This window comes from Psychromonas sp. L1A2, from assembly GCF_009828855.1.
GTDB lineage: Bacteria > Pseudomonadota > Gammaproteobacteria > Enterobacterales > Psychromonadaceae > Psychromonas.
In genome coordinates this window covers 2,364,527-2,479,869 of the sequence record NZ_WUAG01000001.1, presented here as the reverse complement: position 1 = coordinate 2,479,869, position 115,343 = coordinate 2,364,527, and the positions used below count along the sequence as shown (strand labels likewise).

At 35.9% G+C, this 115,343-nt stretch carries 93 protein-coding genes, 3 tRNA genes and 2 pseudogenes (2 of these 98 running past the window's edge); 60 read left to right on the top strand and 38 right to left on the bottom strand.

Going from position 1 to position 115,343, the window contains the following annotated elements; genetic code table 11:
* The 11 genes and pseudogenes from GQR59_RS10470 to GQR59_RS10420 form a co-directional block, all read left to right on the top strand.
* Positions 1-816 carry the final stretch of a bifunctional diguanylate cyclase/phosphodiesterase gene (locus GQR59_RS10470; RefSeq protein ID WP_160062266.1) on the top strand. Its footprint begins 1,125 nt before the window's first position, so only the last 816 of its 1,941 coding nucleotides appear in the window; its start codon lies beyond the left edge, outside the window; its stop codon occupies positions 814-816.
* 323 nt (positions 817-1,139) lie between these two features.
* Entirely contained in the window at positions 1,140-1,598 is a 459-nt protein-coding gene (gene nrdR / locus GQR59_RS10465) for a transcriptional regulator NrdR (RefSeq protein WP_160062264.1), read from the top strand.
* Positions 1,599-1,652: 54 nt separating this feature from the next.
* A pseudogene (gene ribD, locus GQR59_RS19005) lies at positions 1,653-2,794 on the top strand (bifunctional diaminohydroxyphosphoribosylaminopyrimidine deaminase/5-amino-6-(5-phosphoribosylamino)uracil reductase RibD).
* 1 nt (position 2,795) lies between these two features.
* Positions 2,796-3,458, top strand: coding sequence for a riboflavin synthase (locus GQR59_RS10455; protein ID WP_160062262.1), 663 nt, complete (start codon positions 2,796-2,798; stop codon positions 3,456-3,458).
* Positions 3,459-3,547: 89 nt separating this feature from the next.
* The gene (ribBA, locus tag GQR59_RS10450; protein ID WP_160062260.1) at positions 3,548-4,654 is read left to right on the top strand and encodes a bifunctional 3,4-dihydroxy-2-butanone-4-phosphate synthase/GTP cyclohydrolase II; all 1,107 of its coding nucleotides are present in this window, start codon (positions 3,548-3,550) and stop codon (positions 4,652-4,654) included.
* An 83-nt stretch (positions 4,655-4,737) separates the two neighbouring features.
* Positions 4,738-5,205, top strand: coding sequence for a 6,7-dimethyl-8-ribityllumazine synthase (gene ribH, locus GQR59_RS10445; RefSeq protein ID WP_025562783.1), 468 nt, complete (start codon positions 4,738-4,740; stop codon positions 5,203-5,205).
* Between the two features lie 5 nt (positions 5,206-5,210).
* Positions 5,211-5,639, top strand: a complete 429-nt coding sequence (nusB, locus tag GQR59_RS10440) for a transcription antitermination factor NusB (RefSeq protein ID WP_160062566.1) — start codon at positions 5,211-5,213, stop codon at positions 5,637-5,639.
* A 130-nt stretch (positions 5,640-5,769) separates the two neighbouring features.
* On the top strand, positions 5,770-6,489 hold the full coding sequence (locus GQR59_RS10435; RefSeq protein ID WP_160062258.1) for a DUF445 family protein: 720 nt from the start codon (positions 5,770-5,772) through the stop codon (positions 6,487-6,489).
* Positions 6,490-7,081: 592 nt separating this feature from the next.
* Positions 7,082-8,044 (top strand): DMT family transporter, encoded by a 963-nt coding sequence (locus tag GQR59_RS10430; RefSeq protein ID WP_160062256.1) that lies wholly within the window; start codon positions 7,082-7,084, stop codon positions 8,042-8,044.
* Positions 8,045-8,639: 595 nt separating this feature from the next.
* A protein-coding gene (locus tag GQR59_RS10425; protein WP_442966185.1) for an IS630 family transposase occupies positions 8,640-9,666 on the top strand; the annotation gives its coding sequence in 2 pieces (ribosomal slippage) (positions 8,640-9,089 and positions 9,091-9,666; 1,026 coding nt in all).
* A gap of 296 nt (positions 9,667-9,962) precedes the next feature.
* Positions 9,963-11,810: a chondroitinase-B domain-containing protein gene (locus GQR59_RS10420; RefSeq protein ID WP_201288049.1), complete on the top strand. Its 1,848-nt coding sequence runs from the start codon at positions 9,963-9,965 to the stop codon at positions 11,808-11,810.
* A gap of 564 nt (positions 11,811-12,374) precedes the next feature.
* On the opposite strand, the gene GQR59_RS10415 is transcribed toward GQR59_RS10420, so the two are convergent.
* Together GQR59_RS10415 and metG are read right to left on the bottom strand one after the other, a co-directional pair.
* Positions 12,375-12,581: a DUF3565 domain-containing protein gene (locus GQR59_RS10415; protein WP_160062253.1), complete on the bottom strand. Its 207-nt coding sequence runs from the start codon at positions 12,579-12,581 to the stop codon at positions 12,375-12,377.
* A gap of 176 nt (positions 12,582-12,757) precedes the next feature.
* Positions 12,758-14,818: a methionine--tRNA ligase gene (gene metG / locus GQR59_RS10410; RefSeq protein ID WP_160062251.1), complete on the bottom strand. Its 2,061-nt coding sequence runs from the start codon at positions 14,816-14,818 to the stop codon at positions 12,758-12,760.
* 226 nt (positions 14,819-15,044) lie between these two features.
* Here metG and apbC point away from each other — a divergent pair, with 226 nt between their 5' ends.
* The 4 genes from apbC to GQR59_RS10390 all read left to right on the top strand — a co-directional run bounded on the left by apbC (position 15,045) and on the right by GQR59_RS10390 (position 18,151).
* A complete protein-coding gene (gene apbC, locus GQR59_RS10405) occupies positions 15,045-16,130 on the top strand; it encodes an iron-sulfur cluster carrier protein ApbC (protein WP_160062249.1) in 1,086 nt (361 codons plus the stop codon).
* A 120-nt stretch (positions 16,131-16,250) separates the two neighbouring features.
* Positions 16,251-16,502: a DUF2164 domain-containing protein gene (locus GQR59_RS10400; RefSeq protein WP_025565270.1), complete on the top strand. Its 252-nt coding sequence runs from the start codon at positions 16,251-16,253 to the stop codon at positions 16,500-16,502.
* Between the two features lie 124 nt (positions 16,503-16,626).
* The gene (recR, locus tag GQR59_RS10395) at positions 16,627-17,226 is read left to right on the top strand and encodes a recombination mediator RecR (protein ID WP_160062247.1); all 600 of its coding nucleotides are present in this window, start codon (positions 16,627-16,629) and stop codon (positions 17,224-17,226) included.
* A 256-nt stretch (positions 17,227-17,482) separates the two neighbouring features.
* A complete protein-coding gene (locus GQR59_RS10390) occupies positions 17,483-18,151 on the top strand; it encodes a hypothetical protein (RefSeq protein ID WP_160062245.1) in 669 nt (222 codons plus the stop codon).
* 561 nt (positions 18,152-18,712) lie between these two features.
* Here the strand turns inward: GQR59_RS10390 and GQR59_RS10385 are convergent.
* Positions 18,713-20,914, bottom strand: coding sequence for a YgiQ family radical SAM protein (locus GQR59_RS10385; RefSeq protein ID WP_236546732.1), 2,202 nt, complete (start codon positions 20,912-20,914; stop codon positions 18,713-18,715).
* A gap of 243 nt (positions 20,915-21,157) precedes the next feature.
* On the bottom strand, positions 21,158-23,116 hold the full coding sequence (locus GQR59_RS10380) for an exoribonuclease II (RefSeq protein ID WP_160062241.1): 1,959 nt from the start codon (positions 23,114-23,116) through the stop codon (positions 21,158-21,160).
* A 232-nt stretch (positions 23,117-23,348) separates the two neighbouring features.
* Here GQR59_RS10380 and GQR59_RS10375 point away from each other — a divergent pair.
* The 10 genes from GQR59_RS10375 to GQR59_RS10330 all read left to right on the top strand — a co-directional run bounded on the left by GQR59_RS10375 (position 23,349) and on the right by GQR59_RS10330 (position 31,208).
* Positions 23,349-23,439, top strand: a tRNA-Ser gene (locus GQR59_RS10375).
* 753 nt (positions 23,440-24,192) lie between these two features.
* Entirely contained in the window at positions 24,193-24,450 is a 258-nt protein-coding gene (locus GQR59_RS10370) for a hypothetical protein (RefSeq protein ID WP_160062239.1), read from the top strand.
* A gap of 3 nt (positions 24,451-24,453) precedes the next feature.
* Positions 24,454-25,782, top strand: a complete 1,329-nt coding sequence (locus GQR59_RS10365) for a sensor domain-containing diguanylate cyclase (RefSeq protein ID WP_328600619.1) — start codon at positions 24,454-24,456, stop codon at positions 25,780-25,782.
* A 202-nt stretch (positions 25,783-25,984) separates the two neighbouring features.
* Positions 25,985-26,075: transfer RNA gene (locus GQR59_RS10360), tRNA-Ser, on the top strand.
* 653 nt (positions 26,076-26,728) lie between these two features.
* Complete coding sequence (locus tag GQR59_RS10355; protein WP_160062235.1) at positions 26,729-27,124, top strand: ACT domain-containing protein; 396 nt, start codon at positions 26,729-26,731, stop codon at positions 27,122-27,124.
* A gap of 217 nt (positions 27,125-27,341) precedes the next feature.
* Positions 27,342-27,620 carry a hypothetical protein gene (locus GQR59_RS10350; RefSeq protein WP_160062233.1) on the top strand — a complete coding sequence of 93 codons (279 nt, stop codon included), beginning with the start codon at positions 27,342-27,344 and terminating at the stop codon, positions 27,618-27,620.
* Between the two features lie 707 nt (positions 27,621-28,327).
* Positions 28,328-28,990 (top strand): carbon-nitrogen hydrolase family protein, encoded by a 663-nt coding sequence (locus GQR59_RS10345; protein WP_160062562.1) that lies wholly within the window; start codon positions 28,328-28,330, stop codon positions 28,988-28,990.
* Between the two features lie 234 nt (positions 28,991-29,224).
* Complete coding sequence (locus GQR59_RS10340; protein ID WP_160062231.1) at positions 29,225-29,824, top strand: glutathione S-transferase; 600 nt, start codon at positions 29,225-29,227, stop codon at positions 29,822-29,824.
* Positions 29,825-29,883: 59 nt separating this feature from the next.
* Complete coding sequence (locus GQR59_RS10335; RefSeq protein WP_268892996.1) at positions 29,884-30,528, top strand: glutathione S-transferase family protein; 645 nt, start codon at positions 29,884-29,886, stop codon at positions 30,526-30,528.
* 173 nt (positions 30,529-30,701) lie between these two features.
* Positions 30,702-31,208, top strand: coding sequence for a hypothetical protein (locus GQR59_RS10330; protein WP_160062229.1), 507 nt, complete (start codon positions 30,702-30,704; stop codon positions 31,206-31,208).
* A gap of 674 nt (positions 31,209-31,882) precedes the next feature.
* On the opposite strand, the gene GQR59_RS10325 is transcribed toward GQR59_RS10330, so the two are convergent.
* Positions 31,883-32,179, bottom strand: coding sequence for an HlyU family transcriptional regulator (locus GQR59_RS10325; RefSeq protein WP_160062227.1), 297 nt, complete (start codon positions 32,177-32,179; stop codon positions 31,883-31,885).
* A 308-nt stretch (positions 32,180-32,487) separates the two neighbouring features.
* Positions 32,488-34,317: an IucA/IucC family protein gene (locus GQR59_RS10320; protein ID WP_160062225.1), complete on the bottom strand. Its 1,830-nt coding sequence runs from the start codon at positions 34,315-34,317 to the stop codon at positions 32,488-32,490.
* A 277-nt stretch (positions 34,318-34,594) separates the two neighbouring features.
* On the opposite strand from GQR59_RS10320, the gene GQR59_RS10315 reads away from it, so the two are divergent.
* Positions 34,595-37,429 (top strand): GNAT family N-acetyltransferase, encoded by a 2,835-nt coding sequence (locus tag GQR59_RS10315; RefSeq protein WP_236546713.1) that lies wholly within the window; start codon positions 34,595-34,597, stop codon positions 37,427-37,429.
* 13 nt (positions 37,430-37,442) lie between these two features.
* A complete protein-coding gene (locus tag GQR59_RS10310; RefSeq protein ID WP_160062223.1) occupies positions 37,443-38,759 on the top strand; it encodes a lysine N(6)-hydroxylase/L-ornithine N(5)-oxygenase family protein in 1,317 nt (438 codons plus the stop codon).
* A 203-nt stretch (positions 38,760-38,962) separates the two neighbouring features.
* Here GQR59_RS10310 and GQR59_RS10305 read toward each other — a convergent pair whose 3' ends face one another.
* Positions 38,963-40,345: a sodium-dependent transporter gene (locus GQR59_RS10305; protein ID WP_160062221.1), complete on the bottom strand. Its 1,383-nt coding sequence runs from the start codon at positions 40,343-40,345 to the stop codon at positions 38,963-38,965.
* 490 nt (positions 40,346-40,835) lie between these two features.
* Between GQR59_RS10305 and GQR59_RS10300 the strand changes: the two genes are divergently transcribed.
* The 8 genes from GQR59_RS10300 to GQR59_RS10265 all read left to right on the top strand — a co-directional run bounded on the left by GQR59_RS10300 (position 40,836) and on the right by GQR59_RS10265 (position 51,604).
* Positions 40,836-41,483: an isochorismatase family protein gene (locus tag GQR59_RS10300; protein WP_160062219.1), complete on the top strand. Its 648-nt coding sequence runs from the start codon at positions 40,836-40,838 to the stop codon at positions 41,481-41,483.
* Complete coding sequence (gene pncB / locus GQR59_RS10295) at positions 41,480-42,700, top strand: nicotinate phosphoribosyltransferase (protein WP_160062217.1); 1,221 nt, start codon at positions 41,480-41,482, stop codon at positions 42,698-42,700. Before GQR59_RS10300 ends, pncB begins: the two co-directional genes overlap by 4 nt.
* Before the next feature lie 803 nt (positions 42,701-43,503).
* The gene (locus tag GQR59_RS10290) at positions 43,504-44,787 is read left to right on the top strand and encodes an MFS transporter (protein WP_160062215.1); all 1,284 of its coding nucleotides are present in this window, start codon (positions 43,504-43,506) and stop codon (positions 44,785-44,787) included.
* Between the two features lie 126 nt (positions 44,788-44,913).
* Positions 44,914-47,109 carry a TonB-dependent receptor gene (locus tag GQR59_RS10285; protein WP_160062213.1) on the top strand — a complete coding sequence of 732 codons (2,196 nt, stop codon included), beginning with the start codon at positions 44,914-44,916 and terminating at the stop codon, positions 47,107-47,109.
* A 2-nt stretch (positions 47,110-47,111) separates the two neighbouring features.
* The gene (locus GQR59_RS10280; RefSeq protein ID WP_160062211.1) at positions 47,112-48,023 is read left to right on the top strand and encodes an ABC transporter ATP-binding protein; all 912 of its coding nucleotides are present in this window, start codon (positions 47,112-47,114) and stop codon (positions 48,021-48,023) included.
* On the top strand, positions 48,023-49,066 hold the full coding sequence (locus tag GQR59_RS10275) for an ABC transporter substrate-binding protein (RefSeq protein ID WP_160062209.1): 1,044 nt from the start codon (positions 48,023-48,025) through the stop codon (positions 49,064-49,066). The genes GQR59_RS10280 and GQR59_RS10275 overlap by 1 nt, the downstream gene beginning before the upstream one ends.
* On the top strand, positions 49,056-50,987 hold the full coding sequence (locus GQR59_RS10270; RefSeq protein ID WP_160062207.1) for an iron ABC transporter permease: 1,932 nt from the start codon (positions 49,056-49,058) through the stop codon (positions 50,985-50,987). Before GQR59_RS10275 ends, GQR59_RS10270 begins: the two co-directional genes overlap by 11 nt.
* A gap of 2 nt (positions 50,988-50,989) precedes the next feature.
* Positions 50,990-51,604: a nitroreductase family protein gene (locus GQR59_RS10265; protein ID WP_160062205.1), complete on the top strand. Its 615-nt coding sequence runs from the start codon at positions 50,990-50,992 to the stop codon at positions 51,602-51,604.
* 159 nt (positions 51,605-51,763) lie between these two features.
* On the opposite strand, the gene GQR59_RS10260 is transcribed toward GQR59_RS10265, so the two are convergent.
* Both GQR59_RS10260 and GQR59_RS10255 read right to left on the bottom strand, forming a co-directional pair.
* Positions 51,764-53,575, bottom strand: coding sequence for a DUF3413 domain-containing protein (locus GQR59_RS10260; protein ID WP_160062203.1), 1,812 nt, complete (start codon positions 53,573-53,575; stop codon positions 51,764-51,766).
* 5 nt (positions 53,576-53,580) lie between these two features.
* Positions 53,581-53,805 carry a DUF1414 domain-containing protein gene (locus GQR59_RS10255; protein WP_160062201.1) on the bottom strand — a complete coding sequence of 75 codons (225 nt, stop codon included), beginning with the start codon at positions 53,803-53,805 and terminating at the stop codon, positions 53,581-53,583.
* Positions 53,806-53,995: 190 nt separating this feature from the next.
* Here GQR59_RS10255 and yejK point away from each other — a divergent pair, with 190 nt between their 5' ends.
* The 6 genes from yejK (at position 53,996) to GQR59_RS10225 (ending at position 59,629) form a co-directional block, all read left to right on the top strand.
* On the top strand, positions 53,996-55,072 hold the full coding sequence (yejK, locus tag GQR59_RS10250; RefSeq protein WP_160062199.1) for a nucleoid-associated protein YejK: 1,077 nt from the start codon (positions 53,996-53,998) through the stop codon (positions 55,070-55,072).
* A gap of 107 nt (positions 55,073-55,179) precedes the next feature.
* Positions 55,180-56,046 (top strand): 6-carboxytetrahydropterin synthase, encoded by an 867-nt coding sequence (locus GQR59_RS10245; protein WP_160062197.1) that lies wholly within the window; start codon positions 55,180-55,182, stop codon positions 56,044-56,046.
* Between the two features lie 119 nt (positions 56,047-56,165).
* Entirely contained in the window at positions 56,166-56,513 is a 348-nt protein-coding gene (locus tag GQR59_RS10240) for an HIT domain-containing protein (protein WP_160062195.1), read from the top strand.
* 89 nt (positions 56,514-56,602) lie between these two features.
* Entirely contained in the window at positions 56,603-57,202 is a 600-nt protein-coding gene (locus GQR59_RS10235; protein WP_160062193.1) for a penicillin-binding protein activator LpoB, read from the top strand.
* Positions 57,203-57,284: 82 nt separating this feature from the next.
* Entirely contained in the window at positions 57,285-58,520 is a 1,236-nt protein-coding gene (locus GQR59_RS10230; protein ID WP_160062191.1) for a hypothetical protein, read from the top strand.
* Positions 58,521-58,621: 101 nt separating this feature from the next.
* Positions 58,622-59,629: an LPP20 family lipoprotein gene (locus GQR59_RS10225; RefSeq protein ID WP_160062189.1), complete on the top strand. Its 1,008-nt coding sequence runs from the start codon at positions 58,622-58,624 to the stop codon at positions 59,627-59,629.
* On the opposite strand, the gene GQR59_RS10220 is transcribed toward GQR59_RS10225, so the two are convergent.
* A complete protein-coding gene (locus tag GQR59_RS10220; protein ID WP_160062187.1) occupies positions 59,607-60,530 on the bottom strand; it encodes a ketopantoate reductase family protein in 924 nt (307 codons plus the stop codon). The genes GQR59_RS10225 and GQR59_RS10220 overlap by 23 nt on opposite strands.
* A gap of 223 nt (positions 60,531-60,753) precedes the next feature.
* Here GQR59_RS10220 and GQR59_RS10215 point away from each other — a divergent pair, with 223 nt between their 5' ends.
* A complete protein-coding gene (locus tag GQR59_RS10215; protein WP_160062185.1) occupies positions 60,754-61,236 on the top strand; it encodes a YajQ family cyclic di-GMP-binding protein in 483 nt (160 codons plus the stop codon).
* Positions 61,237-61,389: 153 nt separating this feature from the next.
* On the opposite strand, the gene GQR59_RS10210 is transcribed toward GQR59_RS10215, so the two are convergent.
* The 12 genes from GQR59_RS10210 to GQR59_RS10155 form a co-directional block, all read right to left on the bottom strand.
* Positions 61,390-61,776 carry a PilZ domain-containing protein gene (locus GQR59_RS10210; protein ID WP_160062183.1) on the bottom strand — a complete coding sequence of 129 codons (387 nt, stop codon included), beginning with the start codon at positions 61,774-61,776 and terminating at the stop codon, positions 61,390-61,392.
* A gap of 21 nt (positions 61,777-61,797) precedes the next feature.
* Positions 61,798-62,484 carry a M15 family metallopeptidase gene (locus GQR59_RS10205; protein ID WP_236546712.1) on the bottom strand — a complete coding sequence of 229 codons (687 nt, stop codon included), beginning with the start codon at positions 62,482-62,484 and terminating at the stop codon, positions 61,798-61,800.
* Positions 62,481-63,614 carry a succinyl-diaminopimelate desuccinylase gene (dapE, locus tag GQR59_RS10200; RefSeq protein ID WP_160062181.1) on the bottom strand — a complete coding sequence of 378 codons (1,134 nt, stop codon included), beginning with the start codon at positions 63,612-63,614 and terminating at the stop codon, positions 62,481-62,483. Before dapE ends, GQR59_RS10205 begins: the two co-directional genes overlap by 4 nt.
* A 9-nt stretch (positions 63,615-63,623) precedes the next feature.
* The gene (locus GQR59_RS10195; RefSeq protein ID WP_160062179.1) at positions 63,624-63,974 is read right to left on the bottom strand and encodes an ArsC family reductase; all 351 of its coding nucleotides are present in this window, start codon (positions 63,972-63,974) and stop codon (positions 63,624-63,626) included.
* A 137-nt stretch (positions 63,975-64,111) separates the two neighbouring features.
* Positions 64,112-64,621 (bottom strand): PTS glucose transporter subunit IIA, encoded by a 510-nt coding sequence (gene crr, locus GQR59_RS10190; RefSeq protein WP_160062173.1) that lies wholly within the window; start codon positions 64,619-64,621, stop codon positions 64,112-64,114.
* A gap of 77 nt (positions 64,622-64,698) precedes the next feature.
* Positions 64,699-66,420: a phosphoenolpyruvate-protein phosphotransferase PtsI gene (ptsI, locus tag GQR59_RS10185; RefSeq protein ID WP_160062171.1), complete on the bottom strand. Its 1,722-nt coding sequence runs from the start codon at positions 66,418-66,420 to the stop codon at positions 64,699-64,701.
* A gap of 47 nt (positions 66,421-66,467) precedes the next feature.
* Entirely contained in the window at positions 66,468-66,725 is a 258-nt protein-coding gene (locus GQR59_RS10180) for an HPr family phosphocarrier protein (protein ID WP_025564234.1), read from the bottom strand.
* Between the two features lie 397 nt (positions 66,726-67,122).
* Entirely contained in the window at positions 67,123-68,088 is a 966-nt protein-coding gene (cysK, locus tag GQR59_RS10175; RefSeq protein ID WP_160062169.1) for a cysteine synthase A, read from the bottom strand.
* Positions 68,089-68,223: 135 nt separating this feature from the next.
* A complete protein-coding gene (locus GQR59_RS10170) occupies positions 68,224-68,796 on the bottom strand; it encodes a hypothetical protein (protein WP_160062167.1) in 573 nt (190 codons plus the stop codon).
* Positions 68,797-68,867: 71 nt separating this feature from the next.
* On the bottom strand, positions 68,868-70,298 hold the full coding sequence (gene sbcB / locus GQR59_RS10165; RefSeq protein WP_160062165.1) for an exodeoxyribonuclease I: 1,431 nt from the start codon (positions 70,296-70,298) through the stop codon (positions 68,868-68,870).
* A 916-nt stretch (positions 70,299-71,214) separates the two neighbouring features.
* On the bottom strand, positions 71,215-72,207 hold the full coding sequence (gene gap, locus GQR59_RS10160; protein ID WP_160062163.1) for a type I glyceraldehyde-3-phosphate dehydrogenase: 993 nt from the start codon (positions 72,205-72,207) through the stop codon (positions 71,215-71,217).
* Positions 72,208-72,565: 358 nt separating this feature from the next.
* On the bottom strand, positions 72,566-73,459 hold the full coding sequence (locus GQR59_RS10155) for a D-hexose-6-phosphate mutarotase (RefSeq protein WP_160062161.1): 894 nt from the start codon (positions 73,457-73,459) through the stop codon (positions 72,566-72,568).
* 296 nt (positions 73,460-73,755) lie between these two features.
* Here GQR59_RS10155 and malQ point away from each other — a divergent pair, with 296 nt between their 5' ends.
* The 8 genes from malQ to GQR59_RS10115 all read left to right on the top strand — a co-directional run bounded on the left by malQ (position 73,756) and on the right by GQR59_RS10115 (position 86,169).
* Complete coding sequence (gene malQ, locus GQR59_RS10150) at positions 73,756-75,948, top strand: 4-alpha-glucanotransferase (protein ID WP_160062159.1); 2,193 nt, start codon at positions 73,756-73,758, stop codon at positions 75,946-75,948.
* A 148-nt stretch (positions 75,949-76,096) separates the two neighbouring features.
* Positions 76,097-78,310, top strand: a complete 2,214-nt coding sequence (gene glgB, locus GQR59_RS10145; protein WP_160062554.1) for a 1,4-alpha-glucan branching protein GlgB — start codon at positions 76,097-76,099, stop codon at positions 78,308-78,310.
* A complete protein-coding gene (glgX, locus tag GQR59_RS10140) occupies positions 78,311-80,407 on the top strand; it encodes a glycogen debranching protein GlgX (RefSeq protein WP_160062157.1) in 2,097 nt (698 codons plus the stop codon).
* Between the two features lie 324 nt (positions 80,408-80,731).
* Complete coding sequence (locus tag GQR59_RS10135; RefSeq protein ID WP_160062155.1) at positions 80,732-81,016, top strand: YeaC family protein; 285 nt, start codon at positions 80,732-80,734, stop codon at positions 81,014-81,016.
* A gap of 676 nt (positions 81,017-81,692) precedes the next feature.
* Positions 81,693-82,268 carry a D-sedoheptulose 7-phosphate isomerase gene (gene lpcA, locus GQR59_RS10130; RefSeq protein ID WP_160062153.1) on the top strand — a complete coding sequence of 192 codons (576 nt, stop codon included), beginning with the start codon at positions 81,693-81,695 and terminating at the stop codon, positions 82,266-82,268.
* Positions 82,269-82,277: 9 nt separating this feature from the next.
* On the top strand, positions 82,278-83,045 hold the full coding sequence (locus GQR59_RS10125; RefSeq protein ID WP_160062151.1) for a class II glutamine amidotransferase: 768 nt from the start codon (positions 82,278-82,280) through the stop codon (positions 83,043-83,045).
* A 157-nt stretch (positions 83,046-83,202) separates the two neighbouring features.
* Positions 83,203-84,291 (top strand): DNA alkylation repair protein, encoded by a 1,089-nt coding sequence (locus tag GQR59_RS10120; RefSeq protein WP_160062149.1) that lies wholly within the window; start codon positions 83,203-83,205, stop codon positions 84,289-84,291.
* Between the two features lie 561 nt (positions 84,292-84,852).
* Positions 84,853-86,169, top strand: a complete 1,317-nt coding sequence (locus GQR59_RS10115; protein ID WP_160062147.1) for a dicarboxylate/amino acid:cation symporter — start codon at positions 84,853-84,855, stop codon at positions 86,167-86,169.
* A gap of 165 nt (positions 86,170-86,334) precedes the next feature.
* On the opposite strand, the gene cueR is transcribed toward GQR59_RS10115, so the two are convergent.
* Both cueR and GQR59_RS10105 read right to left on the bottom strand, forming a co-directional pair.
* Positions 86,335-86,727, bottom strand: coding sequence for a Cu(I)-responsive transcriptional regulator (gene cueR, locus GQR59_RS10110; RefSeq protein ID WP_160062145.1), 393 nt, complete (start codon positions 86,725-86,727; stop codon positions 86,335-86,337).
* Between the two features lie 60 nt (positions 86,728-86,787).
* Positions 86,788-89,169: a heavy metal translocating P-type ATPase gene (locus tag GQR59_RS10105; protein ID WP_160062143.1), complete on the bottom strand. Its 2,382-nt coding sequence runs from the start codon at positions 89,167-89,169 to the stop codon at positions 86,788-86,790.
* A 241-nt stretch (positions 89,170-89,410) separates the two neighbouring features.
* Between GQR59_RS10105 and dinB the strand changes: the two genes are divergently transcribed.
* Entirely contained in the window at positions 89,411-90,520 is a 1,110-nt protein-coding gene (dinB, locus tag GQR59_RS10100) for a DNA polymerase IV (protein ID WP_201288047.1), read from the top strand.
* A 172-nt stretch (positions 90,521-90,692) separates the two neighbouring features.
* Here the strand turns inward: dinB and GQR59_RS10095 are convergent, their stop codons facing one another.
* From GQR59_RS10095 to GQR59_RS10085, 3 genes are all read right to left on the bottom strand, one after another.
* Positions 90,693-91,124, bottom strand: a complete 432-nt coding sequence (locus tag GQR59_RS10095; RefSeq protein ID WP_160062141.1) for a universal stress protein — start codon at positions 91,122-91,124, stop codon at positions 90,693-90,695.
* A 668-nt stretch (positions 91,125-91,792) separates the two neighbouring features.
* Positions 91,793-92,392, bottom strand: a complete 600-nt coding sequence (locus GQR59_RS10090) for a MarC family protein (protein WP_160062139.1) — start codon at positions 92,390-92,392, stop codon at positions 91,793-91,795.
* A 376-nt stretch (positions 92,393-92,768) separates the two neighbouring features.
* Complete coding sequence (locus GQR59_RS10085; RefSeq protein WP_236546711.1) at positions 92,769-94,124, bottom strand: YjiH family protein; 1,356 nt, start codon at positions 94,122-94,124, stop codon at positions 92,769-92,771.
* Between the two features lie 358 nt (positions 94,125-94,482).
* Between GQR59_RS10085 and GQR59_RS10080 the strand changes: the two genes are divergently transcribed.
* Both GQR59_RS10080 and GQR59_RS10075 read left to right on the top strand, forming a co-directional pair.
* Entirely contained in the window at positions 94,483-95,502 is a 1,020-nt protein-coding gene (locus tag GQR59_RS10080) for a GGDEF domain-containing protein (protein ID WP_160062137.1), read from the top strand.
* A 181-nt stretch (positions 95,503-95,683) separates the two neighbouring features.
* A complete protein-coding gene (locus GQR59_RS10075) occupies positions 95,684-96,244 on the top strand; it encodes a glutathione S-transferase family protein (RefSeq protein ID WP_160062135.1) in 561 nt (186 codons plus the stop codon).
* Between the two features lie 220 nt (positions 96,245-96,464).
* Here the strand turns inward: GQR59_RS10075 and pyk are convergent, their stop codons facing one another.
* Positions 96,465-97,895, bottom strand: a complete 1,431-nt coding sequence (gene pyk, locus GQR59_RS10070; protein WP_160062133.1) for a pyruvate kinase — start codon at positions 97,893-97,895, stop codon at positions 96,465-96,467.
* 124 nt (positions 97,896-98,019) lie between these two features.
* A complete protein-coding gene (locus GQR59_RS10065; RefSeq protein ID WP_160062131.1) occupies positions 98,020-98,880 on the bottom strand; it encodes a MurR/RpiR family transcriptional regulator in 861 nt (286 codons plus the stop codon).
* A gap of 256 nt (positions 98,881-99,136) precedes the next feature.
* On the opposite strand from GQR59_RS10065, the gene GQR59_RS10060 reads away from it, so the two are divergent.
* The 3 genes from GQR59_RS10060 to GQR59_RS10050 all read left to right on the top strand — a co-directional run bounded on the left by GQR59_RS10060 (position 99,137) and on the right by GQR59_RS10050 (position 102,101).
* Positions 99,137-100,087 carry a glucokinase gene (locus GQR59_RS10060; RefSeq protein WP_160062129.1) on the top strand — a complete coding sequence of 317 codons (951 nt, stop codon included), beginning with the start codon at positions 99,137-99,139 and terminating at the stop codon, positions 100,085-100,087.
* A gap of 107 nt (positions 100,088-100,194) precedes the next feature.
* Positions 100,195-100,282 (top strand) — tRNA-Ser (locus GQR59_RS10055).
* Between the two features lie 94 nt (positions 100,283-100,376).
* Complete coding sequence (locus GQR59_RS10050) at positions 100,377-102,101, top strand: site-specific integrase (protein WP_160062127.1); 1,725 nt, start codon at positions 100,377-100,379, stop codon at positions 102,099-102,101.
* A 160-nt stretch (positions 102,102-102,261) separates the two neighbouring features.
* Here the strand turns inward: GQR59_RS10050 and GQR59_RS10045 are convergent, their stop codons facing one another.
* The 4 genes from GQR59_RS10045 to GQR59_RS10030 all read right to left on the bottom strand — a co-directional run bounded on the left by GQR59_RS10045 (position 102,262) and on the right by GQR59_RS10030 (position 106,654).
* On the bottom strand, positions 102,262-103,104 hold the full coding sequence (locus tag GQR59_RS10045; RefSeq protein WP_160062125.1) for a hypothetical protein: 843 nt from the start codon (positions 103,102-103,104) through the stop codon (positions 102,262-102,264).
* A gap of 679 nt (positions 103,105-103,783) precedes the next feature.
* The gene (locus GQR59_RS10040; protein ID WP_160062123.1) at positions 103,784-104,245 is read right to left on the bottom strand and encodes a ribonuclease H family protein; all 462 of its coding nucleotides are present in this window, start codon (positions 104,243-104,245) and stop codon (positions 103,784-103,786) included.
* Positions 104,246-104,515: 270 nt separating this feature from the next.
* The gene (locus GQR59_RS10035) at positions 104,516-105,067 is read right to left on the bottom strand and encodes a recombinase family protein (RefSeq protein ID WP_160062121.1); all 552 of its coding nucleotides are present in this window, start codon (positions 105,065-105,067) and stop codon (positions 104,516-104,518) included.
* Between the two features lie 132 nt (positions 105,068-105,199).
* Positions 105,200-106,654, bottom strand: a complete 1,455-nt coding sequence (locus GQR59_RS10030) for a KAP family P-loop NTPase fold protein (protein WP_160062119.1) — start codon at positions 106,652-106,654, stop codon at positions 105,200-105,202.
* A gap of 636 nt (positions 106,655-107,290) precedes the next feature.
* Between GQR59_RS10030 and GQR59_RS10025 the strand changes: the two genes are divergently transcribed.
* The gene (locus tag GQR59_RS10025) at positions 107,291-107,677 is read left to right on the top strand and encodes a hypothetical protein (RefSeq protein ID WP_160062117.1); all 387 of its coding nucleotides are present in this window, start codon (positions 107,291-107,293) and stop codon (positions 107,675-107,677) included.
* Positions 107,678-107,948: 271 nt separating this feature from the next.
* Here GQR59_RS10025 and GQR59_RS19000 read toward each other — a convergent pair.
* Positions 107,949-108,999: pseudogene (locus tag GQR59_RS19000) on the bottom strand (IS91 family transposase).
* A complete protein-coding gene (locus tag GQR59_RS10015) occupies positions 108,996-109,883 on the bottom strand; it encodes a site-specific integrase (protein WP_160062107.1) in 888 nt (295 codons plus the stop codon). The pseudogene GQR59_RS19000 and the gene GQR59_RS10015 overlap by 4 nt, the downstream one beginning before the upstream one ends.
* A 209-nt stretch (positions 109,884-110,092) precedes the next feature.
* On the opposite strand from GQR59_RS10015, the gene GQR59_RS10010 reads away from it, so the two are divergent.
* Together GQR59_RS10010 and GQR59_RS10005 are read left to right on the top strand one after the other, a co-directional pair.
* On the top strand, positions 110,093-110,377 hold the full coding sequence (locus GQR59_RS10010) for a hypothetical protein (RefSeq protein WP_160062115.1): 285 nt from the start codon (positions 110,093-110,095) through the stop codon (positions 110,375-110,377).
* A gap of 127 nt (positions 110,378-110,504) precedes the next feature.
* Positions 110,505-111,233: a hypothetical protein gene (locus tag GQR59_RS10005; RefSeq protein WP_160062113.1), complete on the top strand. Its 729-nt coding sequence runs from the start codon at positions 110,505-110,507 to the stop codon at positions 111,231-111,233.
* Positions 111,234-111,514: 281 nt separating this feature from the next.
* On the opposite strand, the gene GQR59_RS10000 is transcribed toward GQR59_RS10005, so the two are convergent.
* Together GQR59_RS10000 and GQR59_RS09995 are read right to left on the bottom strand one after the other, a co-directional pair.
* Positions 111,515-112,564, bottom strand: a complete 1,050-nt coding sequence (locus GQR59_RS10000; protein WP_160062109.1) for an IS91 family transposase — start codon at positions 112,562-112,564, stop codon at positions 111,515-111,517.
* Positions 112,561-113,448 carry a site-specific integrase gene (locus tag GQR59_RS09995; RefSeq protein ID WP_160062107.1) on the bottom strand — a complete coding sequence of 296 codons (888 nt, stop codon included), beginning with the start codon at positions 113,446-113,448 and terminating at the stop codon, positions 112,561-112,563. The genes GQR59_RS10000 and GQR59_RS09995 overlap by 4 nt, the downstream gene beginning before the upstream one ends.
* 197 nt (positions 113,449-113,645) lie before the next feature.
* Here GQR59_RS09995 and GQR59_RS09990 point away from each other — a divergent pair, with 197 nt between their 5' ends.
* Positions 113,646-114,950 (top strand): SIR2 family NAD-dependent protein deacylase, encoded by a 1,305-nt coding sequence (locus GQR59_RS09990; RefSeq protein WP_160062111.1) that lies wholly within the window; start codon positions 113,646-113,648, stop codon positions 114,948-114,950.
* Between the two features lie 277 nt (positions 114,951-115,227).
* On the opposite strand, the gene GQR59_RS09985 is transcribed toward GQR59_RS09990, so the two are convergent.
* Positions 115,228-115,343: the 3' end of an IS91 family transposase gene (locus tag GQR59_RS09985; RefSeq protein WP_160062109.1), read on the bottom strand. Its footprint extends 934 nt past the window's final position; the window shows 116 of its 1,050 coding nt (coding positions 935-1,050); its start codon lies beyond the right edge, outside the window; it ends in the stop codon at positions 115,228-115,230.

Genomic DNA, 115,343 nt, shown 5'->3' with positions numbered 1-115,343 from the left:
GCAGATGATGCATTACAGTCTGCATTAAATAATAATGAAGTTTCTCATTGGTTTGAAAATAATCAAGAACAAGAACTAGAATTAACACAGTGGAGAGAACTTTTACAAGAAGCTATTATTCAACGTCATTTCTTATTGCAATGGCATCCAGTCATGTCATTTAAAAATGACAACGTGATGCAGCGTGAAATCTATAGCGGTTTGCAAATTGGAGAGAATGTAATACGAGCTGCACAATTTATGCCTTATATCGAACAATTAGAGTTAGGCAGTGAATTTGACCAGTCTTTGCTTAAAGATATTGCAGAGCATCCAACTTTGCTTGCTAACCAAGAGAAAGTAGCCATCAACATTACACAGGATAGTGTACTCGATCTTAATTTTCATAATTGGTTAGGACTCTTTCTCAGTCGACAAAAAAATCCTGATCGTTTCCATTTTGAAATACAAGAAAGTACTGTGTTGGCTTATCCAAAACAGAGTCAAAAATTTACTAATATTGTCAAAGAAAAAGAAGGTAAAGTAGGTATTGACCATTATGGAAGAAAAATGGGGTCTGTTGCATACTTACAAACGATCAAACCAGATTATGTAAAACTAGACCAATCCTTATCATGTAACTCAAGTAACGATGTAGAAGTTAATGAAATTACAGAACGCCTTGCTTTAAGCAGAGCTGTTATTAATACGGCCCGTGGATTGGATATTGAAGTTATCATTACTGCAGTTGAAGATAATGAGCAACTAGAAAGGTTAATAGGGTTACACGCAAATGGTTATCAAGGGTTTATCACACCACCAAGTTATATTTATTAATTACTAAGAAATAAAAAAGCCGCTAAATAGTTTATCGCTATTTAGCGGCTTTTTTGTATGCGTTTATTTTCTTCATATTTTTTCTTTAATATATCACTATTCTACATAATTCGTTCAAAACGACTTTATAAAAAAGAGTTTATTATTTAAATTCTTATATCACTTTTTGTTTAATTATTGACGATAAAGTCCCATTTAAGAGTGAAATTATGTTAAATTAGCAGGCTATCTTAACCCCTATAATTAGTCCGTTATTAGTTAATAAAGTTATATATAACAAGCTAATACGCTATTCCGTCGTTTATTACACAGAGAAATACACTATGTTTTGTCCTTTTTGTAATGCACAAGATACAAAAGTTATCGATTCTCGCCTTGTTTCTGAAGGCTCTCAAGTTCGTCGTCGCCGTTTATGTAATGAATGCAATGAGCGTTTTACGACTTTTGAACTGGCTGAATTAATTATGCCTCGTCTGATAAAGTCAGATGGTAGTCGTGAACCTTTTAACGAAGAAAAATTATTAGTTGGCATTAATATCGCTTTAGAAAAGCGTCCTGTTAGTATTGAAGCAGTAGAAAGTGCGGTGAACAAACTAAAGTCGACCTTACGTGCGACAGGTGAGCGAGAAGTCCCTACAAAGATGGTAGGTGAATTAGTTATGGACTTATTAAAGGGTTTAGACAAAATTGCTTACATTCGTTTTGCTTCTGTTTACCGTGCATTTGAAGACGTAAAAGAGTTTGGTGAAGAAATTGCAAAACTTGATAAAGTGAATAAGTAATCCTATAAAAACTAAAAAATTAGTTAACATTTTAAATTAAAAAGTAATTATCACATGTCATTTACTGAACTAGATAAAGAATACATGCTTAGAGCAATAGAACTTGCTAAGCATGGACGTTTTACAACATCACCTAACCCGAATGTGGGTTGTGTCATTGTCAAAGATGGTGCGATTGTTGGTGAAGGTTTTCATAAAAAAGCAGGAACAGGGCATGCAGAAGTTCATGCTCTAGCGGCTGCTAAAGACCAAGCTAAAGGTGCAACCTGCTATGTGACTTTGGAACCATGCTCTCATTATGGCAGAACACCTCCTTGCGCCTTAGCGTTAGTTAAAGCGAGCGTAAAGCGAGTGGTTGTGGCAATGGTAGATCCTAATCCCTAAAGTCGCTGGTCGTGGACTTTCTCTTTTAGAAGAAGCAGGAATTATTGTTGAAGTAGGGTTGTTGACTGAACAAGCTGAGGCGTTGAATCCTGGTTTTATTACGCGCATGAAATTAAAGCGACCTCGTGTGACCGTTAAAATGGCATCAAGCTTAGATGGTAAAACGGCGTTGAAAAATGGACTAAGCCAATGGATAACAGGCCCTCAAGCAAGAGCAGATGTTCAATGTTATCGAGCACAACAAAGTGCCATTTTAACCGGTAATAAAACGGTTTTTGCTGATGATCCTAGTTTGAATGTACGTTATCAAGAATTAGTTAATAGTCCAGCGTTTGATAGTGCCTTTATTAGATGAAGCAGATCTTCGTCAACCGATTCGTATCATTTTAGATTCTCACAATAAGCTGACACTACAAGAAAAATTATTTGATTTACCGGGTAAAGTTTTATTAGTGTCTTTGACTGTTCGAGATACAGCTTCGTTTTCAGCTTGTAAGGCCGATGTAGAACAAATTATTTGTACTCAAAATGAAAATAATCAAATTGATCTTCATGCGTTAATGAGCCTACTTAATCAACATGAAATTAATGACTTATGGGTAGAAGCTGGCGCTACATTAGCGGGTGAATTTTTTAAAAATAATTTGGTTGATGAATTTATTCTCTACCAAGCAACAAAATTAATGGGCGATCAAGCTAGAAACTTAGTAAACTTACCCAACTTTTCAACGATGAACGATATTATCACGCTTAAATTACATTCTGTCACTCAGATTGGTGATGATATTCGTCTTATTAACCATCGAGAATAATATGTTTACAGGTATTGTTGCAGCAGTGGGCAAGATCACTGCAATCAAAAATAACGAAAAAGATATGACTATCACCGTTGATGCGGGCGGTTTAGATATGCATGATGTCAAACTTGGCGATAGTATTGCTAATAATGGTGTTTGTTTAACCGTAACGCGTTTAAGTGATCATGGTTTTGATGCAGACTTATCATACGAAACAATTAAACTAAGTGCTTTTTCTAGTATTCAAACAGGTTTCATGATTAACCTAGAGAAAGCAATGCAAATGAATGATCGCTTTGGTGGTCATATCGTGAGTGGCCATGTTGATGGTGTTGGTGAAATTACGTCTATTTCGCCTTTAGGTAATGCCATCGAATATTGGATCAAAGCACCTGATGATTTAGCTAAATATATTGCTAAAAAAGGCTCTATTACCGTTGATGGTATTAGTTTAACGACTAATGATGTTGATGGCGCTAGTTTTAAATTAACTATTATCCCACATACGATCAGCGAAACAACGATGCAAGAATACACTGTAGGCAGCCAAGTGAATTTAGAAGTCGACGTTATTTCTCGTTATCTAGAGCGTTTAATGTTAGGTGAGCATGCAGCTAAAACAACTACAAAACAACAATCTACAATGGATCTGTTAGCAAAAAGTGGTTTCATGGGCTAGTACTCATGCTTCAGTCACAATAACTTAGCGTTAATAGAACAGTACAAATTTTAGTACACTTTTCAGTACAAGAGATTTAAGGAATCAAAATGAAGTTAAATACAACAGCAGAAATCATCGAAGATATTCGCCTAGGTAAAATGGTTATTTTGATGGACGATGAAGATCGTGAGAATGAAGGTGACCTAATAATGGCTGCTGATTTAGTAACACCTGAAGCTGTTAACTTTATGGCTAAATATGGTCGAGGCTTAATCTGTTTAACACTGACGGCAGAGCGTTGTGAACAACTAAAACTACCATTAATGGTTGAAGATAATACCGCTGCCTTTTCAACTAACTTTACGGTTTCTATTGAAGCGGCTAAAGGTGTTACAACAGGTATTTCAGCTGCAGACCGTGCAGTAACCGTATTAGCTGCGATTGCAAAAGATGCTAAGCCAACTGATATCGTGATGCCAGGGCATATTTTCCCACTTAAAGCACAAGAAGGTGGCGTATTAACTCGTGCTGGGCATACTGAAGCGGGCTGTGATTTGGCTCGATTAGCAGGTCGTGAGCCGGCAGGTATGATTGTTGAAATCTTAAATGAAGATGGCAGCATGGCACGTCGTAGTGATTTAGAAGTATTTGCAAAACTACACGATATTAAGTTAGGTACTGTTGCTGATTTAATTGAATACCGTAATAACAATGAAACGACTATTGAGCGCGTGAGCGAATGTAAATTGCCAACAGAATTTGGTGAGTTTGATTTAGTGGCTTACCAAGACACTATTGATAAACAAGTTCATTTTGCGTTAGTGAATGGAGAAGTAAAATCAGATCAAACAACAAATGTGCGCGTACATTTACAAAATACATTTTCTGATAACTTCTTTTCTGATCGTTTAAGTCCTCGTACTTGGCCGATGCACACTGCATTAACTCGTCTAGCTAAAGATGGTGGTGTGTTAGTGATGTTAGGTCATCAAGAAACAGCTGAATCATTAATAGAACAAATTAAATATATCAAACAAGAAGATGCTGGCGAACGTGTTGCTGCTAAAGCACAAGGTGCGAGCAGACGTGTTGGTGTTGGTTCTCAAATTCTACGTGATTTAGGTGTGCAAAAAATGGCGTTATTTAGTTCACAGAAAAAATATCATGCTTTATCTGGTTTCGGATTAGAAGTAGTTGAATACATCACTGAATAAACCCATATATTCACTGAATAAACAATGTCTATATAGAAATAAACTGTGTTAGAATGCACAAAATTTTGTAATAAGGGTAGAAAATGAAAATAATTGAAGGTGGCTTAGCCGCTCCACACGCTAAAATCGCAATCGTGATCTCTCGTTTTAACAGCTTTATTAACGAGCAGTTATTAGCGGGTGCAGTTGATACCCTTAAACGTACTGGTCAAATTTCAGATGATAATATCACTGTTGTTCGTGTACCAGGTGCGGTTGAATTACCATTAATCACTAAGCGCGTTGCTGCTTCTAACAAGTTTGATGCAATTGTTGCATTAGGTTGTGTTATCCGTGGTGGAACACCTCATTTTGAATTAGTTATCAATGAATGTAATAAAGGTTTGGCACAAGTTTCGTTAGACTACAGCATCCCTGTTGCATTCGGTGTATTGTCAACGGATTCAATCGATCAAGCAATTGAACGTGCTGGCACAAAAATGGGTAACAAAGGTAGCGAAGCTGCTCTGAGTGCTCTAGAAATGGTTAATGTGATGGCGGAATTAGGATAATGGCTATGAAACCTGCTGAACGTCGTCGTGCTCGTCAATTTGCTGTACAAGCTGTTTACCAATGGCAAATTACTCAAACGGGTGTAACGCAAATTATTGAACAGTTCTCTGTTGATCAAGATATGTCTAAAACTGATGTACCTTACTTTAAAGAGTTGTTGATTGGTGTAGTACAAAACGTTGAGTCATTAGACACAAAATTATCACCTTATCTTTCTCGTAAAATTGAAGATGTTGATATGGTTGATATCGCAGTGCTGCGTTTAGCTATGTTTGAATTAACATACCGTACTGATGTACCACATAAAGTAGTATTAAACGAAGCAATTGAATTAGCAAAAGACTTTGCAACAGATGAGTCTTACAAATTTGTTAATGGCGTATTAGATAAAGCATTACGTAGCTTAAAGTTACGTGAAGACGTTTCAAAATAATTACGGCTTTTATCTGTAATAATTTGTGACTCATCAGAATCCAGTTATTTTATAACTGGATTTTTTTTCGATAAAAAATAGAAAATGCATTATTAATGTTTAATAAAAGACCATAAAAAAGGGAATAAATATGAATAAGAGTTTAGTTACCAACCTAATTGCTACATTAATATTAGGGGCTGGGCTTTTTTTGGGAGAAACTGAACTTGCCGCAATATTAACCATGGTAGGATTATTTGCGTTATCAGGTGCTTTAACGAATTGGCTTGCTATCTTCATGCTATTTGAAAAAATACCGTTCTTATATGGCTCTGGTGTTGTACCTGCTCATTTTGAAGAGTTTAAATCAGGTATCAGAAATTTAATGATGAATCAGTTTTTTACAGCACAAAATGTAGAACGATTTTTATCAGCAGGTAGCTTCTCCCCAGCTCAATTAAACTTACAACCTGTGATTGAAAAGGTAGATTTAAACCCAACTTATGATGGTTTGATTAAAGTGATTATGAAGTCATCATTTGGTGGAATGTTAGAAATGTTTGGTGGCGAAGAATCATTAAAGCCATTAAGAGAACCTTTTATAAAGCACATGAAAACCTCTATTATCGATTTAACGAATGATGATAAATTTATTGAATTGCTAAAAAATGAAATTGAACACCCTGCCATGATGCAAGATATTTTGGCAAAAATAGAAAGAATTATTGAGCAACGTTTAAATGAACTAACGCCCCAATTAGTGAAAGAGATCATTCAAGCTATGATCAAAAAACACCTTGGCTGGTTAGTGGTTTGGGGTGGAGTATTCGGTGGTTTAATCGGTTTGATCAGTGCACTTGTAGTCTCATAACTAGGTACTAATCAATTGATGTTTACCCGCTCTAATCAGGGTAAGCTGTTATATAAGCTACTGACTGTGACTATAGAGTTATTTACAGAGTCTTAAAAATCAACTTATTGTTGTATAGCCAAAGTAGATTTACATCGTGATATACGGCTAACGTTAAGGATTTATGTGCTCAATGATGGAAACAATAATAGTTTATTGTTTGCATCATATTTAATAAACTTAGGCTATTAACAATGCAGAAGTACAACTATAAACGTAACTATTATCTTTTTACTGTTACTTCATTAAAGTAAACTGAGTGAGAACATTGTTGATAGAGCACCCTAACTTTAATTTTAAACAGTATGCTAAGATATTTTTATATAGATATTAGCTACGTCTCTATCCTTTTAAATAATGATCCTAAACAAGTAGCCTGAAAGCCCTTTAAAACCTGAAAGCCCTTTAAAAATAGTCCACTTCTTTATTTCTGGTTTTGTTCATTTGACTAATTGCTGCTATTTATTTTGTAGATAACAAAGTAATTTGATTAGACTATGTTGTAAAAAACTGTTTTTATAGAAGATTCATCTTTTACTCCAATGAGCCCAATATGCAACATTATACCAATAGCCCTTATAAAACTTTTTTATTAACGAGTTTTGCATTAATCGCTTTTGCAGCAAATTCTGTCTTTTGTCGTTTAGCATTGGGAGAACAACAAGTTGATGCAGGTAGCTTTACTGTGATCAGGTTGCTTTCAGGTAGTATTTTTTTAGCTATTTTTTTGTCTTTTAAACATTTTTACTTTAATGCAAACTCTTTGGATAAAAAAGATTTATCGAGTCAGCTAAATGATAATAACAATGTTAGTGGTAAGAATGTTAGTAGTAAAAATATCCAGAGTAAAGGCAGTTGGCTTAACGCAATTTGGTTGTTTGTTTATGCAATGACCTTTTCTTATGCTTACATTCAACTCGATACCGCAACGGGTGCATTAGTTCTATTTGCGACAGTACAGGTTACCATGCTGCTAACACGAGTCCTTAAAGGGCATTTATTAAGCCGTGCTGAATTATTGGGTTTAATATTAGCTATCGCTGGATTTGTTTATCTACTCGCCCCACAAGTCTCTAGTCCATCGATTGTTGCTTTTGCTTTAATGTGTGTTTCAGGTATCAGCTGGGCATTTTACACATTAGCCGGTAAAAAAAGTGTCGATCCAACATCTGATACTATTTTTAATTTCTTTCGTACTTTACCCTTTGTTTTTCTTTTTGTATTAATCAATATGGATAAAACATTCTTAACGTTAGAAGGTATTATATATGCTATTTTATCTGGCGTGATGGCATCAGCAGTCGGTTATTTACTTTGGTATAAAGCACTAAAAGACTTACGTCATAACGTTGCTGCAGTTGTACAGTTATTAGTACCAGTATTAGCCGCTATTGCTGGCTTTATATTCTTAGGGGAAAGTGTGTCAACGGTGTTTGTTATTTCAAGTTTGATTATATTAAGTGGTATTTTACTCGTCATTAAAAACCCAACGCTTAGCTTTAGTGGTTCTCAGTAAAAACGCTGTATTCAACGGTTTACATTAATAAGCTGTTGAATACTTTATAGCGAAGCTTTCATATAATTACTTATAAATATCAACAGTATTATATTGGTTATCCATTTTGATGCCTGTACGTTGATTTACAGACTCTTGCTCAATTATTCTGGTTAACTTCATAAGCTTAATTAACTTGGCTGCTAATCTATCTTTACTCTTAAATCAATCACACTAATTAACTGATCTATTTTATTGGTTAAAATAACTTATTTCTTTGTTGTAAATTTAGTAAAGGGTACAAACCTTAAAGAATTAACATTTTTTGGTTAATTCTCTGACAGACTATTAACGAAGTTAATCTTCGAAAGGCCTCAATTTAGGCCTTAAACTAAATCATTTACTCTACGCAAAATTTAGATCCTTTATTTCATGTAATCAGTATTACTTAACGCTTTAATTTGCTTTGTCACAATGTATAAAATAATTATGTTTAATCTTGTTTGGTAAACTTTGGCTATTTCAAAAATTAGTCTAAAAAGTTTTAATACCATTCCGCCTAATTATGTGATCTAATGTATTTAATTATTAACTGATTATATTCTCTTGGTGACGTATGAAAAAACATGATTTTTCTGAATTGGCCAAAACACATAAAAGTGTTCGTATGAGACTGCGTTATTCTGCTCTAGCGCACTTTCAAGAAGGCAACTCTCGTACCGATATCGCTAAATTTCTTAAAGTGAGCCGTACTAGTGTTAATAAATGGATATCTCAATATCATCAAAATGGATTGGATGGATTAATTGATAAAAAGATAACTGGACGTCCCTTACGATTATCTGAAATCCAATCACTTCAACTAATTCAATATATTAATGAATATACAAAAAATGATAAGGGTGGCCGATTAGTAGGCACTGATATCCAGTTGTTTATTGCTGATAATTTTGGCCATCAATACCACCTTTCAAGTGTCTACAAATTACTTCACCGTTTAGGTTTTTCATGGATAACCTCTCGCTCTAAGCACCCAAAACAGTCCCTTGAAGTTCAAGAAGATTTTAAAAAAATTCCAAATAAAAATGATCCTTAAGATCCCTGGCCATATCTCATTAGATAGAGTCGATATCTGGTTACAAGATGAAGCACGTTTTGGACAACAAAATACAACAACAAAGCTATGGGCTAAAACAGGTAGCAGACCATTAGCTGTGAAACAGCAACAGTTTGAATATGCATATTTATTTGGCTCCGTTTGTGTCACTAATGGGCAATCACAAGCGATGGTAATGCCTTATGTCAATAAAGACATTATGTATGCTCACCTGAAACAAATATCCATGAGTACCGCCGAAGATCGGCATGCAGTCATTATTATGGATGGGGCTGGTTGGCATACAGAAGATCTTGCGACAGACTTTAATAATGTTAGCGTAATTAAGCTTCCTCCGTACTCTCCAGAACTAAATCCGATAGAACAAGTGTGGAGCTGGTTGCGTCAACATCATTTAGCTAATCGTTGTTTTAATGGTTATGAGTCAATTGTGGATGCGGTTTGTTATGCATGGAATGACTTTGTAAGTGATAGTCAAAGAGTAATAAAAATGTGCACTAGGGATTGGATGAATCTGATCAACTAATTAGGCGGAATGGTATAAGACCCTATATGATTAAACTTCATCTTATTTAACCTTCCCTGTGTGTGTATTCTTTACTTATGGTAGGTTTTTATCATTAATTTAAACATGACACTTCAGCTCAATTATTTATCAGCTCAATATATTATAACCCCTTTGATTTTATCATTACCAAAGACATTGATCACAACATCAATAGTTATCCATAGCTTGAATAAGGAAATGTGATCTCGTGAATTGTATTAATATATTATATCACTACATTGTCAAATACCTATAATTAGACCAAGGAATGGACCGTGTATAAAAAATTATTATTACTTTCAGCAATGGCTGGATTAAATGCATGTGGTGGCTCAGGTAGCAGTTCAAATGATACTAGTGACGCAATTGATGATGGCACTACTGAATCTACTGCAGCTGTAATAAGCGGAAAAACTTCAGTCGAATTGTATTATAAAAATGGCGATGTTAATGAATCCCTTAGCATTGTAGATCCTGATGATGGTGAAGAAGCTTTCATTGTGCAAACGGATATAGCGACTACTTACGGCATATTCTCACTTAATTCAGATGGCGAATGGACCTATGAAGTACCAGAAAATGAAACACTGGGTGACTTAAATGAAGATGAAAGCGTATCAGAGAGTGTAACCGTCACCTCTATTGATGGTACTGAAGCAACGATACGTTTCACTATCCTTTCCGCTGATGCACTTTCTGATGATGACGATAACGACAGTGATGATGAAGACGATAGTGACGATGACGATGTTGACACTTATGCATGCTCAGATGCTTTCGACGATGACGGATCTGATGATGCAAATCCTGTTGTGACTGGAGCAACGCATAATTCAACCATCGATGATTTAAACGAGTTATTAAACAGTGGAGATGTGCAAGGTGGAGATGAAATTATTGTTTCTGGTGATGGTGAAATCTCAATTAAAGATACTTGTTTCGATACTCAAGTTTTAATCCGTGCTGAAAGTGTTGGAAGTATCATTTTAGAAACGGCTGCTATTTCTAACTCTCAAAACATTACTTTACAGGGGTTTGTATTGGGTCCAAATGATGCCAGTACATTACTCAAAATTGTAAACTCAAAAAATATTAAAGTGTTACGTAATACATTTGATCATAAAGATATTACTGATGGACAAACTTCAGTGGTATTAACTGAATCAAGTGAAAAAATCTCAATTGCATATAATGAGTTTCTGGATAAGAATATTGTTGTTGAAGACGACGATGGTCAAATCAATTCAGGTAGTTACATCAAATTTCAATATGATGACGATACTGAAACGATGACAACCAACGCACACATTCATCATAACTACTTTAAAAATATTGTCCCTTACGTAAAAGAGGGCAATACGACCCCTGAAGGTGACTCAGACCGTGAAGCAATCGTCTTTGGGGATTCGGGTTCTCAAGATGTAGAAACAAACCATTTAATTGAATATAACTTGTTTGAAGATACCGATGGTGAAAATGAAATTATGACTGTTAAAACGTCAAATAATACATTCTCAAACAATACTTTTTTAAACTCTATGGGCTCACTATCGTTCCGTTTAGGGCATGATAATAAAGCAGAAAATAATTATTTTTATGGTACTGGCGATAGTACCTTAGTGACGGATGCTAATTACGAAACAGGCGGTATTCGAGTTTACGGCGCAAATCATACTGTGAGTAATAATTATATGGAAAACTTATCGGGTACGAGTTGGAGAAGTCCTATATTAATTGATTCAGGTGATGTCTCTGATAGTTCTAATGGCAATAGTCATGAAGCACCAACCAATGTGACTGTGACGGACAATACGTTAGTAAACAATTTAGGCGGAGGTATTTTCATTGGTCGAGATAACTATACTATCGTGCCTAAGGATATTACTATTTCAGATAACTTAGTGACGGGAAGCAAAGGTAGTTTATTTAATAACTATGCTAATGATGATGCTAATACCTGGTCTGGTAACCAATCATACGCAACCGGTTCTGCTGCTGATAATGAAGATGGTACTTTAGGTGCTGGCGAGTTAGAAGTACTTTCATCTGAGCCTACTATTACTGCTCCTACACCTTTAACGACTGAAGATGTTGGTCCAACAGCTGACATCACAGCTATTTAATACCAATCACAGTAAATAGCTTATCTATTTTACTTGTTAAAACAGCTCACTTCCTCGTTGTAAATTTCGTAAAGGGAACAGCCATTTACGTCAATTTACGCCTTGAATTGAACTGTTTTTTCAGCGCAAAATTTAGATAACATATTTAATGTAATCGGTATAAGTTTAACCATCCAAAGCCAGTCATATTAAGTATGACTGGTTTAACAACTAATCCTAATGCTTGTCTCGTCATATTAAGTTTATGAAAACAATTTCAGTCATGATATTAACTGCTATGTACAGATTCAATATCTGTATTAATTGTTCGTTAGTAAAGACACATAAAGAAATAATACCAATGGAATTAAATAAGTGATCAGAGATTGCGCAGGAAAAATTAACACTAATAAGGCGTGAGTTGTAGGAGATAGTTGTTCTCACTTCAAAACTCACAACGCATTTAGGGGTGATTTTAACCAGCAAGAATGATCACCTTATTAATTCTTTTGGTCTAAGTAATTAATAGAAAGAAATGAGGTATATAGGGATACTTGGATTCAGAACATTTAACTGACTGTTTTGTTATTGTTTATCTTTCGCCTCTCCAGTATCACATTTAACACAGTTTAATTGATGTCCAATCATCTTTTTTCGACCGGTTTCAGTCGTTACCCATAACCGAATGCTCCAAGGCGGGTTATGCCTGACATGCTGAAAATGCCCACAATGTAATTGAGCAACCCAATGATGTTCGTCATCTTGGTGATAACCAATGATCTGCTGTTTCATTATTATTTTATTTTCTCTTATTTAGGATAAACATAATGATGAATAATCATGACTCATACCAATTACGTTAAGTATGTGATCTATTTATCGGAGTTGGTATAAAGTAATTAGCAACAAAAAAAGCCCTAAGTGGTTAAGCTTAAGGCTTTTTAGTATTTAATTAATCATAACAATTATTACATAATACGCTGACCAGGTTTAGCACCAGAGTCTGGATTTAAGATATGAATATCTTCACCGCCAGGGCCAGCAGCTAATACCATGCCTTCAGACAAACCAAACTTCATTTGACGAGGTGCAAGGTTCGCCACCATCACTGTTAGTTTACCTTCTAAGTCTTCAGGATTATAAGCAGACTTAATACCAGCAAAGACAGTACGCGTTTCACCACCAATGTCTAAAGTGAGTTTTAATAACTTATTGGCTTTAGGCACATGCTCAGCCTTAGCAATCAACGCAACGCGCAAATCAGTTTTTGCAAAGGTATCAAAATCAATTTCAGGTGCAATAGGTTCCTTGTCTAATTCACTTTGGCTTTCAGTTTGTGTTGCTTCAGCTACTTTTTCTTTTGCTGCTGCATCAGCGGCTGCACTTGCTTTTGACGATTCAACCATCGCTTCAACATGTTTCGGGTCAATACGTTGGAATAACGCTTTGAATTTGTTGATTTGGTGGCCAGCTAATGGCACCTGAATACTATCCCAGGTTAATGTTTCATTTAAAAATGCTTCACTACGTTCAGTTAGTTTTGGCATGATTGGTTTTAAGTAAGTCATTAGTACACGGAACAAGTTAATACCCATTGAACAGATATCTTGTACTTCAACTTCTTTACCTTCAACTTTAGCTAATGCCCACGGCGCTTTATCATCAATGTATTTATTAGCAATATCAGCTAGTGCCATAATTTCACGAATAGCACGTGAAAATTCACGTTTCTCAAATTGTTCTGCAATCGAATCGCCAGCAGCAACAAACTGTTGGTATAGCTCAGGCTCTGAAACTTCTGAAGATAATTTACCATCGTATTTTTTAGCAATAAAGCCAGCAGTACGGGAAGCTAAGTTAACTAATTTATTCACTACATCTGAATTTACACGTTGTGTGAAATCATCAAGATTAAAATCTAAATCATCAACACGTGATGTTAATTTAGCTGCATAGTAATAACGTAAGCATTCAGGATCTAAGTTTTCTAGGTAAGTACTCGCTTTGATGAACGTGCCTTTTGATTTAGACATCTTCTCACCATTAACACTGACATAACCATGTACGTTAACGCCAGTAGGCTTACGGAAACCCGCACCTTCTAACATGGCAGGCCAGAACAAACCATGGAAATTGATGATATCTTTACCAATGAAATGGTAAAGCTCTGCAGTACTGTCTTTTGCCCAGTAATCATCAAAGTTAAGGCCGTCAGTACGATCACATAGATTTTTAAAGCTACCCATGTAACCAATCGGCGCATCTAGCCAAACATAAAAGAATTTACCCGGTGCATCTGGGATCTCAAAACCAAAGTAAGGTGCATCACGTGTGATATCCCATGCTTTCAAGCCACTTTCAAACCATTCACTGAGTTTATTAGCAACTTCACTTTGAAGTGCACCTGATTTAGTCCATTCAACTAACATATCTTGGAACTGTGGTGCATCGAAGAATAAGTTTTCAGTGTCTTTCATCACCGGTGTTGCATTTGAAACAACTGATTTAGGATTAATCATTTCAGCAGGGCTGTAAGTTGCACCACACACGTCACAGTTATCGCCGTATTGGTCTTCAGCCTTACATTTAGGGCAGCCACCTTTTACAAAACGATCCGGTAAAAACATCTCTTTTTCTGGATCGTATAATTGCGAAACCACTTTTTTAGTGATGTAGCCGTTATCACGTAATGCTAAATAAACTTGTGATGATAATGCTTTGTTTTCTTCAGAATGCGTTGAGTGGTAGTTATCAAAACTGATATTAAAACCCTCAAAATCTTTTTCGTGATCTGCTTGAACTTGTGCAATTAATTGCTCAGGTGTGATACCCATTTCTTGCGCTTTAAGCATGATCGCAGTGCCATGAGCGTCATCGGCACATACAAAGTGAATGTTATTACCGCGTAAGCGTTGGAAACGAACCCAGATGTCCGCTTGTACATGCTCAAGCATATGCCCTAAATGGATTGGACCATTTGCATAGGGAAGGGCGCAGGTAACAAGGATATTACGATCTTGATTAGCCATTTTATTTGATATTCCTTAAGTCTAAGCGGATTTTTTACAGCTTGTAATACTACCCAAAAAACAGGGTAAATCCCACTCTTATCTATATTAGCTAACGTTGAAAAGCATAAATAAAGCAATGTTTAGCAACGATAGCGCAGATATTTAATAGACTTCGTTTTAATAAGGATGAATTATCTAATCATTTTGATAAACTCATTCATCAATTTAGGTTTAAGGAATGACTATGCTGTTTAAAAAGAAAACTATCGAACAACAGGTTTTACAATGTTTTGAGAAAATAATTGATTCAGAATTACTCAAAAAATTTACAAAGCAGCGCTTATTAACCATCAAGGAAGAGTCAGCTGAAATATCAATTCGTTTGCCATTCTATGCACCTAATTGGTTAGCTGATTTACAAGCACAATCTAACGAGTCGTTAACTTCTATTTTCAAGCAAGCACCCACGTGGAACGTGACTTATAAAGTGCCTACTTTTGAACATAAAAAAGGGACTAAAACAAACCCTAATATTAAAAATATTATTGCAGTCTCTTCAGGCAAAGGTGGAGTCGGTAAATCTACCGTAAGTGTTAATTTAGCGATTGCATTAGCTAAAAATGGTGCCAAGGTTGGTGTATTAGATGCCGATATCTACGGGCCTTCTTTACCGACTATGCTCGGTCATAAAAACACTAAATCAACGTCTGCTGACGGTAAGTTATTACAACCCATTGCCGCACACGGTATTGTTGGTAATAGTATTGGCTTTTTAATTGATGATAAAGATGCCATGGTGTGGCGTGGCCCAATGGCAAGTAAAGCACTGCAACAAGTACTCAATGAAACGGATTGGCCTGCATTAGATTACTTAATTGTTGATATGCCGCCAGGTACTGGTGATATCCAACTAACGATGTCGCAAAATGTCGCTGTAACCAGTGCTGTGATTGTTACAACCCCACAGGACGTTGCGTTAATTGATGCTCAAAAGGGCGTGATTATGTTTAATAAGGTCGATGTTCATGTCACTGGCTTAATTGAAAATATGAGTGTCTATTCATGTGTTAAGTGTGGGCATCAAGAAGCTATTTTTGGAACGGGTGGCGGTAGAAAATTAGCTGAACAGTTTAACTTACCGTTCTTAGGTGAATTACCATTACATATACAATATCGTCAAAATACTGATGAAGGTTGCCCTACGGTTGCTAAAAATGAACTTCCTGCATTAGTAGAACCGTACTTAGCATTAGCTGAACAAGTCGCGATTAACCTTTATAAAAACTTAGAGCCAACCATTGAACAAATCAAAATAACAGAGCTGAAATAACGGTATGAATGTTAGCTAAAGCACAACGCTTTCATTTAACAAGAAAAAACCGTCTAATAGCGATATTTATTAGATTGGTTTTTGAACGTATTTATATCGCATTTTTTGTAAGGATTCACAATGCCTGAAATCAAGTTTTCAACGTCTCAAAAGACCGCGATCGTTGACGAGATACAAAAGTATTTTGAAAAAGAGTTAGATCAAGAGCTTGGTCAATTTGATGCTGAGTTTCTACTCGATTTTTTTAGTGAAAAAGTCGGTAGTTATTATTATAACCAAGGTCTTAATGATGCGAGAGCAATATTAGATGATAAACTCGACACCATTACTGAATCCTTTTATGAGTTAGAAAAAATAACCGAGTTTGGTTAAGTACTGAGCTGACTTAATGATTAAGTTAAACATTTTATTCGCCACTGCTTATACCGATAATGTTATTCAGCAGTCGTTAATAGCGTCATTTAAAAACAGATTTAAAAATAGAAGAAGTTAAACCATGTCAAATAGACCATTAATCGAAGAGCTAACACAAGCATTGCAGTGTTTACCAAGTGTCGGGCCAAAGTCTGCACAACGAATGGTGTATCATTTGTTAGATAAAAACCGTAATGGCGCACTTAAGCTAAGTGACGTGTTAGCACGAGCGGTTACTGAAATAGGCCATTGCCAGCAGTGCCGAACGTTCACTGAAGAAGATTTATGCCCTATCTGTAATAATCAAAAGCGTAATGATAACGGGACTATTTGTATTGTTGAAATGCCAGTGGATGTGGTGGCAATAGAGCAAACAGCATTGTTTTCTGGTACTTACTTTGTGTTAATGGGACACTTATCGCCTCTTGATGGTATTGGTCCTGAGCAGCTTGGTTTAAACCTATTAGAAAAGCAGATGCAAAAAGGCAATATCACCGAAGTTATCTTAGCCACTAACCCAACAGTTGAAGGTGAAGCAACCGCTTATTACATTGCTGAAATGGCCAGAAAATTCAAAATCCAAGTAAGCCGCATTGCCCATGGTGTACCAGTGGGTGGAGAATTAGAGTTTGTTGATAGCACAACGTTATCGCATTCATTCTCTGGGCGCTCAATGTTATAATTTCTGATCAGCTTATTTATATCATTAGCATGCTTTCGATTTTATTTTATTCGATTAGTTTAGATTAGCGGGCAGGGGAAATAGCTGAACCGTTACATTCAGGCTAATCACTTAACCCTCAAATGAAAACACAGAAAAAATATTGTCATGTTCATTATTAATCAAAGCGATGAACTGCAATGGTCAATTTAATCACCCTCGTGATGGTCATTAATAATAGAAACCACATGGATTTGTATTTACTTAAAGGAATAAAATGTCTGCCAATAATAATGTCCCTTTTGAAGGCACAGACAAAGCACGTAAAGCATTAAAAACAATACTAACAACTTCAACGTTTAATACGTTATTAGCTAATCGAATTCCTGTTTCCATTGCTGATAAACTTTCTCGACAAGTAGTCGATAATGTTGATTTCTTAACACTGTTTAAAATTGTTGCTGAAGATATGCAAAACCAACACGTTCCTAAACAGCGTATTTTAGATAGGACCATTGTGCACATGTTCGAAATTTTGTTTCGCATCATTAATGCAGAGAAAGGTAATGAAGCAGAGGCCATGCAAAAAGAGTTTTTTACGCTTGTGCCACGTGGTGAGTGTTTAGATTTATTTTTACAATTAGTAAAAGAATATTGCATGGGAGATGCAGAAATTCAGCGTTATACTCATAAACTAGAAGAATTGATTGAAGGTTACAGTAAGGAATACATTATTAACTGGGATCAGTTGTATAAAAGTGTAGCCTTTAAAAGTTATCTTTCTGCCTTACTATCATTAATATTAACTCACTTACGTGAAGATAGGGCGCCGATTCCCGCATTAGAAAATAAAATACCAACGCATTTTCAGCCTTACCGTATTAATTCATTTTTAAATCAAATATGTAAATTAAAGCAAACAGGCGCACTTCAATTAGATGCTTAATATCAATCAATTTTGTAGATCTACTATGTAAACCATTTACGTAAATCCATTATGTAGATGAGACGAAGCAAGCACTAATCAGTTCGATATCTAGGGAAATTGAATCTTCTGAAAAGGTGTTAATACCAAAAGAATTAATAAGGTGATCATTCTTGCTGGTTAAAATCCCCCCTAACTGCGTTGTGAGTTTTGAAGTGAGAACAACTATCTCCTACAACTCACGCCTTATTAGTGTTAATTTTTCCTGCACAATATCTGATCACTTATTTAATTCCATTGGTATAACACTGATTGTTTACTGCCTGTTTGATTAGCCATTAGGTATCAATTAATTCGCAACACTTACTACTACTGATTGAAAACCATCCACACACGAGATCAAAAAATCCTGTATTGAAACGAGTTATACCAATCTGGATAAATAGATCATTTATTTATCCAGATTACTATAATGAAAAACCAGATAAATTTTTACTATAAAAAAGGCGTTAACTTAGTTAAAAGTTAACGCCTTTTTTGCATATAAATTGATAACTCTACTTTATCATTTATTATGATTAATTATTTTTGAAACTGATTAGTGCTAAAGCGTGTTAACCCTTGTTTACCATTTGTTGCTGGTTTAGAACCAAACTTAGCTTTAGGCGTACGTTTATTATTAACCACTTTACCTTGATTTTTTGGAGCAACTTTACCTTTTAAAGGCGCTTTTCCTTTTTTAGCATTTCTATTCATCACTTCCGCACGTGTTTCTTTAGGTACTAAACACGTTGCTTTACTACCAATCAAGGTTTTATCTAATCCCATTTTGGTTAATGCTTCACGAATAATGACCCAGTTAGCGGGATCATGATAACGCAGTATCGCTTTATGCAATCGACGCTGAACGGTTCCTTTTGGAATAGACACTGATTCACTGTTTCTTTTTACATTACGCAATGAATTAATTTCTGTGTGGTACAAAGTCGTCGCATTCGCTAAAGGTGAAGGATAAAAGTTTTGTACTTGATCTAATTTAAAGTCATTTTCTTTTAGCCACATGGCTAGGTTGATCATATCCATATCTGTTGTGCCAGGGTGAGCTGAAATAAAGTATGGGATCAGGTATTGTTTTTTACCCGCTAATTTAGAGTAATGATCAAATAGCTCTTTAAATTTATCGTAGCTACCCATACCCGGTTTCATCATTTTGTTTAATGGACCTTCTTCGGTATGCTCTGGTGCTATTTTCAAATATCCGCCTACGTGATGTGTCGCGAGTTCTTTAACATATTCAGGATCTTTAATCGCTAAGTCATAACGTACACCTGATGCAATCAGTACTTTTTTAATACCGGGTACTCTACGTGCCGCGCGGTATAGCTCAATGGTTGGCGTATGATCTGTATCGAGGTGACCACAAATAGTTGGCCATACACAAGACGGTTTACGGCACGTTGCTTCGGCTTTTTCACTCTTACAACGTAACTTATACATATTAGCCGTTGGACCACCAAGGTCTGAAATGACGCCAGTAAACCCTGGAACTTTGAGTTTAATGTCTTCAATTTCATTGATGATTGATTCCTGTGAACGACTTTGTATTATACGACCTTCATGCTCTGTAATACTGCAGAAAGTACAACCACCAAAACAACCTCGCATAATATTAATAGATGTTTTTATCATATCGTAAGCGGGAATTTTAGCATCGCCATAACTTGGATGCGGAACACGTGCATAAGGTAAACCAAACACACCATCCATTTCACTTTCTTCTAAAGGTGTTGCAGGTGGATTTAACCATATGGCGCGACTACCATGTTTTTGCATTAATGCTTTTGCAGAAGTTGGGTTAACTTCTTGGTGAAAAATACGCGATGCATGTGCATACAGCATTTTATTTTCTTTTACTTGCTCAAACGTCGGTAAGTTAATATAAGTCGTTGACCAAGCTTTAGATTTTTCTTCCCATCTTTTTTCACGCTCTTCTTGTGGCGTGCCTTTATGTGGTGTCATTTGGATAACTTGCGCTGTTTTAGTGATGTCTGATGCTTCATCAGCAGCATCATTTTCATCTTTCGCAGTATCACATTTTTCACTTAAGTCTTGATAAGGGCTATAGATAGGATCTATTTTACCTGGTTTATCGACACTACGTGAATCGATACCTGTCCATCCAGGCAGCGCTGAATTGGTTAAGAAGGCACTACCACGTACATCGGTAATGGTTTTAATATCATCACCTTGTGCAATTCGGTGTGAAATTTCAATTAGCGGACGTTCTGCATTTCCGTAAATTAATAGATCTGCTTTTGCATCAAACAAAACAGATTGACGTACTTTGTCAGACCAGTAATCATAATGCGCTATACGACGTAAACTCGCCTCAATACCACCGATGATAACGGGAATACCTTTGTAAGCTTCTTTACAACGTTGTGTATAAGCAGCAACAGCTCGATCTGGACGTTTACCACCTTCATCATTTGGCGTGTAAGCATCATCATGTCTTAATCTTCTTTCAGCCGTATAACGGTTGATCATTGAGTCCATGTTACCGGCAGTTACACCAAAGTATAAATTAGGTTTACCTAGTTCCATAAATGCATCTTTTGAATGCCAATCAGGTTGAGCGATAATACCGACTCTGAAACCTTGTACTTCAAGCATTCGACCAATGACAGCCATTCCGAAACTAGGGTGATCCACATAAGCATCACCTGTGACTATAATAATGTCGCAGCTATCCCAGCCAAGCTGCTTCATCTCTTTACGTGACATAGGTAAAAAGGGAGCGGCTTTAACAGAGTCGCCTCTGTATTTTGGATATGAAAATAAATTGCGGTCTTTGTGGGGAGTTATTGGCTTCAAGAAAAAATCTCTAGTATTGGAATGTTAAATTGAGATTATTGTACCATAGAGTTTAACAAAGTCGCTTTTTGTCGTTCACAAAAAAAGGGGATAATCAGTCGATCTTAAAGATCAACTGATTAGAGGTGTTTTTTTAAGAGGAACAAAAGCTGTTTAACCTAATGGATCAGCAAGTTTAGCAATTAATTGACGAGACTCAGGTTTAACCGACGTTAGCATTACATCAATCACATCACCTAATTGCAATTCGATTTGATCGGCTACTTTAACCACGCCTTGTTCGCGAACACATTCTATTTTTTTAGCGTCAGAAGATTTCCCTAACAAGCTGCTTGGTACAAAGAAAGTTGCACCGTTTTCTTGCACACGAACGCGACAACCTGCTTTAACGATATCAAATATCTCTGCTTTATAACGCCAATCTGAATTCTCTTGGTCTTTTAAATAACCACAATACAACAGATTATTGACATCACGTTCAGCCATACGTTGTGCTTTACGCGCTTCATTCAAGTGAGTGCCAATCTCTGAGTCAACCGGTGTCGAAGCTTGTAGTGTTAATACAGACTTAATTAAACGATGGTTAATTAAGTCGCCATATTTACGAATAGGGGAAGTCCACGTCGCATAATGTTTAACGCCCATCGTAAAGTGTGGAGCTGGCGTTGCAGATGTATCAGCATAAGACAGTAAACGACGTAGACGATGGTCTAAATAAGCATTATGTAGCTCAGCGACTTCTTGGCGCATTTTCACATAACCTTGAAGAGTGGCTAATGAAGTGGCTTCAACCGTAATTCCGTATTCAGCTAATAATGAAGACGCTTTACCTAGACGATCTGTTGCTATACCTGAATGTACATTAAATACACCGGCTTGTTTATGTTTTGCTAAAAAGTCACCAGCACAAACATTAGCTGCAATCATCGACTCTTCAACTAAGCGGTTCGCTGTGCGGCGAGGCTCACATAGAATCTCATACACTTCACCTTTATTATTCAGCTTCAAAGTGTAGTCAGGTTGGCTTTTCATGACAATCGTATTGTCACAACGCCATTGATGACGAGCTGCTGTCGCTTGATCTAACACGTTTAATAATTGGCTTAATTGCTTATTTGGTTTCCATTGACCGTCTGCTAATTCATCATTTTCCAAGTAATTAGATACATCATTATAATTAAGACGGAAATGAGATTTTATACATGCGGCAAAAAATTCTGGCTCACCAATAATCTCTCCGCCTTTACCTATTTGTAACGTACAGCAGATAGTGGCGCGTTTTTCACATTCTTTTAATGAACATAAACTATCGCTCAAATCACGTGGCAACATAGGTACATTAAAGTTGGGTAGATAGAGAGTAAAAGAGCGTTTGTGTGCTTCTTTATCCATTTCACTTTGTTCTGGCACGTAAGCAGAAGGATCTGAGATCGCCACTGTTAATGCCCAGCCTTGATCGTTTTCTTCAACGTATAACGCATCATCCATATCTTGCGTATTAACGCCATCAATAGTGAAGAAAGGGAGCTTAGTCAGATCACGGCGATCAAGTTCAGGATCAATCACTTGCCAAGGGTGGTCAAAATCAGGCGCTTTATTGGGTAGCTTATGAGTAGCAACAGCAATTAAACGGTAAGCAAAAGGGTCGTTATATTCAGCAATTTTTTCAACTACTTCAACTAAAAAACCATTTCCATCTAAAGCATGGGTAAGTAGTTTAACGGTAATCCAATCACCATTGTTATAACCTTTATTAGCTAATTGCATCGCACCTTTAATTTTAAAGAAGGCATTTAATAAAGGGTTATTCGCTTTAATCGAGATACGTTTATCGCTAATCGATAACTGTGCAACAAATTCAGTCGTATCAGTTTGTTTTAGTTGTACGGGTTGAGCAGATGACTTATCGCCATTCTCTGTGATAGCAGCACTAATACGATCACCATGTAATACTTTTTTCATATCACTTGGTGCTATAAAAAAACGTTTACCTTTGTCGGTTTCTAAAAATCCAAATCCACGATCAGACGCTTTAACAATACCAGTACGTTTAGGTATATTCTCCTGCATTGTTTGTTTAAGTTGATTTAATAATGGATTGTCTTGGAACATACTTGAAACCTTCAATGAATAGCAATAAGGCGCTTAAAGAAAACGTATTTGAAAAAATAATAAAAGCGTTAACATTTATAAACTTGTGATGAGATAGTAAAGGTGATTGCCTTTGAATTAAAGGTTGAATAGCTTAAATGTGAAAAATTAATCTTATTTAGCGATAATTGAAAATAAATTAAAAAAAGACTTGGCTTTTTTTTCAATTTGTTTATTATACGCCTCGTTCTGCGGAGGGGTGGCAGAGCGGCTGAATGCACTGGTCTTGAAAACCAGCGAGGGTTAATAGCTCTCCGAGAGTTCAAATCTCTCCTCCTCCGCCACATTAAGAAAAAGCACTTACAGTTTACTGTCAGTGCTTTTTTGCTTTCTGAAGCATTAAAAAATTCAATCTCTCCTACATCATCTGCCTTTAATGCTGTATTAAAAATTTAATTTTTCCTGTGCCATCTGTTTTTATTTTTTGATGTATTAATAGGTTTAAGTTTTTGTACTACATCTTCCATAAGAAGAGAAAGAGTGTCTTTTTAAGAAGCTCATTTTCATTTCTATCGTGTTATGCCAATCTGGATAAATGAATGGTCTATTTAGGCGTTAGCGAAAATAGAAAATAGCAAGGCGTTGATTTCGGTAACTAGTTTTATTCTCATTACAGAATCAACAACGAAGCTAGGATTCATTTTAACAAGCAAGAATGATCACCTTATTAATTCTTTTGGTATTACTTTTAAAAGATACAAAGCTGCTTATCATCTACTTTACATTACTTAAATCCTTCACCATTTAGAATAATGAGTCTTGTTCTCTTTTAGCCATAGTACTTTTACAATCCACCGATACAAGATACCTGAAACTTATTATTAGCAAATGGTTTAAAAACTACAGCATTGCTAATCAAGTCACGTTTTATAGACCCCTCATTATTCGGTTCGGTTTACTTATAGTCATTCGAGGCTATAATTGAAATACCTAATAATAGGTAATTTGTGTAATTTTAAGTTACTATTATTATTTTGTATTTTAAATCAGCTAGTAAATTTCTTTTTATTATTTTAGATAAAAATGGCCGCTACATTATGAAACCATTATCCTTTAAGCAACTGCAGCTTCGTGTACTTACTGTACTATTTCTATTATTTTCGAGTACGGTTATCGGTTATCGTTATTTTCTTGAGTTACCTAAGCTAGAAAAAAATATCGCTTTATTGGCTGAAAAAGAATTAAAGCTTTTAGATTATGGTGTACAAGCAGCTTTAACTTCCTTATCTCGCTTAACTTATGATTATTCTGTTTGGACCTCAACTTATGATTTTATGCATGATTTGAATGAATAATATATAGAAGAAAATATGGTGCAAGATACCTTTAACAGTCTCAAAGTAGATGGCATATTTTATCTAAATGAAAAATTAGAGCCTATATTCACTAAAGGTGTACACCATCTTAGTGATGAGGAGTTGATTTTTTCGTTTTATAATTTTAAAAAATATCCGCTTAATTCAAAAATATTGCCAATTCCAATCAATGGAGAAGGAGCTCCTCATAAAGAAGGATTTATTAATACTGAATATGGACCTGCATTATTCAGTGCTTTTCAAGTAAGAGACTCTAATAAATTTGGAGATAATCGTGGATTTTTAATTTTTATCCAATTAATAGAGCAGCCATTCCTCGATTTACTCAATCAATCGACATTAACAACAATAAGCATAGATAATGATATTTTAGATAAAAACTTAAATGGATTACCTTTGTGGGGTGAGGGAGTAATAGTAGAAGGTGTTAAACCTTATAGACATATCTTATTTCAAGATACAAATGGTTTACCAGTTATTATTTTAAAAATTAAGCACAGTAAAGGTGATTTACCGCCTCTCCTTAACGAGCATAGCCTGATATTTATTTCGATACTGAGTTTATTTATCTATCTGTTCTACCATCTAATTACTCACACTATTATTAAACCAGTAAAAAAGTTAGCTTTAAGTATTAAATTAATTGATGAAGAGCTAGGATTTAAGTTATTAGATGATAAATTTTCTGTTAAAGAACTGATGGTTGTCTCTAATAATGTTAATCAATTGATTAACACAGTACAGCAACAAAATGATTTACTAAGAAAACAAGCGACCACAGATCAACTTACTAATTTGATGAACAGGCATGGGCTTTTGGCTGTGTTAGAAATTCATAAAGACCTTTGTATTCGTCAAGGTATTAGTTTTGCTGTAGTTATGTGTGATATTGACCATTTTAAACAATATAATGATCACTTTGGCCATTTACAAGGCGATCAAGCACTGGTTGATGTAGCACAAATTCTAAAACAACAATGTAAGCGTGCAAATGATTATTGTGCACGATATGGCGGAGAGGAGTTTACTTTATTGTTTAGCGATATGAGTGAAAATGATTTACAGAAAAAATTACTTAGTATCAGTGACGCAATGAAAACGCTAAATATAGTACACCCTAAATCTCAAACAGCCCCTCACATGACTTTTAGTTGTGGCGCAACCATTATTAAAGCAACTGATGTAGTAAATCATAGTTTGCCTATAAGTGATATGTTCAAATGTGCAGACCAAGCTCTCTATGAAGCAAAATCAACGGGCAGAAATAACTTTGTAATAAAAGAGTTTGTAACACTAGCGCCAGATGAGTAGAGATAGGAACTAGAACATTAAAATGAAGTAAGTTAGTCATTATTTTGTGCTTATAATCTTTGAACGTTATTAAAGTCGTTTATTTAATAAGCTAAAGATCCTTTATTAAACAAAGCTTGTTTAGAAAGTAAGCGTACAAACATTTTTTAACAAAAAGTGCTTGGCTTTTTTATTAGTTTCTATAATATACGCCTCGTTCTGCGGAGGGGTGGCAGAGCGGCTGAATGCACTGGTCTTGAAAACCAGCGAGGGTTAATAGCTCTCCGAGAGTTCAAATCTCTCCTCCTCCGCCACATTAGAAAAGGCACTAACAGTTTACTGTTAGTGCCTTTTCGCTATCTGAAGCATTAAAAAGTTCAAATCTCTCCTGCGTCATCTACCACATTAGAAAAGGCTGGTTACTAAAAGTGATGAGCCTTTTCGCTATCTGAAGCATTAAAAAGTTCAAGTCTCTCCTGCGTCATCTAGCACATTAGAAAAGGCTGGTTACTAAAAGTGATGAGCCTTTTCGCTATCTGAAGTATTAAAAAGTTCAAATCTCTCCTGCGTCATCTACCACGCCACATTAGAAAAGACTGATTACTGAAAATGATGAGCATTTTTGCTTTCTGAAGTATTAACCATTCAAACTTTCCAACATCTACTACCACATTAGAAAAGACTGATTACTGAAAGTGATGAGACTTTTTGCTTTCTGAAGTATTAACTATTCAAACTTTCCAACATCTACTATCACATTAGAAAAGACTGATTACTGAAAGTGATAAGACTTTTTTGTTTAGATTTTATTAAATATTTAACCAATCCTTTTTCTTTACTACATGTGAAACACTTATTATTTAAAGTACGTCGTGCTAAATGTGTTTACTTATTTTAGGACGGGACATTATTATTAATAAAGCTTATTCTGACTTTAAACTGATGATCAATAACAAAGGAAAATCCAATGGCTGGAGAAACTAATTTAAACAAGCTGCTAGAGTCTATGTCGCCAGCATTGATGCCAGATGAATATGTATTTTGTACCGTACAAGGTGAGTATCGTGATTTCTACGATCTATCTCCAATAGCATCCTTTAAAGAACAAGAGGGGTTGACCTTAGTGGTTACTAAAGAAGCAGCAATAGCCAGAAACCTCCCTTTCGAATCGGTATTTAAAGGAATAACATTAACTATTCATTCAAGCCTTGATGCCGTTGGTTTAACTGCGGCCGTTTCAGCTAAGTTAGCTGATAAAGGTATTAGTGCGAATGTGATTGCTGCGTATTATCATGATCATATATTCGTTCAAACCGATAAGGCTGCATTAGCAATTGAAGCTCTAGATGAGTTTTCTCGCTAATACGACTTGAATGAAGTAAAAGTTGTTAACTGTTTTTAAATTATTTTAAGCTATAGAAACAACTCTGCAGCTTTGTTATATAGCTAGATATTTAATGATTAAGCTCAAGCGATACTAACCTAAAATTCATATTCTATTGATCTACCTTTATAAATTCATATTCTTTGAGAGTAATATTGTTATTAATCATTATTACAATACCATTGGATTTAAGCTGGTGAATAAAAAGCCCGATAGAATGACTGCAATGCAAAATATCATTGATGCAGTAAAAGCAGAGTTTCCGATATACCAAGAAGATACCTTCAAATGTAACCCAAATAACAGTTGTACAACTTGTACCAAGAAATTAATGGAATTAGTTGATACAGAAATAGTTTACTGGGAACATGAAATTAACAGAGGGAGTACTCCAACTTTTGATGAGCTTAATCGTTTCGGTAAGATGTGTAAAAACATACGACGCGCTTTAGTGAAAGACAATAGAATTATTTAAAAGCGAATTAATGTGGGTTTTCAAGTCAGTTATCAATAAAGCATAAATATAAATCATCATTATTTATTATACGCACCCAGGTTTTAAAAAAGTTTGGCAGTAATTAAATAAAATCACTTTTTGTTAAATGCTGTTATTGGAGTCTTCTAGCGCTTCTATATGCACTCCAGGCATTAAATTATATGAATATCGAATTTAACGGCTTTGCTTTTTTTGGTGATACTGCTGAAATTAACTTTCCTATCATAGTAGATGGTAAACATCTTACTTTCATTGTTACTTTTGGAACACTGAATGGCTGATCCTTAAGGTTTAAGCCCAGAGACTGAATCTGATGAAGCAATACAACAATATTTAAATCACAAAGAAGAGATTAAAAAATTGTTGAGAGAAAAATACGCAGTGGTAAAGTCACAGCTAATAAAGTGATTGTTTATAGAGAATACATTCGCTAGGTTTAACTGTTCGTTAATGATTTTGTATAGATATGCTGGTTCTGTAGGCCCTTTCTAAAGATTGTTTTTATAGGTGGTTGTGACGGTATAACAAACTATTAAAATACAGATGTAATTGTTATCAACTACAAAGGGAATTGGTATGCAGAATTTAAAGATTGCAGTTGCTCAAATTCCGTCATCGAAAGGTGACGTCTCGGCCAATATTAAAAGTCATTTACTCGCAATAGAAAAAGCGGCTATGACTGGTGTATCTTATCTTATCTTATCTTATCTTATCTTGTCTTCCCTGAGCTATCTCTTACCGGTTATGAATTAGAACTCGCCTCAGAGCTCGCTTTCACTCTTGATGATAAAAGGCTATTACCGTTGATTGAGTCTGCAATTAAACATAAGATCGTTATTGCTGTTGGCGTTCCCTTATTGGTCAGCGACGTAATTCATATTGCTATTGTTATTATCTCTGCTGAAGGTGATGTTAGTAGTTATAGTAAAATGCATTTACATACAGGTGAAGAGGAGTTTATTACTGAGGGAACGAGCCATTATCTTGTAAAAGTTCAATCTTCAAATGGTGAACTGAATATTGCTAATGCTATTTGTGCCGATATCACTCATCCTATTCACGCTCAAACCTGTAATGAACTTGGTGCAAATATATATATGGCTGGCGTATTAATTGGTCAAAATGGTTATGCAACTGACGTTCGTTTTTTAGAGAGCTACTCGAGTGATTTTAATATGTTAGTTGCAATGGCAAATCACAATCAACCCACTGGAATATGGACGCCAATTGGTAAAAGTGCCATTTGGTTTGAAGGTAAGTTAATTGCTTGTGCAAATGAAACTGAGGATGCGTTAGTCGTTGCTGAAAAGAGTGATCGTCATTGGGTTGGCTATGTTGTTGAATTGTAAGTTAATACAGAAATAAAATAATAGCAATTATCATTTTATGACTTTCTACTACCAAATTTAAATTTTCATCTCGTTAAAACTTGTTCCTTGTTTAACTTTGATTTACTCCCTTATGTTTCATTGTTTGCATTTAATGTTATTTCAGTGAATGATAAAGATCAATAGATGGCTATTGCCACTGTTTTATACAAAGATTATCAAGTAAATCAAGTTAAGCAACTTAATGAGGTTTAAATGGAATTAATCGTCGGTAAAAATTCAACATGGTCACTTAGAGTTTGGATATGCGGCCAATTAACGAATATAGATTTTAATATTAAGGTCATTGATTTAACGGATGCAGACTATAAAGCACAAGTATTGACCTTTTCACCATCAGGTTTAGTGCCTGCACTCGTTGATGATTCATTAGTTATTCATGATTCTTTAGCCATTGTTGAATATTTGAATGAAGAGTCGAACGGCGAGCTTTTTCCTGACACTGTGAATGAAAGGGCGATCGCCAGAAGTTTGTGCAGTGAGTTGCACTCCGGTTTTATGAATTTAAGAGGACAATGTTCTTTTACTTTAGAAAAACTAAGCCCGCTATCAACCTTGAATGATGGCATTAAAAATGAAATATCAAGAATAGAAACTATCTTTGAACAAGCTCGTTTGCCATATATGTTTGAAAAGGTAGGTGCAGTTGATGCCTTCTATTCAATTTTAGCGTATAGATTAAAAACATACGGTATCGTATTGAATGGTAAAGCGGGTGACTATCAACAAAGTTTGCTTGATTGGGAATTTTTGCAAGATGCTATCAAGCAAGCCAAAGTATGGGAAAGTAAGTAAAATATTAGTGATACTTGGTCTGTTATTGATGGTTAATGGCACTTTTTTTGTAAAAAAGGATAAATATTATTTATACATTATATTGGGATCGTGGTGGTGCAAATATGGCCACTCATGCGGTATTAGAAGCGTTAGGTGTACCTTATAAGTTGATTGAAATTGACTTAACGAAACAAATGCAAAAAACGCCTGAGTATTTAGCTATTAACCCAAATGGTAAGGTGCCGACGTTACAGCATAATGACCAAGTGATTTATGAATCCTCTGCAATATTGATGTATATATTGGATCAACATCCAGAGTCTGGTTTAGCGCCTGCACTCAACTCCCCTAAACGAGGTTACTATTACCAATACTTAATTTGGATGTCTAATACATTACAAGAAGCGGTTGACCGTTGGGCTCATCCTGAGAATTATATTAGTGGTGATGTTAACTTGAAACAAATTAAGGAGAAAGGCAATCAAGTATTAGCACGTTGTTGGGATATTCTTAATACAGATCTAGGCAAAAAAGGACCATGGCTTTTAGGTGATGAGTTAAGTGGTGCTGACTTCCATCTGTTTATGATTACTTATTGGAGTCACGGATACGATAGTCGAGCTGAAGATTGGCCAAATCTACGTAAACATATTCAAGCAATGCTCAAATTAGATTCTGTTCAAAAAATGATGGCTCAAGAAGGATTAGCTTTCGAGTGTTAACATATTGGTTGTATTTTACCTTTTATCGCTTTAATTTATTAATCCGATGAGTTAAAAATAAAGAGAAAATTTAATAATGATTATTGTACAAAAAATGATCTAAAATTAAGTGGCAGCATAGGGTGTTTCGTCTCAAAGTAAGTGTTATACAACTAAATTAAATAGGCTATGCTATGCATTATTCGAATAATCCTAATATCATTGATATAGAAGCATCTGGTTTTGGTGGAGAAAGCTATCCTATTGAAGTTGGTTTAGTCTTAAGTAATGGTGAAAGGTTTTGTATTTTGATACTCCCTGCGGAAGGGTGGGTGCATTGGAATAAAGAAGCAGAAAAAGTACATCACATTTCAAGAGAAACTCTAAAAATCCACGGTAAATCTGTCTCGGAAGTTGCTTGTTTGCTCAATGATAAGTTAGCAGGGAAGACCTTGTACTCTGATGGTTGGGTGGTTGATAAGCCATGGCTGACAACGCTTTTTTACGCTTCCGGAGTAGAAATGAAATTTACTGTTAGCTCTCTAGAAATGATTCTTTCCGATGCACAAATGAAAATTTGGCATAAAACTAAAGATAAAATAATTATTCAGTCAAACATACAACGTCATCGTGCCAGCAATGATGCTTGGGTAATACAAGAAACCTATCGGCAAACTCATCAGTTATCGAAGGGATCTTAAAACATCTTTATTTCTCCATTCCTAATAAGTCACTGAATAGATAAACTAATAAAGAGAAAAGAGTTAATAAGTTAAAAGAATGTGCTCGACGACATATTATTTCAGTTATTAATGCTTCAACTTTCAGCACCTAAGCTTTCAATACTTAAACTATTAACATTTAAACTATCAACATTTAAATTATCAACATTTAAATTATCAACATTTAAACTATCAACATTTAAATTATCAACATTTAAATTATCAACATTTAAATTATCAACATTTAAATTATCAACATTTAAATTATCAACATTTAAATTATCAACATTTAAATTATCAACATTTAAATTATCAACATTTAAATTATCAACATTTAAATTATCAACATTTAAATTATCAATACTTAAGTCATTAGGGCGAAAGCTAGCGTACGACTTCTATTGAAACCCTTTATCTATTGATAGCTATGTTGTTTATACCAATCGAATTAAATAAGTGATCAGAGATTGCGCAGGAAAAATTAACACTAATAAGGCGTAAGTTGCAGGAGATAGTTGTTCTCACTTCAAAACTCACAACGCAGTTAGGGGGGATTTTAACCAGCAAGAATGATCATCTTATTAATTCTTTTGGTATTACTAGCTATCAATTGGATTATGGTATTTTTAGTCTATTTTTAATTAAAAAATCCATTAATTAAAAATAGATTCCCCCATCTGATCGATGGCAATTTTAGCTTTTCTAATAGTCATTTCGATACAATCATCTCGGCTTGCAATCACATCTGAGCGGATAAAAGTGTGTGATAAAACAACCTCGTTTACTTCCTTTTCAATAATGGCAGAGAGTCGGTATTGTCCCCCTTCATTCATTGGATTAGGCGTAATGGTAAATCCTTTATATTCAATACTTTCTTCTACCGACGCTTGCTCTGTTGAATGACTTGTATTGCTTGAAAAGAGAGATGCTAAACCAGATAAAAAACCCATTACATTTATTCCTTATGTATTTTTATGATGAATAATTAATTTTATAAGACATTGTATAAAGTATTGTAAATCAAACTGGTTTTTATATTTGTATTTTTGCTTAATTATTTAATTAGCATGGTGGGGTAAATGAGAGGTCGCTTCGTATTTTATTTAGGTCAAGATCAGTCTTGTACTTTATCAGTGCCTGTAAAGTCAGAAAATATTTTAATAGGCTTTGAAATATATCAATAGAGTTTACCAAGGCTCATGAATAAATAGCTCTTTGTTCATAAGCCTTAATCACCCCTAGTGAAGTATTTCATTTGTTAAGATGTCAATACAGTATCAGGGAATAGGGGATTATTGAGAGGTTGTCCCAGCACTGGCAATAAACGTTCGCTAGTATCTTGGTAACCAATATTAAAACGGACTCGATTTATGCAAATTTTTTCAACTTTTTCAGCGAGTAAATCAAACTGTTTAAAGCGTATTGCTAATGCTGGAAACTGCGCTTGGTATTTTACTATTCTTTGTGCCAGTAATTGATAAAAATCTTGTTCGCTGTAATCGAGTTGCTCTTCAAGTAAAGGTGACACAAACCGTAATACTGTAACAAAATGGCCAGTATATAAGTCGTGTAATAAATATTGAGCAGGCAGTTTAGTCAGCTGCTGCACGATATGTGCTGGTAACTCAGCATGTTCTGGAAAGTCCTCATCTACAATGCGTAAATCTCCATGGAAATCTTTGATCGCCAAACCAACAGGAATATGATTTTCCATTAATAACGTTAGGTTTTGCCCATGAGAGACTAACGCAATCCCATATTGGCACATCAGATGATAAAGCGGAATAACTGTTCTATCAAATAGTTTGGTTAACCAAGCGTTAATGTCGAGACCACTTGCTTCAATATATTGTGCTATTAAACTATGACCATTTGCATCATTCTGCATTAAAGCCGCTGCTAATTTGTCTTGTTGATTTTCTGCTAAAATCGCCGCAGGACTTTGTCTTAAAATAACGCCTAACATTTCATTGTAACGATAAGGTGTTTGTTTAATATCGACTTGATTCGGATTCGTGACATGGATACCCGCCCATTCTTTTAGTACTTTAAAGTTTGATTTTTTAAGAAAACTATCTTGATCACAACGCTGTTGAATAAATTCAGATAATTCTGCACCAGAGGTAATATATTTACCTGGGATACCTCGGTAGCAAGAAGTGTTTAAAATAGTGATAGGCAGTTTTACATCATTTCTTTTAGGTCGCGTTATATTCGATAGTGTGCGAATTGACTGTTGCGCTTGGTAATAATCACCAGTGATCCCTAAATCAATGATACTTTTATCAGCCAATAAAGCTGTAAATTGAGAAGTAATATAATGCTGAAATTGCCAAGGATGAGTTGGAATTATCCAATATTTTTCTAGTGAAATATGCTGTTCTTCTAGTGTTTTAAACACGCTCTCCATCTGCTGTGGTGACATTAGCTCTGTCAACATACGCACTAGCGTTTGATAGTGCGTTTCTTTTAGGCTTCTTTCAATACCAATGGTGGTTAATGTTTTTTTAATGGCAATAAAATGCAATTGAAAATGTTGCCCATATTCAGGGGCATATTGTGCCAATTCAGATGTTCCCCAGCCTAAACGTCCTTTGTTGGCGAGTGCTTTCGGGTGACCTTTTAAAACGGCTTGTAATGCAACACCAGATAAATCGAGTAGAGCAGATCTTGTGTATTTTTTAAGAGACTTCATTGATTGTAAATCAGCATATAACGTTTGCTGAATTTCTTCGATTAAATTACCTAAAATTATATTGTCTAATTTAATGTCATTGGCAATATCTTTAAGTAGCTCAGCGGTATTGATATTTTTTTTACCATTACGAGATAGCGAATTATCATCGATAATGATATTGCCCCAAATATGTTTTTTAGCCTGAAATTCCCATGTGATCTGCGCTGTGTTCCATTGATAACAAACCGTCTTTTTTTGCGCCATTTTCACTTGGCTTTTACTTTCTTGTGTATTGTTAACAATGTCTTTTACATTCAGTTCAAGCAATTCTTCATAATGTAATTCACTGATGATTTTAGCATTTAATTGATTATTCACTTCCTGCCATTGTTGCTGATTAATTTCTATCATTCGACACCTTTTTGATAAATAAAATACGGGCTTTAAACGGTTAAAGAGTTACAGAGTTAATATTTAATTAATAAATAATTTACATTAAACTTAATGACAATTATTATCATTTGCAATACCATCTAATCTTAATGATAATTATTATTATTTAATTTGTTTTTTATTTCAATGGTTTATTAAATAAATGTACATAATGAATGTATAAGTGTTTTGTAAATAAGAGGATTTAAACGATTAAGTATTAGTAATGTTTTAGATATAACGGAAAAGGATCTTAATGATGCTGTATAGCTATACAGAACGATTAGCATTGACTGGTTTTCTCAATGCATTATTAAATGAGTGGAAGGAGTATGAAAAAAATAAACAAGAAATTACCATTACCAGTTCTGAAGGTACGTTAGTTTTATCTTTATTACATGACTCATTAGTACAGCGATTCAGCTTTAAGTGGCCAGCTAAAATACGCGATCAAGGTAGAGAGAAAGACATCGGCTTCCAACAAGTTGTTGTGTTTATTTGTAACCATCCAAGTATTCAGAATAGCTATAGCCAACATCAAATTAATGCATTTAAAGAACAAGTATTTGCTAGTGAGCAACACATGGCAGATGTTATGACTCATCGTAAAAGCAAGACAAGTATTGACGGCTTTATTGCAGCTGAACAGAGTTTAATTGGCGGGCATAATTTACACCCAGCCAGTAAAGCACACCAAGGTTGGTCTCAGCAACAAGCTCAACAATTTAGCCCCGATTATGCCGGTGAGTTTGCTTTGCATTGGTATTTTGTAAAAAAAGAACTCATTGCAGGGGAAAGTGCTTATACACAAGATATAAACCCTGAAGATTCCCTCTCTGAATTATTACTGCAAAGTTATCAAGATGCTGATATTAAACTGCCTGTTCCCGTTGGTTTTGTTCCTTATCCTGTTCACCCTCACCAAGCAGAAGTACTGGCTAATAATGTCATTATTCAGCAGTATTTTGATGAAGGTTCGATTGTTGATTTGAATAAACAGGGCAGAACTTGGCGAGCCACTTCTTCAACGCGTGCATTATGGCAATCAGAAAGTCGTTGGATGTTAAAGTTTTCTTTAGCGGTGAAATTAACTAACTCTATTCGCCACTTATCTCCAATTGAGTTGTCTCGCGGCGTACTCTTTCAACAAGTCAGTAATGAATTAGCAGGGGCGGAATTTAAACAACGTTTTCCCCAATTTAATGTTTTACAAGAACCTGCATGGTGTGGGTTAAGAAGTGTTAGTGGTGAATTGTTATTAGACAGTTTATTTTGTTGGCGTGAAAATCGCTATTTAACCGGCAAAGAAACCACTGTTACATTGGCAGCAATGACCCAAGAAAGCCAAGATGGAAAAAATCCTATTGTTAACTTAGTGTCTGAACTAGCCGAAGATCGCAATATATCGACATCAATAGCCAGTAAAATGTGGTTTGAACACTTTTTAGAAAATGTCATTAAACCCGTTGCTGTTGCTCGAAGTGATTATGGTTTAGTGTTGTTGGCCCACCAACAAAACTTGCTAGTGACATTAGCTGGGTATTTGCCCGTTGGTGGGGGTTTTAGGGATTGCCAAGGAACGGGTTATACCGATACTGCATTAAAACGTTTTCCACTACTCGCCGCTAATCCGCCTGCTTATTTTGTAGAAAGTGAGGCAGTTAATGAATATTTCAGTTATTACTTAATTTTGAATTCACTAAACAGTGTAGTGGCCGCATTATCAACACAATTATCTGATGATGATAGCCAAGGGTTATTGCGTATTAGCCAGCAATTTTTTAGTCAACTTTCGCAACATAGTTTTTGTGACCGATCATTTTATTCCTATTTATTAACCTCAGAACAATTGAAAATTAAAGGTAACTTTTTTTGTTTCTTAGGCATCGATAATGAAACTGAGTTGAAAGATCCCAGTAAAATTTATCAGGGGGTAAATAATCCTTATCGTTTACTAAAAGATGAAAAAACGCGATTAACTTACAAACCTATTTTGTTTAATGCAGCAGATCCTGCAGAACAAAAAACCGGATTAAACTTAACATTTAAGCAATCAGGTAAACAACTAACCATTGAATCGAATTGGCAACAATGGCAATTAGAATGGCATGTCAGTGGAGAAGGTTGCCATCAATTATGCAAGCTGAATGAAGCACAGTCTCAAATGCCATCTTATTCAGAAGCAGTTTCTGCTGGCTTAGTAACAGATTCTAAAATGTCACCAAAACAATGGTTTAATGTACTTGAGTATTATTTTTCAGGCTTAATTTCCCCAACGATTGAAGAGAAGCAAAGTCTTAATCAATGTATCTTTATTGATCAACAAGTCTGGGAAGATTTGACTGATGTTGAGGTGCCAAGTTGGGCTAACGTATTATCTGGTCAAGTTATTCTAAAACGGAATCACTTTTTCCAGTTTGCAGGTATTTGGGCGAAGAGCCAGTCCTCATCACTCTCTGAAATAACAGATGAACAGTTTATTGAAGCTGATAATGGAAGTTATCATCCGATACGACCAGCACAACCTGAAGGTGTTTGGTACCAACGTTACATTTACCCATTACAGCGTGTTATTAGCTTCAAGTGTATTGATGTTGACCAAGATTTAACGATTTTTAATGATTGGCATAACACTCCGAATATTTCACGTATGTGGGAACTAGCAGGTGATCTAGAAACTCATCGCGACTATATCAATAAGCAAACTAATGACGACCATACAATGGCGGTTGTTGGTTATTTTGATGGTGTACCTTTTGGATATTTTGAAGTGTATTGGGCAGCAGAAGATCGCTTGGGACCTTATTATGACTATCAACCTTATGACCGTGGTGTTCACATGTTGGTGGGTAATAAACTATTCCTAGGACATAAAAACTTCGTTAATTGGGCTGCTGCAATATTACATGCTTGTTTTATCGATGAGGATAAAACGCTGCATATAATGGGAGAACCTAGAGCCGATAATCATCATGTTGTGCGTATTACCAAAAATATCGGCATGGTTAAGCTCAAAGAGTTTGATTTTCCACATAAACGATCTGCTTTGATGTGTTGTGAGCGTAATCGTTTCTTTAATTCATTCATTTAATAAGGAAAATATAATGAAAAAGCTAACTGATTTGATAGGTGTTGGTGTTGGTCCTTTTAACCTAAGTGTGGCTGCTCTCCTTGAGCGTGTACCTCATTTATCGAGTCAGTTCTTCGATAATAAAAAGGAGTTTATTTGGCATGAAGGGCTGATGTTGCCTAATACTTATATGCAAACCTCTTATCTAAAAGACTTAGTCACTGCGGTTGAGCCTGAAAGCCCTTATAGTTTTATGTCATATTTAGTGAAAAATAAAAAGTTTTATCGTTTCTTAAATACAGAAATGCAAACCATCACTCGTGCTGAATTTTCTGACTATTTATCATGGACAGCAAAGCAGATTGAACAAGTTAAATTTTCCCATGCAGTTGAAGAGATTAAACACGTTAAGGATCGCTTTGTAGTGACTACAAGCCAAGGTGACTTCGAATCTAAGCATTTATGCTTAGGCACTGGTAAGTCTGCTTATGTACCTGAATATCTAAAAACGAGCTTAGGCGATAATTGCTTCCATGCAAGTGAAATGGGGCTACGTAATATAGATTTAACAGGAAAAAAAGTGGTCTTAGTCGGCGGTGGTCAAACGGGTGCCGATATATTTTTAAATGCATTACGTGGTCATTGGGGGCAACCTGCACAATTAGATTGGTTATCTCGACGTGCTAATTTCCAAGCGTTAGATGAAGCTGCATTCGCTAATGAATTTTTTGTTCCTCAATATGTAGAGCAATTTTATCATCTCGATCAGGTGGTTAAAAAACGCGAAATAGAGGCACAAAAACTCACTAGTGATGGAATTACGACCGAAGCCTTACGTGCTATTTACCAAGAGTTGTACGATAAATTTGAAGTGCAAAAACAACGCAAATGGGTACGTTTATTACCACACCGAACCGTGACATCAATGACTCAACGATTCGATGGTTTTAACATGGATGTTAAGAATAGCTTAAATGGTTTAGAAGAAAGCCATAGTGGAACCGTTGTGATATTAGCCACTGGTTTTGAGACTAAGTTACCACGTTGTTTAGCGCCGATAATGGACCAACTAAATTTATGTGAAGATGGGTTATTACAGTTAGATGAAAACTTTAAAGTACAATGGCAAGGTAATCCAGAAAATAGTATTTATGCGGTTAATGCGGGGCTAGGGAGTCACGGTATTGCAGACCCACAATTGAGTTTAGCTGCATGGCGTTCAGCTAAAATAATTAACGATTTAGCAGGAGAATACTGTTTCGATATTAGTGAAAGTAGCAATGTGATGGAATGGGGGAGTGAGGGGGCTACTACTCCTTTTTCAGTTGCTGACTTTGTATCCGTTGCATAACATTAATGAGAATAAATGGTCTATTTACACAGTACATCATTCTGCATAGTGAGTGGCTAATTGGCTCAATACATAACTGAATAAAGCCCTGACTAATAGGGGGCAGCAGAGACGAATTACAATGTAAAGCTAATAAAAAAGCAACTCAATGAGTTGCTTTTTTGTCAGTATTTTTATGACGAAACTAATCGCTTACTTTATGATTAAAACAAACCAATTGCGTTTGCAAAGACAAGTAAAATACCTATTGGTGCTACAAAACGTAACAACATTATTACGATAGAAAAAGAAAGAGCTGACATTTGGAACTCTTCTTTTAAAATCTCTGGTTTAATTACCCAACCAGCGAATATTGAGATAAAGATACCACCAAGCGGTAAAAGAATATTAGCCGTGATGTAATCTAAGAACTCAAAGATATCTCCACCCATACCAAATGAAAGCTTAGTCCATTCAGCACCCGCGAATGAAAAAATGGTTAATAGGCTTAAAGCCCAAACCGTCACACCCGCAATGATTGCTGCTTTAGTACGGCTCATTTTTTGACGTTCAGCTAAGTAGGCCGTTGGAGATTCAAGTAATGCAATAACAGAGGTAAAAGCTGCAAACACAATCATGATAAAGAATAATGTGCCTACTAAATCACCAAATGGCATTGAACCGAATGCAAGAGGAAGTGATTGAAACAATAAACCAGGTCCAGCACTTGGCTCTAAACCGTTAGCAAATACGATTGGGTAAATTGCTAAACCAGCAATTAATGCAACAATCGTATCTGCAACTGCGATAGTAATAGACGTTTTAACGATCGACACACCTTTCGGTAAGTATGCACCGTAAATCATCATAATACCCATTGCTAAACTCAGTGTGAAAAAGGCATGGCCTAATGCCACTAAAGCACCTTCGATTGTTAGTTGAGAAAAATCAACATGGAACATAAAGGCAAATGCAGATGCGAAATCACCAACCACTGCTGAATAAAGCATAATGCCTACCAGTAGGATTAATAACGACGGCATTAGGTAAGTAATCGCTGTTTCTAATCCGTTTTTAACCCCTTTTGAAATCACATAAACAGCAGCAATAAGCGTTAATGAAGACCAAATAAGCAGTTGTGGAACACTAGTGATTAAGTCAGTAAACAGAGCACCAATCATATCCGCATTCGTTGCTGGGTCCGCAGCAGCTGCGCTGAATTCACCATAGCCTGCAAAGAAAACATAAGCGACAGCCCATCCTGCGATAACGGTATAAAAACTTAATATTAAGAAACCGGCTAATACACCAATGGTACCGATGATTGACCAATGAGAAGAATGGCCTGATTCAGTTGCAACATGTGCGATGGCATTCGCAGGAGTTGAACGTCCTCGTTTACCGATAACGACTTCAGCCATCATCACGGGGATACCAATCAAGAAGATACATAAAAGGTAAACAAATACGAACGCACCGCCTCCATTTTCACCCATGATATATGGAAACTTCCATATATTACCAAGACCAACAGCTGCACCAGTTGCAGCTAAAACGTACGCGTATCGACTTGACCATCGATTAGACACATGTGTATCAGTATTCATTTAAATCCTTGAATGTAATTAAACTCATATAGTGAAAGCAAAAACGCATGAAAATATGAATTATTGTAAATAATGGTTTAAGAATAATAAAAGTTAGCCAAAGAGGCTACATAAACCATCATAAAAATGAGTTTATACCCTGAAAAGTCGTTAAATAATCCTTAAGTTGATTATTTTAGTGTACTTTAATGGCATTTTTTAATAAAACGGTCATATACGTAATATTCATAACATAACTATCTGGCTTGCTTTATCAACTATCATCAGAGCTATTATGGGTCTAATTATCAGTATTAATCACAATATATAAACAAAGTTTATTAGTAATTAAACAAACAGGGGCGTTATTCTAGTGTATCTTTCATCTATTAACGTTAATGATCAGAAAGCTATAGGCACTTTATCAAAAAGAGTCACTCATATTATTAGCGGAATAATGAATAAATTGATGGAACTTGATTGTAATATTGAACAAAAGTAGGAGAAAAATATGATCAAACTTGATAAATCTTTAACGGCCAGTTTTGATGTTGATCCTCAATGTGGTTTTACACCATTGTGTCCTAATGAATTGCCTATTGCTGAAGGAGATTTGATCGCCGATGAGTTAAATGCTCAAGCAGAGTTTGCTCAATGTCGAGTCGTGAGTAAAGATTGCCATCCAGCTGAAGCGCCTTGGATTGCAAATTCTCCCGATGAAATAATGTCACCCGTTGAAGGTGATTATCCTAATTTAGACATAAAGTGGCCAGCACATTGCGTTGTTGGTACGAAAGGCAATACGTTAATTCCTGGTTTACCTCAAGAAAGCAGTTATGACTATGTAGTAGAAAAAGGAATTGATCCTTTAATGCACCCATACGGTGCTTGTTTCCATGATTTAAGTGAAAGCAAGGGCACTGGAGTTATTGAGTGGTTAATTAAGCAAAAAATACACAACGTCATAGTGGGGGGATTAGCCACCGATTATTGTGTTAAAACAACCGTTTTACAACTATGTAAAGCGGGTTTTAAAGTCGTTGTTAATCTCGCTGCTTGCAGAGGTGTGGATAACGAAACAATTAAACTTGCATGTAAAGAGATGCAAGATGCTGGTGTGGTATTGATCACCAACAGTCAGGAATTGGAGTGTAAATGAGTAATACAAAAGTGGATCGTTGGTTAATTGATAGCCTGATGGATATAGATTTTTATAAAATAAGCATGCTTCAAGCTTTTTACCATGCCGCTGAATTTAGATTAGTGAATGTGCAATGGAAGTTCGCTTGTCGTAATAAAGAAGGTTTAGATTTAACAACGTTAATCCCGGATATTGAGCATCAACTTGAGCACCTTTGTACGCTTTCCTTTACCGATGAAGAATTAGATTATCTCGCTAAAATGTCTTTCATTAAGCCTGACTTCATTGAGTTTTTACGCATATTTAAGCTGAACATGAAATTTATCCATATACATTCAGATGGAGAAAACATTAACTTACGCTTTGATGGGCCTTTGTTACATGTCAGTTTATTTGAAATTTATGCACTTTCTATTATTAGTGAATTACATACTTATATTAACTGTGGTGGATTCGATTTATTTGTTGCACGTGAAAAATTAGCCGCAAAAATAGCGTTGTTCAAAACAGAAGAAGATTTAACAGGACTCAATTTTATTGATTTTGGTACGCGACGCCGCGCGAGTAAACAATGGCAAGAGGAAGTCTTAAAAACCCTTAAAACAGAATTGCCAGAATCCTTTTTAGGAACGAGTTGTGTTCATTTTGCAAGAATGCTCGATTTACCTGCAATGGGAACAATGGCTCACGAATGGTTCCAAAGTTGGCAAGCCGTTACTCGATTAGCTGAAGCACAAAAAGCCGCGTTAGAAGGGTGGGTAAGAGAATATAGAGGTCGCTTAGGGATTGCATTAACTGATTGTTATTCGATGGATTCATTTATTCGTGATTTTGATGACCCTTATTTTGGCAAGCTTTACGATGGTTTACGTCATGATAGCGGTTGTCCGTTTGTTTGGGGTGAGAAAGCGATTAATTTATATCATCGTATGGATATTGATCCGCTTGAAAAAACGCTGGTATTCAGTGATTCGTTAGATTTCCCTCGCATGATCGAAATATGGAAACGCTTTAAAGGGCGTATTAAAGTGTCGTTTGGTATTGGTACTAATTTAATGAACGATGTTGGTAATGTGCCATTGAGTATCGTTATTAAAATGGTGTCTGTTAACGGCAAACCTGTTGCCAAAATTTCCGATGAACCAGGGAAAAGTATGTGTGAAGATCTTGGATATCTACAATATTTAGCAAGCCAATATGGGATTGACCCGACGACGGTTAAAGTGGCTAAATAGTAAAAGGCGGTCATGAATAACTTAACTTACGCCGTTCAATATATACTAATATTTAGCGTTTAATTTCTTATCGTTAAATATTAGTGTTAATACTTATTTTTCTTCTTCTTTTCATTTTTATATATCCTTGATATCTCATTTATTTATTACTGCTTATTCTATTTCTATTGCTTTTAATTCGATTAATCTCCTCCGTCAAAAATATAAACTTAAATGCATGGATTCTGTTTGCCATTTTTATTCATAATTTTTATATATAATTTCTATATGTAACTTCTATTTATAACCTCCTCTATATCTAATGTTAAAATTTTGCTTAGGCTTATCTCTATATTTATTAGAAACTCTCTTCTATGTTGATGCTTAGGCCTCTCTGTTTAAGGCTAATACCAATCACACTAATTAAATCATCTATTTTACTTGTTAAAATAACCTATTTCTTCGTTGTAAATTTCGTAAAGGGAACAACTATTTATCTCAATTTTTGCCTTGAACTAACTCATTTTTACTGCGCAAAATTTAGATCGGTTATTTAATGTAATCGGTATAACCGCAACGTGCATTGTTTATATCGTAGTTCATTAACAATAGTTAATTTCTCTATAAATCGCTTTATTTAATTTTATTTTAAATATCATGTTTTTATCTTAAAAATATCTCGTTATTTATCAATAAGAACTCAATTAGAAAAAGTTCAATAAAATTTAATAAATCTTAATGACAATTGTTTTCATTTGGAATATCATCATCGCAAATGATACTAATTACCATTCGTGATATTTGATAATAATTTAGGGAATAAAATGCAAGGGATGGCCGTTTTATCTTGTTGGGTACTTGGAGCATTGCAAGGAGCAATTCTCATACTCGTACCCACAATGATGCTACAAGGTGGAATCTCGGCATTTGCCTTAGCTTTACCTCTGTCTTTAGGGACGTTTGTTTTTATGTGTTGCTCTGGCTGGTGGGGACATTTATTAGATAAGCGTGCGTCAGCTAATCAATCAATTTTGGTTATTGTTCGTTGGGTATTATTAGGTTTCTTAGCATCACAATTAAGCTTTATTGCGTTCCTACAATTTTCTGAGTTCCAAGGAGTAAACTTAGTCATCGCTTTATGTTTAGCGCGAGTGCTGCATGGTCTATTTTGTAGTGCCATTATTCCAAGTGCGCAATTAACCTTATCTCATAACGATAAAAAAGGTGAGAAGCTAGTTTGGTCAAGCATTGCGACCAATATAGGTCGATTAACTGCTCCTTTATTAACCTTTGTTCCTATTGATATTAATTATTTTAGTTTATGGTTTATTGCTTCTGTCACTTTGGTTGCCGCTTTGATTGCTTGGTTTAGTCATAATGCTGATGCTGATGTTAGTACTAATGCTAAAGAAGATCAGAACCCATCTTATCCATTAACAACACAAGAAGTAAGCTTAGATGGGCTAACTCAACATACCTCTCCTACATCTATAGGACCTGTAAAAACAGAAGTATTTTCTTTGGTTGCTAATCCGTTACTTATCTCCGTTTGTATTGCAGCGATTTTAATTACGTTGTTTTCATCACAACTGCAATTTAGTTTAGGTCCTTTGTTATTGGTGCAATTTGGCAGTGCTGAGTTAGCCAGTAATATGACCGCCAGCCTTTTGTTTGCAGCCAGTGCTAGCGCACTAATGTCATTATTTATTTTATATCGTCCTCTTAGTCGTTCGCCGATTTTATTCATATTCGTCATTTCTGCCAGCTTTATTGCTGGGAGTCTTTTATTTGTGATGCAGAAGCAATTGATTGTTGCTGTTGTGTTGATTAGTGCTGCGTTATCAATGGCACCTGCCTGGTATACCGCATTAGCAATACACGCTAGCAAATATAATAAAGCCCGCACATCTGCTGCGGTATCTCAAGGTCATACTTTGGGAAATGCATTTGGAGGTCTAGCTGGCGGATTACTTTTAATACTAGGCCAACAAGCGTTATTACTGAGTTTTATCTTATTAATGGTATTGATCTTGTGTGCTGGTGGAATGGTTTATCACCGAAGTCATAGGGTAAATACGACTAATAAAGTAAGCATTGCAAAACCTTAACGTAGATTAAGAGTAAGGATCCATTTGTTGGTATCTGATTGAGTGGTATCAAATTTAATGGCAATAAACTCAACTTTGTTCATAAATATTAAACAAACTTTTATTTTTAATTAAACGGAATTTTTCATGAAACTTACTAAATCAAATCAAATTAAATTTATATTAAACCCTATCCTCATCGGCATTCTGGGAATGTCTGTACAAGCACAAGCTAAAACAGACGTAGATGATAATGGGTATGCGATGGTGGTTACTGCTAATCGAAGTGCACAAAGTATTAGTGATATTGCTGCAACGGTATTAGTCGTCGAGGGCGAGCAAATAGCTGAACAAGTAAAATCTGGTGTGGATTTTAAGGCTGCGTTAGCGAACTTGATCCCTAGTTTAGATGTTGGCAGCCAATCTCGTTCTAATGCAGGGCAAAATATGCGAGGCAGAACTGCATTAGTGATGATTGACGGTATTTCATTAAATTCCTCACGTAGTATCAGCCGTCAATTCGATGCTATTAATCCATTTAATATAGCGCGAATTGAGGTTATATCAGGTGCTTCAGCAATGTATGGGGGGGGTAGTACCGGTGGTATTATCAATATTATTACTAAAAAAGGCAGTGATGAAGAGCTCGGCATTCATGGCGAAACTTGGGTAGGTGCAAAGTCTGGCTTTAATAAAAGAGAGGATATACAGTACCAAGTTGCACAATCGATTTCTAAAACAACAGAGAAAATGGATGCACGTTTAGCGATTTCTTATGATCAAGCTGAAGGTCGGTATGATGCTGATGGCGACATGATCTTACATGATTTCGCTCAAACACCTTCTCAATTTGTTTCTCAATTAGATATTTTAGGTAATGTTGGTTTTGAAATTTCAGATACTAAACGCCTTGAGCTAATGGCGCAGTTTTACGATAGTGGCCAAGATAGTGATTACGGTATTGATTATGGTCCAAGTTATAGCTACTTATTCGATCCAAGCAGAGAGTTGGAAATGGTTGAAGGTTACGACTTGGATGATCAAGCTCGAACTAAAAGAATAATGCTTGCCGCAAATTATAGTGATAGTGATTTTTATAATCAGACGTTAAATGTGCAACTATATTACCGTGAAGAATCATTGCGTTTTAACCCTGCTCCTAACGGTGCTTTTACAAATGTAAGTGCGTCGGAACAAGAAACTTCGGTGATTGGGACTAAAGTCGTACTGACTGCTCAACCAATAGATCAACTTAAATTAGTGTATGGCGCAGATTTAGAGTTTGAACAATTTGAGGCAACACAAAGTTATTACAATATTGGTACTGCCGCTGCTTCTAATGGATTAGTTTACGATCCAATCGGCGATGCTGGTCGCTACCCTGATATCGATACCACATCCGTTGCTGCATTTTTACAAGCTGAATATGAGCTTAATGAGTCATGGAACTTACATGCCGGTATTCGTTATCAATACACGAATATTAAAGTATCTGATTTTGTTGATTCAGAGCAACAGTATGCTGGACTAATAGGTGATACAACTAATTACGATGCCATCGAAGGTGGTAGTAATGATTATAGTAATACACTACTTAATGCCGGTATTTTATATAAAATAAACGAAGAACAGCAAGTTTGGTTAAACTTATCTCAAGGTTTCGAAATTCCTGATAGTGCTAAGTATTATGGTCAAGGTACTTATAATGCAGATGGTAGTGTTGCAAACAGTGTAAATGTTTCTGATAGTCCATTGGAAGGAGTTAAAACTAATGCTGTTGAGTTAGGTTGGCGTTTAAATCAAGAATCGCTTTCTACACAGTTAGCTGCGTACTATTCAATTTCAGATAAAGAAATTGAGCTTCAAGATGACTTTTCAATTGACGTTATTGATAATGATGTACGTATTTATGGTTTAGAAGGACAGCTTGATTATGCCTTAACAAATGCATTAAGTGTCGGTGGTAACTTTCAGTACATAGTAAGTGAAAGTAAGACCGATGGTAAATGGCAAGACTTATCTGTTACAACTGCCAGCCCATCAAAGGCGACTGCTTATATAAATTGGGCTACAAATGTAACCAATACTCGTCTACAAACAACTCAGTTGTTTGATTATGAAGACGCAAATGACGAAGAAATTGATGGTTATAATACTGTTGATTTATTAACTAGTGTACGTTTACCAGTAGGTAGTATGCAATTAGGTGTAACAAACTTGTTCAATGAAGATTATGAAACACTTTGGTCACAACGTGCAGATGTATTTTATGGATTAACAAACTTAACTGAATTTAGAGGTCAAGGCCGTACTTACTCAGTTAACTATAATGTGAAATTCTAACATTGACTGAATTACTCACTGTGAATAAATTAACTTGTCGCTTAGGCGGCAAGTTAATTCTAGATAATATATCCTGTGAATTCCAAGAAGGAAAAGTGACGGCGTTAATCGGCCCGAATGGCTCTGGCAAAAGTACGTTACTAAAACTTATTGCTGGCTTGGAAAAAATTAACACTGGGGATATTCAATTATCTGGAAAAGGAATAACGCAGTATTCCCGTGCTGACTTAGCACTTAAGCTTGCGATGTTACCACAACGACATAGCACGCCAGTTGGTTTGACGGTTGCTGATTTGGTTGAGTTTGGTCGTCATCCACACCGACGTTGGTTTGCACCATTAACTAAACAAGATAAAGAAAAAATGCATTGGGCAATGCAAGAAGCGGGTGTGCTTGAATTTGCAGATTTGGCCATTGAAACACTATCCGGTGGTGAAGCTCAGCGTTGTTGGTTAGCAATGGTATTAGCACAAGATACTGATATTGTTTTACTCGATGAACCGACTTCTTGGTTAGATATTGGACATCAAGTTGAATTGTTGCATATCGTTAAACGCCTTAATGAACAATATGGTAAAACCATCATTTGGGTGTTACATGACCTTAACCATGCGCAAGAATTTAGTCATCATGCAATTATGTTAGAAAAAGGTAAAGTGGTTGCAGCAGGGGATATCGATTTAGTATTAACGGCAGAACGAGTCTCTCAAGTTTATAATACGTCGGTCGCGCGTGTTGAAGTGGAAGGGCAAACTTTACTGTGGCCAAGAACTAACGCGGTTAAATTGAATGATACTAAGTTCATTGCTAATGCCGAATCTTCTACCAATATCGATTCCACTACTAATACCAAATCAAGTGTAAAGAGTGAGTCAAATGCAAAGACTGAATCAAATGCAAAGAGGGTTGACTGATGTTACGTTGGTTTATACCTATTGCAATAGCTGGTTTTTTTGTACTACCTCATAGCGCTTTTAGTGAAGAAGTGAAGCAGACGTTTGATCAATCAGTTAGTGAACAATCAGATGAAATAACAAACACTAAAACAACAACTAAAGTTAAAAATTTTGAAGCCATTGACGTTTCAAGTGGTGCTGTTTTGCCTTTATCACTCCCCACTACATTGATTAATACGCCTCGAACAGTGGCCTTAAATTGGTCTGCTGCTGAAATGTTATTGTCTTTAGGCATTAAGCCTGTTGGATTGACGTCAATTAATGGTTATCGAAAATGGCAATCTAATCATCCTGCTCTTCCTAAAGGTGTTGCTGAAGTCGGTAATCGTGCTTTCCCTAGTCTACCTGCTGTTATAGAACAAAAGCCCGATCTTATTATTGGTTATCCATTCCGCCATGCCCGTTTATTAGATGAGTTAAATGCCATCGCTCCGACGTTATTACTTCAACAATTTTCACGTTTTGAGCAAACTGATTATCGCTATATGGATCAAATGCGAATCAACTATTTACAGCTTGCAGAGCGTGTTGGCAAAACGGCATTAGCGAAACAACAGTTGTTGGAAATGGATGCAGAGTTAGCTCGTTTACGTTTGATATTAGGCAGTGAAAGTTTGCAAGGTAAGAAAATAGCTTATGGAAAATTTGTTGGAATGGGTTATGGCTTACGTGTTTTTTCTAAACAAAGTTTAGCGGCATCTATTGCGACACAACTAGGGCTTGATTATCAATGGGATATTACGTTGCCAGGTAAGGATTTTACACATTTACAACTAGAGCAAATTAAAATGTTACAAGATACGGCACTTATTCTGGTGCAAGAAACAGCTGGTAAAGGTGAAAGAATGATGACATCACCATTATGGGCACAACATCAGTTCGTTAAAAATGATGATATTTATACGGTGTCTCCATTGTGGAGTTTTGGTGGCCCTGTTTCAGTTGTAAGAATGGCACGAGCATTTACTAACACCTTGTTGGAGAAAAATCATGCTCGCTAAATACGTTGAATTAATGAAAGGACGAAACACTGTTTGGTCACTTATCTCATTGCTTGTTATCGTTGTCGCTGTATTTAGTTGGCAACATTATCAGCAAACAGTATTGATTAACGAGTATGAAATCACTTACTTTTATCAATTGTTATTACCTACTTTATTAATGGCACTATTATGCGGTGCTTTACTGGCTCAATCAGGGGCAGTGGTTCAAACCGCTTTAGGTAATTCATTTGCTTCACCTTCAACTATCGGTATTAGTGCTGGTGCGTTATTAGGTGCGATGGTTATTAATCTTTTTATTGAGGATCCTAGTATTTGGGAAGTGTGGATCGCTGCTTTTTCTTTTGCTTTAGTTATTTCAATGTTGATTTTGTTACTGTCGCAGGTTATCGGTGGCGGTAAATTACAGCTTATCTTAATCGGTATGGCGATGAGTCTTGCCGTGGGAGCTTTATCATCTGCCATTATGATTTATGCAGAACAACGTATGGATGGTTTATTTCTGTGGGGCAGTGGCAATATTGGTCAAAGTGATGGTCAATTAGTCAGCCTAATTTTTATCCCTTCTTTATTATTACTGGCATTACCTTTGTTATGCCATCGCCAACTAGATATGTTGAGTTTAGGTGATGATACAGCCAATGTTGTTGGCTTATCTGTTAGACGTTGGCGTGCCGTGTTGTTATTGATTGCGGTGTTACAAGCATCATTAGTGACAGCGATGGTGGGTGTATTGGGTTTTGTTGGTTTAATGGCGCCTCATATTGCCCGTATGCTAGGGTTTAATAAATCACGCCAACAGGTTATCTGTGCCAGTATTTTTGGTGCTTTATTAGTGATTGTTGCTGAGCTCTTTTCACGTTCATTACCTGTTTCTGGTTTTCGCTTACCGACGGGGGTATTAACGGTATTAATCGGAATGCCATTTTTTTTGTATCTACTGACGCGCAAAAAAGGTGCGATGGGCATGGCGATGCAAGAAAGTGGATTTGGATTAGCGGCATTAATCAAGTTGCCTAAATTCTTTGCCATTGCGATTCCTGCTTTTTTGTTGGTATTAACAGCGATGTATTTTTGGCCTAGCGATATTGGTTTTGAATTTACAGCATGGCGTATGGGCGTTGCTGTGATGGCGGGTATTGGTTTAGGAATGGCAGGTTGTACTTTACAAGCGCTGTTTAGAAACCCAATGGCAAGTCCAGATATCTCTGGTGCAACGTCGGCCTCAGTGTTATGTATTATCTTAGCTTTACAGGTTTGGCCTGAGGCTTCTCGTGTTGATCTCTTTCTGTGGGCGTTAGTTGGCGCAGCTATTGTGGTGTGTATTTTATTTATTGCAATGCGTTATCAATTACGTGTTTCTCAACTCGCACTATTAGGAATTGCCATCTCTGCTTGGTGCGGCACCATTGCATCAATGGTACTAACGTTTGGTTCTGGCGCGGCTTCAGTGACAGTGCTTTGGCTAACCGGGACAACTTACGGCGCCGATGCACAGATAGGTTGGTTACTCTTGGCGGTGACATTACCTTGTTGTTTAGCCTTAGTGGCATTGGCTCGCCAATTAGATTTGTTCACTTTAGGTGAAGATTGGGGGTTACACCTTGGTCAACCGTTAATGAAACTGCGTTTATTAATCATTTTATTAGTGGTCTTGTTAACGGCAGCAGCAGTTGCTGCGGTAGGTGCGATTGCGTTTGTTGGATTACTTTCTCCACATATTTTACGCTTGATGGGGCAAACTCGTCATTGGGTATTATTGCTTGGCAGTGGTTTAGTCGGCGCTTGGTTATTATTACTGGCTGATGGACTGGGTAGGACCTTAATTGCACCTTTTGAGATTGCCAGTGGTATTTTAGTGTCGATTATTGGTGGTTTGTACTTTATTTGTTTAATTTTGTTAGGTTATAAAAGGAATTAAGAGTGTCAGCATTAGATCTTATTTATCAACGTAGTTCATGTCATGTACATGAGATGCAGCATCCTGCACCCGATAGTGAAAAACTAAAACGTATCTTTCAAGCGGTAATGAGCGCGCCTGATCATGGCAATATCAAACCATGGCATTTAGTGGTCGTTGATACAGAGTATGTTCCAAGTATGTGCGAGTCAATGTGTCATGCTTGGCTGGATAATGCTGGCCATATTGAACCTGCGCGCATTCGTCGGTTAACCAACTACTTAAAAGATGCACCAATGGTGGTACTGGTTTCAGCTGATATCATCGAACCTCATGCAGTGTCTAGAAGAGACCAAGTGTTAGCGGCAGCAGCAGGATGTCAAAATATCTTGCTAGCGGCAGAACAAGAAGATGTCGCAGCTATTTGGTATAGCACCGATGCTGCAGAGCTAACGCAAGTTCATGAGTTATTTGGCCTGACTAAACAGCAAGAACCTGTTGCTTTTATTATGCTAGGAACTAAGAAAGAGCATCGTATTAAAAAGCGTTCTGATGTTGCTCCACACTGTTATAAATGGCTTGGTGATAATCAATTAACGCCGTTATTTGAATCAATAAATGAAAATGTTCGTAAATAAGTGAGGCTCACTTGTTGGTGCTATTATTATCAGAATAAGAGCAGAATGCGCTAGAAAATTTAGATAAAAGTCACATTAGTTTAAAGTTTAAATACAAAAAAGCCGATAAAAATTATTATTCTTATCGGCTTTTTTACTGCTTATTTTTAACCCACTAAATTAGTTTTGATTAAAGCGGCGTAAAGTAGAGAGCACATCAATTAATAAAGTGATGTTAAATTTATCATTGTGTTCATTTGCTTCAATATGTTCACCTTGCCAGTCAATACTATTAATATCTCCATTACCCGAAAACTGTGTGATTTTACGGTCTTCGTAGATAATATAATTATTAATGTCACCTGATAAAACATATTCTCTATCATTGTCTTTTAATAAATAATGGCCACTACTGTATTGATTACTTTGATTTTCAATACCAAATATATCCTGCATAAGTGTTGGGATAATATCTACATGGCTGGTCATTCTATAGATAGTTCGAGGGGCTTTATTAGGCCAAATTAACACCATTGGCACATTCGCACCGCTGATTAAAGCATCATTTGTATTCTGCTCTTTAAACGATTGACCATGTGTTCCAGTAATGACAATAACGGTATTTTCATATTGTTTTTGTTGCTTTAATTTGTCAATTAAACGGGCTACTTGATTATCAATAGTACTAACTTGTGATTGGTACAAAGCTAAGCGTTCTGTTTGTTGTGGGATCGACTTTTTACTTGGTTGGTTAAATAAGTGTTCGTTTTGTTGTTCTAAATATACATAACCAAACCAAGGAGTGGTTTTGCTTTGAGAGGTTATCCATTCACCCCATTGTTGAATCACTTGATTGTTGTTTTGTGCTTTTGAATAATAGACATTGTTTTTGTCTTTTAAGTGACTAAAGCTACTTTGTAAAAATTTAGGATGCACAAAACCTATGCTTGAAAAAAGACCAATAGGACGATTTTCTTCGTTAATTTTAGTCATGAAAACAGGTGGTATATGGTTCTCAGTGACCCCGTACCAATAACTATTAGGCAACCCATAAAACAGACTGAATACACCTTGTTCGTTATTATTTGCACCACTGAAATGATTTTTAAAATTAATACCTTGATCAGCTAGTGCTTGGAGGTTTGGCATGTTTTGAGGGTTCAGCATGTCCGCTCTTAAAGACTCGATATTAATAATTAATATATTCTTATCAGCGCTTGCGGTTGGATTCTTTGAGTAAACCAACTTCTCAAGCGGATAGTTGAGTTCTTGTTGGTTTGTACCAGCAGCCCCAAGTTCTCTTTTTTGTATAATATCTTCATTTAACCAACCTTGTTTTTTAAGGAAAGTACGAGCAGTCATAGGATAAGAGAGAGGATATAAGGATCTCTGATGAGTAATTGGTCGATATTGAGTTGCATCAGCCCAAATAAACACAAGGTGACTCAATACAAAACTAGCAAACAAGAATAAAGCAATCGGTTTGCCTATCTGCTTTGCTTGTATGTTGCGTACTTTTTTCCACAGTATTAGTGAGAAAAAAACTTCTAACGCGAAGGTAATAGGGATCGAAATATAATGTAGGTTAATTGAATAAATTTCTTCTACCTGTTCTGGTTTTTGTAAAAATTGCCAGATCAGAGGATTTAGATGAAATTCATAAAGTCGGAATATTTGTGTGTCAACAATTAAGAAAGTGATCGCCGTGGTGGCGATCAAAATGGAAATTAAACGATACAATAAATTATTCGAGATAATAAATGCTAAAGGAAATATTAGGATGCCGAATACAACGGCGGAAAGAAAACTAAAATGCCCTAATAAACTGACGAATTGATAGGTAATGCCTAACCCCGTGTCAGCTAATCCTGAATATGCAATATATCGTAAGCTAATTAAAGAAATAGCAACGATATTGAAAAACGTAAACCAATGCGCCCATGCCACTTTTTTGGCTACGTTATCGTGAAATTTATGACCCGTTTCAACCATCTGCTTTATTTATCTTTTAAATTGATAGAAGCACTTAATGCTTTTACAAATTTGTCGCTAATGGCTTTACGTTGAGAGGTTGGTACCTGACTATTGATAACATGTGTAATGCTGTTACCAAGTATCATTAAGCTCAAATCTACTGACACATCATTTTCATGTAATACTTCCATTACTTGGTCAAGGATAGATTCGATTTTCTGGCTAGAGTACTTTGATTGAATTGGCATAATAAACTTCTAATGTAAGGAATAATAATTGCGTTATGATACCGCACTCATATTATTATACCAATCACTTAACAACGCGAATTTTAAAAGTTGATCAGATAATTAACCTAATATTTCCTGTTTCAAGATCCTTTGCTGTGTGTATAATTTGTCAATTAAGTTTTTTCGCTTCCAACAAGGTCATTTTTCTATGAACGTTTCCGCTACTAACATTATTTTACACTCTTTGAATTACAACAGTGAAGGCGTCTTAAAATGTAAAATGCGCGAAGGTGAATTACCTATTTCACCTTCTATTGAACAACTTGTGATGGATTTACACCGAAGTTACCAAAGTAAATCGAATAAAGCGTTTGCCTATTTTGCTAATGAAGGTGAAAAATCCCAACTATTCCAACGTGCGTTAACTGAAGAGTTAAATGGTGAGTTAGATTTCGTTGGTTTTTCTCAACAAGCAGCAGGGCGTCTTGTTGATGAATTAAAAGAGCATGACTTTGCAGAAGAAGGTGTATTGCTGATTAGTAAATATACTTGGACAACTAGCGACTATTTATTAATTGCATTATTACAAAATAATCAATCGATCAGTGTAAATGAAGATTTAGAGCTGCAAGTCAGTCAGCACATTGAAACAAGTAAGATCCAATTAGTGGCACGTATCGATTTAACGTTGTTAAAGCGTGATCCTGAAGCCAATCGTTATATCTCATTTATTAAAGGACGTGTAGGTCGTAAAGTTTCAGATTTTTTCCTTGATTTCATGGGCGCTAAAGAAGGTTTTGATGCAAAAGTACAAAATGAAGGTTTATTAAAAGCCGTAGAAGAGTTTTGTGAAAAACAAGAGTTGCCAACAGAACAAAAACAAGCAGTACGAGAAGTGACCTCTAATTACTGTAAAGAGCAATTAAAAGAGGGTGAAGATATTGATTTGTCGGCACTATCAGAAGAGTTTCAAAGTACTTCAGATTTAGAAGGCAGTTTTTATGATTTTGTGAGTGAAGATTATCAACTAGAAGAAAATTTTCCAGCTGATAGAACATTGATGCGTAAATTAACTAAATATGTTGGCACAGGAGGAGGCATGAATATCAGCTTTGACCAAAAACATTTAGGTTCTTCTATTAAATATGATGAAGCATCCGATACGCTGACCATTCAAGGTATACCGCCTAATTTACGTGAACAACTTAAACGTGATGCCTTAATTGAATCTGGTGAACACGTTATTACAGAAACAATATCGGATGATGGCAAAGCGCCATTTTAATTAACCGATTTAATTCATTGTTGTCGTTGAGCTACTTAATTAGCCTAATAAGAAAGGTTAAGTAAGAAAGATTAAGTCGCTTAATTACAATAGATAAGAGATTAAAAATGAAATTATTTGTACGTGACTTAACGGTTATTGATTCAACTTACTTAGATGCAAAACGTGGTTTTGTAGGAGATAGTTATCAAGTTGATGTGGTATTAGATGGCCAGTTAAATGAGCAATCTATGATTTTAGATTTTGCACTGGTTAAAAAACAAATTAAAGCGATTATAGATTCAGAAGTCGATCATAAACTGTTAGTACCACAAGCCGCTCCTAACTGTACTGTGACATTTGAAGAAGATCGAACACAAGTGGATTATGTACTTAATGACAATAGTGTTATTCAATTAAAAAGTCCTCATGAAGCTTATTGTTTATTAGACAGTGAAGATATTACGACAAGTCTGTTAGCCAGTTACCTAGAAAAAGTGATATTAAAAAAGCTACCAGACAATGTGACGGGGTTAAGTATTGCATTACGACCTGAACAGATTACCACGCCGTATTATCACTATACACATGGACTAAAAAAGCATAATGGCAATTGCCAACGTATCGCACATGGTCACCGTTCTAAAATTGATATTTTTATAAATGGTGAATACAGCGAGTTATGGGTTGAAAAATGGGCTAAACGTTGGTCTGACATTTACTTAGCAAGCACAAGTGATGTGATAGATCGTAGTGAACTATCCTTTATTACTGCTAAATCAAATGTACCAATGCATTGTTCTGCTTATCATGCTCCGCAAGGTTACTTTGAACTATTAATGCCAGCAAGTCGTTGTGAAGTACTTGATAATGATACAACAGTAGAGGAATTAGCTCGCTTTATCTGTGAAACCATTAAACAGGAAGAGGGTGATAACAGCGTAACAGTGTATGCATACGAAGGTATTGGTAAAGGTGCGATTGTAGAACTTTAATGATTTAGGTTTTCATCACTTAAATATGGAATCGTGCTTGTGTTGTAGTGATTTGCTATGATGCTTTTATAAGACATTGCTTTACTTGTTAAAATTGAAATTAATACTGAGGTTTTAAAATGCCAGAAGAAACGATTTTTAGAAAAATAATTGATAAAGAGATCCCATCGGATATCCTTTATCAAGATCAATACGTTACTGCTTTTCGTGATATTTCACCACAAGCTCCAGTGCATATTTTAATTATTCCCAATAAACTGATTGCAACAGCAAATGATATTGAAGTTGAAGATGAGTTTTTAATTGGCAAAATGTATACCGTTGCTAAGCAACTGGCTAAGCAAGAAGGCATTGCAGAGTCTGGTTATCGTTTAATTATGAATTGTAATAGCGATGGGGGACAAGAGGTCTATCATATCCACTTGCATTTGTTAGGTGGGAAAACCCTAGGTAAATTAATTGCCTAAGCTAATGGGGTAAGTTTAATAATTTCAGAACTTTAGAGTAAGGTTAATGCCTTACTTTTGTTATTTTTCTTTTATAAGTGGAGTTTACGATGAAAATACAGTCTAGTTTTTGGCTTGCAGTCGCAGCGACTTTAATGCTGTCAGCTTGTTCTACATCAGTTGAACGCTTAGATGCGCAAGAGCAAATTGATTTGAGTGGAGCTTGGAACGATACCGATTCACAGCTTGTGGCTCGTGAAATGATTGAAGATTCTTTATCTCGTACTTGGATCTCAAAGTTTGTACAAAGCGAAGGTAAAGATCCTGTTGTGATAGTGGGACGCGTTAAAAACTTAAGCCATGAACATATTAATACTAATACGTTTGTTGCCAATATGGAGCGCGAGTTAATAAATTCAGGTGAAGTTCAATTTGTTGCAAGTTCTGCTAATCGTCAAGAAATTCGAGATGAACGTGCAGACCAAGATTTAAATGCAACAGAAGCAACGCGCAAAGAAGCAGGCCAAGAATACGGTGCAGATTATATTATGCAAGGTCAAATCAATACGATTGTTGATGTCGATGGCACAACACAAGTTCGTTATTACCAAGTTAACTTAGAGTTAATTAGTCTTAAAGATAATCGTAAAGTTTGGGTTGGTGAGAAGAAAATTAAAAAGCTGATTAAAAACAGTAAACTTCGTCTATAAGCATATAACTGATATGTAGTGTGTTTAAGCACACTATCAATAGGCTCGAATACGGGCCTATTTTATTTAAAGTGGAATTATTATGCACAAATTGCTTATTGTTCTTTTATTATTACTAACGGGCTGTGTTGCCCAACAAAATAACAATAAACTGGCTAATGAGCTAAGACAAACAAGTCCTGAACATATCCTTTCTATCCTACAAGAGAATAAACCCGATACCAGTGATATTGCTCAGTATTATCTTAACCTAGGCTATCTACAATTGTTATCTGGTGAGTTTACATCTGCCATAGAATCTTTATCTACCGCGAATAAAGAAATGCAATTATTGTCTGCTATTTCTATCACAGAAAATGTCGCAGCGGGTACTGTCAATGAAACCTTAAGACGTTATAGCGGTTATCCATTAGACCGTGTGATGGTTCACAATATGTTGGCTTTAAGTTATCTATTTAACCAGGATATTGAAGGTGCACGTATTGAAATGTTGCAAGCAGATGTTGAAATGAAAAAGCTGTCAGAAGGTGAAGACCTGAGCGGTCAATTAGCAAGTACACATTTGTTATCTGCCATTATTTATGAGCTATTAGATGAACGGTCAGACGCATTTATTAGCTATCAATTAACAGAAAATATACTTAATAAACGTGAAATAGCATTACCCGAAGGTCTAAAGTTAGGTTTGCTTCGTGCAAGTAAAAAGATGGGAAATGACCAAGAGTACGATCGTTACAGTAATCTATATCCTAGCCTTGCAAAAAAAACTAACTTAAATAAACAAGTCTTTATCTTATATTTTAATGGTGTGGTCTCTAATAAAGAACAGCGCAGCATAGTTGTGCCCAGCTTTAATGGTAGACAGTTAATTAGAGTCTCTGTACCTGGTTACCCAAATACAAGAATATTGCAGCAACAAGCAAATATTAGTGATGGTATACATAGAGTAAATAGTGCCTTAATTGAAAATATTGATACCTTAGCAAGAGAAGATTTAGATAAAGAATATCCTTCTATTTTATTACTCACGACAACTCGTGCCGTTACAAAATACAAATTAGTAGAAGAAGCACAGAAAAAAGATCCGTTGTTAGGGGCTTTATTAAATCTTGCGACTCTTTTAAGTGAAGTAGCCGATCTTCGTAGTTGGAATATGCTACCAGCAACCGTACAGTTTGGTTATTTAGAAACAAGCTTTGATAATATTGCTATTTCAACGAACAACCAAAGTGAGAGCCCAGTCAATTTAAATCAAGGCAAACAACATGTTATTTTGGCAACTGGTTTATCTGATAAAATTTTCCATTACCAACAATAAAGTTTTCCATTACCAACAATAACATTTCGTGTTAATTAATGATCATTAACAAGTAAAAAGTATTAACGAATCTAAAAAATTAAAAAAGCTAAGGAATCAGTATGAAAAAAATAACATTAGCATTACCTATTTTATTGTCGTTGTTTTTACTAAGTGCGTGTGCAGCACCAACAAATGAAGAAAAGGCTGAAACAGAACGACCAGATTGGATTGACCATGCTCAGAATAAATATCCTAGCCAAGTTTATTTAACTGCAGTAGGTGAAGCTTCAAATCGCACTCGTGCTTCAAAAAACGCGATTGTAAATTTAGTTGAGATCTTCTCCGTTAATGTAAAAGCGGAAACAAAAACATTAACAGAAGCAGTGAAGGAAGAAAGCGTGCTTGGGGTGACAATGGAAAGCTCAAGTACTTTGCATAGAAATATTGAAACGGAAAGTGAGCAGGCAATTCAGGGAGTAGAAATAAAAGAAAGTTGGTTAAGTCCTACAGGTGAATATTATGCACTTGCTGTTTTGCATCGCATTAGCGCAGCACAAAACTTAACGGAATCAATTATAGATTTAGACGAGCAAACGGCTGAGTTAATAGACTATAGTATTAACGTTGCACCTAATTCAATTGTTGCTGTTAATGCTCTTAGATCAGCAAGAGATATACAAATAACACGTAAAATGGCTGACTTACAACTTAATTATATTAGTGGTAGTGGTATTCCCGTTGATATTTCAAGTGAAAAAATAGAACAATTAATTAGACAACAATTGGCATCATTAAAAGTCAGTGTAGAAGCTGATATTGAGTCTCAACAGTCCTCACTTGAGGCTGGGCTATCTCGTTTAGGTGTCACAGTAGTGGACGAATCGCCATTACGAATATCAGCAAAGATGGATATGATTAAGCCTGCCTATATTGATGCATGGCATTGGTTACGTGGTAGTTATGAGTTAACCATTACAGAGAATGACCAAGTGATTAGTCGTAAAAGATGGCCAGTTAAAGTATCTTCTAAACAAAAAGAATTATTAACACCTCGATTACAAGATAAACTAAATAGTCGTATGAATGAATATTTACAGCAGTTAATTAGCGATTCTCCAACACTTTAATTTGTTGGTATAAATCACTTAAAATAGGCGTTGCAATGTTATGTTGTTGCGCTTTTTTTATAAGGTAACCATTGATATATTCAATTTCAGTCTCCCTACCGTAAAAAATATCCCTATTCATTGATGAATAATTTCCAGCTGTTGCGGTAATAACATTTGAAACAGTTTGTTGTAATTCGGTTAATTCAAAATCAATCCGCTCAGCTTCTGCAATACCAAATGCTTCTAATACTAAAGGTTGAATTAAAGCTTCGTATTGTGATGCTTGTAATTGACCATTTGTAATTTGATGGATCGCCGTAAGTGGGTTAATAGCCGCATTAATGATTAACTTGAGCCAACATTTCTCAAGGATTTTCTCGGTCCAATATACGTCTGCCATTACATTTTGCAAAGGCTCAAGGTATTGTTTTAAATTATTATCAATAATAGTGAGTTTATCAGTTGATTGAAAAACACCGAAATAACTAGGTCCTATGCCAGTATGAGTCACATTCAATGGACTATTTAATAAGCTTGCGTTTGCAGTGGTTGCGCAAATGATAGAGTTCTCAGGAAAGTGTTGTTTTACTTCTTCTGCACAACCATAACCATTATGCATTAAGATAATAACTTGATGAGGGCTTATATACTGCTGTTGATTGAGTAAAGCAGAAAGCACTTGAGGCGCTTTAACACAAACTAATATAGTGCTTTGTTGCTCATCTACCTTTGCTGTTAATAATTGCTGACTATGTGAAATAGCAAATTGATGTTGTTGACCTTGTAAGTCAGTAAAATATAATTGTTGTTGAAGGCATTTAGTACTAGGGCGAGAAACGAGATGACATGGATATCCAGATTGATGTAGTTTTGCTAACCATAAGCAACCAATCGCACCTGCACCAATAATCTGAATCATATAATCCTCTATATTATTTATTAACTGACTTATTTACTCACTTGTTCGCTTATTATTAGACCGTTTAGTTGGTTGTTTATATCTCGCGATTAGCTAGTCTCTTCATTATGCTAATTTGTATTATAAGATACAAGCAACAAAGTAGAGTGTATGGATAGATGATTGGGCCGTTTTCTGGTAAATTCGTCTGATATTATTTTAAACTGTTTATTAAGGAATAAAAATGCCTTCATTTGATATTGTCTCAGAAATCGATTTGATAGAAGTAAAAAATGCTGTTGATAACACTAGCCGTGAGCTTGGTACTCGTTATGACTTTCGTGGTGTAAAAGCATCTATAGCACTTAATAAAGAAGTGGTCAAAATAGAAGCAGAAGCAGATATGCAAATCAATGCATTACGTGACATGTTACGTGCAAACTTAGCTAAACGTGGTGTTGATACGCGCGCTATGGATGCAGAAAAATGTGATCAATCGGGTAAGTTTTGGTCTCAAAATGTTAAATTTAAAGTAGGTGTTGATCAGCCAACAGCTAAAAAATTGGTAAAACAGATCAAAGATAGCAAAATTAAAGTACAAGTTTCTATTCAAGGTGATCAGTTACGTGTAACAGGTAAAAAACGTGATGATTTACAACAAGCGATGCGTTTAGTTAAGGAATGTGATCTAGGAATGGGCTTTCAATTTAATAACTTTAAAGACTAATATTCACACTGATCAGTGAACTAGCGCTTTAACATGGCTAGTTCACTATATTGTACTTTCATTATTGGTCATTTTTTATAATGTGAAGTTTATGCTGCACATTTTATAATAATTACTTTATTTTAGTGTGGCGATAAAGCCTTTGGAACCGCGTTAACTTTCTGCGATATACATTTCAATGAGTTGTTCAAACTCTCTGTGCATCTCGTCATTATCAGCTAAATTAAGCTCAATGATACGTTTTAAATGGGTCATTGTTTCTAATTCAATCGTAGTAAATTGAATACCTAATAACAGCTCTTGTTGATGGCAAACTATGCCATTTAATAATAGTTGTACATCAGATCCTTCAAGTATTAGATTTATCTGAACCTGTTCGTGAATAACATTTGGGGAAAGGGTTGTTACAGCAATTAATGCGCCATTGAGTGAAATATCAACTAGTGATGCATCAAAATCATGTGCTGGAATTTTTCCATCAAAAATAAGCGAGCAATGACATTGGAACTTTATACGCGAAAATTTACGACGTTCAGACATAATTATTCCTTTAGTGAACATTTAGCGTGCATTAATGTTGCAAATATATTGTTTATATATGATAGGCAACTCTTGTTGAATTAGCGAATTACCTAACACTGGATGTTGCTTTAGCGTACTTGAAATAATATTTAAATCTAATTGTGATAAAAATTCATCTGCTAACGGGAAATAACTGATGTGCCAAGGCTCTTGTGCAACACCGCCTTGGTCGTGTTGATAAGGTCGATAAAAGCCAAACTGTTGAATATTATTACCTAACCACTCTGTTAATTCTGAAAAATAACCGCCATTTAAGTATTCATTTTTTTGTAGCTGTAAAGACTGATTCGGGGGCAACAATGTCGGATCATAAACATCAATATCTGTTCCCCAATGATGGCGGCTCGCAGCGGGAAGAGCAGACCAATGCAACAATTTATAAAGTTTCTCTACTTCACTTATGTTTTTAATATTGATAGGTTTTTCATTTTTATCCAAAATAGCCGTGACACCCGAATACTTATTGTTCCAAATATGTAATTGACGTTCAAAGCTACGAAATGCACTAGCAACATGCAACGTAAAACCTTGTTGCTTAGCTGCCTGTTGAAGGGCAGTGAAGTCAGCAATAACTTGTTTATGTAGCAGTCTGTTAGGTGCAAACTCAACAAGGTGAGTTTGCACTTGACCCGTCAATTGCATCGGCGTCATGGCAATCGATGTCATGCAAGTAGGTTTTTAAGTGTTAATTTAAAGATGTCTACTAGCTCGTCTAACTGTGCGATATTAGTCGATTCATTCACTTTATGTATTGTGGCATTGATTGGGCCTAATTCAACCACCTGCGCTCCTGTAGGTGCAATAAAGCGTGCATCAGAAGTGCCACCACTCGTTGAAAGCTCTGTAGTGATACCATTGGTCGATAGAATAGCTTGTGCAACTGCATCAGTTAATGAACCTGGTTCAGTGATAAATGGTTGTCCGTTGTAAGTCCACTTTATATCGTATTCAAATCCAGCTTTATTAAGGATAGTTTCAACTTTCTCTGTCAACATATCAGCGGTTAATTCGGTAGAGTAACGAAAGTTACATTGAACTACAGCATCACCGGGTACAACATTGCTCGCACCAGTACCTGAATTAAAGTTAGTGATTTGAAAGCTCGTTGCTGGAAAGTATTGATTACCTTTATCCCATTCAGTTTGAACAAGTTCAGTTAGTACAGGAGCCGCAAGATGGATAGGGTTGTTAACCAGGTGTGGATAGGCAACATGACCTTGTGTTCCTTTAAAAGTAATATCAGCTGTTAATGAACCTCTACGACCATTTTTAATGATATCACCCACATGACCTGTGCTTGATGGTTCACCAACAATGCAATAATCTATTTTTTCATTTCTAGCTTCTAGAACATCAATAACACGTGTTGTACCATTAATAAATGGTCCTTCTTCATCACTTGTTATCAATAGAGCGATAGAACCTTTATGATCTTTATGCTCTTCAATAAATGCTTCTAGACCAATCATGAAAGCAGCAATACCACTTTTCATGTCTGCAGCACCACGCCCATATAACATACCATCAATAATAGTGGGTTCAAAAGGCGGTGTATCCCATTTGCTTTCTGGACCGGTCGGTACAACGTCTGTGTGTCCTGCAAAACAGAATAAAGGTGCTTCAGTGCCTTTTCTAGCCCATAAATTTAAGGTGTCTTCAAATTCCATGGTTTCACATACAAAGCCTAGTTTTTCTAAACGAGCAATAAGCAAGTCTTGGCATCCAGCATCTTCAGGTGTTACGGAACGTCGACTGATTAAATCTTGTAATAATGTTACGACAGGCGAATGTGTCATTGTACTTCCTTATACTGCAAAAAATTGTTGATAGTTTTTAATATTAAATCCGACAATAGCAACACCTTGATGAACTACAACAGGACGTTTTATTAATGTAGGAAATTCGATAAATAATGGGCTAACTGTATTTTCATCAAGTGTTTCTTTTTGCTGATCAGTTAGTGCACGATAGCTCGTACTACGTTTGTTGAGTAGCTGATCCCAGTTTGATGTCGTGTACATCTGTGCGAGTAATTGCTCATCTAAACCATCTTTACGATAGTCATGGAAGCTAAATGGAATGTTATTTTCATTAAGCCATTTTTGGGCTTTTTTTATCGTATCGCAATTAGGGATACCGTACATTATTGTTGTCATGATAGGTGCTTACAAATTGAAATAAAAAGAATAATTAATTGTAGCAAGAAAAGGGTCAAGAAGAAAAATTTAAGCGAGGTCTTTACAAAGTAAAAGAGTCGCATCAGCGACTCTTAAATACTAATGCAATAGCATTATTATTTGATGATTTTAAGAACAACGTCAGTAGCAACTTCAACAGTACCAGACATTTTTTGTAATTCTTTAATTTCATCCATATTTGAAATAACAACAGGTGTTAAAATAGATTTCGCTTTTTCAGTTAAAAAAGCAAGATCAAATTCAATAATGGTATCGCCAGCTTTAACTTTTTGGCCTTCTTGAGCAATACGAGTGAAACCTTCACCTTTTAACTCAACAGTATCAATACCAAAATGTACAAATAATTCAATGCCAGTATCAGATTCTATTGAAAATGCATGGTTTGTTTCAAAAATTTTGCCAATTTCACCATCACAAGGAGCAACCATTTTATTGCCAGTTGGACGTATCGCAATACCGTCACCAACAATCTTTTCTGCAAAAACAACATCTGGCACATCTTCGATTGCAACAATTTCACCAGAAAGAGGAGCAATGATATCAATAGTATTTGCTGTTTGTGTATTGCCTGTGACTGCTTTTTTTAATGAATCAAAAAAACCCATATTAGTAAACTCCAAATTTTTAATAGAATAAAACAAAAAGGTAATATTTAATTTGATATTACCTTTTTATCAATTAGTTAACTAATACCTTTAGCATGATTGAAGTCGTTAACTAGAGCTTCGATTTCTGCAGCGGTTGCCATAGAAAGTGCTTTATCTGCTAATTCTTTCGCATCTGCAAAAGTAGTACTACGAATTATCTTTTTAACGGTTGGTATTGAGATTGCACTCATAGAGAACTCATCTAATCCCATACCTAACAATAGCAATGTTGCATGTTCATCACCCGCTAGCTCACCACACATACCTGTCCATTTACCAGCAGCATGAGAAGCATCAATCACTGATTTGATGATGGTTAATACAGATGGCGTTAATGGATTGTAAAGGTCTGAAATTAACTCATTACCACGGTCAACCGCTAGTGTGTACTGTGTTAAATCGTTAGTGCCAATACTAAAGAAATCTACTTCTTTAATTAAATGATGTGCAATTGCAGCAGCTGCTGGAGTTTCAATCATAACACCAATTTCAATGCTCTCATCATAAGCAACATTTTCTTCAGTCAACTCTGCTTTCAACGTCTCTAAAATGTCTTTCAATTTACGAATTTCTTCAACTGAAATGATCATAGGGAACATGATACGAATTTTACCAAATGCAGAGGCACGTAAAAGAGCTCGCAATTGTGGATTCATTATTTCAGGACGGTCGAAACAAATACGGATCGCACGCCATCCTAAAAATGGGTTTAATTCTGTAGGGAGATTTAAATAAGGTAGATCTTTATCGCCACCAATATCCATGGTACGAATAATACAAGATTTTCCTTCCATCGCTTCAACTACGTCTTTGTAAGCAACAAATTGCTCATCTTCAGTAGGTAGTTGGTCTCTATCCATAAACAGGAATTCTGTGCGGTATAAACCAACACATTCAGCTCCGTTACGTTTAGCGCCATCAGTGTCTTTAACTGAGCCGACGTTTGAGCCTATTTCAACTTGATGACCATCTAGCGTTGTTGCTGGAAGATCTTTTAATTTAGCCAGTTCAGCTTTTTCATTTAAGAAATCATCACGAATTGATTTTGCTTCAGCTAGTTGAATTTTGCTTGGGTTAATGATGATTTTGTTATTGATAGCATCAAGAACAACCATATCACCATTTTTAACACATTTAGTAATATCATTTGTTCCAACAATTGCTGGAATTTCTAACGAACGTGCCATTATTGATGTGTGAGAAGTACGACCACCAATATCAGTAATAAAGCCTAATACTTTATCAAGGTTAATTTGTGCTGTTTCAGAGGGTGTTAAATCATTTGCAATTAAAATAACTTCTTCTGAAATATCGCTTAAGTTAACTAATTCGATGCCTAAAACATTTTTTAACAAACGATTACCGATATCACGAAAATCAGCTGCACGTTCACGTAAATAAGGGTCATCTAGTTCTTGCAACATTTGTGCATTCTCTTCTACAACCGCATTGATTGCAAAATCTGCTGTACACTTGTTGGTTTTCATATAGGTGATGATATCTTCTTCAAGCTCTTCATCTTCAAGCAGCATTATATGCCCTTCGAAGATAGCTTCTTTCTCTTCACCAAATGTCTCAAGAGCTTTTTGCTTAACTATTTCAAGTTGAGCTGAAGTTTTTGTTCTGCCATCAACAAATCGAGTAATTTCATGTTCAATATTGCTTACTTTCTCAGTATTGAGAGAAATTTCGTCTTCTTGTAATAACAACGCTTTTGCAAACGTAATACCAGGGGATGCCAGTATGCCAGATATCATAACCTATCCTTAAACTACTAATTTTAATCTTATAAAAGATATTTGAATTAAACTAATGTTGCCATTAACTCAACTAGCGTATCAACAGCTTTTTGCTCATCTGCGCCTTCAGCTTTGATGTTCACTGATGTGCCTTGAGTTAAACCTAACGTTTGTAGTTTGAAAAGACTTTTAGCACTTGCAGATTTAGTTCCAACTTCAACTGAGATATCAGATGCAAATGATTTTGCTTCTTTTACAAATTGAGCAGCAGGACGAGTATGAAGGCCGTTTGGAGCTGTGATAGTTACTGTTTTTTGATACATGGTAACACCTTAAATAAATTTGAATTTTTAATGATAGCGATTTTAATTGATATAGATAAAAATTGCTATTGAGTGACATTGGAATTGTCAAAATGAACAATAATAAACACTAAAAATGAGAGATAGAAGCGACGTCTAAATGATAATACTTATTAACAAAAATATTATGCTTCAACTCAAGTAAATCGGCGTTTAACGTGCCTTTTTTGAAAAGTCCAAAATCATATTTAATGATCCTAAATAAGGAGAGGTAGGTCAACGATTTTCTCCTGTTTGAAGGCTAAAACTACGTATTATTGTTGTTTTTGCATGTTTTTTGACCATACTTAAATTTGGACTTTCATTTTATATAAAAAAAGGTACTAAAAAGTACCTTTTTTAAGTCCTTTTAAAGATGTTATGCGAAGTTTTCACCTTCAAAAACACCTGCAAAAAGCGCGGTTGATAAATAACGCTCACCTGAACTTGGTAAGATTACAACAATATTTTTATCTTTGAATTCTGGTTCTGCTGCTAAACGTGCAGCTGCAACAACTGCCGCACCTGAAGAAATACCCGCTAAAATACCTTCTTCTTCCATTAGGCGTCGTGCCATACTGATCGCATCTTCGTTACTTACTTGTTCTGCTCGATCGATTAGAGACATATCTAAGTTTTTAGGGATAAAACCAGCGCCAATACCTTGGATTTTATGTGGGCCAGGTTTAACATCTTCACCTGCTAATGTTTGTGAAATAACAGGAGAATCTGTTGGCTCTACAGCCACACTGATGATTGCTTTACCTTGGATTTCTTTAATATAACGGCTAACACCAGTAATGGTACCACCAGTACCAACACCCGCAACAAAAACATCAATTTCACCATCAGTATCATTCCAGATCTCAGGGCCTGTTGTTTCTACATGAATTTGTGGATTTGCAGGGTTTTCGAATTGGCGTAATACTAAGTATTTACCTGTTGCAGAAGCACCAAGTTCTTCGGCTTTGTTGATTGCACCTTTCATACCTAATGCACCATCAGTCAATACTAAGTTTGCACCCAATGCTTTTAATAATTTACGACGTTCAACACTCATTGTGTTTGGCATTGTTAGTGTGATTTTGTAACCACGAGCAGCTGCTACAAACGCAAGTGCAATACCTGTATTACCACTTGTTGCTTCAACTAATTCAACATCTTTTGTTAACGTGCCATCTTTTTCTGCTGCAGCAATCATGTTTGCACCAATACGACATTTCACACTGAAGCTTGGGTTGCGACTTTCAATTTTTGCAAATACATTACCTGTAGTCACGTTGTTTAAACGTACTAAAGGTGTATTACCGATTGCTTGTGAATTATCGCTAAAAATCTTACTCATAATATTGTTCCTATCAGTTGGGTGTTTGAATTATTAATGGATAGTAGCATATCCAATGTGTGTAAATGGGGAAGTGAAATTTTGTTATACCATATAGGTTTTTGAGCTATGTATAGTTTATGGTGTTGGGAGGCTTCAAAACTGAGATTCAAATCCAATTAATGCTTGGCTATTACCATAACCGGGTAAACTTTCATTAGAAAATAAAACTTTCACTTTACTAAATGGCGTTGTTTGAAAACTTATTCCCGCACCCAAAGAAAGTGTACTGTTATAAATATCTAACACCTCAGAATTTTCGTTATATTGATAAAGAACATTATTTTTGGTCATTTCACTTCGAACGTTGTATTCGGAGTCAGATAATTTACCAAATAATTCAAATTGAAAATAATTGCTGTTAGCTTCAATGAAAGGGATTGAAATAATTTCATATTGGTTACTTTTTACAAAGGTACTGTCTTTGATTGAAGTATTGAATGAAACGGTTCGATAAAAGCGACTAAAAGCAGAGTTAAGATATTGATAAGTTGCATCTGGTATTTGATATACCGTCAAAAAAGGATAATCAAATAAATCGACACCATTCAAACTTTTTTGATAGTCTATTTGTAATTGATTCTTAGGTAAGTCTTTAGCAAAGCTTGAAACAATAGAAGAGCTTAATAGTATAAAAACAAATAGTCGAAATACAGGTAAGCTCCTCATTAAATATCCCATGCCCTAGTAGTATGATTGATTAATATAATCAAATTATAATAGAACATTTTTTGTGTGTTTTATGCATTACCTGTTAAAAATTCTAAGTAATGTCCCAGTTTTTGCAAAACTTCTATCTTTTCTGGGCTGTGCTGATGCTCAATGGCTAGTATTTCTAAACGAGCGACATAATTATCGACATGTTCAATAAGATAAGCCTCCCTATGTCTTGCCCATTTTTGTTGTTCTTCAAGCGATAAAGTTTGTGGATAATTCCTTGCTTTGTATCGCCACCATAAATTGTTGAAATTAGGATCATCAAAAGTAACTTGGTAATCAGCTATCTGTTGTGGTGACAAAGTTGTGATCGCTTTTGCTTGATTTTTGTCATTGGCTGTCGGAAAACCTCCAGAATATAATTTTTGTTCTGGTTGCTGTTCTTTATTACTTTTAGATTCTATATCAAAAACCGCGATTAATTTTTCAACTAAGTGCTTATTAGCTGAAAAAGTATCCATAGATTGTCGGCATTGTTTTGCCTCCACACCTAATTCTTTTGCTCGTTCGGCACTTAATGTTTTTGCACTTGCGACAATAGGGCACTTATTAATATGGATTAATTTAATCGGTGGTCGGTTGATCCCTTCAGGTAAGTTATCTGTTGCGGTGTACAAATATGATTGGATCTCTTCAATACTTAACGATAGTAATTGTGAAATATCTTTATTTAAATCGAGGACAATGACTGCGTTATTATTTGTTGGATGTTGTGCTATCGGTAAAATATAAGAACAACAACCTTGCATTGCAGTAAACATGCCTGAAATATGAACCAAAGGAGTAAAGGTGCCTAATTTCAATTCATTTAGTACTTTATTTTTTTGTCTCAAACTATAGCAATAATCATATAATTTTGGATGTGTGGTTTTGATTAATTTTGCCATCGCAATGGTTGCATAAACATCAGACATAGCATCATGAGCTTGCTGATGAATAATGTTGTTGGCTTTTGTTAATAATTCCAGTTTAAAACTTGGTGCATCGTTTTCATCAAATACCCATTCAATTCCATCAGGTCTAAGTGCATAGCAAGCACGAACCATGTCAATAATGTCCCAACGAGAACATCCATTTTGCCATTCTCTTTGATAAGGATCGTGAAAATTACGATACAAAGTAAAGCGTGTAACTTCATCATCAAATCGAATGTTGTTATAGCCAACGACACAAGTGTTTTTTTGTTGAAATTGTTGCAATATATTAAATATAAATTGGTTTTCAAATTCACCATGTTGCAATGCATATTGCGGTGTTATACCTGTCACTAAACACGCTTCTGGGGCTGGCAAGTAATCATTAGGTGGTCTGCAATACCATTGATAAGGTTCAGAAATGACATTCAAATCAAGATCGGTACGAATTCCTGCAAATTGAGAGGGGCGATCCGTTCCTGGGTTTAATCCGAAAGTTTCATAATCGTGCCAGAGAAGGCTTGGAGATTCTTGATTCATATTCTTTTACCTATTGCTTGAGTCATTATATTGTGGCTAATTTGATCATAAAAAGCGAATCAATTGCAGTAAATGTCTTTGAAATTAAGTCGATTCTGCAAAGTTAGCTTCTTAATATCTTTAATTAATGTTTAACTCTTCTTTTGGCGTTGATTATTTGTTATTTAAAGTGGACGTTACGAGATTGTGAAAGTGAAATTGTTATTTTTGATGAGTTGTAACAGTTATCATTTCATGTTTTTAACTTCAAAGAAGTGAAAGTCAGTGTTGGTACGTTAGAGTTAAATGGCTTATATTTCAGTAAGCTTGAGGGTTTTTAAGTAATAAAAGGGGAATTAAATTGAACCGTTTATTTTAAATAAGTTTTTTATAAACAATAGTGAATGATCTTTTTTGTTTTATTGGAAAATATTAACCCATTTTTTGAATAAATAATCACAACTTTATGTTTGTTTATATTTCGCATTAAATTTATTTAGGGTGTTAACTGAGTTCGATTTCGTTGTGCTTCTGCCATGTCATTTAATGTGTTTTATGACAGGTACAAAAAAGCCTGCATATAGCAGGCTTCAAGTATTTTATTTAATTACACTTATTTAGCAATAAGCGCCACTAGGTCTAGCACTTTATTTCGGGTGTTAACTTAGTTCGATTTCGTTGTTTTTCTGCCATGCCATTTAATGTGTTTAATTTAATGTATTTTATTACAGACACAAAAAAGCCTGCATGTAGCAGGCTTTATAAATTCTATTTAATTAAACTTATTTAGCAATAAGCGCCACTAGGTCTAGCACTTTATTTAGGGTGTTAACTGAGTTCGATTTCGTTGTTCTTCTGCTATGCCATTTAATGTATTTTATTAAAGGCACAAAAAAGCCTGCATGTAGCAGGCTTTATAAATTCTATTTAATTAAACTTATTTAGAAATAAGAGCAACTAGGTCTAGAACTTTATTAGAGTAACCGATTTCGTTGTCGTACCAAGATACAACTTTAACGAATTTGTCAGTTAGTGACAAACCAGCTTTTGAATCGAATACAGAAGTTTGAGTTTCACCGATGAAATCTTGTGATACTACGTCATCTTCAGTGTAACCAAGAACACCAGCCATTTCATTTTCAGAAGCGCGTTTCATTTCTGCACAAATTTCTTCGTATGTAGCAGCAGTTTTAAGGTTAACTGTTAAGTCAACAACTGAAACGTCAGCAGTTGGTACACGGAAAGCCATACCAGTTAGTAGACCGTTAAGTGCAGGAATTACTTTACCTACTGCTTTAGCAGCACCAGTTGAAGATGGGATGATGTTTTGAGAAGCACCACGACCACCGCGCCAATCTTTAACAGATGGACCGTCAACAGTTTTTTGTGTAGCTGTAGTTGCATGAACTGTAGTCATTAGACCAGATTCAATACCCCATTTATCGTTAAGTACTTTAGCGATAGGAGCTAGACAGTTAGTTGTACAAGAAGCGTTAGAAACGATATCTTGACCAGCGTACTCAGAGAAGTTAACGCCGTTAACGAACATTGGAACGTCACCAGAAGGACCAGTAAGAACAACTTTCTTCGCACCAGCTGTGATGTGTTTACGAGCTGTTTCGTCAGTAAGGAAGAAACCAGTTGCTTCAGCTACTACGTCTACATCTACAGCATCCCATTTAAGGTCAGCTGGATCACGTTCAGCAGTTACACGTACAGTTTTACCGTTTACGATTAGGTTACCGTCTTTAACTTCAACAGTACCGTTGAAACGACCGTGCGTTGAGTCATATTTAAGCATGTAAGCCATGTATTCAACGTCGATTAAGTCATTGATTGCAACAACTTCGAAATCAGCACGTTCACATGCTGCACGGAATACGAAACGGCCGATTCGACCGAAGCCGTTAATACCTACTTTAATTGTCATTTTATTGTTCCTTATGGAGGTTTGATTTTTTAAACTTGTCATCATTATAAGCGCCAAATGCACCTAAGACTTGATGTTAGTCAAGTTATAAGCTCACAAAACAGTTTCTTAATTGTTTTTCTAAAAAAAGATACTGTATTTTTGAACTAATATCACAGTAATTAAATTACTAGGGCATATTAAGGGCAATTCCTCATAAAATAAAGGAAAACCATCATTAAACTATTATTTCTCGAACTATTTTAGCTTTTTACTTAAGTCAATAGCTAACTGTAACTAGTTCCATAACCTTATTTCATAAAATAGATTTTTTTATTTCAATTTTTGTGAATATTTTTATATTTATGAAAGTTATTATTTATTTTATAACCGTTTTAAGTGTGTGAGAGCATCCTGATTTAACTAATACACCTTGTTTAGCGGTAATTGCAGACTCTACACATAACATGGTTTTATAGCCATCATCAGGTAGATCTACGAATTTTTTGGCTATCTCTATCCATGGATTCCACACAACAACTGAGTCATTACCTTCATTATTAATGACTATCTTACGCTGATTACTTTCATCATTAACTACAATTTTTTGTTCATTTGCATCATAGATTGAGTCTACTGAACCGTTAATATTTAAAATTTGATCGCTATTCTTACGTTTACCGTTATCTAGAGAGTCTTTATAGCTAGCGGCAAGTCCTTCAACCGAGCAAAGCCCGCTGTTAGCGACATGCAAATAAGTATGAAGCGCACCACCATAAGTGAAGTCTTCGTTACTTGTATTATCAGTAACCAAACTTAATTCAATATGATCAGATAAAGAGGCTTTAAGTGTCAATGAGAAGTCATGATTCCAAATGGCTTTAGTCTCAGCTGTTGCCGTCAATGTAAACTCAAGATCAACTCCCGTTTCATATTCATTAACAGTGGATAATACCCATTGACTAATTCGAGCAAATCCATGAGAAGGTAAATTTTTACTTTTACTTTCTTCAGTATTACCAAACCATGGCCAACAAATAGGAACACCGCCTCTAATTGCTTTACTGTGATTATAAGGCGTAGATTTACTGAGGTAGATAAGCGGTGCTTGTTGTTTGATTTGGAAATGAATTAAATGAGCGCCATGAAGAGAAAAAGTAGCGTCGAAATTTTTATGATTGATAACCACAAATTCAAAACCATTATCATCAACTTGCAGGTTGATGGATGGGCTTAAATTTTTTGTTGTTTTAAGTCGCAAATGTGAAATCATTTTTGTTCCCTATGTCATGAATTGTATTTACAGCTGTTATCTTACTTCACATATTCTACTATATTGTTGATTAAAAATAATAAAACCTATTATTCGAATATTTTAAAATGTACTCAAAAGAAGTTTAAATCAAAATTTCCTATGATTATTAATAGTATTTAATTTTATTTAATAAAAAAAATATCTTAATACGTGGTTGTTTATGGATTAAGTCGTTGCAAATATTATGTATTAGTTAAATACTCATTTTAAATGATTAAAAACAGCAATAAATTAACCATACATATAGGTGTATTATGAGTAGTTCAACATTAGATTCATTTATGCAATTAAAAGGCATTGATCTTAATTTTATTGATGCTTGGGGTAAACCCACCACCGTGCTTGATGAAAACGTTAAAACGCTCATTAACCATATGGGGTTTGATGCCTCAGATGATGCTGCTTTATCAGCTTATTATGAACAGGAAGAGTTACAGCATTGGTTATCTTTGTTAGCGCCTGTCTGCGTATTACAACAAGCCCCTGAATATCAACTCGAAGTTCATCTTCCTATCGACTTTGTAACAGACCCATTAATTTATAGAATAACCACAGAAGATGGTCTGCAAATTGATAAAACAATCACCGCCACTGATTTTCCTTTATTAGGCTGCAAAGATATTTCTGATGTCGAATTTCAATTATATGAAGTGACTATCGAAGTTCCCTTAGCCCCTGGTTACCATCAATTAAGTTTACTAGAAAAAGGGAATGATGATCCATTGGCTGAAATGTCTTTAATCATCACTCCTGAAACTTGTTTTACGCCAACGGTTATACAAAACGGTAAAAAGCTTTGGGGGACAAGCGTTCAATTATATTGTTTGAAAAGCCAAAATAACTGGGGAATTGGAGATTTTTCTGATTTAAAACAGTTATTAATCAAAACTGCTGAAAATGGCGGGGATTTCATTGGCTTAAATCCAATTCACGCTCTCAATCCATCACAGCCACAAAATGCCAGCCCATATAGTCCTTCATCACGTAAGTGGTTAAATATACTGTACACCGATATCACAGCAGTACCTGAGTTTGCTCTTTGTGATGCTTTACAAGCTGAAGTAGCCACATCTGTATTCCAACAACAACTATCAAACCTGAGAGATTTGAAATGGGTTGATTATGTTAATGTCACCACTGTTAAATTGAAGGCGCTCAGGGCGCTTTTTGATACATTAATAAATGGTAAAAAAGAAAATCAAATACGTTTAGCTTCTTTGCATGAGTTTGTTACACAGAAAGGAGACTCATTAACGCAACAAGCTGCATATGATGCGTTGCAATTTAAATTCTTAGCTGAGAATGAAGATTCTTGGGGATGGCCATCTTGGCCTGAAGAGTTTCAATCATTTTCTAGTGAAAATACACAATGTTGGATAGCTGAGAATGAACAAGAGGTATTATTTTGGAGCTATTGCCAATGGGTTACAGAGACTCAATTAGCTGAAGCAGATGAACTTGCTCGTTCATTAGGAATGACGTTAGGTTTATACAGAGATTTAGCCGTTGGTGTAGGTAAAAGTAGCAGCGAAATTTGGGCAAATCATGATTTGTATTGCGAAAATGTCAGTATCGGTGCGCCACCTGATGTACTGGGACCGTTAGGTCAAAGCTGGGGATTGCCGCCGCTTTCACCAGATCAACTATATAAGTCAGGCTATCAGCCTTTCATCGAATTATTACAATCCAATATGAGTCATTGCGGTGCTTTACGTATTGACCATGTGATGGCCTTATTACGATTATGGTGGGTGCCAGAAGGTTCAACCGCTGATAGTGGGGCTTATATTTATTACAATGTTTACGATATGTTGAATATATTAGCGCTAGAAAGCACACGTAACCAATGTTTAGTGATTGGTGAAGACTTAGGTACCGTACCTGAAGGCATGGATGTTTTATTAAAAGAGGCTGGCGTTTATTCATATAAAGTATTTTTCTTTGAGCAAGCGCCCGATGGTGGCTTTATTTCTCCTTTACACTATATACAACAAGCAATGGCAACATTGTCGACGCATGATATGCCGACAATTAAAGGTTACTGGCATTGCGAAGATCTGTATTTAGGTAGAAGCTTAGGGCTGTATCCTGATGATGAAGTATTTAATCGATTACTTGCAGATAGAGTTGAAAGCAAACAACAGATTTTAAATAGTTTACATGGTCATAATAGTATACCTGATGCGCTTTATCATGATGCTAATACAACCGGCATGGATAAAGCATTAAATTTTGCACTTCAAAAGCACCTTGCAACGGGCAGTGCTTCATTGCTCAGTTTGCAGCTTGAAGATTTCTTAGAGATGGATCAACCAGTTAACGTTCCTGGAACAAGTAATGAATACAGAAACTGGCAACGTAAGTTAACGCATGACGTAGACACTATTTTTACTGATACTGATATTCAGCATTTAATGAAAGAGTTAACAGAAGCGCGAGCTAAATAATTAAATTCAGGCTAGATAAACTTCGAATTAGGTATTTAATATGACTAAGAAACCAACGACAAAGAAAGTAGCTACAAAAGAAAAAACTGTAAAGAAAACAACAGTCAAAAATGTAGCAACTCCTAAAGTAGGCGAAGAAATCAATACAATGCCATTAAAATCAACGTTACTCAACCAACTTGAAAAAGCAACATTAGCCAATCCTTTTGAACAATTAGGCTTAATTAAAAACGCCAACGGTATAGGTTTTTTATTAAGAGTCTGGTTACCAGAAGCAACAGCGGTTTCATTTTCTGCGCTTGATGGTTCGCATCTTTCTGGTGAGTTAACAAAAGTTTATGATGCTGGCTTATTCGAAGTTAGTTTATCTTCTGTTACTGATAAGTTTGTTTATCAATTAAATGCTAAATATGTAAATGATGTACATGAGTTTGTAGACCCTTACCAATTTCATGATATCGCATTTGAAGGATTATCGACGTTACATGAAGCTCCACAAAATGTTTATCGTACACTTGGGGCACAATTAAAAACGATTACCGATAATGACGTTAAAATTTGTGGTGTACGTTTTATTGTTTACGCACCCAATGCCAGTAGCGTTAGTTTAATCTCAGATCATAATCATTGGAATGGGCAAATACATCCCATGCAACGAAGTTGGTGTGGTCATTGGGTATTATTTATTCCTGGTTTATCAGCTGGCTGTGCTTACAAGTTTGAATTAAAAGATGCGATGGGTAATCGTTTACCACATAAAGCTGATCCCGTTGGTTTTCAAGCTGAATTATACCCATCACATTCATCGATAGTCGTTGATCATGATGCTTATCAGTGGAACGACCAAACTTGGCAAAATACTCATACTGGTGACAAACGCTTTACGGCGATGAGTATTTATGAAGTTCATTTAGGGTCATGGAAACGTAAAAAGGAAAACGGTGTAGAGCGAATGCTTAGCTATCGTGAACTTGCTGAGGAGCTATTACCTTATTTAGTTGAAATGGGTTACACACACTTAGAAGTACTCCCTATATCAGAGTTTCCATTTGATGGATCTTGGGGCTATCAACCCGTCGGTTTATTTGCTGCAACCAGCCGTTTTGGTGATGCAGATGATTTAAAATACTTCATAGACAAATGTCACCAAGCCGGTATAGGCATTATCGTTGATTGGGTACCCGCACATTTTCCTGCCGACCCACACGGTTTAGCGCGTTTTGATGGGACACCTTTGTATGAATACGAAGATCCTAAGCGTGGTTGGCATCCTGATTGGAATTCTTACATTTATGACTTTGGCCGTGACAATGTCCGTCAATTCCTAGTGGCTAGCGCACTAATCTGGCTAGATAAATTCCACGTTGACGGATTACGAGTAGATGCAGTCGCATCTATGCTGTATTGGGACTATTCACGCGAAGAAGGTGAGTGGGTACCTAATGTAGATGGTGGCAATCATAACTATGAAGCGATTAGCTTATTAAAATGGTTTAACGAAGAAGTGTATAGTCAATTCCCTAATGCCATGACTATTGCTGAAGAATCGACTGCTTTTAGTGGTGTTTCAAAACCTACTTTTGCAGGGGGATTAGGCTTTGGCTTTAAATGGAACATGGGCTGGATGCATGACACATTAAGTTATATTCAACAAGATCCAATGTACCGTAAATACCATCATCATGAAATGACCTTTGCAATGGTTTATCACTATAACGAACACTTTGTATTACCTATTTCTCATGATGAAGTCGTACACGGTAAAAAAAGTATGTTGAATAAAATGCCTGGAGATGAATGGCAGGCGGCCGCAAATCTACGTGCTTATATGGGGTATATGTATGCGCATCCTGGTAAAAAATTAAACTTTATGGGCGGTGAGTTTGGACAAAGTCGTGAGTGGAATCATAATCAAAGTTTAGATTGGGACTTATTAGTTTTTGATAAACATAAAGGGCAACAAAAATTGATTGCCGATTTGAATCATTTTTATAAAAATAACAGTGCTATGTATGAATCAGATTATGAACCACAAGGTTTTGAATGGCTGGATCATAGTGATGGCGTCAACAGCATCATCTCATTTATTCGCTATAATTTAGATAAAAGTGAATATGTTATCTGTCTTTCTAATTTTACACCTGTGCCTCGCGAGAAGTATCGTGTGGCAGTAGAAGAAGCTGGTCAATATGAAGTCGTTATCAATACTGATAGTGAATATTATTGGGGAAGCAACTATTCAATGGGTGATCTAATGGGCGTGTTTGTCAGCGAACCTTACCCTTGGCAAGGCAAAGGCCATTCAATTGTTGTTAATTTACCTCCATTATCATCAGTTTATTTGAAGAAAAAGGAAGTCTAAATGTCAAAACATGATATTAAAATAGACCTAACCACCATTAATGCTAAGCACCTATTCACTACTTCTAATGGGAAAAGTCTTCCTTTAGGAGCGACTTTAGATCAGCAAGGCTGTAATTTTTCAGTGCATAGTCAAGGCGGGAAAAGTGTTGAGTTATGTCTTTTTGATAAGCATGACAATCAAATAGACAGTTATTTTCTAAAAGTTTCTCATTCACATCTTTGGCATATTCATTTACAAGGTATTAAAGCAGGACAAAAATACGGTTATCGAGTTGATGGTGAATATCAACCTAACAAAGGGATGTTATTTAATAATAAGCATTTATTAATTGATCCTTATGCGAAATGCTTGAGTAAAGTGCAACACAGTTTTGTACAAGCTCAGAGTGATGTTGATGATCTGTATGTCGCTAAATCGGTTGTGGTTGACGACAGCTTTGAATGGCAAGGCAGTGAAAAGCCTAATATAGACGATCAAGATCGTATTTTATATGAAGTGCATACTAAAGGGTTTACTCAAACAAACCCTAATATCCCCTTACCCATGCGTGGTAAATATTTAGGTTTATCACATCCAGAAAGTATCAAACATTATCAATCATTAGGTGTGACAAGCTTACAAATCATGCCGGTCTTTAGTTTTGTCAGCGAATCTCGTTTAAGTGGTTTAGGGTTAACCAATTATTGGGGATATAACCCAATTAACTTCTTTGCCCCGGAGACTCGTTATGCTCAATATGATGCTATCTCTGAGTTTAAAACCATGGTGCGAGAATTACATGCCGCCAATATTGAAGTGATATTGGATGTGGTGTTTAACCATACAGCGGAAGCTGGAAATGATGGTCTCGTTTTAAGCTTTAAAGGGTTTGATAATAGACAATATTATACTTTTGAAAGTAATAAACAGGGAATTGACTTCCAACGTTATAGTAATCATTCCGGTTGTGGTAATACGGTTAATTTAGATTTTTCTTGGTCATTAAAGATAACACTCGATGCTTTGCGGTATTGGGTAACTGAAATGCAAGTTGATGGCTTTAGGTTCGACTTGGCGGTGACTTTAGCACGTGAGCCACAAGGGTTTACTGAAAAAAGTGCTTTTTTTAAAGCTTTATCACAAGATCCTATTTTAAGTGATGTTGTATTAATTGCTGAGCCTTGGGACATTGGACCCGGTGGTTATCGTCTAGGTGCTTTCCCTGAACAATGGAAAGAGTGTAATGATCGATACCGCGATACCATGCGTTCTTTCTGGCGAGGTGATACAGGCAAAGTCTCTGAAGTGGCAACTCGTTTGATAGGTTCTCACGACTTTTTTCCATTAAGTAATCGAAGTAATACTACTAGTGTTAACTATATCTGTTATCACGATGGTTTTACATTAGACGATTTAGTGTCTTTCCAAGATCGTCATAATCAAGCTAATGGCGAGAGTAATCGTGATGGTCATGGAAATAACCTTTCTGCCAATTATGGCTGTGAAGGCCCGACTAAAGATAAACGCATTAATTGCTTAAGACAGAAGCAAAAACGTAACATGATTACGACCTTGTTTTTGTCTCAAGGTACCCCGCACTTTTTAGCGGGTGATGAAATGGGAAATCACCAATCAGGTAATAATAATGCGTATTGCCAAGATAACCAAATTAGTTGGATTAATTGGGATCGTTCAGAAGCTGATTTCGCCTTGTTTGAATTTACCTCTAAGTTAATTGAATTACGCAAGCAGTCGCGACTATTTGGTGACTTGTTACTCGATGATAACGATGTGAATAGTGATAAAGTGACCTGGTATCACCCTGATGGTTATTTAATGGAAGAAGTCGATTGGCATGCTTCTAACTCACAGGCTATTGCCGTTGAATTAAGTGAAGTAGATCCTGAAGGTGAACATTGGTATTTGATTTTGAATGCTTCAACTTACCAAATTGCTTGTGAACTACCACCATTAATCGATAACAAAGATTGGTTTATGGCATTGGATACCAGTTGTTCTACAGGAAATTTAGTTGAAGATACAAGTAAAGTAGAGATTCCTGTTCATGCCAAAGCGCATTCAATCTTGTTATTTAAAGCTGTTAACCAGAAATAATGATTTATGTTTTTTATAAGCTGCATGAATTGTTTCGATTTTTATTTGTAATTTTTGCATATAATTTACTATGTAATGCCTAATACAAAAGCTGCTTATCAATAAGTGGCTTTTTCTTTTTAAGGATTAGCATAAGTTAATGGTTGCTAACATTAGTTACTGTTAATTAAAGTTAAAGTTAAAGTTAAAGATAAAATTAAAGATAAAAAGTAGACCAACAGCAAAAAATTATTGCTCAACAAAAACATCACTAGATAATTTCAAACAAATAAATATACTTCAGTTCATTCAAATTAATTAAGATTAAAGAAAAAGGCAAACACAGTGGCAAATATAAATGAGTATGCAAAAAATATCACTCCAGCACTTTATCAGAAACTAGCAACTGCTGTTGAAACAGGGAAATGGTTAGACGGTGCACCATTGAGTGAAGAGCAAAAAGCACATTCATTGCAATTAGTAATGGCTTACCAAAAAGAATTTAATATAGAACCCGATCATTTTACTATCGCTCAAAATGGTGAAATCTTTATGGAGTCTAAAAAAGTATTAAGGCAACAGTTTGCAGATCCTGATGATAACTCTGAAGTGCATCTTATTAACTTATAAATATTGTTCCTCTGCCATTAGCGCTAAGCGTCACTGCGCATCTGCGCTTAATAAATATGGTTAGTATTTTACACATACCTAGAGCATAAATGGACCGATCAAAAGGTAACTCATTCATGCACTAGTGTTTAAATACGTTTATCCAATACATTTCTACTTAAACTTCCCCCATTATTTATTGTCTTTAAGTTACTCTTCTATTAAACAATTTTCTGAATGGCTTAAAGCCATCATAAAATTTAAAAATATAACAATAATTTACGTCATCAGTACCTTAATAAGTTATATTAACGACGATAGAATTTTTCTTTTTTAAGTTTGATATAATGAACTTAAAAAGCACAAAGCTTAACTTTGGTGGCTATTTAATACAGAAAAATGTTTATGAATAATGACAACAATGATCAAAAGCTATAATGCTAGATTTGTTTGTATTGAAATTAATTAACTGAATTTTACTAATAAAGTTTAATCAATAGATCTTAACTAATGGAATGTATTTATAGTCTAAAAGTTGCACTGATAAACGATATATTATTAGGCTCTTTTTGAAAGAATGGTTTAGAGGAATTGTTTAGAGGAATTGTTTAGAAGAATAAAATATTCGTCACCAGCATCAAGCTGCTGGTGGATAGTTATACCCAAGGTATTAATCTCAATTATGTAAGTAGGTATTATGAATTTATCATTAATTAAAGATGAGTTGTTAGAAGCACAAACGGTCTTATCTGCATTCTTATCAGATCAACAAAATTTACAGAATATCGAAGATGCTGCTTCGTTATTAGCGGAATCTTTCAAAAATGAAGGCAAAGTATTAGCTTGTGGTAATGGAGGCTCTCATTGTGATGCTATGCATTTTGCTGAAGAGTTAACGGGGCGTTATCGTGAACATCGACCGTCGTACCCAGCGATTGCGATTTCAGATGCTAGCCATATTTCTTGTGTCGGTAATGACTACGGATTTGAGTACATATTTGCACGTTACCTTGAAGGCGTTGGCCGCAGTGGTGATGTGTTATTTTGTTTATCAACCAGTGGTAACTCAGGCAATATTCTAAAAGCCATTGATGTTGCTAAATCTAAAGGCATCAAAGTCATTGCTTTAACGGGTAAAGACGGTGGAAAAATGGCTGGACTAGCAGACGTTGAAATTCGTGTACCGCATTTCGGTTTTGCCGATCGCATCCAAGAAGTACATATTAAGATCATTCATATCTTGATCTATTTAATTGAAAAAAAGATGGCTTAGGTTTAAACAATGTGTGAATTATTAGGCATGAGTGCCAATGTCCCAACTGATATCTGTTTTAGTTTCAGTGGATTAGTAAAGCGCGGTGGTGGTACTGGCCCGCATAAAGATGGTTGGGGTATTACTTTTTACGAAGGTAAAGGTTGCCGTAGTTTTAAAGATCCTAGCCCAAGTTGTGATTCTAAAATTGCTGAATTAGTGAAAAGTTACCCTATTAAAAGTAAATCGGTTATCAGTCATATTCGTCAAGCGAACCGTGGTGGCGTTAATTTAGAGAATACACATCCTTTTATTAGAGAGTTATGGGGGCGTAATTGGACTTATGCTCATAATGGCCAACTAACCGGCTATGAAGACCTAGAAATGGGCTACGCTAATCCAGTGGGTCAAACGGACAGTGAGCGTGCTTTTTGTTGGATCATTGATAAATTACACAAAGAGTTTAAACAACCACCTGAAGACATGTTAGATATGTTTAGATTGGTAGCTCGTTATGCCGATCAATTAAAAGCATTAGGTGTTTTTAATATGCTTTTAAGCGATGGCGAATATGTAATGTGTTATTGCACTAATAATTTACATTGGATAACGCGCCGAGCACCTTTTGGTAAAGCCCAGTTGATTGATGAAGATATGACGGTTGATTTCCAAGAAGAAACCTCAGCAACGGATGTTGTGACTGTGATTGCCACTCGTCCATTAACCAAAGATGAAGCGTGGACCAAAATGGAAGAAGGGCAGTTTTGTGTTTTCCATTTTGGTGAACGAGTATTGTAATTAATTCACTTGTTATTAGTCATTTTTATTGGTCTTTTTATTTGTTAATAGTTTGTTCAAAACCATAAGCGAAATAAAAGCTGTTAATGACAAGTGTCCAATTTTATTAAACAAGCCTAACAATAGCGCTGTTGAGTATAAATAAGGTGGCGTATAGATGGCTGATTTATTAAAAGATGTATATAACCATGACTACCTTAACCATGTTGCAAACTCGGTAGCTGATTATTACCCTACTTTTCATAAAAATGATTTTATTGATGCAGTTTTTAATGATGATTGGAATAATAAAGAACTAAAAGCACGCACAGAACATATTGCACACCAGTTAAATACTTTTATTGAACTCGATTATTTACAAACGCTCGCTGTTATTAAACAAGTTTCGCTGCACTTCACTAGCTACAAAGGTATGTTTATTCCTGCTTTTGTTGAATTATTTGGGTTAGATGAATTAACCGCTTCGATCGATGCGCTGGCTCATATTACACAGTTTGCCAGTGCAGAATTTGCCGTTAGACCTTTTATTGAACAATATCCTGAACAAATGCACTGTATCTTATTAGCTTGGACAAAAAGTGATAATCATCATATACGTCGATTAGCTTCAGAAGGAGCACGTCCTCGATTGCCTTGGGCGATGGCATTACCTTCATTTAAAAAAGATCCAAGTTATTTATTACCTATTTTAGAATCTTTAAAAACTGATGAGAGTGAATACGTTCGTCGTAGCGTTGCAAATAACCTTAATGATATTGCCAAGGATCATCCGGATATTGTGATAGATATTGCTCAACGTTGGTTAACAGAAAGTGATTCGATATACACTAAACGCCTTGTTAAACATGCTTGCAGAAGTTTATTAAAACAAGCTCAACCAGATGCGTTAAGTTTATTTGGATTTTTACCGCCAAAAGACATAGAAGTTATCGATTTTGTTACAGATGAAAATGTACAACTTGGTCAAATGCTTCATTTTTCTTGTCAGCTACAACATCAAAAAAGTTTACCTCTCAGTAAATTGCGTATTGAATTTGCGATTGATTTTATGAAAAAAAATGGCAAACAAGCACGTAAAATATTCCAACTTTCTGAAGCGATTATCCCTCAACACAATAAAATGATTTCGAAATCATTTAGTTTCAAAAAAATCTCCACAAGACAATATTATGGTGGACAACATACTGTTGCAATCCTTGTTAACGGCGTGCAATTAGCCTCTGCCGACTTTTCTTTGATAAATTAATATTTTCTTATCTGCCTGTTATTATGGTATATACCCGTTACCGTTCAATGTACTTTGTTCAGTCGTTAGCTTGGACTCCAAATCAACGCGCAACATGATCACAAGGACGAGTCCTTATCGAAGGTTGCAACGCTGAGTTGATTTTCAAGCTAACGACCCAGAGGGCAGGCGGTGAAGTAATACCGATGACATTAAATAAGTTATTTTGATAAGTAAAATAGATCAGTTAATTAGTGTGATTGGTATAAACACCTGCGTTGTTAGAAAGTGTCGGTTTAACCCGTTAGATCTTCCTCTTTCTGCCTAGCATCTGTTCACTTCACCACTTGTTGAATTTTGTACCTTAAATGGTAACGGGTATAGGTACTGCCATTTTAAGCATCAGCCCCTTTATTTTTATGAATATGTCGCATTAATTCAGATATTAGCATTAAGACAATACGAGAAAACCGACTTGTTTGTAATGGATTACGAGAAAGATTTAATACTCATACTCCTAGTGCGATATTGCAATATTTATAGAAATTTAAAGGGTAATTTTATGAAATATAAGGAATTATTATGACAGAAGTAAAAAATAAAATGTCATTGACCAAGAAAGTCTTAATCGGCATGGCGATTGGCATATTAACAGGGTTCTTAATCCGTACAATCTTTGCTGACGTTGCATTTGTCCAAGATTATATTGTTAATGGGCTATTTTATGTAGGCGGTAAAATCTTTATTGCCACGCTTAAAATGTTAGTTGTTCCACTTATTTTTGTTTCTTTAGTTTGCGGAACAAGCAGTTTAAAAGATATGTCAACATTAGGGCGTTTAGGGGGTAAAACCCTGTCTTTTTATATGGTGACGACTGCGATTGCTATCTCACTTGCTATCTTGATGGCTAATATCTTTGAACCAGGTGTTGGTATCGACTTAGCTCAAGCAACTACCTTTGCATCTAAAGAAGCACCATCGTTAGGCGATGTTATTATTAACATGTTCCCAACAAATCCTATTAGCTCAATGGCTGAAGGTAATACTCTACAAATTATTGTGTTTGCAATATTGTTTGGTGTTGCTATTAGTTCATCTGGCAGCGCGGGTGAACGTGTTGCAGCAACATTTTTTGATCTCAACAAAGTGATCATGAAATTAGTGGTTATGTTAATGAATATTGCACCTTACGGTGTGTTCTTCTTAATGGCGAAGTTATTTAGTGAAATTGGTTTAGATGCGATCTTTAATCTCATTAATTACTTCTTAGTATTAAGTGCGACACTGATTTTGCACGCCTTAATTACTTATAGTACTTTCTTGAAAGTGTTTACAGGATTAAGCCCTGTTAAATTTTTCAAAAAAATGGAAACTGCAATCACTTTTGCATTTTCAACGGCATCATCAAATGCAACGATTCCAGTGACATTAGAAACAGCCACTAAATACCTAGGTGTTAATAATAAGGTTGCTTCATTTACTGTGCCTTTAGGGGCAACTATCAACATGGATGGTACTGCCATCATGCAAGGTGTTGCGACGGTATTTATTGCACAAGCGTTTAATATTGATTTAACTTTATCTGACTATGCAGCGGTGATCATGACGGCTACTCTAGCTTCTGTCGGTACTGCTGGTGTACCGGGTGTTGGTTTGATCATGTTAGCAATGGTATTAAACCAAGTTGGTTTACCTGTTGAAGGTATTGCAATGATCATTGGTGTTGATAGATTGTTAGATATGATCCGTACCGCCGTTAATATTACTGGTGATAGTGTGGTGACTTGTATCGTTGCTAAATCTGAAGGTGAGATGGACGTTGATGTATTTAACGACCCTAATGCGGGTAGAAATGAAGAACGTGTTGAAATAGGCTCGTTAAAAGAAACGAGTAATTAGTTTCCTTTCGATTTGATGATACTTTTCACGAAAGGTATATTTCAATAAAATATTGAGACAAATAAAAACCCAGTTTATTACTGGGTTTTTTATGGTTAGCGATTAATGGTCGTTTTTATTAATGTGTGCTTATTATTAATAATTAAAGATCAGATTTATGATGCTTTAGTCGCGACTAAAGGCATCAATGATACTGCACTCTGAGTGCTCATCACCCGGACACTGCTGAGTTATTTTAGTTAACTGATCCACTATCGCTTGTTGCTGTTTAATGCGTTCCTCAATTTCTTTAATTTTCTCTAACGCTATCTTTTTAACATCGGCGCTGTTTCTATCTTCATTTTCACACAACAACAACAACGCTTTACACTCTTTTAACGTAAAACCAGCTTGCTTTGTTTTATAAATAAAATGCAACTGCTGGGTAATTTCCTTGGTATAAAATCGATAATCATTTTCCTCCCTTGGCGGAGGACTGATCAGACCAATAGATTCATAGTGTCTAATAGATTTGACTGATAACCCTGTCTCTTGAGCTACTTGGCTAATTGACAACATACAGATTCTCCCATATTTAAATAAGTCCGTTAATGAATTTATTAACGGACTTTTATGCGTTTATTTAAGACGAGTACGTTTTAATAACAATGAGTTACTTAATACAGTTAAGCTTGAGATAGTCATCGCTATCGCCGCAATAGTTGGGTTTAAATAACCTAACGCTGCAGCTGGAATCGCTAACGTATTAAATATAAACGCCCAAAATAAGTTCTGACGAATAGTTGACCAAGTTGCTCGTGAAAGTTTAATCGCTACGGCAATCAAGCGAGGGTCATCACGCATTAAGGTCATCGCTGCCGTTTGTTTTGCAACATCACTGCCGCCACCCATCGCAATACTGACATCTGCTTTGGCCAAGGCTGGTGCATCGTTGACGCCATCACCGACCATTGCAACTAATGAATCTTGTTGCAAATCTGATAACTGCTGTAGTTTTTGCTCCGGTGTTTGCTCTGCATAAAAGGTTTTAATACCTAACTGCTTACTCATCGCCTGTACAACACTATGTTTATCGCCACTAAGTAAAATGGTTGATAGACCTAATTTATGAAGATCTTCAATCGCTTCTTTACTCTCTGGACGCAATTGATCTGCAATAACAAAATAACCAATTAAAGTGTGTTGATAACAAACGTAAATAATATTTTGATCTTGATCCACATTCACTGCATGTATCGCAAGTTGTTCGGTTAAATTAATATTAAAACGCGCTAATAATTTGCTATTACCCGCAATAAGATCGGCATCATTAAAGCGACCATGAATACCTTCACCATGAATACTTTGAATATCACTCACTTCGGATGCTTTAACATCAAGTGATTGGCAATGATCTATGACTGCTTTTGCAATAGGGTGCTTACTTGCTTGTTGTAAACCTAATAATAAAGAAAAGAAGTCATTATCAAATGACGTAATATTATCTAAGCTGACTTGTCCTTTAGTTAACGTACCTGTTTTATCAAATGCAATATGGTTAAGCTTATGAGCAAGTTGTAGGGTATTGATATCTTTTATTAAAATACCTTTTTGAGCAGCTAAACCAGTACCTACGACCATCGCAGTGGGTGTCGCTAAACCTAACGCACAAGGACAAGCAATTACTAATACGGCAACACTGTGCATTAAGGCTTGTTCAAAGTCGCCACCGACGAACCACCAAGCACCAAAAGTAATAACTGCAATACCTAAAACGATCGGTACAAAAATAGAACTTATTTTATCGACTAACTGCAAAATAGGGGCTTTACTCATTTGAGCGGATTCAACAAGCTGTATTATTTGGTGCAACTTAGTTTGCTCATTAACGGCGGTACTCTTCATTAATAACACACCATCACCATTGAGTGTGCCTGCAAAAACTTCGTCATCTATATTTTTTAAAATAGGACGACTTTCACCTGTTAATAACGCTTCATCTAAATAACTGCTACCTTCAACAATCACACCGTCAACAGGGACTTTATCGCCTGCTGCAATTTGTATCAGGTCATTAACTTGCACATGTTCAATTAATACACGTTTAAATTCTTTACCTTTTTTAACTAATGCATCGATCGCTTGTAATTGACTTAAGGCACTGACGGCTTTGCTACTCGCTTGCTTAGCGCGAAACTCTAAATATTTACCTAAACGAATCAACACAATGACTAATGCACTGGTTTCAAAATAAAGATGGGCAGTACTGCCTTCTAACAGCATATAAAGACTGAAGAAGTAAGCTGCTGAGGTGCCTAAAACAACTAATACATCCATATTAGCCGAGAAATTTTTGATACTATTCCAAGCGCCTTTATAAAAGCGAGCCCCAACAATAAATTGCAGTGGTGTTGCTAATGCTAATTCTAACCAAGGTGCTAACAATGGCGTGTCACTAAACACCATGTTTATCATTGCTAACCAAAATGGCAAACTTAATAAAACAGCGAACGCTAGACTTAATTTTTCTTGTTGTTGCTTTTTTTGTTCTTGTTGTTGTTTTTTCTGTAATTGTTGTTGTGAAGTAATTGCAATTTTACGTGTTAACTTATAAGGACTTAACGCGATTAACTGTTCAATAAATTGATCATTAATAAAGCTTTCTAAGGTTTCAATGTAAACCATTTGTGTTGCAAAGTTTGCTTTAACATCCAGAACTAATGGATGTTTTTTAAGGGCATTCAAGGTGGTTTCAACACAACTTGAACATGACCAATCAGCTTCAAAACTGATTTGTTGATAATCAGTTTGATAACCCTTTTTTTGTAATACCGATACAACTTCAGTTGCTATCGGAGTGGCTAATGCTGCTTCATCAATAGAGAGTGTCGCTTTTTCTAAAGTGATATTCACGTTGGCTTCAATGCCGTCAATCTCATTAAAAGCAGTGGTTAATTTGCTCGCACATGATGCGCAGTTCATTCCATAAACGGGAAATGTTACTTGTTGTAGTGCTGTCATAGAAGTTACCTCCGGCTTAATGTCTACTCAGAAATTACTGAATAGTTATTTGATAGATAAAGCCTAACCCTTCCCCTAAGGGTAATGTCAAACGTAGCATACAATTTTTATTTGTACTTGTAATTTTTGATTATTACCATAAAATTAACTGGATAAATAAACAGGTTTAAAGTAGATGAAAATGCAATTTAAGAGGTTGTTAAATAGCCATCTTACTTTTATGTCTTAAGGTTGCCCTAATATGTGTGCTGATGTGATCCTCCCTAAAAATAAGGTGACCTCTAAAGTTCAGGTTCAACGTAAAATTGTACATATTGATATGGACTCATTTTTTGCATCTGTCGAGATGCGCGATGAGCCCAATTACAGAGGCATTCCGCTTGCCGTCGGAGGCAGCACACTTCAACGTGGTGTAATAAGCACATGTAACTATGATGCACGTAAATATGGTGTGCATTCAGCAATGCCAACTTCCCAAGCTTTAAAATTATGCCCCCACTTAACCGTGGTACCGGGGCGTATGCAAGTTTATAAAGACATTTCTAAACAGATTCGAGCCATTTTTTTACGCTACACTCAAATCATTGAGCCGTTATCATTAGATGAAGCCTTTCTAGACGTAACAGATTGCAAACAATTACATGGTTCAGCGACATTGATTGCAGAAGCGATTAGAAATGATATCCGTAATGAATTGAACCTGACAGCTTCAGCAGGTGTTGCCCCTATTAAATTTTTGGCCAAAGTCGCGTCAGATATGAATAAACCTGATGGGCAATTTGTGATCCCGCCGAATGAAGTTCAAGGCGTCATTGATATGCTACCCTTAGAGAAAATACCAGGTGTAGGAAAGGTGAGTTTAAAGAAGCTTCACCAAGGCAATTTCTACCTTTGTGAAGATATTAAACATACCGATTATCGTGAATTACTGAGAAAATATGGTCGTATGGGCTTGTCATTATGGAATTATAGCCATGGTATCGATAATCGAGAAGTGATCACTGAACGTGAACGTAAATCAGTCGGCGTGGAGCGTACCTTTTCAACTAATATTTCTACTTTCGATCAGTGCTGGGAGTTCATTGAACAAAAGCTTTATCATGAATTAGATAAACGATTAGAGCGAGCTTCTCCATCGAAAGAGATCACAAAGCAGGGCATTAAGGTAAAGTTCGCTGACTTTCAATTAACAACGATAGAGCATGTACAAACGCAATTAGATCTCGCCCATTTTCGTGAACTTCTGCAAGAAATACTTCAAAGGCAAAAAGGTAGAGAGATTAGATTGCTTGGCCTCAGTGTCATGTTAAAACCTGAAGTAAAAGAACAACAACTTAAGTTAGACTTTTAACCTTTCTTAAATTCAGATAAACAATGCAATTCGTTTGTTAAGTGTCGTTGATTATTCCAGAGAAAATGTCAAATAAGCAACACAAGCTGAAGTCGGCTGAGTTGCTTTTAGATTGAAATAAAAACTAACTCAGCCTTATTACGCCAACACTAACCAATTAAATTAATTTAATCTAATCTAATCTAATCACCAAGGTTGATGCAGGAGATTTACGCACAATTCTTGAGGCATTTGGCCCAATTAATCGGTCGATCACATTCGGTTTATGTGCCCCTAATACAACCAAGTCAATTTTTAACTTTTTAATATTGTTCAATACCTGTTCATAAACAACGCCTACTTCAACAATACATTTAATTTTTTCTTGATTGGGCAAAGTGGTTTTGACCAGTTCACGAAGTTCTTCACTTGCAGCTAGTGCTGCTTTTCGTAGCGTACCTTCTTTAAAAAATGAGCCAACCCAAGAAGATCTGTAATCAGGTATCACGGTAATGATCGTCAGTTTTGCGTCATCCAGACTCGCTTGTTTTTCTGCTTCTATTAATATCGCAGCAGCTTCTTTTAAATAAGCTAAATCGATGGAACAAAGAATGTGCTTTTTCATATGAAAATCCTTCTCATGTTGAGTCTTATTGTTGGGCTTAAGTCTTACTGGCAACTGAGTTCATTACTTTATTATTCAACTTTTAATTGTTGAAATTGATTTTAAATTACCTTGTAAATCGCCTTTTCAATTTACTTTTAAATCGATTATTTACATTGAGTCTTGAAAGAAAATTGAATAAATATAGTTTGAATCATCTCATTTACTTTCTTATTGATATTGCGCAATAACTTAGTGTTGAATGATTGATTATACCGATTACATTAAATAAATGTTCTAAATTTTGCGCAGGAAAATGACTTAGTTTAAGACGTAAATTGAGGCCTTTCAAAGATTAAGTCGTTAATCGTCTATCGGAGAATTAATCAAAAGAGGTTAATTAGTGTGATTGGTATGATCTAAACAGTATATAGAGTATGTATGATTTAATTATTTTGACTTTTACATCGCTAGAAAGTTGTCATAAATACTATGGAAGTGTTGAGAAAGAAGGTGAATTACATTAAAGGTATTTAAGCAATAACGATAACTTCTGTTAACAATTAACGGTAATTGTTGTTAGCAAACCATGTTCCATCTGCTAAAAAACAACCCCAATAAAACCAGTAGTTTATTGGGGTTAAAGCAAATTTATGTCTTCGAGCGATTAAAGATTGAAAAACTATTCACTACATCGAAATATTACGAATGCCTTCATAAATAAACTGTATTGCTAATGCAGCAAGGATAACACCTAAGAAACGACGTAATATTTCATCACCCGTTTTACCAATCATTTTCTTAAGGTATTTAGAGGCAACCATAGCGACTAAAGTGATGATTAAGACACTCACAATCGCAGCACTCACGGAAAGGATTGAATCATTGCCTTCGGTATTTTGTGAGAACAAAAGAATCGCTAAAGTTAATGTGCCAGGGCCTGCCAATAAAGGTATCGACATGGGGAATACTGAAATATCAGAGTTTTTGTCTGTGTTAGTAAACTTCAACTCTTGAGTGATCATAATAAACGCAGTGTAAAACAGTAATAAACCACCTGATATACGCAGTGAATTGATATTAATACCCAGCTGTGAGAACAAAGCCTCGCCATAATTACCAAATAAAATAAGGGTAATACCACTAATAATAACGGACTTTACTGCCATTAAATTACGGTGTTTTTGGTCACTACTCGCTGTTAATGAGTTAAAAATTAATGCTGAACCGATAGGATCAATGATGACTAATAAACCAGTCATTGCGTGAAGATATAATGCAATATCCATGTTGCTTTCCTTTGCGTGTTAATTGAATACCAATCTAAGTCATTATCTAGTCATTTATGCTGGTTAAAATGAATTTTAGCTTCGTTATTGATTTTGTAATGAGAATACTAGTTACTGCAATCAACGCCTTGCTATCATCCATTTTCCCTAACGCCTAAATAGACCAATAATTTATCCAGATTGGTATCAATACGAGCATGTTTAAGATTCTTGAACACTTAAATGGATGCACTTAGACTTAACGTTAAGTACATCCATTTAATATAAAAAAGCGAATGATAACTGGCTTGTTATCATTCGCTTTTATCGTTTACTATCAATCTGTTTTGACTGTCTTTTACTTTACTTCATTCTACGTTCTTATCTTAGCAATGAATTAAAATATAAGATGTGCGATAGCAGTAATAACTGGCAACGTTACCAAGGTACGTAGAATAAATATAATAAATAATTCGCTAATGCTAACCGGAATTTTACTACCTAGCAATAATGCGCCCACTTCACTCATGTAAATTAACTGTGTTACCGACATCGCCGCAATAATAAAGCGTGTCATATCTGATTCAATAGACGCCGCTAAAATCGAGGGAAGGAACATATCTGCAAACCCAACCACAATGGTTGTTGATGCTTGCTCTGCTTCCGGTATTTGTAATAACTCAAGTAACGGAATAAATGGCATACCAAGGTAATTAAAGATTGGCGTATATTCAGCAATCATCAACGCAACAGTACCAATTGCCATCACCACAGGAATAACACCAAACACCATATCAATGACATTTTTGATGCCATCTTGTAATGTTGATTTTATACCATTAGATTGCTCTGCACGGGTTAATGCTTGATGGAATCCCCATGATAAAACATGATGGCCTTCAGGCGTTTTCTCATCGTTTTCTTGACGAACTGAGCCATCAATATAAAGATCTTTTTTATTGCGTAGAGGAGGTAATTTAGGCACAACAATCGCCGCCACAATACCCGCAGCACATACCGCTAAATAGAACGGTAAAAATAAGTACTCTAATTTAACTTGTGAAATAACCACCAAAGAAAAGGTAATTGAAACCGCAGAGAAGGTCGTGCCAATAACCGCCGCTTCACGTTGAGTATAAAAACGTGACTCATACTGTTTGCTCGTCATTAAAATACCAACACTACCATCGCCTAGCCAAGAGGCCATACAGTCAATTGCACTGCGACCCGGTAAGTTAAATACTGGTCGCATCACTTTTGTTAACAAAGTACCAAATAACTCTAATAAACCAAAGTTCAATAACAAAGGTAATAACAGCCCAGCCAAAAAGAAGACACACAGTAAAACTGGCAATAAATCATTTAATACCAATGCGCCGGTATTCGAAGAATAGATCATTTCAGAGCCAAAGCGCCAATAAGTTGCGGCAATGAAAAATGCACCTAATAATCGAATCGCTAACCAAACAGGGCTAACGTTTAATAAACCGTGGATAAATTTAGATTGTTGTAAAATAACCGGATTAAACAACTTACAAATTAAGCTTAATACCGCGGTAATTAACACGACCAAAGTCACGATCAAAGTAATCGAATCGCCTAAAAAAGCTTGCAACGCTTTTGAAATAATCGCAATCGGTATCGTCAGTGCATTATCGTATTGAATTGGTGCCATAAACAATATCAATCCAACCAATGATGGAAGGATAAAAGTTAATATTGTGCCTAGCGTAAATGATTTTCTTTCTGTCACTCTGTTTTTACCTTTACTTAAAATTAAGTTGCATAATTAGTAGGAATAAATAGCGCCATAATGCGCAGGGGCGCAAGAATACTTGCTTTATAATGTCTTGTAAATGTACATGTGATAACAATTATTGAGCAAGATCAGTAAAAATAGGTTTTACATTTTTTGTATTTAAAATCAGACTCTTAAAAGTTATTTATAAGTAAATTAAAAATATTTTCAATTAAATTTTTGTTGCGCCATGTCTAATTATCAACTTATAACTTCATATAATGTTTTCTAATAAACTATTTTTATACATAGATACCTCTTTAGGGTTTATAATTTTAAACAATAAATTCATGGATAGATAAGAAAGTGACCGATGAGCAAAGAACTAATTGTAGAATCTGCGAATAATTTAAAAAAAGCATTGCCGTTAATGATGAAATACTCAGTGCCTACTACACCAAGTAATTATGCACTTTGGTATCATTATGTGGCTGAAAAGAATTTAGCTTTAAAAGAGTCGATGGATCATCTATTAGCTTCCTCCAGCATTTGTCCGCCAATTCAAGCAGAATCATTATATAGAGAACATGTTAGCTCTCCTTTAGAGGCTGATACTTGGGAATTTCGTTCAACTATTGAAAAAATGATGACGCAGCTTGATCAGTTAGTAACAGATACACATTCTGACACTAATGAATTTGCTCAATCCTTTGAAAAAAATGTCGCCAACATTAGTAAAGTCGAAGAAGAAGGGTGGTCACTTGATGAAGTGGTTGGCTTGCTAAAAACATTAGAGAAAGATGCAAAACACATGCGCAGTGCAACGCAGTTTTTTGGTAATAGTTTAGCGATGGCAACCAAGGAAATTGGAAATTTAAAAGTACAGTTAGCGGAGAGTCGTAATGCCGCTATGTATGACTCCTTGACGGGGTTGTTTAATCGTTATGCATTTGATACTGAATTATCTGCCTACCTACAAGCGGATACCAAAGGCTTATGCCTTATTCTTTGCGATATCGATCACTTCAAAAAGTTTAATGATACTTGGGGACATTTATTGGGTGACCAAGTATTAAAGGCAGTAGGTCGAAAAATTAATGAAAGTATGCGAGACGAAAGCACTGCTTACCGTTTTGGTGGTGAAGAGTTTGTGATGTTATTACCTAAAACGAACATTCGCATTGCTCGACACTTTGCAGAAGCGATACGCAAAAAATTAGAAAAATTATCATTAAAAGACAAACGCTCAGGCCAAGTCATTAATAGTATTACGGCTTCATTTGGTGTTGTTGAAAGTAAACCTAATGAAACGATCACTGACTTTATTGCACGTGCAGATGAATACCTCTACAAGGCTAAAAGCCTAGGACGTAATAGAGTGCTGCCTATTTAACAATGAATGATAACGGTAATAGTTTGATACTAGCGCTAAATCTGAACCATTAGTTACATTAATAGATTTAGCTAGTTGACTAATAATTATTATGCCCATAAAGTAAGTTTCCTTTACAGTGTTAGTTGTTATACATTGTTGTTTATCATCATAAATTGTCATTTTAAATGTAAGGTCTCCTATGGAATTATACGGTAGCTATACTTCACCTTTTGTTCGCCATTGTCGTATTGCTTTGTTACAAACAAAGCTTGATTGTGACTTTATTGAAATAGATGCAACGCAAAGTGCTGAATTATCTCCCACTAAAAAAGTACCGCTATTAATTGATTGCGAATTAAAATTAACAGATTCAACCTCAATTTTAACGCATATCTATGAGCTAGCTGGCGAAGGTTTTTTAACTGATGTGGAAGAAGTAGAGCTATACCATATGACCAACACAGTGCTAGATGCGTGTGTTAATTTAGTCATGCTAGGTAAGTTTGACGGAATAACGCCTGAAAAAAGTGTTTACTTAACACGTCAACAAAAACGCATTGAATCTGGATTAGCGGCGATTAATGACAAAAGCTTTAGTGATGCATTACCACTGACAGATGCTGAAACAAGATTAGCTATTTTTCTAGATTGGGCTCTATTTAGAAACCTTATCTCATTAGAAAGCTACCCTGAGTTACAGAAAGTATTAGATCTTGCTAACACTGATCCAATGTTTTCAGAAACAGCACCAAAAGAATGATCACCTTATTAATTCTTTTGGTATTAGCTATGCCTTAAGCTTAGCGTTTATGTTTTAAAGAGTAATAAAAAGCCCCACTATTGATAGTAATAGTGGGGCTTTTTAAATTTATCACATTAAAATGGTCGTCTTTACCGATTTCGTTAAATAAGTAAAATAGATCTCTTAATGAGATCACTTAGATTCAAATAATTAGTGTGACTGGTATTATTAGACTCTATTAAATTTTAATGATTTTACAAGTGTTTGTAGAGCCTTGCTCATTATCATCACCGTGTGTTAACAAGATTAAATCACCTGTTTTAATTAAGTTTGCTGCTTTTAATGTATCTAATGCATTTGCAATAAACTCAACACTACTTGTCGTTGTTGATTCAAATTTAACCGGTGTCACCCCACGGTATAATGCACAATAGTTCAATGTTTGCTGATTACTCGATAAGGCATAAATCGGTAAACCTGAACTTAAGCGAGACATTAATAGTGGCGTAGATCCTGAAGCTGTCAGTGCAACAATCGCCGTTACACCGTTAGTATGGTTCGCAGCATACATAGTCGTCATGGCTAATGCTTCACCCGGATCATCAAAAGTATGGTTGATACGGTGATTTGAAACATTAATACTAGGGTGTTTTTCAGCCCCAATACAAACATCACTCATCGCTTTAACCGTTTCAACAGGGTAGTCACCAGCTGCTGTTTCACCAGATAACATAACAGCATCAGTCCCATCAAGTACCGCATTAGCAACATCCATTACTTCAGCACGTGTTGGCATTGGTGCACTGATCATCGATTCCATCATTTGTGTCGCAGTAATAACAACGCGATTCAAACGACGAGCAGTACGGATCATATCTTTTTGAACACCCACTAAACGGGCATCACCAATTTCAACACCCAGATCACCACGAGCCACCATCACAACGTCAGATGCTAAAATAATATCTTCCAGTGCCTCTTTTGTTTCAACCGCTTCAGCACGTTCAACTTTTGCTACAATCTTAGCAAAACAACCTGCTTCTTGAGCGAGCTTACGTGCGTAATGAATATCCGCACCGTTACGTGGGAAAGAAACCGCCAAGTAATCACAACCAATTTCAGCGGCTGTAAAAATGTCTCTTTTGTCTTTATCAGTTAACGCCGCAGCAGATAAACCGCCACCTTGTTTATTAATCCCTTTATTATTAGATAAAGGGCCTCCGATGGTGACAACCGTATGAACCTTGTTACCATTAACAGATTCAACTTTAAGTTGTACTCTGCCATCATCTAATAATAAGACATCGCCAGCGTCTACTTCTTGTGGCAATGTTTTGTAGTCAAGACCAACTTCTTGTTGATTACCTTGGCCTTTTTCAATATCACTATCTAGCGTGAATTTATCACCGATTACTAACTGGATTTTATTGTTTTCAAAAGTAGATACACGAATTTTGGGGCCTTGTAAGTCACCCATGATCGCCACTTCTTTGCCTAATCTGACCGCGATTTCTCTTACTTGCTGTGCACGTTTTACATGATCCGCAGCTTCTCCGTGAGAGAAGTTCATACGAACCATATTAGCGCCAGCGGCAATGATTTTTTCTAAATTATTATCGCGATCCGTTGCAGGGCCTAAAGTAGTTACTATTTTCGTACGTCTTGCCATGTTAACTCCTGTTACATATAAAAAAATATAAGGCTAAAGAGGGTTAATGAACTTATTTTAATTATTCTTTTTCTGTTCTGATTATATTACATTAATGCTTTCACACATTAACACGCTAATACTGTTAATACTCTTCATCACCGGTTTTTTCAAAACGAGAATCTTGAATATCAACTTTTACTTTCTTTAAGTTGTCTCTAAATTTTGCACCACGGCGTAAAGTAAAGCCAGTAGTTAGTACATCAATTAATACCAGCTGTGCAATACGAGAAGACATTGGCATATAAACATCAGTGTCTTCCGGCACACCTAAAGATAGCACCAAATTACTTTGTTCAGCTAACGGCGAATTCGCTTCCGTTAACGCAATAACAAATGCATCATTTTCCCGAGCAAGTTGCGCCACTTCAACTAACAGTTTAGTACGTCCTGTATGAGAAATTAAAACAATCACATCACCTTCACTACTATTAATACAGCTCATACGTTGCATTACGATGTCATCAAAACAAGAAACAGGAATATTAAAGCGAAAAAACTTATTAAGCGCGTCATGTGCAACAGAAGAAGAAGCACCTAAACCGAAAAAAGAAATCTTATTCGCCTGTGTTAACACATCAACAGCACGATTAATGAGGTTAGTATCCAGTCCATTTTTAGCCGTGTTCAAACAAGCCATCGTCGATTCAAAAATTTTCGATGTATACGCTTCAGGACCATCGTCTTCATTTACATTACGGTTCACATAAGGCGTGCCATTGGCTAAACTTTGTGCTAAATGTAGTTTAAAATCAGGGAAACCCTTAGTATCTAAACGACGACAAAAACGATTTACCGTTGGTTCACTCACTTCAGCAGTTTTAGCTAAATTTGCTATGCTAGAGTGAATAGCCGTTTCAGGTGAAACCAGAATCGCTTCTGCTACTTTGCGTTCGGATTTACTAAACGTATCAAGGTTTTTTTTAATTAGCTCTAAAGTGTTCATTTTATTATTTACTCGGTAGTAATAAGTTGGCGACTAGTAATTGGCATGCTGACTGAAAATTTATAACTGAAAATGAAATAAAACTACATAAAAGAACATTTCCAATGACAAAGTATAATAGATAAGTGACGGATTCATGTCATTTTATTACAGGCTAATAATGTTTCAGATCAAAAATTTAAAATTTAACGTAAAGAATTGAGAAATCGATCAGTCTCTTTATCAAACATGATGTTGAATAATCAGGAGTAGGTTTATGTTATCAGTGATTGCAGATGTAGGCGGTACCAATATACGGTTAGCGGTGTTAGACATAGCAACAACAGAAATCTCCAAAGTAAGAGAATACCCGTGTGCACAATTCATTACGCTCGAAGCGGCCATTGCTCAATACTTTACCACTTTTCAAGACCCTGTTATTAACGTGTGTATCGGTATTGCTTGCCCTGTAGAAAATGATCTCGTCACCATGACCAACCTTAACTGGCAGTTCTCAAAAAAAGAATTTAAACATAAGTTTTCACTGAAAACATTACATGTAATTAATGACTATACGGCGATCTCTTTTGCCGTGCCTTTTGTACCAGACCACCAAAAAATAAAAATTGGTGGTGGTGAAGCAGTAACTGATGGTGTCAAAGCGATATTTGGCCCAGGTACTGGCTTAGGTGTTTCACATCTCATCAAACAAGGTGAAAAGTGGGTAAGTTTAGATGGTGAGGGCGGTCATACTAGCTTTGCACCTAATACCTCACAGCAAGCAGACGTTTTATTATTACTACAAGCACAGTTTGGGCATGTTTCAGCAGAGCGCTTATTATCAGGGCAAGGCTTAGTCAATATTTATCACGCACTTTGTCGTTTAGCAGGTAAACAACCTGAATTTTTTGAAGCGGCAGACATTACAAAAGCAGCACTAAATAATGAATGTGAATTAGCCACACAAACCTTAACCTTATTTTGCCAAGCAATGGGCGGTTTCGCTGGTAACTTAGCACTGAGTTTGGACTGTAAAGGCGGCGTTTATATTGCCGGTGGTATTGTGCCTCGTTTTGTTGAATTTTTTAAAAATAGTGAATTCAGAACGTTTTTTGAAGCCAAAGGACGTTTCAAAGACTATTTACAAACTATCCCAACCTATTTAATAACCCATGAAAATCCTGGATTATTAGGCGCATCAGTCTATTTAAGGCAAGAATTGTTATAAATCACGGAATTATGAATGTTAACGGTTGATTTAAAGCACTGAGTTAATTATCATGCGCTCGCTTCATTGATACATCTTAAGTAATAGATTAATTAATGAACATTTACGGAGAATTGGCCGAGTGGCTGAAGGCGCACGCCTGGAAAGTGTGTAAGGGGCAACCCTTCGAGAGTTCGAATCTCTTGTTCTCCGCCACATTCGTTGAGCCCCCGTACTTCGGGAACCTCTTGAAGAACAGGGGCTTAGCACATCAAATGTAACTACCTACAGGTACAAAGCGTAGGTACAAATGAGTATTATGACTTCCCCATACAAACATCCTAAAACTGGTGTTTACTATTTCAGAATGGCTGTTCCAAAAGCGTTAATACCCTTTGTTGGAAAAACAGTCTTTAAGTCCTCTTTACGAACTAAGAACTTAGCAGAAGCAAAACAGTCTTTTGGAAAGTATCTTGAAGATGCTAATAACCAACTCGCTTTAGCTAAGTTGAAGCTATCAATAGAACCCTCAATTGAACTCACCGTGAGAGACTGCGCAATTATTGCAGAGCGTTGGTATAAGCGCGTTGAGTCCGAGGTCGATACATCTGGTGATTATGCTAGTTTCCTAAAGTATGAGCGTTATGTTTATAAGGATAAGGTAAGGGGTGCGGAGGAGCGTCTCCATGTGTTCGGTTTATCTGATACGTTTTCAATACGTGGTCGTGATGTTGTACAAGCTACTGAAGATGAATTTCAAGAGCTTTCTGATGGTCTGAAAGGTTTTATTGTTGACCAGCTAGATCGTGATGGTTTAGTAATCCCGCCTATCAGTGATTCATTCAGACTTCTAGTGATAGCGTTTTATGATTATGTCTATCGAATAGAAGCCTTATGTAGAGCTCGTCATGAGCGTGACTTTGGTTATAACCCGATTATCAACCCTATAGCTAAAGAACCTTTATCTAACTCACTAGGGACAGTAGGTAAGGTTACAAATCCTACAAATCTTATAAAGACAAAAAACTCATTATCTAATGTATTTCTGCGTTATAAAGATTCAGAACTTCTCAATGGTAAAAAGATGAAAACCTTGGATGAAACTGGTCTACAGATGAATCGACTTATTGATATTATTGGTGATATTGATGTGAGTGAGGTGAGTCGAGCTGATATCGTAGAGTGCAGAAATACTTTGTTACAACTTCCAAAGTTAAAAACAAAATCAATCAGAAGTCTTCCTTTATTAAAACAGATTGAGCAAGTTAAAAAAGAAGGGCTTGAAAAGATTAGTCCTACTACTGTTAAAAACGGATTGAAGAAACTATCTCCAGTATTTAGTTTTGCTGTTGAATTAGGTTTAATAAATACGAATCCTGTTATAGGAGTGAAACCCCCTAAAGCTAAGGAAAAATTAGAGTGTGACGAAGCTAAAGACTATACAACTGCTGAAGTAGAGTTGATATTTAGTGCTGATGTGTTTAAAGATGCGAATGCTCATAAACCTTATGGAATGGCTTGTTACTGGACTCCATTAATGTGTAGATATACTGGTGCAAGAATTGAAGAAATGGCACAGCTTGATAAATCAGATATTGTTAAACATCAAAATGGGATTTATTATTTCAATATTCGTAGGGGTGAGAGGCAGAGTGTTAAATCAAACTCCTCTTTAAGGCATCTACCAATTCCTGAACATCTTATTGAATTAGGTTTTCTTGAATATGTGGAAGCTTCTCAAGGTCGTTTATTTCCAGACCTTAAAGAAAATAAATATGAATCAAAATCATCCTATTTATCCAAATGGTGGAGCAATGTGGTAGAGGAACTAGGGGTCTCTACTAAGCAACCCTTTCATGCCTTTAGGCATACCTTTAAAACTATAATGCGTAGTTTAGAGGTTTCTGACACTATTAGTGATGCTATTACTGGGCACTCGCCAAAGGGGGTGGGAGCGTCTTATGGTACGGTTGAACTAACGATTAAAAAGAAAGTAATTGATCGAGTTCCTCGTCTTGATTTAACTAGATTATAAGCTGTTATTCTGATGATACTCCGCTTTTGTACATTCATCGGTCTACTTACTTATTAGTTAATACCTAGCGCAATATCCCACCAGCTTATTAACTTTTAGATTTCTTTCTGTGTTACTGCTGGTGGTTTTTAGCGTTAATATTTGTTTATTTTAGCTATGTTTAAAAACGCTCTTCAATGATTTTTTTATTAAGATCTTCGCTGCTCATGGTAAGGTCTACCTCATCAACAGGTTTACCCCAGAAGTGTGTTATGAACATGCCTAGTTTGCCTGACTCTATTGCTTTATTTGCTTTCTTCAATATTTCATAAGCTGTCTCTTGGTCTTCTTCTGCTAATGCTCCTTCCGTCTCCTCGGAGTCTTCAGGCATTGTCCAGTCAGTGTGTTTTTTTAACTCGTCACGGCTTGGTTTAAGCATTGGTAGGTTTGTGATAGGGTGTTTGGATACGTTGCTTCCATTCTTAAAGAATCCTGCTTCAATAATTTGTCTTCTGAGTTTACGCCAAGTACCTATGGTCGATTCAGCTAGACCTAATATTTTTACAGTCTCTTTCTTACTTGGCTCTTTGTCCCGCTGCATTAGATTAAGGAATTGCTGCCATTTTAGCTCATCCCTTTGGCTATTCGTTAACTGTAACGCGTTGTGCTCTGTGTTGATTGTTAGAGCTCTTTCAAGCGGCACGCCTTCAGTGTATACCTTTACTGTGATTTGTTTATAGCGGCCTCCTTTGGTTCTCTCTTTGATCTTGGAATAAGCCGCGTATCTATGGAATCCATCCACAATGATATATTGTTCTTTGTTATTAAGGTCTTCTATTACTTCAATGGGAGCAAGCCTAGCCCTTTTGTTATCGCTAAGGGTCTTAATAATGCCTTTAATATGATCCTTAGATGCACGATCTTGGTTTTCTTTTTCACCGTATGGGGCTGTCCTCGGGTCTCTCACTTGGTATCTTTTATCTTCTGCATTGATTGCTGATAGTGCTATTTTTCTACTTTCCATTTGGGTGTTTATTCCTCTTGTTATTATAATTATGGACGAGGCTATACATCAAAATATAGGGTAATATAAGGTGTATACCCAGTTATTTGTCATGAAAGCCAATTAAGATGCTGATATTATTGGGTTTATGTTTTTTTGTGTTGTGTCTTTGGTGTAGTCTAAATTTATTTGTGACTTCCTTTTAGGGTCTTCTCCTTGTTACCTCCACGCGTTACAACTACTGCCGATAAATAACTACAATCAAACGTCAAGGTGTCTCGGTGTGCCTATGTGCTGTATGACGGCAGTGGTCAACTCCTCATTTAAACCTTGAGGCTATCGTTGTGCTGTAGGAGAGCATAGGGGGGAGGGGTGAGGCATTGGTACGCCCATGACGATTGCATCGTTTAGTTCCTTTTATACAAAACGTGTTTTTAAAAAGTTAATTTTTTATGGTTAAGCAATTGGTTATTTAAAAAAGGTTGGTTTTAATTAACTAGGTTTTAAATAGTTCTGTTAGCTTCGTCTATAGTATCCATCGCTAAGACCTCTATATCTGAAATAATATAAGATGAGCAACAGCCGCAGAGAGACCATAAGTCTACAGATTCATTAATGTTAGCGTAGCCACATTCAGTACAGTTGTGTGACTCTATATGTTTATTACTATTCATTTGTTCTTTCCTTATTGATTTGATTCTTAGTGTTTCTTTATTGCTCTAGCATCTCTAGCTAAAGCTTCACTTTTAGCAAGCTCTCCTTGTCCTCTATCACCTCTTATCCAATTTATATCCATAGACTGGTTCAACTCATCCAATTGGATCCATAGGTCTTTATTTAATACTGGATTTTTGGTACTAGTTTTCCATTCTTTAAGTTTCCAGTTTTTAATATGTTGTGTAATACCCTCAATAACATATTTACTAATAGTAGTGATGTGTATCTTCTTATTTGAATTATTTTTCTTAATTATCTCTAAAGTTTTAATCGCAGAAATTAAGGCCATTTGGTTACTAGTGGTATGTGCCATTGAGCCATATCTTTCTATGCGTTTATTTGTACGTATTAATACTGCTCCCCAACCACCTGATTGAGCTTGAACTGTGCATGAAGCACTAATGTATGCTTTTACTATTTCGTTAGTTTCTACTGTTGTTTTCATATTTTTCCTTATGTATTAATTGAGTAATTATATTGTTATCTGCAAACTTAATGATGTTTGACGGTGCGCAGATTAACAGTAGCTAATATCCATGTAAAGTACTGATAACAAAGCTTTATATTATATTTTTGTCAAAAGGTAACAATGCGAAATAGTCAACAAAGTGCAACTAATTTTAAAAATAGGGGGGTTGTAAGAGTTGATTTAGATTAATTGAGAGCATGAAATTATGTAAACCTCATGCACTTGAAATGAATGCTTAAGTAAACTCTATTTACCTAAAGCTCTTTGTACAGTGGAAAGAGATACACCAACCTGACTTGCTATTTTTCTTAAAGAAACACCCAGAGATCTTAACTCTGAAATACGCTGGTGGTTTGTCTCGTTGACTGGTCTCCCTTTGTATTTCCCTTCAGCTTTAGCCTTCTCAATACCTTCTTGACGTCTCTCTTGAATCATTGCTAATTCAAATTGAGCAACTGCTCCTAGCATATTCAGCATTAGTTCTGACATGTGGTCACTACCACCAGCGTTAAAGCTTAGGTTTTCCTTATGGAACCTCACGCTAACACCTTGATTGTTCCAGTCGTTAATTAACTGCTTTAAATCAACTAAGTTCCTCGCTAGGCGGTCAATACTATGGACATGGATAGTGTCACCTTCACGAACATATTCTTTAAGTTCGTTTAGTGCTGGGCGCTTAGTTGAACCACCAGTGCATTTATCAATGAAAGTTTTATCGAAAGAGATACCTGTTTCATTAAGTTGGCGGTCTGTGTTCTGCTCAGTAGTTGAGACTCTAAGGTAAGCTATACTTGTCACTTGATGTACCCGTTTGGTTTTAAGAGGTCACAAATATTACTGTACCCAATATATAAAATCAACCCTAAAGGGTACTGTTTGATCAGTCTTTGACCGTAGTCATTTGGGTATACCTAATGGATACAATAAAGGCTATTCTAAAGTTCCAGCTAACTCTATTGCTCGTTTCATGTCCTCCCATACCCAGTACTTACAATTCTTTTTATTATCTTCAGATGAAAACTGTATATTTTTAGCACTGCCTTCAATAAAATTTTGATAGATGTCACTGTGTTCGTAAGTTATAGACGCTCTAAGATCTCTTATATTTATAAAGCTAATTTTCGTAAATGTTTGACCAATTCTATCTGTATTATTTGTTTCTGTAGCCGTAATACTATCCATAGATATCTTTATGTATTTTTGTAATGTGAGATCATTTGATATTTTATAGTTTGCATTATTAATCAAAATTTCTGGCGAGTTAAAGTTAGTTCTTTCATCATACGTCTTCTCTGACTTGTCGTGCTCAATTAGTCCTACAAGTAAAGCGAGGATATTTATGTACTGTTGTTTAGATGCGTTAGAGGCTAAACGTAAGCAAGATTCAAATTTATTCATTAATTGATCAATATCTCTTATATGCAAGTTGTATGCTTTAGATAGGAGAGCAACACTTTTGTTGACTGATACTTCAATTGATTGTCGTTCCATAAGTGGGAATAAGTTTAACTTAGAATATTTTGAATAGTCTATTGTATAAGCGTTTAAGTAACGCTCTATATCAGGCTCTGGTAATGTTGCTTTTCTATCAAAAAACCTTTTAAGATAATCTTTAGATTCGAAGCCTTGTCCATAAACGGCTTTAATAGAGTGCGATAACTGTTCTGTATCTGTTGCAACAAGAAAAACCATATTATCTGTTTTAAAGAAATGCTTTATTACTTCTAACATCTCAATTGCATAAGTGGGGCGGCAGCGGTCCAGCTCATCGAGTAGTATGACAACAGGGATATTAGCGAAGTAAGTTTCGTTTAATATTTTTGCAAGCTCAGAAAGAGAGTCCCTTATAGCTTTTATTGCATCCATTTGTTCTGAGTATTCGTTTACTATCGTATCAATATACTTTGTTGGCTCGCTTTCTAACATTGTAGATACCACTGTAGCACCTATTGTAGGCGTGCCTGTTGTAGCTATTGAAGCCAGACCAGCTAATCCTATTGTTAATCCTTTCATTATTTTTTCTATATGAATTTTTGTATTGAGTACAGAAGTCTCTTTTTCAATGCCTTTCACTAATCTAGATAGTTGTCCTAATAATTCACTAATTACGACTGCTAAAGGCTCTTTAGATAAATCGCTTTCCCATGCATTTATATATATAACAGGGTGCCTTTGTGTTATGAGGTGCGTATATATTCTTTTAAGAAATTCTGTTTTGCCAGCCCCCCAAGCACCGTTTAAATTGAGTACGAACCCGTCTTTTTCTCCAGTAATATAATCACATATAAATTCACCGTATTCTTTACGATTTAATTTACAATTATCGAAGTTATGAGTTTCTTTCCAAGTTCCAAATTTAGCATCGTTAAAAAGTAGTTCTGACATTATTACCTAATAAAAATTGATGAGTTATTTACATATAATAACCTAAATTTGATGAATTGTAGGGAGGAGTTATATACATAGTTATAAATACATTTAGGGTACAAATTAGTGGTACAATCTCGTAAATCAAGTTATCATTAACCTATTGATTTTAATAATTTTTATGTTGGTTAGTTACATTCGAGAGTTCGAATCTCTTGTTCTCCGCCACATTAAGTACCGACAAGGTACGAGAAAACCCGCAATGCTTTTACCATATAAGCTTGCGGGTTTTTTTATGCCTGAAAAGCGCTTTGTTGTGGCTAACTCAGAAAGAGGCAAAGAGAATTACTTCTTTCTATTGAGTCTCTATATCGTTATGAGGCACATAGCACCTTAGACTTTGATATTTTCAGGCTTCTCTCACTTGTATCTTCATCAACTGCATTTTTTGACATTGCCGTATTTCCACCGTAATTATTGCAGATTGTCGTGTTTCTGCATGATGTAAACTTTATCTTTCAATTGTAATTTCTTGTTTTACTGTTGAATTAACGTAATATAAATCTATTTTTAATCTATTAATTGGTGCCATATTTCCTCCTGAAATACGGTGTTTTGTAAGTTAATATGCTGTTAGCTGTATAAGGAAGTAGCGTGTATTTCGATGCACTAGTTAAAAAAGTGGAATCTGAATTTCCAAATAATAATTTTCATTTAAATGCTCAGGAATTCCTGATTTCAATTTCGCCTAAATGTGCTGAATTTGGAGTTGTAGAAATTCAAGATGATTGTGATGAATTTATAATTTTTATTGGTAAGTTCACTCACGTGCATATTAGTTGTCACGATGCGTCTTTGAATAAACAGCAACAAGCTGAATCTGCGGCATCTGAAGTGGTAGAGTTTTTATCTGATCTTTTTTCTGACAAAATTGTATTATGGGGTTCTACTGAAAAAGGCGGTGGGTATTATTACCCTGAGTTTAGTTCAGCCGAAAACCAAGATACTCAATGGCTTTGGTCTGGTGCAATATACAGCTAACAAATAAGGATAGGTGTCGCGCAGCCGACACCTTATCTGAGTGTTGGACAAGCCCGTATGAGACTCTTTGCTTTATATAGTAAATAGTGGAATGGGTTTTGGGCTGGCTCAATAATTCAACTTTCTTTAAGGCGAGTCTCGCTAATATAAAATTGATACCTCAATTATATCAGTATGTTATATTTTATATGTTGAATGCCATATCACCTCTCTGGCTTGTTAATCTTTTATTTGTGTCAATGATCTGTTTAAGACCGTACGTTTTCACGCATTAGTTTCTCAGTCGACTTAAGCCCATAAAATGCATTTCATGGTGACAGCATGGGCAAATACAGATAGCACGCTTGCGTTTTACTGGTGTCGCCATTGTGCTTATGTCGCTCCCCAATATCAGCAATATTTGTAGTCGCAGTTGTTTGGCATTACCTCTTAAAAACCCATAATCCCTCACCCGCTGCAGACCTTTTGGTAACACGTGTTGTAAGATTAACCATAAGAATTCGAGCACAGGTAAAGTACGTTCTTTAGTCATATTAGTGCTGCTTTCTTTATACTTAAATGTGACCATTTCCTCGGAGAGGTTAATAATGTCTTTATCGGGTAACACGCCACGATACAGATAACGTGATAAGTATTTAAAAGCAGAGGCACCAAATCCGACCTTACGGCAATCGACCATCCATTTTTTAGGCGTGTCAGTGGGCATGGTTAACTCAGCGCTGTGATTAATCGCATCAATGACTCTTGCCCGCCATACTTTAGCGAGTGCAAATTCATTAAACAGATATTTTGCATCACTTTTGTGCCATTGTTTCTTTGTCGTATCGTAACGTCCGCAGGGCACAATGATATGCACATGAGGATGACATTCACGTCGCCGATTATGCGTGTGTAATACGCTAGTAAACCCTAAACTGCCTTTATTCTCTCGCTTGCGCAAAGTCTTTTAATATGCCCGCCGTCACTTGTAACATCAATTGATACAGTGCTTTGGGGTGTTGACGAGCCAGTACTCTCAATTGATAGGGTAGCGTAAAGGTGACCATAAAATAGTGTACGGGTAATAGTTTATCGGTCTGTTTAGCTAACCAATTTGAAGTTGTTTGATGCAAACATTGTGGACAACTTCGATTCCCACAAGATGCTGGGAGTTGTTGGTCATGCTGACAATGGCCACAATGCCATTGGGTCGTTCGATTTACATCGTTTTTACAGTGCAGCATATCAGTGATAGCGCGACGAATATCTTGATTCAACAATCCACCATATTGTTGCTCCAGTTGTGCTTGATAGCGCTCAAGTAGTGCAATAAATTGGCTCATGATGCCTCCCATTGAATTGATAACCTTTCGGTTAACTGGTTCAAGGCGGTGACATTATCTTTTTGTTTGAGTGGAGTGAGTTGTGTGTATTTCGCTGTCGTATTCAGGCTGTGATGTCCCAATAGTATTTGCAGGGAGCGTAGGTCAATACCTTGCTCTAAGAGATGAGTTGCAAAGCAATGTCGTAATGAATGTGGACTGATAGATTTATTAATACCCAATTCAGTCATCACTTTTTTCAACGCTTTCTGCACACTGCCTTTATCCATCGGCACTTGTGTGTTTTTACCAATACTTGGAAATAACAACTGCGGATGACGATGCGTTGACCAATAGCAACGTAATGCAGAAAGTGTTCGTTTGGGTAAAGGGAGTAAACGGTCTTTACCTCCTTTACCTTCGCGAATATGCACTTGCATGGTATGGCTATCAATGTCGTTCACCGTCAAATCAAGGGCCTCACTTAAGCGTAATCCCATGCTGTACAAAACAAGAAAAAACACCTGATAACGCAATGCACGAGTGTGGCTAATTATCAGTCCAATTTGTTGTGGCGTGAGGATGTCGGGAATGCGTTTTACTTGTGGTGGTTTGACAATATTGAGCCATTCCCACTGTCTATCGAGAGTATGTTTATAAAAAAACTGTAATCCATTTCGGTCTAATTTAATGGTACTCCACGAGTGAGTTTGAATGAGTTGTGCAAAGTAACACTTTAAATCTGCTTTGGTTAATGTGTCAGGTGTGCGGTCAAAAAAGGTAGTTATCCTACGTACTGCACGAGAGTAGGCATCAATCGTGGCAGGTCTCATGCCTTGCAGTGTTAGGTTGGTCAAATGCTGTTGATATAAAAGATTAAAGTGTTGTTGCTCTGAGGTGTTCATCGCTTATACTCCTATTAGATATCACCGAAAAGTGATATAAATATAAGTATGAACGTTATTGGTATTTTGTTTTTCTGCCGCACAGCGGCTTCGTTCAACAAGCAATTCAACAGGACTAAAAACAGCGGGCTGTTCGCTTCGCTCCATTTTAGCCCACTATTTTTAGCCCGTTAATTGGGCGTTATGTAGCATCTGAGGGAGTTTGGTAAATGAAAATCGATCATACCAATATTGCTGGCATAGATTTGTCGGAGTACTTTCACTTTAAAATTAAATTTACAGGAGCTTCCACTCGTAGAGGCAGTAATTTAAAGTTTGAAGGTAAAGAAAACTGTTCTGGCTATAACATTAATAAGTATGTTTCTAATGGTATGTCCGTGAACGAGTATCAAAATCTGATTAAACAGCATTTTAACGAAAATGACCCTCAATTCTCCATGACCAAACATCTCATTTATGATATTAAAAAAGGCTTCATTGAGTTACATTTGTAGCTACATAACAAGTCAATTTAAACGGAACTAAAACAGTTGGTTAGGTTTCGCTTCGCTACACATTATAACCAACTATTTTAGTCCGCTTAATGTGGGCGTTAGTTTTTAAAATTTAAGGAAATTAGATTTGTTTACATTAAAAATAATTATTTATTCTGTCTCTGTCGTTATAGCGATTGTTGCACTATTTGGTAGTGCTACAGAAAATGGGAGACTTAATAATTTCGGGGTTAGCCTTTTACTTCTTATTTTAGTAGCTGGTATAGCAAATGGCTATGTAATGTATCATGAAGACCAGCAAGCTAAAAAATCCAAAATTGAAACTATAAAAGCAAAACGAATGATTTATGGAAGAATATTAAATGATGTAGAGGCAATTAAGTATGCTTTTTTATGGGAAAAGTATGACTTATTAGCCAAACAGACCCCTTTGTTTGACTATGAAAACAGTAGGAAAATATTTCTTAACCAAAATGAAGAGACTACATCTCAAATAAGTTCATTGGTTCAGTTTCCATTGAAGCAGCATACAAAGTCACTTTTGTCATTCTATGAAATATATAAGCCTTATCTAAGTTTTAATGATATAGATAAGATCACACACTACATAAAATCATCAGAGTCTTTAAATCTTCCAGATCTAATTTCAACTTACAATGCTAAAAATGGAAAACTAATTACACATTTGAATGATAATGGCGTTACAAGTCATAAAATTAATTATTTATTTCTGTCCTTGCATGCGATGGAAAAAACACTTATTGATAGTAAAGTAAAAATAGAAAGTGAATTTGACAAATTATTACCTGAATGTAATGAAATCAAAAATACTGATGCTTTGGAACTATGTTACTAGTCAAAACTAACAAATAAGGATAGGTGTCGCGCAGCCGACACCTTATCTGAGTGTTGGACAAGCCCGTATGAGACTCTTTGCTTTATATAGTAAATAGTGGAATGGGTTTTGGGCTGGCTCAATAATTCAACTTTCTTTAAGGCGAGTCTCGCTAATATAAAATTGATACCTCAATTATATCAGTATGTTATATTTTATATGTTGAATGCCATATCACCTCTCTGGCTTGTTAATCTTTTATTTGTGTCAATGATCTGTTTAAGACCGTACGTTTTCACGCATTAGTTTCTCAGTCGACTTAAGCCCATAAAATGCATTTCATGGTGACAGCATGGGCAAATACAGATAGCACGCTTGCGTTTTACTGGTGTCGCCATTGTGCTTATGTCGCTCCCCAATATCAGCAATATTTGTAGTCGCAGTTGTTTGGCATTACCTCTTAAAAACCCATAATCCCTCACCCGCTGCAGACCTTTTGGTAACACGTGTTGTAAGATTAACCATAAGAATTCGAGCACAGGTAAAGTACGTTCTTTAGTCATATTAGTGCTGCTTTCTTTATACTTAAATGTGACCATTTCCTCGGAGAGGTTAATAATGTCTTTATCGGGTAACACGCCACGATACAGATAACGTGATAAGTATTTAAAAGCAGAGGCACCAAATCCGACCTTACGGCAATCGACCATCCATTTTTTAGGCGTGTCAGTGGGCATGGTTAACTCAGCGCTGTGATTAATCGCATCAATGACTCTTGCCCGCCATACTTTAGCGAGTGCAAATTCATTAAACAGATATTTTGCATCACTTTTGTGCCATTGTTTCTTTGTCGTATCGTAACGTCCGCAGGGCACAATGATATGCACATGAGGATGACATTCACGTCGCCGATTATGCGTGTGTAATACGCTAGTAAACCCTAAACTGCCTTTATTCTCTCGCTTGGCAAAGTCTTTTAATATGCCCGCCGTCACTTGTAACATCAATTGATACAGTGCTTTGGGGTGTTGACGAGCCAGTACTCTCAATTGATAGGGTAGCGTAAAGGTGACCATAAAATAGTGTACGGGTAATAGTTTATCGGTCTGTTTAGCTAACCAATTTGAAGTTGTTTGATGCAAACATTGTGGACAACTTCGATTCCCACAAGATGCTGGGAGTTGTTGGTCATGCTGACAATGGCCACAATGCCATTGGGTCGTTCGATTTACATCGTTTTTACAGTGCAGCATATCAGTGATAGCGCGACGAATATCTTGATTCAACAATCCACCATATTGTTGCTCCAGTTGTGCTTGATAGCGCTCAAGTAGTGCAATAAATTGGCTCATGATGCCTCCCATTGAATTGATAACCTTTCGGTTAACTGGTTCAAGGCGGTGACATTATCTTTTTGTTTGAGTGGAGTGAGTTGTGTGTATTTCGCTGTCGTATTCAGGCTGTGATGTCCCAATAGTATTTGCAGGGAGCGTAGGTCAATACCTTGCTCTAAGAGATGAGTTGCAAAGCAATGTCGTAATGAATGTGGACTGATAGATTTATTAATACCCAATTCAGTCATCACTTTTTTCAACGCTTTCTGCACACTGCCTTTATCCATCGGCACTTGTGTGTTTTTACCAATACTTGGAAATAACAACTGCGGATGACGATGCGTTGACCAATAGCAACGTAATGCAGAAAGTGTTCGTTTGGGTAAAGGGAGTAAACGGTCTTTACCTCCTTTACCTTCGCGAATATGCACTTGCATGGTATGGCTATCAATGTCGTTCACCGTCAAATCAAGGGCCTCACTTAAGCGTAATCCCATGCTGTACAAAACAAGAAAAAACACCTGATAACGCAATGCACGAGTGTGGCTAATTATCAGTCCAATTTGTTGTGGCGTGAGGATGTCGGGAATGCGTTTTACTTGTGGTGGTTTGACAATATTGAGCCATTCCCACTGTCTATCGAGAGTATGTTTATAAAAAAACTGTAATCCATTTCGGTCTAATTTAATGGTACTCCACGAGTGAGTTTGAATGAGTTGTGCAAAGTAACACTTTAAATCTGCTTTGGTTAATGTGTCAGGTGTGCGGTCAAAAAAGGTAGTTATCCTACGTACTGCACGAGAGTAGGCATCAATCGTGGCAGGTCTCATGCCTTGCAGTGTTAGGTTGGTCAAATGCTGTTGATATAAAAGATTAAAGTGTTGTTGCTCTGAGGTGTTCATCGCTTATACTCCTATTAGATATCACCGAAAAGTGATATAAATATAAGTATGAACGTTATTGGTATTTTGTTTTTCTGCCGCACAGCGGCTTCGTTCAACAAGTTGCTTAAACGGAATAAAAACAGTTGGTTATCGCTGCGCGATTTTAACCAACTGTTTTTATCCGCTTAGCAAGGCGTTATACCTAAGGAGTCAGAGTGAGCGAGTATTTTGAAATTGCATATGCCGCTGTATCAAATAGATTATGTTTATTTACTGGTACTGGTTTTTCTAAAGCAGTTAGCTTGAATGAAGCTCCAAGTTGGCAAGGATTACTCGAAGAAATCTGTTTGTTAACACCTAGAGGTAAAGACTTAAAATTAGCTCTATTTCCCGAAAATGGAAAAAACCCACTGAGTTTAGAGGAAGTTGCACAAGTTTTATCTATAGAACTGTTAAGCAATCATAAAAATCTTCACGATGAAGTGTCTAAGATAATTTCAAAAGTTGAAATTAAAGGGAATAATTCTGCAATTTCTCAATTTTTGTCTACAAAATCTGTCCGTGTTGTTACTACAAATTATGATAAATTAGCTGAAAAATTGGCTGGGTCAGAGAGGTGTCAGTCTATAACTCCTGGGTTGCCAATTCCACGCTCTTCAACACAAGTGAAAGTCTACCATGTACATGGATCTATAGAGTCTCCTGAAAACATGGTCGTAACTTCAGACGATTATTTTAAATTTATGAATACAAACTCTTATTTTTCAAAGAAACTTAGTACTGTATTACATGAAAATACGGTTGTAATTCTTGGGTATTCATTAGGTGATGCCAATCTAAAATCAATTATTAACGACTATAAAGGTTTTTCTAGAGACCATGTAATTGGTGCAAATATTTTCTTAGTTTCGAGAAATGCTGTCGATCAATCAGTAAAAGACTATTATGCGCATTGTTACGGTATTCGCGTTATGGATTCGCTGGAAGTAAATGATTTTTTTGTTAATTTGAATATGTACCTTCCTGAGGCTGAAAAATGCACTGAATCCTCAATCGAAAATATTAGAAAAGTAGTTTTCCAAAGCGCTTATTTCACTCCATCGTTTCTAAAAATGGAAAATGCATTTTACGAAATTATATCTTCTATCGGAGCTATTGGTAAAAGCATAGAGCATCCTGAAGTCGTTCGGGCATTGGGGCAAATTATCGAATCTAAACGTAAACTAACTAGTGAAAATAATGCTTGGGAACAATATGAGCACCTTGCTAGGTGGTTGATATATTTATCTAGTATTTTAGAAATTAAGGGGACATCGATTGAGAAAGTATATTTAGATGCAACATTAAGATCTATGACCTCGATGTGTCGAGAACATCGTGTTGGCTATTCATGGCACGCTTACAACTCATGGAACATCCGTTGGTCAAGTATAATTTCTAAGAATAGGGTAATGATAAAAGAGTTTATTAAAGAAAAAACATACAATATAGATGCCCTCGCAGTGGTGAACCAAATTTAGGTATAACAAATAAGGATAGGTGTCGCGCAGCCGACACCTTATCTGAGTGTTGGACAAGCCCGTATGAGACTCTTTGCTTTATATAGTAAATAGTGGAATGGGTTTTGGGCTGGCTCAATAATTCAACTTTCTTTAAGGCGAGTCTCGCTAATATAAAATTGATACCTCAATTATATCAGTATGTTATATTTTATATGTTGAATGCCATATCACCTCTCTGGCTTGTTAATCTTTTATTTGTGTCAATGATCTGTTTAAGACCGTACGTTTTCACGCATTAGTTTCTCAGTCGACTTAAGCCCATAAAATGCATTTCATGGTGACAGCATGGGCAAATACAGATAGCACGCTTGCGTTTTACTGGTGTCGCCATTGTGCTTATGTCGCTCCCCA

What these genes read in the sequence shown, in the direction of transcription:
- GQR59_RS10045 (WP_160062125.1), bottom strand. Translation starts at nt 103,104, where the DNA reads ATGGAAAGTAGAAAAATAGCACTATCAGCAATCAATGCAGAAGATAAA.
- GQR59_RS10315 (WP_236546713.1), top strand. Translation starts at nt 34,595, where the DNA reads ATGATGCTGTATAGCTATACAGAACGATTAGCATTGACTGGTTTTCTC.
- GQR59_RS10430 (WP_160062256.1), top strand. Translation starts at nt 7,082, where the DNA reads ATGCAACATTATACCAATAGCCCTTATAAAACTTTTTTATTAACGAGT.
- GQR59_RS10435 (WP_160062258.1), top strand. Translation starts at nt 5,770, where the DNA reads ATGAATAAGAGTTTAGTTACCAACCTAATTGCTACATTAATATTAGGG.
- GQR59_RS10010 (WP_160062115.1), top strand. Translation starts at nt 110,093, where the DNA reads ATGAAAATCGATCATACCAATATTGCTGGCATAGATTTGTCGGAGTAC.
- metG (WP_160062251.1), bottom strand. Translation starts at nt 14,818, where the DNA reads ATGGCTAATCAAGATCGTAATATCCTTGTTACCTGCGCCCTTCCCTAT.
- GQR59_RS10155 (WP_160062161.1), bottom strand. Translation starts at nt 73,459, where the DNA reads ATGATTTCACATTTGCGACTTAAAACAACAAAAAATTTAAGCCCATCC.
- apbC (WP_160062249.1), top strand. Translation starts at nt 15,045, where the DNA reads ATGCTGTTTAAAAAGAAAACTATCGAACAACAGGTTTTACAATGTTTT.
- GQR59_RS10095 (WP_160062141.1), bottom strand. Translation starts at nt 91,124, where the DNA reads ATGAAAAAGCACATTCTTTGTTCCATCGATTTAGCTTATTTAAAAGAA.
- GQR59_RS10285 (WP_160062213.1), top strand. Translation starts at nt 44,914, where the DNA reads ATGAAACTTACTAAATCAAATCAAATTAAATTTATATTAAACCCTATC.
- GQR59_RS10300 (WP_160062219.1), top strand. Translation starts at nt 40,836, where the DNA reads ATGATCAAACTTGATAAATCTTTAACGGCCAGTTTTGATGTTGATCCT.
- GQR59_RS10090 (WP_160062139.1), bottom strand. Translation starts at nt 92,392, where the DNA reads ATGGATATTGCATTATATCTTCACGCAATGACTGGTTTATTAGTCATC.
- GQR59_RS10415 (WP_160062253.1), bottom strand. Translation starts at nt 12,581, where the DNA reads ATGAAACAGCAGATCATTGGTTATCACCAAGATGACGAACATCATTGG.
- GQR59_RS10370 (WP_160062239.1), top strand. Translation starts at nt 24,193, where the DNA reads ATGAAACCATTATCCTTTAAGCAACTGCAGCTTCGTGTACTTACTGTA.
- GQR59_RS10215 (WP_160062185.1), top strand. Translation starts at nt 60,754, where the DNA reads ATGCCTTCATTTGATATTGTCTCAGAAATCGATTTGATAGAAGTAAAA.
- GQR59_RS10355 (WP_160062235.1), top strand. Translation starts at nt 26,729, where the DNA reads ATGGCTGGAGAAACTAATTTAAACAAGCTGCTAGAGTCTATGTCGCCA.
- crr (WP_160062173.1), bottom strand. Translation starts at nt 64,621, where the DNA reads ATGGGTTTTTTTGATTCATTAAAAAAAGCAGTCACAGGCAATACACAA.
- gap (WP_160062163.1), bottom strand. Translation starts at nt 72,207, where the DNA reads ATGACAATTAAAGTAGGTATTAACGGCTTCGGTCGAATCGGCCGTTTC.
- dinB (WP_201288047.1), top strand. Translation starts at nt 89,411, where the DNA reads ATGTGTGCTGATGTGATCCTCCCTAAAAATAAGGTGACCTCTAAAGTT.
- GQR59_RS10050 (WP_160062127.1), top strand. Translation starts at nt 100,377, where the DNA reads ATGAGTATTATGACTTCCCCATACAAACATCCTAAAACTGGTGTTTAC.
- GQR59_RS10240 (WP_160062195.1), top strand. Translation starts at nt 56,166, where the DNA reads ATGCCAGAAGAAACGATTTTTAGAAAAATAATTGATAAAGAGATCCCA.
- GQR59_RS10390 (WP_160062245.1), top strand. Translation starts at nt 17,483, where the DNA reads ATGTCTGCCAATAATAATGTCCCTTTTGAAGGCACAGACAAAGCACGT.
- GQR59_RS10205 (WP_236546712.1), bottom strand. Translation starts at nt 62,484, where the DNA reads ATGACATCGATTGCCATGACGCCGATGCAATTGACGGGTCAAGTGCAA.
- glgX (WP_160062157.1), top strand. Translation starts at nt 78,311, where the DNA reads ATGTCAAAACATGATATTAAAATAGACCTAACCACCATTAATGCTAAG.
- sbcB (WP_160062165.1), bottom strand. Translation starts at nt 70,298, where the DNA reads ATGAATCAAGAATCTCCAAGCCTTCTCTGGCACGATTATGAAACTTTC.
- GQR59_RS10320 (WP_160062225.1), bottom strand. Translation starts at nt 34,317, where the DNA reads ATGATAGAAATTAATCAGCAACAATGGCAGGAAGTGAATAATCAATTA.
- yejK (WP_160062199.1), top strand. Translation starts at nt 53,996, where the DNA reads ATGAACGTTTCCGCTACTAACATTATTTTACACTCTTTGAATTACAAC.
- GQR59_RS10380 (WP_160062241.1), bottom strand. Translation starts at nt 23,116, where the DNA reads ATGTTCCAAGACAATCCATTATTAAATCAACTTAAACAAACAATGCAG.
- GQR59_RS10455 (WP_160062262.1), top strand. Translation starts at nt 2,796, where the DNA reads ATGTTTACAGGTATTGTTGCAGCAGTGGGCAAGATCACTGCAATCAAA.
- GQR59_RS10125 (WP_160062151.1), top strand. Translation starts at nt 82,278, where the DNA reads ATGTGTGAATTATTAGGCATGAGTGCCAATGTCCCAACTGATATCTGT.
- GQR59_RS10170 (WP_160062167.1), bottom strand. Translation starts at nt 68,796, where the DNA reads ATGAGGAGCTTACCTGTATTTCGACTATTTGTTTTTATACTATTAAGC.
- GQR59_RS10040 (WP_160062123.1), bottom strand. Translation starts at nt 104,245, where the DNA reads ATGAAAACAACAGTAGAAACTAACGAAATAGTAAAAGCATACATTAGT.
- GQR59_RS10065 (WP_160062131.1), bottom strand. Translation starts at nt 98,880, where the DNA reads ATGAACACTTTAGAGCTAATTAAAAAAAACCTTGATACGTTTAGTAAA.
- GQR59_RS10075 (WP_160062135.1), top strand. Translation starts at nt 95,684, where the DNA reads ATGGAATTATACGGTAGCTATACTTCACCTTTTGTTCGCCATTGTCGT.
- GQR59_RS10060 (WP_160062129.1), top strand. Translation starts at nt 99,137, where the DNA reads ATGTTATCAGTGATTGCAGATGTAGGCGGTACCAATATACGGTTAGCG.
- GQR59_RS10225 (WP_160062189.1), top strand. Translation starts at nt 58,622, where the DNA reads ATGAAAAAAATAACATTAGCATTACCTATTTTATTGTCGTTGTTTTTA.
- GQR59_RS10220 (WP_160062187.1), bottom strand. Translation starts at nt 60,530, where the DNA reads ATGATTCAGATTATTGGTGCAGGTGCGATTGGTTGCTTATGGTTAGCA.
- GQR59_RS10210 (WP_160062183.1), bottom strand. Translation starts at nt 61,776, where the DNA reads ATGTCTGAACGTCGTAAATTTTCGCGTATAAAGTTCCAATGTCATTGC.
- pncB (WP_160062217.1), top strand. Translation starts at nt 41,480, where the DNA reads ATGAGTAATACAAAAGTGGATCGTTGGTTAATTGATAGCCTGATGGAT.
- GQR59_RS10105 (WP_160062143.1), bottom strand. Translation starts at nt 89,169, where the DNA reads ATGACAGCACTACAACAAGTAACATTTCCCGTTTATGGAATGAACTGC.
- GQR59_RS10000 (WP_160062109.1), bottom strand. Translation starts at nt 112,564, where the DNA reads ATGAGCCAATTTATTGCACTACTTGAGCGCTATCAAGCACAACTGGAG.
- nrdR (WP_160062264.1), top strand. Translation starts at nt 1,140, where the DNA reads ATGTTTTGTCCTTTTTGTAATGCACAAGATACAAAAGTTATCGATTCT.
- GQR59_RS10290 (WP_160062215.1), top strand. Translation starts at nt 43,504, where the DNA reads ATGCAAGGGATGGCCGTTTTATCTTGTTGGGTACTTGGAGCATTGCAA.
- ptsI (WP_160062171.1), bottom strand. Translation starts at nt 66,420, where the DNA reads ATGATATCTGGCATACTGGCATCCCCTGGTATTACGTTTGCAAAAGCG.
- malQ (WP_160062159.1), top strand. Translation starts at nt 73,756, where the DNA reads ATGAGTAGTTCAACATTAGATTCATTTATGCAATTAAAAGGCATTGAT.
- GQR59_RS10115 (WP_160062147.1), top strand. Translation starts at nt 84,853, where the DNA reads ATGACAGAAGTAAAAAATAAAATGTCATTGACCAAGAAAGTCTTAATC.
- GQR59_RS10120 (WP_160062149.1), top strand. Translation starts at nt 83,203, where the DNA reads ATGGCTGATTTATTAAAAGATGTATATAACCATGACTACCTTAACCAT.
- GQR59_RS10305 (WP_160062221.1), bottom strand. Translation starts at nt 40,345, where the DNA reads ATGAATACTGATACACATGTGTCTAATCGATGGTCAAGTCGATACGCG.
- GQR59_RS10270 (WP_160062207.1), top strand. Translation starts at nt 49,056, where the DNA reads ATGCTCGCTAAATACGTTGAATTAATGAAAGGACGAAACACTGTTTGG.
- GQR59_RS10030 (WP_160062119.1), bottom strand. Translation starts at nt 106,654, where the DNA reads ATGTCAGAACTACTTTTTAACGATGCTAAATTTGGAACTTGGAAAGAA.
- GQR59_RS10260 (WP_160062203.1), bottom strand. Translation starts at nt 53,575, where the DNA reads ATGGTTGAAACGGGTCATAAATTTCACGATAACGTAGCCAAAAAAGTG.
- nusB (WP_160062566.1), top strand. Translation starts at nt 5,211, where the DNA reads ATGAAACCTGCTGAACGTCGTCGTGCTCGTCAATTTGCTGTACAAGCT.
- cueR (WP_160062145.1), bottom strand. Translation starts at nt 86,727, where the DNA reads ATGTTGTCAATTAGCCAAGTAGCTCAAGAGACAGGGTTATCAGTCAAA.
- GQR59_RS10330 (WP_160062229.1), top strand. Translation starts at nt 30,702, where the DNA reads ATGCATTATTCGAATAATCCTAATATCATTGATATAGAAGCATCTGGT.
- lpcA (WP_160062153.1), top strand. Translation starts at nt 81,693, where the DNA reads ATGAATTTATCATTAATTAAAGATGAGTTGTTAGAAGCACAAACGGTC.
- GQR59_RS10015 (WP_160062107.1), bottom strand. Translation starts at nt 109,883, where the DNA reads ATGAACACCTCAGAGCAACAACACTTTAATCTTTTATATCAACAGCAT.
- ribH (WP_025562783.1), top strand. Translation starts at nt 4,738, where the DNA reads ATGAAAATAATTGAAGGTGGCTTAGCCGCTCCACACGCTAAAATCGCA.
- GQR59_RS10230 (WP_160062191.1), top strand. Translation starts at nt 57,285, where the DNA reads ATGCACAAATTGCTTATTGTTCTTTTATTATTACTAACGGGCTGTGTT.
- cysK (WP_160062169.1), bottom strand. Translation starts at nt 68,088, where the DNA reads ATGAGTAAGATTTTTAGCGATAATTCACAAGCAATCGGTAATACACCT.
- recR (WP_160062247.1), top strand. Translation starts at nt 16,627, where the DNA reads ATGTCAAATAGACCATTAATCGAAGAGCTAACACAAGCATTGCAGTGT.
- GQR59_RS10400 (WP_025565270.1), top strand. Translation starts at nt 16,251, where the DNA reads ATGCCTGAAATCAAGTTTTCAACGTCTCAAAAGACCGCGATCGTTGAC.
- dapE (WP_160062181.1), bottom strand. Translation starts at nt 63,614, where the DNA reads ATGACACATTCGCCTGTCGTAACATTATTACAAGATTTAATCAGTCGA.
- GQR59_RS10195 (WP_160062179.1), bottom strand. Translation starts at nt 63,974, where the DNA reads ATGACAACAATAATGTACGGTATCCCTAATTGCGATACGATAAAAAAA.
- GQR59_RS10310 (WP_160062223.1), top strand. Translation starts at nt 37,443, where the DNA reads ATGAAAAAGCTAACTGATTTGATAGGTGTTGGTGTTGGTCCTTTTAAC.
- pyk (WP_160062133.1), bottom strand. Translation starts at nt 97,895, where the DNA reads ATGGCAAGACGTACGAAAATAGTAACTACTTTAGGCCCTGCAACGGAT.
- GQR59_RS10180 (WP_025564234.1), bottom strand. Translation starts at nt 66,725, where the DNA reads ATGTATCAAAAAACAGTAACTATCACAGCTCCAAACGGCCTTCATACT.
- GQR59_RS10275 (WP_160062209.1), top strand. Translation starts at nt 48,023, where the DNA reads ATGTTACGTTGGTTTATACCTATTGCAATAGCTGGTTTTTTTGTACTA.
- ribBA (WP_160062260.1), top strand. Translation starts at nt 3,548, where the DNA reads ATGAAGTTAAATACAACAGCAGAAATCATCGAAGATATTCGCCTAGGT.
- GQR59_RS10235 (WP_160062193.1), top strand. Translation starts at nt 56,603, where the DNA reads ATGAAAATACAGTCTAGTTTTTGGCTTGCAGTCGCAGCGACTTTAATG.
- GQR59_RS10325 (WP_160062227.1), bottom strand. Translation starts at nt 32,179, where the DNA reads ATGGGTTTTTTATCTGGTTTAGCATCTCTCTTTTCAAGCAATACAAGT.
- GQR59_RS10255 (WP_160062201.1), bottom strand. Translation starts at nt 53,805, where the DNA reads ATGCCAATTCAATCAAAGTACTCTAGCCAGAAAATCGAATCTATCCTT.
- GQR59_RS10245 (WP_160062197.1), top strand. Translation starts at nt 55,180, where the DNA reads ATGAAATTATTTGTACGTGACTTAACGGTTATTGATTCAACTTACTTA.
- GQR59_RS10340 (WP_160062231.1), top strand. Translation starts at nt 29,225, where the DNA reads ATGGAATTAATCGTCGGTAAAAATTCAACATGGTCACTTAGAGTTTGG.
- GQR59_RS10080 (WP_160062137.1), top strand. Translation starts at nt 94,483, where the DNA reads ATGAGCAAAGAACTAATTGTAGAATCTGCGAATAATTTAAAAAAAGCA.
- glgB (WP_160062554.1), top strand. Translation starts at nt 76,097, where the DNA reads ATGCCATTAAAATCAACGTTACTCAACCAACTTGAAAAAGCAACATTA.
- GQR59_RS10385 (WP_236546732.1), bottom strand. Translation starts at nt 20,914, where the DNA reads ATGTCACGTAAAGAGATGAAGCAGCTTGGCTGGGATAGCTGCGACATT.
- GQR59_RS09995 (WP_160062107.1), bottom strand. Translation starts at nt 113,448, where the DNA reads ATGAACACCTCAGAGCAACAACACTTTAATCTTTTATATCAACAGCAT.